Here is a 115,343-nt window from a genome sequence, read left to right as displayed (position 1 = left end):
TGACCATTCCACGTTGCATCGCTGGGTCATCCGCCTGGTGCCGTTACCGGATAAGGTCTTTCGCCGACATAAGCGCACAGTCGGTCGGCGATGGCGTATGGATGAAACCTACAGTGTGCCCGGAGTTCAGGGGTAGAGTCTTAGGGAGTGGTGTAAATTCAGCAGGATGGTGAGAGCCATCGGCTTATCCGGTAAGGTAATGGTTACTAAGACATTATCTGAAAAGGAGTCAACCGATGGCTGACAACAGCATGACATTCAGCAATACCCTGATGCAACTCGGCGGTGAGGACTTTCTGCGTGAACTCACTGAATTTATGCTCAACCGCATCATGGAAGCCGATGTCACACAGCGTATTAACGCAAAGCCCCATGAACGCAGTGATGAGCGGGAGACTTACCGCAATGGCTACCGTGACCGTCAGTACAACACCCGGCTCGGTACGCTGGACCTGCGTATCCCGAAGCTGCGTGAAGGCACCTACTTCCCGTCCTTCCTCGAAGCCCGCAGGCTGTCTGAGAAAGCGCTCAATGCGGTTATCCAGGAAGCGTGGATAAACGGCGTCTCCACCCGCAAGGTTGACGCGCTGGTCCAGTCGATGGGAATGACGGCATCTCCCGCAGCCAGGTGTCGTCCATCTGTCGTGGCATAGATGAGCGCGTACAGGCGTTCCTGCACCGACCACTGGAGGGGGAATGGCCTTACCTGTGGCTGGATGCGACTTACGTGAAAGTGCGCAAGAACAGCCGGGTGGTCAGCGTGGCCGTTATAATCGCCTGCGCGGTTAACCTGGACGGACGCCGGGAAATTATCGGAATGGGCATCGGCGAGTCAGAAGCCAAAGCGTTCTGGCTGGCCTTCCTGCTGAGCCTGAAGGAGCGCGGTCTGGAGGGCGTGAAGCTGGTCATCTCCGACTCGCACAGCGGTCTGAAGGCGGCGATACAGCAGGTGTTCTCCGCCAGCTGGCAGCGCTGCCGGGTTCACTTCATGCGCAACGTGCTGAGCCGCGTCAGCAGGGCGAACCAGTCGGTGGTACGTGCGGCACTGCAACAGGTGTTCGTGCAGACCGACGAGAAAAGCGCCCATGCCACCTGGCGTGAGGTTGCCGGTCAACTGGAGAAGAGCAATCCGGCAGTCACGGAGATGATGGACGAGGCCGAAGCAGATGTGCTGGCATACTTCAGCTTCCCTAAAGCGCATCGGGTGAAGATCCACTCCACCAACACACTGGAACGCCTGAACAAAGAGGTGAAGCGGCGTGCTGACGTAGTGGGCATCTTCCCCAATGAAGAGAGCATAACCCGACTTCTGGGGGCCGTGCTGACGGAACAGAACGAGGAATGGCTGCTGCAGAACCGTTATCTGCCACAACATACTATGACGGAGATAGACCAGGCCGCTGAAACTGAAGTAATCGAGGCGCTGCCACTCAGCGCTTAACAGACATATTACCGGACCGGAAGGCCGGATCTGAATTTACACCACCTTGACAGACTCGACCAGTTCAAGGGCGAGCATGGACGCTCAAATGAACCACGAGCCTGTCTGGAATATTGAACCGGTAGCTCATGACGAGTAACCCTACAATCCCGCCTGGTGTGACGGCGGAGAACCTGAGCGGCAGTGACCTGCGGCATGCCCGCAGGGTGATGTAACCCGCTGACAACGGGGATTGAGGCGAGATCACTAAGCCGAGATGATCCTCAAGGTTGAGTACTGAAAGGCTGAAGAACATGAACCCGTTAATCCGCCTCTGTGGGTTGAAAATGTCACCACGGCCTATGTGATCTGACAGGCCGTGCAGAAGGAACTGACACTGATAGATATGCCGTGTCGGTCAAAAGTGTTTTGACATGTAAGCAGAACACCGGGACAGCAGCGCCTAACACGCTCGCGTTGCTGACTTCTGCCAACTTGCGGCAAGCAAGGACAAAGAGTGCGACGGGCAGCCTCCTCAGTATGTTTGAGTCCAGACAGGTGAACCGGGGAAGGTCAGTGTCGGATGTTAAGGGGGCATGGCTCCGATGACGCGCTGGCTGGCGGAGCTTCCGTAGTAGTCCGCGATGGGGAAAGCCTATTACATGGCGAAGGGGAGCAGTTTAAATGTGTTTGCGAAGTGGATTAACTGACCCAGTGAGGTGAAGACCTTTGATAATCAGCGAAATGCAACGCAAGCTTGCCACATGGGCAGCAACTGATCCGTCCCGACGGATTGAACGGCCGATGCGTCTGATAACACAACAAGAATGGCTGGCTGAAGCGGCGCGGATCACACTTTCATCAAAGGGGGCTCATACCCCCGGCGTTGACGGTGTGAACAAAACAAAGCTACAGGCCGGACTGACTGCTGAGCTGCAAAGGCTCAGCCAAGAACTTCTCTCGGGTCACTACCAACCTATGCCAGCCAGACGGGTTTATATCCCTAAAAGCAACAGCAAACTGCGGCCTCTGGGCATCCCCACGTTGCGGGATCGTATTGTTCAGCGGGCCATGCTGATGGCAATTGTAGTGGCACTCTGAATTTGGCCACCTGAGTAGAGGTGATATGCTCACCTCAACATCTTACAGGTGAACCAATGAGCAAAATATTTACTGCTGAATTTAAAGCCGAAGCGGCAAAACTGGTCCTTGATCAGAACTACACTCACGGTGAAGCGGCTAAAGCGATGAACCTCAGCCTCTCGCTGGGTTAAATCGTTACGTATGGAGCGCCAGGGGAAAACGCCCCCGGGGCTGCCTCTGACGCCTGAGCAGACGGAACTCAGGAAAATGAGAAAACAAATACAACGCCTTGAAATGGAAAATGAAATCCTAAAAAAGGCTACCGCGCTCTTGATGTCGGACTCCCTGAAAAGTTCACGATAATCGACAGTCTGAGGGCGCACTACCCGGTAGCGCCATTGTGCCGGCTGTTCGGTGTTCACCGAAGCAGTTATCGTTACATTCGTAAAAATGGCAGGGATTCTGACGCTGAGCGGGCCGTCAAACGGAGTCTCGTCAGTGAAGTCTGGAATGCCAGTGGTGGCTCTGCTGGCGCGAGAAGTATCGCCACGATGGTCAGCGGCCGGGGCGTCAGACTCGGGCGATGGCTTGCAGGTAAGCTAATGAAAGAGCTGGATATCGCCAGTTGTCAGGCCCCGGCGCATAAATACAAATGCGGCGGGAACGAACACGTTGAAATACCTAACCATCTCGACCGGCAGTTCGCGGTAACAGCGCCGGATCAGATCTGGTGCGGCGATGTGACCTATATCTGGACGGGAAAATGCTGGGCTTATCTGGCCGCCGTGCTGGATCTGTTCGCCCGTAAACCTGTGGGCTGGGCGATGTCGACGTCGCCGGACTCGGCCCTCACGGTCAAAGCGTTGCAGATGGCCTGGGAGCATCGGGGGAAGCCAACAGGAGTGATGTTCCACAGTGACCAGGGCAGTCACTATACCAGCCGCCAGTACCGGCAGGCTCTGTGGCGCTGTCGAATAAAGCAGAGCATGAGTCGACGCGGTAACTGCTGGGATAATGCCCCTATGGAACGGTTCTTCCGGAGCCTGAAGACCGAATGGGTGCCGACGAAGGGCTATAACAGCTTCAAAGAAGCTCAGAGCGCGATAATCCGCTACATCACGGGCTATTACAGTGCCATCCGGCCCCACTGGTATAACGGTGGGTTAACGCCAAATGAATCAGAGCGGCTGTTCCACGAACAGTCAGGTCGTGTGGCCAAAATTAGTTGACCACTACAATATGTAGTGGCACACTGAATTTGGCCACCTGAGTAGAGGTGATATGCTCACCTCAACATCTTACAGGTGAACCAATGAGCAAAATATTTACTGCTGAATTTAAAGCCGAAGCGGCAAAACTGGTCCTTGATCAGAACTACACTCACGGTGAAGCGGCTAAAGCGATGAACGTCAGCCTCTCCGCCATCAACCGCTGGGTTAAATCGTTACGTATGGAGCGCCAGGGGAAAACGCCCCCGGGGCTGCCTCTGACGCCTGAGCAGACGGAACTCAGGGAAATGAGAAAACAAATACAACGCCTTGAAATGGAAAATGAAATCCTAAAAAAGGCTACCGCGCTCTTGATGTCGGACTCCCTGAAAAGTTCACGATAATCGACAGTCTGAGGGCGCACTACCCGGTAGCGCCATTGTGCCGGCTGTTCGGTGTTCACCGAAGCAGTTATCGTTACATTCGTAAAAATGGCAGGGATTCTGACGCTGAGCGGGCCGTCAAACGGAGTCTCGTCAGTGAAGTCTGGAATGCCAGTGGTGGCTCTGCTGGCGCGAGAAGTATCGCCACGATGGTCAGCGGCCGGGGCGTCAGACTCGGGCGATGGCTTGCAGGTAAGCTGATGAAAGAGCTGGATATCGCCAGTTGTCAGGCCCCGGCGCATAAATACAAACGCGGCGGGAACGAACACGTTGAAATACCTAACCATCTCGACCGGCAGTTCGCGGTAACAGCGCCGGATCAGATCTGGTGCGGCGATGTGACCTATAGTGTGCCCGGAGTTCAGGGCGGGCATGGATGCTTAAATGAACCGCGAGTCTGTCTGGAATATTGAACCGGTAACTCACGATGAGAAACCCAACAATCCCACCGGGTGTGACGGTGGAGAACCTGAGCGGCAGTGACCTGCGGCATGCCCGCAGGGTGATGTAACCCGCTGACAACGGGGATTGAGGCGAGATCACTAAGCCGAGATGATCCTCAAGGTTAAGTACTGAAAGGCTGAAGAACATGAACCCGTTAATCCGCCTCTGTGGGTTGAAAACGTCACCACGGCCTACGTGATCTGACAGGCCGTGCAGGAGGAACTGGCAGTGATACGTAAGCACTGCCGGTCGAAGGTGTTTTGACATGTATGCGAAACACCGGGGCAGCAGCGTCTATCACGCTTGCGTTGCTGACTTCTGCCAACTTGCGGCAAGCAAGGATAAAGAGTGCGACGGGCAGCCTCCTCAGTATGCCTGAGTCCAGGCAGGTAAACCGGGGAAGGTCAGCGACGGATGTTAAGGGGGCATGGCTCCGATGACGCGCTGGCTGGCGGAGCTTCCGTAGTAGTCCGCGATGGGGAAAGCCCATTACATGGCGAAGGGAAGCAGTTTGAATGTGTTTGCGACGTGAATTAACTGACCTAACGAGGTGAAGACCTTTGATAATCAGCGAAATGCAACGCAAGCTTGCCACATGGGCAGTCACCGATCCGTCCCTACGGATTCAACGGCTGCTGCGTCTGATAACACAACCAGAATGGCTGGCTGAAGCGGCGCGGATCACGCTTTCATCAAAGGGGGCCCATACCCCCGGCGTTGATGGCGTGAACAAAACAATGCTACAGGCCAGACTGGCTGTTGAGCTGCAAATCCTCAGGGATGAATTACTCTCAGGCCACTACCAGCCCTTGCCCGCCAGACGGGTTTACATCCCTAAAAGCAACGGCAAACTGCGACCACTGGGTATCCCCGCGTTGCGGGATCGTATTGTTCAGCGGGCCATGCTGATGGCGATGGAGCCGATATGGGAGAGTGATTTTCATACGCTCTCATATGGCTTCCGGCCTGAGCGCAGTGTCCACCACGCGATCCGCACGGTGAAATTACAGCTCACAGACTGTGGTGAAACCCGGGGACGCTGGGTGATTGAAGGCGACCTGTCCAGTTACTTCGACACCGTACATCATCGACTGCTGATGAAGGCTGTACGCCGCAGGATCAGTGACGCACGTTTCATGACTCTGCTGTGGAAAACCATCAAGGCGGGACATATCGATGTCGGTCTCTTTCGGGCGGCCAGTGAAGGTGTGCCACAGGGCGGTGTTATATCGCCGCTATTATCGAACATCATGCTGAATGAGTTCGATCAATACCTGCATGAGCGCTACCTGAGCGGGAAAGCCAGAAAAGATCGGTGGTACTGGAATAACAGTATCCAACGGGGCCGAAGTACGGCGGTCAGAGAAAACTGGCAGTGGAAACCCGCGGTGGCGTACTGCCGCTATGCCGATGATTTTGTCCTCATCGTCAAAGGCACCAAAGCACAGGCGGAAGCCATCAGGGAGGAGTGTCGGGGTGTGCACGAAGGCAGTCTGAAACTCAGGCTGAACATGGATAAGACTAAAATCACCCATGTTAATGACGGCTTTATCTTTCTGGGGCACAGGATCATTCGCAAACGCAGTCGTTATGGCGAGATGCGAGTGGTCTCAACGATCCCGCAGGAGAAAGCCAGAAACTTCGCCGCATCGCTGACAGCACTGTTATCAGGCAACTACAGTGAAAGCAAAGTCGATATGGCTGAACAACTCAACCGAAAACTGAAAGGCTGGGCCATGTTCTATCAGTTCGTTGATTTTAAGGCCAAAGTCTTCAGTTATATCGACCGTGTCGTGTTCTGGAAGCTGGCTCACTGGCTGGCCCGCAAATACCGTACAGGTATCGCTTCCCTGATGAGGTGGTGGTGTAAATCACCGAAACCGGGTCAGAGCAAAACGTGGGTTTTATTTGGTAAAACCAATCACGGCAAGCTCAGCGGCGAAATACTGTACCGGTTGGTGGGGCAAGGCAAGAAGCTGTTCCGCTGGCGGCTACCCGAAGGTAATCCCTATCTGAGGACGGAGACCAGAAACACGTATACATCGCGCTTTACAGAAGTGGCAATGGCGTTCGCCAGCATTTAAATGGAGAGCCGGATGCGCTGAAAGGTGCACGTCCGGTTCGGGGAGGAGAGGCAGGGAAATAGTCCGACTACGCCCTGCCTCTTACTCTACTCTGGACGGGAAAATGCTGGGCTTATCTGGCCGCCGTGCTGGATCTGTTCGCCCGTAAACCTGTGGGCTGGGCGATGTCGACGTCGCCGGACTCGGCCCTCACGGTCAAAGCGTTGCAGATGGCCTGGGAGCATCGGGGGAAGCCAACAGGAGTGATGTTCCACAGTGACCAGGGCAGTCACTATACCAGCCGCCAGTACCGGCAGGCTCTGTGGCGCTGTCGAATAAAGCAGAGCATGAGTCGACGCGGTAACTGCTGGGATAATGCCCCTATGGAACGGTTCTTCCGGAGCCTGAAGACCGAATGGGTGCCGACGAAGGGCTATAACAGCTTCAAAGAAGCTCAGAGCGCGATAATCCGCTACATCACGGGCTATTACAGTGCCATCCGGCCCCACTGGTATAACGGTGGGTTAACGCCAAATGAATCAGAGCGGCTGTTCCACGAACAGTCAGGTCGTGTGGCCAAAATTAGTTGACCACTACACCCCGCCACTAAAACACACACCAGCAACCGTATCCCGCCTCCCCTTTGTTATGATTATTGATAAATACAAATGTTATCGTTAACCTTTTGAATCGATTCAGCTATTCTCACCCTGTGGTCAGGCTCACTGACTGCCTTGAAAGATATTCGTTTATGGCTACTTAGCTTTCACCCCCGCTTCTGCGGGGGCTTTTTTTTTGCTGACATTTCATTTCGTTTCTTTACGTAGCATCGACGCTATTCATCTGTCTTTCTGTTATTTTATGCACGTTATCTCCTGCACCACCCCAACTGTTCAAACGAAAATAAAAATCGCCCCATACAGTCCTTGCTGCCCTCTGTTCGCGCAGAGGTTTTTTTTTGCGCAAACGACACCGGAACACGCCCACACTGATGAATCCCTGCGTTTTTGTGGTATAAAGAAGACGGCTTACCATCCCAGGAAAGCCACGTATCTCCTTTTTCATATCTGATACACTCGATTTTGAAGTGAGGCCCCCGCGGATTGCTGAGGCCTTTTTTTTGTCTGGCACCCTGACTATGTTTTACCCGGTATGCCGTAAAGCCTGTGCGCCCTTTTGTTGATAAATTTGCAGGCCCATCTCTGCCGTCGTCAGTGATGCCCCCCGGTGTTCACCAAATATCGGCCTCTCTTTAAATACAAACCAGGTTTGCGGGGGGGGGGGCCTATTAAGTTGTCAAGCATGTTTATGATGCCGCAGGGGAATAAAAAGTACCGTCACGCATCATGGCGAACAGAACGTCACAGCGCCGTCTTGCCGGGGCGATAAGTGCCTGATTGTGTCGCTTTCCCTGGCTCATTTTGCGTGTGTAGTAAGCCCTAGACACCGGGTCCCTGAGCGCGGCGAAGGCCGACAGGAACAGCGCCCGCTTGAGGGTTTTATTGCCTCGTCTTGACGGGTGTTCGCCACGTATCGACGAGCCGGAGCGCCGGGTTACCGGTGCAATGCCAGCATAAGCAGCGAGATGTGCGGCGGAGGCGAAGGCGCGACAGGCGACCTCTGTGAGGAGTCTGGCTGCGGTCCTGACACCGACTCCGGGCATGCTGGTCAGGACCGAGTAAAGAGGGTGAGCAAAGACCCGCTGTTCTACCTCAAGGGCCACTGTCTGGCTCGCCACAGACCAAGTAGGCAGCCTGACGGCTGCGACTTGTCATGGCCTTCGGCGACTGTTATAACCCTGGCTCACACTTTTTCTGTGAAATGATTATGCTTCCCCGCTTCGCCGATATCTTTCAGCAGGGCAACCGCTGGCTTAGCTGGTATCACAAACAGCCTGAAGGTTCTGTTCGTCCCGCCGTCATTGAGGCTGTCACTAAAATCATGGCCTGCGGCACACGCTCATGGGATACACCTGCTGGCAGAGCCCTGACCCCGGATGTGGTCACTCAAAAAAGTCTGTTTTCGCTGCAAAAGCCGCTCCTGCCCACACTGCGGCGTAAAAGCCGGTGAAATCTGGATACAGTATCTTCTGGGCCTGGTCCCTGACGCAGAATGGCAGCACATCACCTTCACCCTACCCTGTGAGTTCTGGCCCCTGATTTACCACAACCGCTGGCTGCTCGCCGAAATGAGCCGCCTCGCGGCAGACGTTATCCTGGAAACCGGCCGACGCGGCGACTTTCTTCCGGGCTGCTTCAGCGTCATCCATACCTGGGGGCGCGACCAGCAGTAGCATCCGCATATTCACCTTTCCACAACGGCCGGCGGGATTACTGACGCCAGCACCTGGAAGAAAGTGCAGTTTTACGCCCGCAACGTGATGCCGATGTGGCGCTGGCGTATCACTGACCTGCTGCGCCGGGAATTCTGGCGGCTGGAGATACCGGCAACCCTGGCCGCAGAAAGCCGCAGCCGGCAGGACTGGAATCGCTTTCTGGACCGGCACTACAGGAGAAAATGGAATGTGCGGGTGTCGAAGGTGATGGACAACGCCACGCACGTGGCGATGTACTTCGGGGCTTACCTTAAGAAGCCCCCGGTGTCGATGAGCCGGCTGGAGCACTACGCCGGGCGGGATGAAATTATCATGCGCTACCGCAGTCACCGGACAAAGCAGGAGGAGACGCTGACGCTGAGCGGGGATGAGTTTATGGAACGCTTCTCCTGGCATGTGCCGGAGAAGCGGTTCCGGATGGTGCGGTATTACGGCTTTCTGAGCCCGTCGAAGCGAGCCGTGCTGGAAGTCGTGTATCTGTTAAAAGAGACGCAGCGAAAAACGGCGCGGAAGGTGACATGGCGGGGGCTGTACCAGCGGCTGCTGAAAGTGGACCCACTGGCGTGCATTTTGTGCGGGAAGATAATGTGTTTCGGCGGGCTGAAACGGGGGCAGCGGCTTGCGGAACTGATGGCCCGGCATGAGCAGCTGGCGCAGATGAAAATGTGCGGTTAGGCGCGGATGCAGGGAAGATCCGTCCGCAGCGCAGGGAAAGTTTAAAAGACGGTCAGTTAATCGATATCACCGATAAATCAGTGATTACCGATTGAAGCAAACAATCACAGACCTCCGCCAGCGCTGGTCAGGAGTCAAAAGTGGTGGTTATTTGTTGTTCAGTTTCAGGTTTTAATTCCTATCAATGAACTTGTTTTGATGAATGACGGGAAAAATGCGACGAAAAAGATAATCGCTTTCGGATTGGCAATGGCCAGTAAAAACCCCTGGTTAAATGCCGTTAGCATTTGTGTCTTGATTCCACCATTATCATCGGCATCGATACGTGGCGCTATAAACAAGCGAACTCCGATATAAATGATGTACCCAGCACCAGCAGTCCTGACAACAGCCATTAGCCCGTCACTGACCCCGCCAATAGTATAGATAACCAGCAAAGAAATCAGCGCCTGTAGAAGAGACGCAACCACATTCCCCAGTGCCGCCATATTCCCCAGCATTAATCCGTGTTTCTGTTGACAGGTATTCATAGCGAGCATCATTGAAGGCCCCGGAATTATATACTCGATTAACCTGAAGTTGCATTTTTCAGCGTCTGGAATTTGTCATTAATACGGCAACTCAGCACTCCTGCGATTTCAGGTAATCGATAGGTAAAAAATCTGCTTATCGCCACTCTGAACGCCTTTGTTGTTGCGAAGTACCGGTTGTTTCTGGCCTCTTCGTTCATCACCTTCCACAGCCGTTCTATCGGATTCAGATTCGGACTGTAGGAAGGCAGGTAATGCAGTTCAATATTCATCACTACCGCCCACCTAAAAACGAAAGAGTGCTCCCACCGTGGAAGGTGGGAGGGGAATTTCGATGACGCGCCAGCGTCAAAGATTCGTCAGCCGCGCTGGTGCTGAATGTACCTCTTCACGACTTCCAGCGGCGCTCCACCGCATGAGCCGACGAAATAGCTGCGTGACCATAGCACGGGCTTACTGTACGCCGCACGCAAGTCCAGAAACTCATTCCGTAGCCGCCGACTGGTGACGGATTTCAGGCTGTTAACCAGTTTAGATAACTGCACCGTCGGTGGGTACTCGATCAACATGTGAACGTGATCCGCCTCGCCGTCACACTCTTTCAGTTCCGCCCCAAAATCACCGCACACCTCTGATGCATACTGACTTGCTTTCTCGAGGTGAAATTCCCCGAAAACCTTTCTGCGATATTTCGTCACAAAAACGACATGAACATGCAGCAAATACGCGCTATGCCTACTTCTTTTGATTTCCTGCACCGCTTGACCCCAGACAAATATTGTGGTTAATATACACACATTAGCCCAATACACACTGAATGAAAATGCTTATCTTAAAGGCGTATAAATACAGACTGGAACCGACGGACGTACAGGCGCAACGACTGCGCCAGATGTGCGGCTGCGCTCGTTTCGTCTGGAATTATGGCCTGACAGAAACGCAACGCATTCTTGATGCTGGTCAGAAACTGCCGTCATACGCTGAATTATGCAAAATGCTTACAGTGGTGAAGGGGATGCCGGAAACCGCCTTTCTGTCAGAAGGCTACACCGACAACCTACAGCAGAAACTGAAAGACCTGCACGGGGCATGGAACCGTTGTTTTGATAAGCGCCTGTCGGCTGAAAAGCCGGTATTCAAGCGTAAGAGCAAAGGCAACGATTCGATCAGATTCGTCAATTTCGACAAATACTGCCACCTTGACCGCAAGCGCGTTAAATTGCCGTCTGGACTGGGCTGGGTCAAGTTCCGCCAGTCTCGCGCCGTGGAAGGGAAGATCAAAAATGCAACCGTCAGCCAGCACGCTGGCGGCTGGTATATCTCGTTTCAGGTAGAAATTGAGGTGGAGCAGCCAGCGCACCCGTCAACGTCAGCTATCGGTCTGGATGCGGGTATCAGCAAGCTGGCAACGCTGTCAGACGGCACCATCTTTGAGCCGGTAAACAGCTTTAAAAAGAATCAGGCGAAGCTGGCGCGGCTACAGCGCCAACTGGCCAGAATGGTGAAATTCAGCGCGAACTGGAAAAAACAGAAGGCGAAAATTTCCCGCTTACATTCGCATATCGCCAACATCCGCCGCGAGTACCTTCACAAAGTCACAACAACAATCAGCAAAAATCACGCGATGGTCGTTATAGAGGATCTGAAGGTTTCCAACATGTCAAAATCGGCAGCGGGTACGGTAGACGAGCCGGGGCGCAATGTCGCGGCAAAATCTGGACTTAACCGGGCGATACTGGATCAGGGCTGGAACGAAATGAGTCGTCAGCTTGAGTACAAGCAGCTCTGGCGCGGTGGTCAGGTGCTGGCAGTCCCTCCGGCATATACCAGTCAGCGGTGTTCGTGCTGTGGTCATACAGCGAAGGAAAACCGTCAATCGCAGGCAGTATTTGTCTGCGTAGCGTGTGGTTACGAAGCGAACGCCGACATAAACGGCGCTCGTAATATTCTCGCGGCAGGGCATGCCGTATTCGGCAGGGCATGCCGTATTGTCCGGGATTAACCCCGGACGCGCCCGTATGGCGGCGTAAGCCGTTAAGCGTGGAACCGGGCAATGCGGTAACGTGTTGCTACCTGAAAAGGAATCCCCCTCCTGATTCACGAAGTGAGAAGGTGGGGGAGGATGTCAACTCGTCTCTTTGCTTACGCAGTGTGATGAGCTGGAATGCCAGGCGCGGGAGGACGATGACAGCAGCATTCGTGCCGGGAACGACGAAGGTTTGCTCGCTCAGTGCCTGGGTGATGTCAGCAGCAAGGCGCTTTCCCAGACAGGGTGCGAGTTTGCTGAGTTGGGTTGCCAGCTTCTTCTCACCCAGCGAAGCGAGTTTTTCGGGCGAGGGATATCGCTGGAGCAGATCGAGCACGGCCGGGTGATCCAGTCTCGGGCCGAGAACGCGCTCCAGAGCCGGATGTATCTGGGTCAACAGACCACAGACCGGCAGGCCGGGGCGCAGGCTGCATCTTTGCCTGGACAAAGGCTATGAAGCCTAATGGCTGGAAATCTGTTTGAAAGCTCGTCGCTATGAACCTCATATCCAGTCGAAGAAAGAGGCGTCTGAGGCGGTTAAAAACACCGACTTCAAGGCACATCGTTGGGTTGTGGAAAGAACGCATAGCTGGATGAATCGTTTCCGACGCGTACTGACGCGTTGGGAGAAGAAAGTCGAGAACTACGAAGCGATGCTGCATTTTGCATGCAGCATTATTGTCTGGAATAAGATCCTATTGGGATAGACTCTAAGGGACGCAGCCTAGATAGTAGTACAGCTGTTTTTTTATTTATATAAATGAGGTTTAGTTTTGATTGAATCGTATACAAATAATATCTATTTTGAAGTAGGTTGCGAATTACTCGATAAATGGGCAATAAAAACGTATCACTCTAGTAAAGTTTATTGTATCGACTTTAATCTATATAATATACAAAAATCAATAACCTTCATTTTTGAGAAAAACTGTCCGATACAAACACAAAATACACACTATCTGATTTTCTGTGATGGTGGCTATTTACTGCCAATAGCGAAATATATTAAATCAAACAGCTTGCAATCCATCGAGATAATTGTTAAAGAGAAGAAAAACAGAAGTGGAGTGCTTCTAATAAATGAGAATGTAGGGATCTTGGGGGGGGGGAGGGCGAGAAATGCTCTAACAAAATCCGAGTTCGAACTTTTTTATTCTGTCATAATTCAAGAGTCAATGAATAAGTATTGCTCTCGAAAAAAAATAAAGCATAAAACATATTATAGCATCAGGGGTAGGATTTTAAAAAAAATGGGAGTAAACAAAAATATGTTATTCCTGATGAAATGAGGGTCGTGACGCGGATTTAGTGGTAGTGTGTAGTGGCACACTGAATTTGGCCACCTGAGTAGAGGTGATATGCTCACCTCAACATCTTACAGGTGAACCAATGAGCAAAATATTTACTGCTGAATTTAAAGCCGAAGCGGCAAAACTGGTCCTTGATCAGAACTACACTCACGGTGAAGCGGCTAAAGCGATGAACCTCAGCCTCTCGCTGGGTTAAATCGTTACGTATGGAGCGCCAGGGGAAAACGCCCCCGGGGCTGCCTCTGACGCCTGAGCAGACGGAACTCAGGAAAATGAGAAAACAAATACAACGCCTTGAAATGGAAAATGAAATCCTAAAAAAGGCTACCGCGCTCTTGATGTCGGACTCCCTGAAAAGTTCACGATAATCGACAGTCTGAGGGCGCACTACCCGGTAGCGCCATTGTGCCGGCTGTTCGGTGTTCACCGAAGCAGTTATCGTTACATTCGTAAAAATGGCAGGGATTCTGACGCTGAGCGGGCCGTCAAACGGAGTCTCGTCAGTGAAGTCTGGAATGCCAGTGGTGGCTCTGCTGGCGCGAGAAGTATCGCCACGATGGTCAGCGGCCGGGGCGTCAGACTCGGGCGATGGCTTGCAGGTAAGCTAATGAAAGAGCTGGATATCGCCAGTTGTCAGGCCCCGGCGCATAAATACAAATGCGGCGGGAACGAACACGTTGAAATACCTAACCATCTCGACCGGCAGTTCGCGGTAACAGCGCCGGATCAGATCTGGTGCGGCGATGTGACCTATATCTGGACGGGAAAATGCTGGGCTTATCTGGCCGCCGTGCTGGATCTGTTCGCCCGTAAACCTGTGGGCTGGGCGATGTCGACGTCGCCGGACTCGGCCCTCACGGTCAAAGCGTTGCAGATGGCCTGGGAGCATCGGGGGAAGCCAACAGGAGTGATGTTCCACAGTGACCAGGGCAGTCACTATACCAGCCGCCAGTACCGGCAGGCTCTGTGGCGCTGTCGAATAAAGCAGAGCATGAGTCGACGCGGTAACTGCTGGGATAATGCCCCTATGGAACGGTTCTTCCGGAGCCTGAAGACCGAATGGGTGCCGACGAAGGGCTATAACAGCTTCAAAGAAGCTCAGAGCGCGATAATCCGCTACATCACGGGCTATTACAGTGCCATCCGGCCCCACTGGTATAACGGTGGGTTAACGCCAAATGAATCAGAGCGGCTGTTCCACGAACAGTCAGGTCGTGTGGCCAAAATTAGTTGACCACTACAACGTTCACCGAAACCTTCGGGGATATCTTTGCCGCCGACGCGGGCGATATCGACCTGCGGGACAGCATTCACAGTGACCGCATTCTGCTGGTCATGATACCGGCGATGGATACGTCCTCTCACACCACGTCCGCGCTGGGGCGCATGTTCGTCACCCAGCAGAGCATGATACTGGCCCGCGACCTCGGCTACCGACTTGAAGGGACCGACAGCGAAACGCTGGAAGTCAGGAAGTACAAGGGCCGCTTCCCGTACCTCTGCTTTCTGGATGAAGTCGGTGCCTACTACACCGACCGTATCGCGGTGGAAGCCACGCAGGTTCGCTCGCTGGAGTTTGCCCTCATCATGATGGCGCAGGACCAGGAGCGTATCGAGGAGCAGACGACCGCCAACAACACGGCAACACTGATGCAGAACGCCGGCACCAAAATCGCCGGGCGCGTGGTCAGCGATGAGAAGACGGCAAAAACGCTGAAAAGTGCGGCTGGCGAGGTGGCCCGTGCACAGATGGACAACCTTCAGCGTCAGGACGGGCTGCTCGGTGAAACCTGGACGGACGGTCGCCAGGTGAGCATCCGGATGGAGAGCAAAATCCGTATTGAAGAGCTGATACGGCTTCAGCAGGGCGAGCACTTCACGCTGTTCCAGGGCGATGCCGTCCCGTCAGCCTCGTTCTACATCCCCGACGAAGAGAAAAGCACCCCGCTACAGCCGCTGGTCATCAACCGCTACATCACGGTTGATGCGCCGCCCCTGATGCATCTTGCCCGTCTGGTCGACCGCACCGCCCGTCGCCGCCTCCCGGTACCGGAGAATGTCAGCGCGGTCACCGGCGTCCTGACGGAGAAACCGTCGCGCAGACGCAGGAAAGCACAGGATATCAGGGCCGTTATCGACACCTTCCAGAGCGCACTGGCGAACCGTCAGGCCGCGTGGACGCTGCTGGCGCGATTCGATACCAGCCCGGAGGCCAGAGAAGAAGACATCTGGAAAACGGCAAGGCAAATACTGCAGCACACGTCACGGGAAGACCGTCGGATACGCTACATCACGCTAAACGCTGCAGCAACAAACCCGGAACTGGAGGTAGCCGGGGTGAAGCAGGTCACGCTCCCGGAACCAAAATCGCCCGAAGAAACAAAAGAAAAAGCGAGTAGCCCGGACCCAGACCAGCATAAGCGAGGAATACCCGGAGCCAGTTTTCGTCCATAACCCTTGTTGCGGGATGCAGGCCATCCTGCGGCATTTCACATGCAGAAATCAGACAAGAGGATTGCCATCATGAATCGTTTACAGACACAACTCAAAAAGCGCCGTGCATTAACATCGCATCAGTAAAGTGTATTAGTTCAGACTCTAACTGACAGTTTGCGTAGACAAAATGCAACCACATCTGACGCTCTACCTTTGATCGATCAGCGGACGTTAGCGCTGCCCGCACATTAATCATAGCTAAGGTGTAATGACTACCAAAATGTTTAGGCCGACGTTATGACGCGAATTTTGCAGCTATCATTTCTGATGTAAGCTGTTTACCACCAACCACCCACTGCTCCGGTTCATGCTCGTCAATCCGAATCCATACCGAACTTCTAAATTCAGGAGCGCCTTTCCCCTCAATTTCGACAATGAGGTCAGTCATACGACGTAGAAGTTCATTTTTTTGGTCCGTGTTCATAATTCCTTTGATGGTTTGCACATTTACAAAGGGCATTGTATTCTCCTTAAATAGCTGAGTATTAAAATCACACTCAGATTAAGAGGCAAACGCATACATGTCAAAAAATTATTCATTGCCGTATTTATTACCTGAGCTTTGTGGGCTTGCTGCGACAGCAGAATTGCTTGGTGATCAGTGGGTCTTGTTGATTCTAAGAGAAGCGTTTTATGGGGTTACTCGTTTTGAAATTATACGTTCCCATACAAAGATCGCGAAACAAACATTGGCAAACCGATTAAAAAAAATGATTGAACTTGGCCTACTATGCAAAATTCCGTATCAGGACGATGGGGTTCGTGAGCGGTATGAATACGTTCTGACAGCTAAAAGTCGTAGCCTTGCTCCGATTCTTTTCTCCATGATGGAATGGGGGAATAAAAATATACTGCACGACAGCCCGCATATTGCTCTAACTGACAAAGAAAGTGGAGAAGTGCTGCATGGTGTTTTTGTCACAACTGGAGGTAGAATCGTTGAACCTGGAAACATTCAGATAATAGTGTATGAAAACCAACTCAGAAAAGGATTTTGACTGATCGTTAGCACTTTCTCTGAACCCAACCTTGGAACAAAACGGACTGTCTGCTTAGGTTATATGATGTACAGTAAAACGGCGGGGACAAATGGCGGATCTGGATTTTGTTATGCCTGTTGTCCTGAACGGTGAAATTATCGTGCTATGCCAGGGGGCCTCACCTTACTACTGAGCCAAAATCATCATGGAGACGGTGGCGTCCATCCCGGTCGTTCATCTTCAACCGGCCCGGCATGATACGTGCGCGGGTTGAGCATATCCTGGTATCTTTCTTCCTGCTCAATACGTAGTCTGTCCAGTGTCGGGCGGGCAACGCGATACTCAAGTCCATCACCGGCCGTCACGTTCCGCCAGGCCACCATTTTGGCGAACGCTGTGTTGAACGGCTCATCCTCCCCCTCGGGGCTCATCTCGACGCTATCGTTTCGACTGAATAAGACCGGGCTGGTTTTGACCAGCACATTTTTGAGCGTTTCATAGTCTTCATGATTACGGAACACCACGCGGTCCCCGTAATCACTGCAGATAAACTCCCCCGCCTGTTCATTCGTGAACTGTACACACCCGTTATGTTTCAGCGTTGCATGAAGCCCGGAATCAGGGAAATTATTGTAGGCCGGTTCACCGCCTGGCTCACAGATAACCACACACTGCGAATCTGTCGTCCGGCTGGCGGCAGGGTTTCTCCGCGAACGGTAATCCCATCCTCTCAGCTGCGATATCGCGGCTTTGTCCCCTTTCAGGGCCTCCCCCGCCACCCACTGCCGGAATGTCGGCGGATACCATTTCCCCGCGTCCACCAGAGTTAACCTTTCCTCCCTCACCGACTGTTTCAGTGCGATCAGCGCCTGCATTCGCTGCACTTCCGCAATATGATAATGCAGCTTTCTGACCAGCGGATCGCGGAACTGAACCCGTGCATGGGCTTTCTTCATCCGGCAGGCCTGATGAATTTCACCGCTGCGTTCACCATAGCGCAAATCAGGCTTACGCCAGCCTTCACGCCACAGTTCATAACGCGCCCGCAGGTCCTGACGGGCGGCAGCCCGCGCTTCGCGCCGCTGACGACGCAGTTCTGGATCGCGCTTCATGCTCGGAATATCCCGGTCACTGACGGCCCGCTCCGGATCGTATCGATGGGTGATCTGGACGCGTTCAAAAATATCTGCCGCCACCTCTTCAAAGGGTCCCGCATACGGTTCTGCCCGCGCCAGGGTTAAGTCAGGATGAACATGACTGGCCTTAACCCCCGTTAAACGGGGGTGATACGCATCCACGACCGCCAGCCCCTGATGCTGACGGCGAAGCAATAACCCCTGACGGGCCAGTAGCTCATGACATCCCTGCCAGGTAAATTGTCCATCGATGATGAGGTTATCCAGATCCAGACGGCAGTGAGAAGCCGCGTATCCCCACAGGCTTTCTTTGTCGGAGAAAATTTCCCGCTTGAGCGCACCGGCTGGGCCGGTGCCTGTACGCATTTTCAGCCAGCGCTCGTCCGTAGCAGGTGCTGGAACCAGCTCCCCGCCGGTATACTGTCGCGCTGGTTTAATCTGCTGAAAAATATCAGAAGGAACAGGTCGCCATCCTCCCTCGTAAGTGCTGAGGAGGGGCTTCGTCAACACAGGCCAGACATATTCAGCCCGCACTGGCGTGCGCCCCGGGGAGAACCCATCGCAGATAACCAGTCCGTCATTCTGCTCCTTCAGGAAAAGCCCTGACTGCGCAAGAAGTCCATGGATCATGCCGATACGTCTGCGTGACGGCTCCGCATCAATCCAGGCAAGCGACGACCGGAGATGTTCGGTGGCATACTCTGCCAGCGTCTGGTTGACCTGCATCACTTCCGGTCGTGTGATCGGCGGCACCCGGGTCAGGTCATAACGCCCGACGTCCGGGGTCTTCTGGAAGATATCCTGCGCAGGTGGCGTCCAGGCGCCCAGCCGCTGCGTGAGTCTGTCCAGTGACCAGGAAGGGCCGAATCCACTGAGGTCAACACCGGCACGGGTCTGCACCCAGCCGTCCTTCACTTCCAGCCGCCCTTCGGTCATCGCCAGATACAGCCCTTCACGCGCGAACCGTTGATGCAGGGATGTCCAGTCCGTCACAGGCGCTTCACGTAATCCCATTATCGCCGTGTCCGCAATATACGCCTGGAACGTCTGTGGCTTGCCCCGCGTCCAGCCGCTCTGACGGTTACGTTCTGCACCGGTGCGCCGCACGATGCGTTTGTCCGGGGCTATCACATAGCAGCCATTGTCCGGTGCAAAACCATGCTTCAGCTCAAGCTCCCGGCAGGCGCGGTTCAGCTTCTCCTTGCTCCAGGAAAGGCAATTGTAGTAGCCGGTTTCCGGATGCACACGATTGACCGCGACGTGGACGTGCAGGTTATCCGTGTCGGTATGCACGGCGGACATGTACTGGTGAGAAGACAATCCCAGCGCTTTCAGCGTATGGCGGACACTGTCGTAAATCTGCTCCGAGTGGGGGCTTTCATGTGACTGCCAGGAGAGGATGTAATGAAACACCGGGTCTGAATCATCGCCGCCGAAATGGGCTTTATCTGCCGTATACGCCATATCCTGCGCCGCTGTCTCAAGCGACGAGCAGTTATGGAAGCACGTGACGCCATAGAAATTTATCCATTCGCAGCCATCCTTCATCGTGTCGACCAGTTCGACAAAGGCCCCTTCCCGCAGGCGGGTGGCGTAATCAACCAGACGGCTAAAACGGTTCCGGTGCGGAGCATTGCGGCCCTTTTCCACCACCGCTTTCAGGTCATCATCGACCACATCATCCCTGACGGCGACGTAGGACACCAGGTCTTCAAAAGAAGACTTTCCGTCCTGACGCTTTGGTGGGATGACAGGTATCATTGCCGTGTGTTTACTTTTCCATAAGCTGATTTCTCAGCGTGGTTGTCAGTTCAGTGATGGCGACAAGTACGCTGGCATACTCTTTGTCCCCGGTACGTTTCCCTTCCACAAACAGGTGCTTCTGCATCCTTCCCAGCCGCATTAACTCCATTAAAAACGTGTCATCGATTCGGGCATTGACCTGTTTTTCCAGCGCAGCCTTTCTGAGATATGTGGAGACGGGCATGCCTGATTTTTCGGCCTTTTGTCGGATGTCATTATCTTCTGACGACGAGAGCCTGAGTGTTCTCACAACGGTCTTTTGCCGGGTCTCACTTTTCTTTTTTTTTGACACATCACTCATACTGAACTCCACGCTGGGGTGTCGGGGCAAAGCCCTGACCAGAGGGTAATTTAATGCTGTTGCGTGCGACGGTATTACAATTACACATCCTGTCCTCTTCTAAACAGCATTATACGCGTTGGATTTGTCGCAGCACAACGTTAAGTTGACGGATCGGCACTGCCTCGAATGTGGGATTTATGCTATGTTTTGTCTGCTGAGTTAAATTTACACCCGGAGGAAGCATGGTTCGTAAACGCTGGTATTCAGATGACGACATTGAACTGGCAAAAACAGCACTGTCAGAATTGCCCGATTTGTCCACACAGCGAAAATCATTACCGGATTTTCTGGCGGCAATTTCTGATGACATTCAGGCACTGGTGAAAACGAAGGGATACAGTGTGGCGGACATTAAAAGTACACTGGCAACGGCAGGATATGACATCGGAGAAAAGGCTATCAGGGAAATGCTTCAGAAGAATTCACGCGGTACTGGCGCAAAAAACAAGACATCACCAAAAAAAACCGGGGCGGCATAAGCGCGGAAAGCAGGCTGTAGTGGTCAACTAATTTTGGCCACACGACCTGACTGTTCGTGGAACAGCCGCTCTGATTCATTTGGCGTTAACCCACCGTTATACCAGTGGGGCCGGATGGCACTGTAATAGCCCGTGATGTAGCGGATTATCGCGCTCTGAGCTTCTTTGAAGCTGTTATAGCCCTTCGTCGGCACCCATTCGGTCTTCAGGCTCCGGAAGAACCGTTCCATAGGGGCATTATCCCAGCAGTTACCGCGTCGACTCATGCTCTGCTTTATTCGACAGCGCCACAGAGCCTGCCGGTACTGGCGGCTGGTATAGTGACTGCCCTGGTCACTGTGGAACATCACTCCTGTTGGCTTCCCCCGATGCTCCCAGGCCATCTGCAACGCTTTGACCGTGAGGGCCGAGTCCGGCGACGTCGACATCGCCCAGCCCACAGATTTACGGGCGAACAGATCCAGCACGACGGCCAGATAAGCCCAGCATTTTCCCGTCCAGATATAGGTCACATCGCCGCACCAGCTCTGATCCGGCGCTGTTACCGCGAACTGCCGGTCGAGATGGTTAGGTATTTCAACGTGTTCGTTCCCGCCGCATTTGTATTTATGCGCCGGGGCCTGACAACTGGCGATATCCAGCTCTTTCATTAGCTTACCTGCAAGCCATCGCCCGAGTCTGACGCCCCGGCCGCTGACCATCGTGGCGATACTTCTCGCGCCAGCAGAGCCACCACTGGCATTCCAGACTTCACTGACGAGACTCCGTTTGACGGCCCGCTCAGCGTCAGAATCCCTGCCATTTTTACGAATGTAACGATAACTGCTTCGGTGAACACCGAACAGCCGGCACAATGGCGCTACCGGGTAGTGCGCCCTCAGACTGTCGATTATCGTGAACTTTTCAGGGAGTCCGACATCAAGAGCGCGGTAGCCTTTTTTAGGATTTCATTTTCCATTTCAAGGCGTTGTATTTGTTTTCTCATTTTCCTGAGTTCCGTCTGCTCAGGCGTCAGAGGCAGCCCCGGGGGCGTTTTCCCCTGGCGCTCCATACGTAACGATTTAACCCAGCGAGAGGCTGAGGTTCATCGCTTTAGCCGCTTCACCGTGAGTGTAGTTCTGATCAAGGACCAGTTTTGCCGCTTCGGCTTTAAATTCAGCAGTAAATATTTTGCTCATTGGTTCACCTGTAAGATGTTGAGGTGAGCATATCACCTCTACTCAGGTGGCCAAATTCAGTGTGCCACTACACTTTGCCTGAGATAAGCAGCATGACAGAGTTAAAGGTGGCAGTGGCGGCGCGTCAGCGCAGCAACGCCACCGGGCCGCAGGCGGTTTTGGGGCAGAATTATCGGAAGGTCAGAACCACGCCAGGGTGGCATAGTCCTGGGGATAATCGAAAACCGCACCATTGCTGGCGCGGTCTGTGGGGTTAGTGCTTCAGAGATTCGATTTTTTCAATCGGCAATCCGGTAATGCGCGAGACTGCATCAGGCGAGAAATTCTCTTGGAGCATAGTCCGCGCGATATTCTCGGCGGCTTCCTGGCTGCCCTTCTGGATGCCCTTCTGCTCGCCCTGCTCAATCAGTTGTTCGGCCCACGTCATCAGTTCCCCCTCGCGCTGTGGCGCTTTGTGTCTGAGTTCTTCAATAAACAGGCGAACATCTGTTTTATCCTGCCCGTTCCAGAAAATATAGTGCATTATTGCGTTGAATTGCTCCCCTGTCAGCAGGGGTTTCAGTATCAGTCGCGCGATTTCGTCAATAAACTCCATCATGTCACGGGTGCGGATATGCTTCATCACCAGTGACAGCAGCGCCACGCTCCTGTGCTGCATCAGTTCTTCATCCGGTATCACCGTCACATCGGCCAGCGGAAAATCGCGGCTGTAGACTTCCCGCGCCAGTTCCGGCTGGTCAAAACAGTCCAGCCAGTTCATCGGGTACGGATGCGGCGACGGTTGCCCCGCGTAGAATAACAGCGGTATCACTACCGGCACCGTTTTACTCTTGTGCTGCTTGATATGCTGCTGCATCGCGGCGATGGCGTAACGCATCAGCCGGAAGGCAATGAGTTCATCGGCGCTGCTCTGGTGCTCCACGGTCACGTATATGTAGCCGCTTTCGCCGCCGTCGATGTTCACCCGGTACAGAATATCGCTGTAGTACGCTTTCAGGTCTGGCTCGATGAACGAACCCGGCTGTAGTTGCAGCGTGTTCAGGTCGCAGCGCTCGCGCCACTGTGCCGGAAGATGCACGTCCAGCAGGTCGCGCATCGCGGCAGGGTCGCTCATCACGGCCTTGAATACCCGGTCATGATGGCTGATTTTGTGTTGCTTCTTCTCTGGCATGGTTCGCCTCTCTCTGCGTTCTGCCGTCAGGGTAACAGAAAGCGGGGTTTCCCGCTTTCTGCCCGTACTGTCAGACAACCGGCGGCAGCGCCCCCGGATAGTGCCGCGCGATGATGTCGTTCACCTTTTCCACCAGGTCAGGGCGGGTAAACGTGATATGCGCGGAGCCTTTTTTGTAGGCGCAGATCGTGAAATACTCGCACGTAAACACCTCGCCAACGCTCGCCGCGCCGCCACGACTGATAAATTCATCCAGCCGCGCTCCCTCTGACACACGAAAATCAGGCACGTTCTTACCGTCCAGAACCCAGAACGCGCGCGCCAGATCGTTGATCCGGTTTTGTGCATACGTGCGCACGGAAAAGTACAGCCCGCGATGATTATCAAGTACGCTGTCAATGATGATGCGCTTACCGAGTAAACACGGGTTATGCGTTTTGTAGTCCCATGACAGGTTACGGAAGACGTCGATCACACCCTTCTCAAACGTCTCTCCCTTGCTGGCGTTAAGCTGGCGGAAGGTGGCGATCACGTTATCAAGCGTAATTTCAGGACAGTCATCACTGTATAACTGCGTGTCCCACTCCTTGCGCTGTGCCTCGCTCATGAGCGTAAACATGCCCGTGTCATTCATCAGGCGTTGCCAGACGTCACGATCGGCATGGCGGCACAAGCTGCGGCGGATCGCGGCGTTGCGTGTTTCGCTGCGGTCGCTGCACAAACTGTTTTCGACAATCTGCGCCAGTCCGGCAAACCAGCTACGCCCCGACGCGTCCGCCAGTGCGGCTTGTCCCTGACGTATCAACTCGATGCCCTCCAGAATCGCCGTCACGCCGCTGTTACGCTGCGCGACAATGCGATCTACCGGAACCGAGGGAATTACCTCCCCTGCGCCCTCATGGGGGTTAAGGTCAACGGTCATCGCCTGTGCTGTGGCCTGTGTCATATTCTTTCCCTTCCTGCTGTTGCCGCTCCTTTCGGAGCGGCGCACCTTGTTAGTTAAATGCGCGTTTCAGTTCCAGCGTGCGGAGCACCTGACCAAAATCAGCGTTTTTCATAGCGGGAATACGCACCCCGCGCCCCTTGCGGATACTCTTAGCGATTTGCCGCCCGAACGCTTTTAGCGAGGGGTCAATCAGCGGTGCGGGGATATCATCGCGATGGATGCGGGTATGACGGCAGGGCTTTACAGCCTCATCGGAAGGTGTGACAATAATCGGCGTCATTTGATGACTCCTTTTCTGAGTTCTAAACAGCCGCAAAAACCGTTACCGCGATTTTTACGGCGTGATTTAAGCAGGGTTTACCCTGCTTTTTTCATCTCTGCGCGTTGTGCTCTGCTTCTTCTGCCTCCTTTTGCACTTTGTCGGTAATGTCTTCGGGGTCGCCTAAAAACCAGCCGCGAACGGGTTTGTAACGTTCAGTGAACGCCTTTATCGCCCCCTTTCCGGTCATGGCCTTTACGCGGGTAAACATCGGAATGACGCCCTTTGCATCGCATCCGGTAAACGTAATCTGATAAACACGCATCGCCTGTGTCTGCATTTCGCTTTCTCCTGTTTGCATCGGGAGCCGTGTGTTGACCTTTTGGGTCTGTCTGCCGTGCTTTTCTGGGTTTTGAACCTCACCCGTTTGAGAACCTTCGCCGCAAAGGGAAAGAACGGACACGGCCCGGTGCAGGTGTCCGGTACGGCGACGACATTATTTGCCGGGTTTTCGGCAAAAATGTGGGCGGCGAGTGTCAGCGGTACTGGACAGCCAGGCGGGTTGTGGCGGGATATTCCCGGGCGAAGGGGCTTAAACGGTGAAAGGGCGCACGGAACAGCAGGGCAGGCACCCCGGCAACGACGGAGCGCGGCGAGCGAAACGGCGTTGCGCCTTACGTCCCGGCGCTTTTTGCCGGGATGCGACAAGCGCAGGTCACGGCGCGGAAAGGGGCGGCGACGCCGCTGGCGGCGTCTGCAAGCCTGCCCTTGCGTCAGGATGGAAACCCGCTGCCCGGCGGTTTACCGCAGGGCCGGGCGGAGACAGCGAAGCTGGCTCAGTGCGAAGCATGACAGCCGACAGGACGCCCGGCTGTGGTTTTTTACGGGGGAGTGGAAACAAAAAATCCACATCCACCGCCAGAACAGTATTAATACCGACAGCAGCACTATCAGCACTATCAGCACTATCAGCACTATCAGCACTATCAGCAGCAAAATTACCCACACCAGGAACAAAATCCCCCACACGCACTGAACAATGCCCCTTTCAACTCACACACCACCGTGTCGCGTAAGCGGTGCGACAGCACCGCCTTCGCGGTGCCGCAGGCATCCCGGGGTTTTCGGCGGGCTGACAGGCGGCCTCCACCGCCGTGTCGTTACCGGCTCCGCTTCAGCACTGCCGGATATACTGGCCCCCGATATACAGCGCGGGCTGATGTTTCAGGTACTCGCAAATCTCATCCAGCACCTGCGCGGTCGTGAGGGGAGAGAGTCCGGCCTCTTTACGCCCCGCATTAATCATCTGCCGGTAGTGGCGCAAAACGTCGCGGCTGTAGGGTGTGAGTGTCATATGTCCTCCGGTATCTGGCGGGGCTGCGCCCCGCCCTGTGGGTTAAGCACCAAACACGTAGCCATCAACCAGTGTCAGGTCACCCAGGAACAGGTCACGCCCGTAGGCGGAATAATCAAAATAGTCGCGCATGTCTTCCGGCATCCCGTCCAGCAGACCGTGCTCCTCGACGTAGTTCATCGCGTACGCTTCCTCGCAGGTGGTTTCCCCGCGGTACGCATTATCGAAATCATCAAAGTCAGTGTTGCCCGTCAGTTCAGTCCAGACCACATAGGCCCCCGCCTTTCCGGCCTCGCTGGCCTCCCTGAAGCCCTCAACAAAAGACCAGTCAACAGAACATTCCGACGCGAACGCATCAGGGATACCCTCGATATCCTGGAACATCAGTTCGGGGTCGGGTTCGTTTGCATGAAGGGCGCGACAGGCGGCGTAAAAACTGGCCTCGTCGTCGTAATCGGTGAGCGTAAGCCATGCACCGGCAATGCTCCCGCAGTTGTATTTGTGGTACGTGCCGACATACACGGCAGGCTGTGTCACGGTGGTGGTGGTGTTCATCGCGGTATCCTCGCAGTCAGAGTGAACGGAACCGGCTTTCGCCGTGCCGACACAACAACCCGACGAACAGCGAAAAATACCAGGGCGCACCCGCAGGCCGTCAGCCGGAAAACGCGGAGGCTGGCCGCACGGTTATCCTGCGAAAACTGAGCGGGATAACGACGGCAGGACAGGCGAGGAGCATCAGACCATCACGGCGGACGGGCGAGGACGGCGGCGACAGCGCACCCTTGTATTTTTTGCGGTCGGGTTAGCGTGAAGGCACGGCGAATGCCGCAGGCGCACGGAGCGGGCAGGCTGAAGAGGGTAAAGGGGCGCGAGCGCCCCGGGAGAAAGCGGAGCCGCTGCGGGACGCAGGCGACATCCGTATTGTGCGGATTTACTGCCCGGTGTCGGGCTTTTCGTCCGGCTTCAGGTACACCGGGTCACTGCCCCGTGGCAGCGTGGTGCTGATGTTGCGGTAGTGTGCGAGCCGCTCCTGAAACAAAGGCCACTGACTCGGCGGGAACTGGCGCATCTCCATTTCCAGCACCACGGGCTTGCCCATACGCTCCAGATACGCCACGGCGGCTACCGCTTTGTCCATATCCACCTGCTTTCGTTCCTCGTCCGGCAGCTGCGCCAGATTCCATTTCGACATTCAGTCTTCCGCCTTCCGCTGCCTTGCCGGGACGGTGAACAACACCGAACCCTCAAGGTAATGCACCACCCTGACAACCCTGCGCAGACCTTCTCCCGCACGGCGGGGTTTTATCTCGTCGCCCACGGACACCGGGTTATGAAAACGTGCGGTGTGTTCTTCATCCCACACCGGAGCCAGCCCGTCCTCTGCAACCACATAGCGATACCGCTTACAAAAGATACCCACTGCTTTTTCCTCTCCCTGTTTTTATGCTGCACTCACCGCAACACACTGAATACTATGCCACATTCTGCCACCGTGCAGACGGAGTATGATGATATCCTCCCGCCCATCGCGCTGCCTGTATTACCGCCAGACCCGGCTGGCACTCCTGCCACTGCGCGAGCATCTCCGCAAGGTCGTCCGGGCTGACCCGGTGCAGCCAGTGCTTCACCTCCCCCCGCAGGGTGTGCGGTGACGCAGAACAGATGGCGACAGCCGCGCGGGCGGCTTCCTCCTGACGGTACTGTCGCGCCACCACACTGCGTTTTTCCGGTCGGTGTGCGCAGGTGTGGTACGGCAGCCGGTTATGCGTGACCGGTCTCTCCGGCAGCAGCACTCCGGGAAACAGCATCAGGCGCTCCGCATCCGTCAGCGGGCTGAGACAGAGTTTCCCCTGGCTGGCGAAGGCCACGGAGAGGGCGTATTTCCACGCCACAACGGGGTTTTCGCTACGCACCAGGCGAACAGGCGGCACGGGTTTACCGCCTGACCGCCCCGCAAGGCGGCGGACGCAGGCCGCGAGCCATATCACCATGTCACCGCCTCCCCGAGTTCATCAGCTATCGCGTGCGCACTGCGCCCGTCACGCAGCATCGCGTCCACCTGCTCCAGCAGGTCAGACAGGCTATCGGGATAAAATTCGGCGGCGGCATGCAGCACCCGTACCCGCTGCGCCGGATGCGCCTGTATCACGAGTACCCATAGCGGGCTGACGTCACCCGGACTGCATAAACTGAGCGTCAGCGGTTTATTGAGGTCAGGCGTCAGGCGGCAGTGAACCGGAAAAATTCCGCCAAACTCGCTTTGCCATTCTCCGGCAATATGCCAGTTAAAGGGGATGTTCAGGTCAGCTATCACGCAGTCGGTCATGCGCTGGCGCTCCGGCAGACCACGGTCGCGCAGGGCTTCCAGTTCATCGGGAGTCATCTGGTTGAGGGCTTCGGTAGAAAACAGAATATTCATGGCAGATTCCTTACAGCCAGCCCCGCAGGGCTGGCGCTGGTTTATTATTATTCGCCGTCAGGCGGCCTGTTCCGCGTTCGGGGCGGCATCATTTGCTGCATCATTTGCGGCTTCGTCTGTCGCTGAGGTGTTTTCCGCAGCCGCCGTAACAACTTCGCGGCGCACCATCCAGTCAGGCAGCCAGTTCAGGGCGGCAGCTTCCCGTTCGACTCGGGCGGCGGCAGTGTCTTTCTTCATATCCAGCACCTCCCGCGCCGCTGTTTCATTCCCCATCTCTGCCAGTGTCGCAGAAAGCTGTTTTTTGTTCAGCTTGCGGAAATAACTGTCGGCGGTCGGTGTCCACCATTCGCGCAGGTCAAAGTCCATCGCCGCTTCCACGCGGTGTAGTGGCACACTGAATTTGGCCACCTGAGTAGAGGTGATATGCTCACCTCAACATCTTACAGGTGAACCAATGAGCAAAATATTTACTGCTGAATTTAAAGCCGAAGCGGCAAAACTGGTTCTTGATCAGAACTACACTCACGGTGAAGCGGCTAAAGCGATGAACGTCAGCCTCTCCGCCATCAACCGCTGGGTTAAATCGTTACGTATGGAGCGCCAGGGGAAAACGCCCCCGGGGCTGCCTCTGACGCCTGAGCAGACGGAACTCAGGGAAATGAGAAAACAAATACAACGCCTTGAAATGGAAAATGAAATCCTAAAAAAGGCTACCGCGCTCTTGATGTCGGACTCCCTGAAAAGTTCACGATAATCGACAGTCTGAGGGCGCACTACCCGGTAGCGCCATTGTGCCGGCTGTTCGGTGTTCACCGAAGCAGTTATCGTTACATTCGTAAAAATGGCAGGGATTCTGACGCTGAGCGGGCCATCAAACGGAGTCTCGTCAGTGAAGTCTGGAATGCCAGTGGTGGCTCTGCTGGCGCGAGAAGTATCGCCACGATGGTCAGCGGCCGGGGCGTCAGACTCGGGCGATGGCTTGCAGGTAAGCTGATGAAAGAGCTGGATATCGCCAGTTGTCAGGCCCCGGCGCATAAATACAAACGCGGCGGGAACGAACACGTTGAAATACCTAACCATCTCGACCGGCAGTTCGCGGTAACAGCGCCGGATCAGAGCTGGTGCGGCGATGTGACCTATATCTGGACGGGAAAATGCTGGGCTTATCTGGCCGTCGTGCTGGAGCTGTTCGCCCGTAAACCTGTGGGCTGGGCGATGTCGACGTCGCCGGACTCGGCCCTCACGGTCAAAGCGTTGCAGATGGCCTGGGAGCATCGGGGGAAGCCAACAGGAGTGATGTTCCACAGTGACCAGGGCAGTCACTATACCAGCCGCCAGTACCGGCAGGCTCTGTGGCGCTGTCGAATAAAGCAGAGCATGAGTCGACGCGGTAACTGCTGGGATAATGCCCCTATGGAACGGTTCTTCCGGAGCCTGAAGACCGAATGGGTGCCGACGAAGGGCTATAACAGCTTCAAAGAAGCTCAGAGCGCGATAATCCGCTACATCACGGGCTATTACAGTGCCATCCGGCCCCACTGGTATAACGGTGGGTTAACGCCAAATGAATCAGAGCGACTGTTCCACGAACAGTCAGGTCGTGTGGCCAAAATTAGTTGACCACTACAGGTCAGCGGCCGGGGCGTCAGACTCGGGCGATGGCTTGCAGGTAAGCTGATGAAAGAGCTGGATATCGCCAGTTGTCAGGCCCCGGCGCATAAATACAAACGCGGCGGGAACGAACACGTTGAAATACCTAACCATCTCGACCGGCAGTTCGCGGTAACAGCGCCGGATCAGATCTGGTGCGGCGATGTGACCTATATCTGGACGGGAAAATGCTGGGCTTATCTGGCCGCCGTGCTGGATCTGTTCGCCCGTAAACCTGTGGGCTGGGCGATGTCGACGTCGCCGGACTCGGCCCTCACGGTCAAAGCGTTGCAGATGGCCTGGGAGCATCGGGGGAAGCCAACAGGAGTGATGTTCCACAGTGACCAGGGCAGTCACTATACCAGCCGCCAGTACCGGCAGGCTCTGTGGCGCTGTCGAATAAAGCAGAGCATGAGTCGACGCGGTAACTGCTGGGATAATGCCCCTATGGAACGGTTCTTCCGGAGCCTGAAGACCGAATGGGTGCCGACGAAGGGCTATAACAGCTTCAAAGAAGCTCAGAGCGCGATAATCCGCTACATCACGGGCTATTACAGTGCCATCCGGCCCCACTGGTATAACGGTGGGTTAACGCCAAATGAATCAGAGCGGCTGTTCCACGAACAGTCAGGTCGTGTGGCCAAAATTAGTTGACCACTACAAACATCGTGCTGAGCCCCGGACAAGCCCATGAAAGCCAGTTCGTGTGGCCAAAATTAGTTGACCACTACACTCCCCAAGGGAATACCGGCGGCAGCGGGCATCGTTAACTTAAGATACAAAAGCTGTCCGGAGATGGCGGGTCAAGATCACATATACACGAAATGACACATGTCCTGGTCCGTTTCTAGGGGTTATATGCCATGTAGGTGATGACAAAAGCCATCCAGCCAGCAAGCGGCACAACCAGCAAAAATATCCAGGATGCGCGCGCATAGTTGCGCTTATTCTGGTTCACTGATGAAGAAAAAGCCCAGTACGCCAGAAAGATTAAATTAACGCCCGGAATGAGGGTCAACAGCATAGTCCAGCACCATTCCCGCACACCTATAACGGTCGTCGTTTTTTCCATTATCCATATCCTCATAAACTGACAGGGTATCATGGTATAAAAATTGATGAGCAATGTCTGGTGCTGTTGAGTCAGGTACGCCGGGTGCGTCCAGTAGCCCTGCCCGTCGCGGTATTCCTTCACCGGCACTATCATTCGTCGGCCTCCTGGCGGGATACGCTGCTGGCGTGTACAGCCACACCCGCTTTCTGCTGTGCACGGGCAAACTCGCGCACCTGCGCCTGATATTCTGGCGCGAAACAAAATACATCACCATCCTGTCTCCGGAGCATCTCGCATATTCCGAACACACCGCCTGTAACAATGTAAACGATGAAGAGAATATTGCCGGCAGCGTACACCAGGCACATCGCCGCACCAGTCTGAATATCAGCGGCCAGCGCAACCACTTTGCCTGGTAAGAACCAGAGCACCAGACAGACTGCAGGCAGCAACACCGCAGGTGCCCGAAGGAAGGCTTTTCTGAGCATGAACCCCACAGCCCGCCACCACATCCGCGTCTGTTTTTTGAACAACACATCGCTCTGCAATATCTGCCAGATGATGTCGGCTTTCTCGTTTACCTTCATACTGACACTGGTATTGCCGCAGCTCACATAGGCATGGCCCTGATACCAGAGTTCAAACACGGGCGGGCTGCGCATGATTTGGGTAAAGGAGACCAGCGACCGCGCCCACCAGTATTGCACCCCGTTATGAAATATTTCGGTATTCATGCGGAAATAGATCACGGCCACGCTGACCACCAACCAGAGAATAACCAGGTAATAGAACATGGCGTTATTCACCTGCATGAACATGCGAAAGCGGAGCAGCGCTAATTGTCCGCCACGGGTAATGTCATCAGTTTTTAACGTCACAACTGCGCTCCTAATTCTCTTATCCGTTTTTTAATTTCCCCGGCATACCATAATCGGCGGGCGCGGGAACCTGGTTTAAATCCGGCGTTATAGCTGCCAATGCACTCCCATGTATAACCACAGGTGGCGAGATGCTTCGATAATATCCAGGCACCAATTTGCACGTTCAGGCAGGGTTTGAATAAATCTTCCTGACCACTAATAATGCCGCGTTTAATTAAATCCGGGGTATGGCGACTATTAATCTGCATGAGACCATAGTCCGTACCGAGATCTCCTTTATTGACGTTTGTGGCTTTGGGATTAAAGCCGGATTCGTGTTTAGAAATAGCCATAACCAGTACGACCGGAAGATGGTACTTACTGGCGGCCTCCCGATAGCAGAAGGCATGTGCAGAGCTGCAAACGCCTGCCGCCATCAGCAAAAGCAGGGCGTTGAGCAGGGTTTTCATGGGTTACTCGCAGAAGAAAACCGCCCAAATGGGCGGTCATGGAGACAGAACAGTAGCGCCCTTACAGGGCGAGCGTCACCGCTTCGCGATTCCGATGGTTTGCAGGTACAGAGTCCCGTTTTATACTCTGCGGCATGTACATTCCGCGCCCCGCAAAGTTGCTCTTCACCGTCGATGACGCCTGGAACAGGTTCCTCGCCAGGTTCGGGGGCCGCGTCACGCCCTGGACACGACTTTGCGTTGAGCGCATGCTCGCCTGCGGCACCACAGCGATGGGCGTGAAGCGCTACTGCTGCTCATCTCCTGACTGCACACACTCCCGCTTCTTCTGCCAGACCTGCAAGTCAAAGGCATGCAGCGCCTGCGGGCATAAAGCCACGGAGCAGTGGATTACAGAGCAACAGCATATTCTGCCCGACTGTGACTGGCAGCACATCACCTTCACCATGCCCCACCTTCTGTGGCCCTTCTTCAATAACAACTGGCCTCTGCTCAATGCCCTGTTCCGTGCTGCCACCCGGGCCATGCTACGCTGGGCCCGCAAACAGGGCGTGGAGATCGGTATCTTCTGCGCCCTGCATACGTACGGCCGCCAGCTCAACCAGCATCCACACATACACCTCTCCGTCACCCGCGGTGGCCCCGACGTTAAACACGGTGTCTGGCGCGATATCTTCTTTAAGAAGCACGCCGTGGAGGTCATCTGGCGCGGGGCGGTCACCCGCCTGCTGCGCCACAGTTATGACCTGATTAACCCCGGCAGCCTGCCGGGGCTGGATCATATTCGGAACAAAAAACAGTGGGGCCGTTATCTGGAAGCGCAGTACGGGCGCTGCTGGAAGGTCCACTTCGCAAAGAAGACCCGGGGTGCATGGCGTAGCGTCAAATATCTGGGCCGGTATCTGAAGCGACCGCCGGTGTCGGCGGCAAAGCTCAGGCACTACAGCGGCGGGGCCGTGGCACATCATTACCTCGACCACCGTACGCAGCAGTACCGGCAGCAGACGCTGACGCAGGAAGAGATGATTGACCGTTATATCAGTCATATCCCGGCGAAGCACTTTAAGATGGTGCGCTACTACGGCTTTTTGTCCAGCAGGAAACGGGGCGAGCTGCTGCCAAAGGTGTATGAAGCCCTGGAGATGGAGGCACGGAAAAAACCGGAGAAACCGGGATTCGCCGCGCTGATGAAGGAATTTCTGCGCACAGACCCGTACAAATGCATTCTGTGCGGTAACCGGCTGCGCTTTGTCAGCGCAGAAGCGGGCAGGCACGCTTCGGTGTTAGTGGCCGAAAGGCTGCATAATATCGACCGTAAACGATGGCTTCAGGGACAGGCAGCAGGATAAGTGCGCCTGAAAAATGGCTTTCAGGTCAAAAAAGAATCGAAAGCGGTATTCTGTTAACATAAGAGTCACAACCACGCGCCGTCAGTGCGCTGCCGGTGACGACATTCATGGCCAGGAATTTTTTGAAACGATGATTCAATCTCCTAACCATCAAGAATAGCTTCCATCTTTTTATACGTTTTGGCGGGAACATAACTCTGTATCTTTGGCATTTTAATTATCCTTAAGGGAATCCGTACGGAGTCTGATAATAAAAAAAACTCTGAAAATCAACGCTGTGCAAAATTTACGCAGCAGATTACGCAAGATAATACGAATCCGTAGAGAATATGACAGGATTAAATCCTGCAATCAAGGAATCCATACGGATTCGTTATGATTAAAATGAGCCATAACCTACTGTTTAACATGAAGGAGTCTAAGCTGAATCCAGGGTGAATCCTTATGGATTCCCTCTTTTGATCACATATCATACTGATTTCACAAAAGGCAATCGTATCTCCATGATTTAAAACACATCTTGCAGGATTTTCAATCCTGCGTAGGGTGTCTTGAAATAGCAACCAGAAGACGGCAAAGAACACGAACCACTTTGCAGCCCGTTTTTATATATGCACAGCATGCGTTGTACCGCGATTAAATATCCAGCCATCGGCGTCTGAGTGTGTTTTTAGGGTAAATGGATGCCAGGCATCAATAATGAATCAGAACTCTGTGACGTGGCTCGTGCACCGCCTGTAACGATATGGCAGCAAATTACGCAAACAGCCCTTGATACTTTGTTACCGACAGATTTTCGGCCAAAAAAAAACCGCCCCGTAGGGCGGCTCATTGCTGGCATTCAATTTTAAGCCAGTATCGGTACATTTCCAGACGATGGCGTTCTGCCTGACTCATCCTGCATCGTCTGGTGATCAGTAATACTGAGTTGCAAAGAAAACCCTGGGAGTTAGTCCAGCTCAGGGATATTTCTTTATCGCAATAGACAATCTTAAATCTTACGCCGCCGTTCGCCAGCTCCTGAGCAACAAGCCGTTTAAAATCGTTACGCTTCATCTATGCCTCCCGAAAGGCAAAACATTTGTGTCTTTTTTCCCGACTCCGAACCGAGGGACATAAACGATGCCAGGGCAACGTTATTTACAGCAGTGTCGTTAAAACATAGAATCGTGATGGCTGGCATATGAATTTCCTGAATTAAAGTGTGTCAGCGGGGCGGGACTGTTGGCGCAGTCCCGTCCGTTTATTAAATATCGCGCGGCGTTTAATTACCGTGCGCATTGAGAAAAGCGTCAGCGGGGAAAATAACTAAGCGGGATAAGTGGCAACATAAAACCGTGCCACTCATGTCAGATTGATTAAATTCATGCGCACAACAATCTGCACGCATGAGGTAACAGTGACGAAACTATTTTTTACCAAACATTCCGTATTTACTGATTAGCAGGAAACCAACGGTTATCATTCCACCGGAGTAAACAATAAATTTCCCTGACAGTGGCAACGGGAAAATCCGGGCAAACGGGATAATATAAGATGCAATATCCAGCACCGCCCCTGCAAACAGAAGACCCATTACCCACGCCAGAGATAAAAGCATCATCTTTTGTGCCGTCCTCACTATTTTTCTTTTCACTCGCCCCCTCGTTTGATTCATTATCGGGCGGCATCCTATTTTATTAACATGCCGCCCGGTAATCTTACATCATAGTTCAGTATCTGCCTGGCAATACCTCGAAGGATAATGCCCGTTCTCCCATAAATATTGCGCCGTCCTTTTTAACCACATCAGCATATCGTCACCATAAAAAGCGCGACGATTCTCCTGATAATAAAAAGGTTGCCAGCTTGCCAGTCGCTGAAATTCTGTCATGTCGTCATATTCGCAGCGACTGATATGCTCGCGCTCTGCAATCAGGCTGTCTATTTCCGCATTCAGGATATTTGCATAAGTGTGCGGGTCATTTTCCAGTGCGGTATCAATTGTCAGACCGGAAAACATTTCTGCCGCAGAAAGTAACTGATACACATCATTGATGGTTTTACTTAGCAGGCAGGTTATTGCGCCGGGATAATCCGGGCTGTCAAAGACCAGGCTTACCGCTGCAATCATTTGTTTCGTTTCGCTGACCAGTATTTCTTTATTCGCCCCCGTCTGGTAGCGAAAAATAACCTGGCTGATTTTCATTTTCAGAGCATCAGCTTTTCCCTGCGCCGCCTGCTCCGACATTTTATTATGAACCATATATTCTGCCTCGCTGTTATTGCCGCCCCTGTACGGAGCGGCTCACCTTGTTAGTTAAATGCGCGTTTCAGTTCCAGCGTGCGGAGTACCTGACCAAAATCGGCGTTTTTCATGGCGGGAATACGCACCCCGCGCCCCTTGCGGATGCTCTTAGCGATGTGCCGCCCGAATGCCTTTAATGACGGGTCAATGAGCGGCGCGGGAATATCATCACGAGGGATGCGTGAATGACGGCGGGGCTTTACAGCCTCATCGGAAGGTGTGACAATAATCGGCGTCATTGGATGACTCCTTATTGGGTTAAAGTGATAGCCGCAAAAACCGTGACAGCGATTTTTACGGCGTGGATTAAGCAGGGTTTACCCTGCTTTTTTCATCTCTGCGTTTTACGTTCTGTGTCGTTTTCCTCCTGTTTTGCCGGAATCCCTTTCTGCTCCAGATAGCGGTTAATTTTTTCACCGCCACCCGCTTCAAAGTTCCATGCTCTGTCCATCAGCATTCCATCGGGATAGCGAACTGCCACCCTGAAATGCGTTGTCTGGTCGTCCTCGATAAAGGCGTTTTCCCACGCAGCAGCGACAGCCTCCGCCTCGCGGCGACTGAAATTGCTGTCTGACAAAAAGGGCATGGGCCTGACTGGGTCACGCATCGTTTTCTCCTGGTTTTTAAAGAACATCACCCGTTGAGTTTTCTTCGCTGCGGTGTTGACGTTTTGGGGGTGACTGGCGGTCTGTTTCGGGTTGTGAACCTCACCTGTTTGAGAACCTTCGCCGCAAAGGGAAAGAACGGACACGGCCCGGTGCAGGTGTCCGGTACGGCGACGACATTATTTGCCGGGTTTTCGGCAAAAAATGTTGACGGCGAGCTTTAGCGGTACTGGACAGCCAGGCGGGTTGTGGCGGGATATTCCCGGGCGAAGGGGCTTAAACGGTGAAAGGGCGCACGGAACAGCAGGGCAGGCACCCCGGCAACGACGTGGCGCGACGAGCGAAACGGCGTTGCGCCTTACGTCCCGGCGCTTTTGCCGGGATGCGACAAGCGCAGGTTACGGCGCGTAAAGGGGCGGCGACTCCGCTGGCGGAGTCTGCAAGCCTGCCGTTGACGTCAGACATCAGACACTAGCCGACAGGCCCGAAACCGCGAGCGGGTTCGGCGGAGCTTACCGCGTCATTTCGCGGTTAGCGGAGTGTGGCTTGACGACCGGACGCTTCGCGGTCGGGAGCCGAAGGTGTCGCCAGGTTGGTGTTGTTTGTCAGTACAGGTAACAGAAGAACGACAGCAGGAAGAAGGACAGCAAGCACAACAGCAGGAATAAGCATCAACACATTAGTACAGGGTAACGCTTTGCCTGAGATAAGCAGCATGGCAGAGGTAGGGGTGGCCGTGACGGCGCGTCAGCGCAGCAACGTCACCGCACCGCAGGCGGTTTTGGGGCAGAGTTATCGGAACGCGAGGGCAATGCCAGGGCGGCATAGTCCGGGGGATAAAAGAAAACCGCACCATTGCTGGCGCGGTCTGTGGGATTAGTGTTTCAGAGCTTCGATTTTTTCAGTCGGCAATTGTGTCATTTGATGGACAAACTCTACTGACATCCCATTTTTCAGCAGGTTACGCGCGATATTCTCGGCGGCTTCCTGGCTGCCCTTCTGGATGCCCTTCTGGATGCCCTTCTGCTCGCCCTGCTCAATCAGTTGTTCGGCCCACGTCATCAGTTCCCCCTCGCGCTGTGGCGCTTTGTGTCTGAGTTCTTCAATAAACAGGCGAACATCTGTTTTATCCTGCCCGTTCCAGAAAATATAGTGCATTATTGCGTTGAATTGCTCCCCTGTCAGCAGGGGTTTCAGTATCAGCCGCGCGATTTCGTCGATAAACTCCATCATGTCACGGGTGCGGATATGCTTCATCACCAGAGACAGCAGCGCCACGCTCCTGTGCTGCATCAGCTCTTCATCCGGTATCACCGTCACATCGGCCAGCGGAAAATCGCGGCTGTAGACTTCCCGCGCCAGTTCCGGCTGGTCAAAACAGGCCAGCCAGTTCATCGGGTACGGATGCGGCGACGGTTGCCCCGCGTAGAATAACAGCGGTATCACTACCGGCACCGTTTTGCTCTTGTGCTGCGTGATATGCTGCTGCATCGCGGCGATGGCGTAACGCATCAGCCGGAAGGCAATGAGTTCATCTGCGCTGCTCTGGTGCTCCACGGTCACGTATATGTAGCCGCTTTCGCCGCCGTCGATGTTCACCCGGTACAGAATATCGCTGTAGTACGCTTTCAGGTCTGGCTCGATGAACGAACCGGGCTGAAGTTGCAGCGTGTTCAGGTCGCAGCGCTCGCGCCACTGCGCCGGAAGATGGGCTTCCAGCAGGTCGCGCATCGCGGCAGGGTCGCTCATCACGGCCTTGAATACCCGGTCATGATGGCTGATTTTGTGTTGCTTCTTCTCTGGCATGATTCGCCTCTCTCTGCGTTCTGCCGTCAGGGTAACAGAAAGCGGGGCTTCCCGCTTTCTGTCCACACCTTCAGTAATCCGCTGCCAGTTCACTCATCAGGGCATCACAGGCATCATGCGCCCGTTCAGCCTCTGCCAGCGTCAGCCGGATACCCCGTTTTGCTGCCGCGCCCATAAACGTTGGGCGGTCTTTCAGGGGCAGCGCATTCAGACAGCCCATTGCCATTGCAAGAAGTCGTGACTCATAGATTTCACAGTGCAGGCCGCAGCCGCTGTGCGCCTGTTTTTCCATTCGGGCCAGCACCACATCGGCGCGGATCACATCAAACGGATTGCCGGACTTCAGGTTGGTGATAAATCCGTCAGTGCGGATTGCCGTTCCGGGCCGATATGTAGCGATAACATCATGATGTTGCTGAATCGTGCTGTTTTGTGCGTTCATCGTGTTCTCCTGTTAATTGTTGTGGATCGTATGCGTCCGAAAATGCCTTTTTTCCTGGTTTTTAAAGAACATCACCCGTTGAGTTTCTTTCGCTGCGGTGTTGACGTTTTGGGGGTGACTGGCGGTCTGTTCCGGGTTGTGAACCTCACCCGTTTGAGAACCTTCGCCGCAAAGGGAAAGAACGGACACGGCCCGGTGCAGGTGTCCGGTACGGCGGCGACATTATTTGCCGGGTTTTCGGCAAAAAATGTTGACGGCGAGCTTTAGCGGTACTGGACAGCCAGGCGGGTTGTGGCGGGATATTCCCGGGCGAAGGGGCTTAAACGGTGAAAGGGCGCACGGAACAGCAGGGCAGGCACCCCGGCAACGACGAGACGCGGCGAGCGAAACGGCGTTGCACCTTACATCCCGGCGTTTTTTGCCGGGATGCGACAAGCGCAGGCCACGGCGCGTAAAGGGGCGGCGACGCCGTGTACGGCGTCTGCAAGCCTGCCGTTGACGTCAGACATCAGACACTAGCCGGGAGGCCCGAAACCGCGAGCGGGTTCGGCGGAGCTTACCGCGTCATTTCGCGGTTAGCGGAGTGTGGCTTGACGACCGGACGCTTCGCGGTCGGGAGCCGAAGGTGTCGCCGGGTTGGTGTTGTTTGTTAGTACAGGAAAAAGAGAAACGACAGCAGGAAGAAGAACCTCAACAGCAAGCACAACAGCAGGAATAAGCATCAACACATCAGTACAGGGTGACTCTTTGCCTGAGATAAGCAGCATGACAGAGGTAAGGGTGACAGTGGCGGCGCGTCAGCGCAGCAACGTCACCGCGCCGCAGGCGGTTTTGGGGCAGAGTTATCGGAACGCGAGGGCAATGCCAGGGCGGCATAGTCCGGGGGATAAACGAAAACCGCACCATTGCTGGCGCGGTCTGTGGGATTAATGCTTCAGGGCTTCGATTTTTTCAATCGGCAAACGGGTAATTTCATTAACCAGCTCGACGGACATCCCTTTGTTAAGCATAGTCCGCGCGATATTCTCGGCGGCTTCCTGGCTGCCCTTCTGGATGCCCTTCTGGATGCCCTTCTGGATGCCCTTCTGCTCGCCCTGCTCAATCAGTTGTTCGGCCCACGTCATCAGTTCCCCCTCGCGCTCTGGCGCTTTCTGTCTGAGTTCTTCAATAAACAGGCGAACATCTGTTTTATCCTGCCCGTTCCAGAAAATATAGTGCATTATTGCGTTGAATTGCTCCCCTGTCAGCAGGGGTTTCAGTATCAGCCGCGCGATTTCGTCGATAAACTCCATCATGTCACGGGTGCGGATATGCTTCATCACCAGAGACAGCAGCGCCACGCTCCTGTGCTGCATCAGTTCTTCATCCGGTATCACCGTCACATCGGCCAGCGGAAAATCGCGGCTGTAGACTTCCCGCGCCAGTTCCGGCTGGTCAAAACAGGCCAGCCAGTTCATCGGGTACGGATGCGGCGACGGTTGCCCCGCGTAGAATAACAGCGGTATCACTACCGGCACCGTTTTACTCTTGTGCTGCGTGATATGCTGCTGCATCGCGGCGATGGCGTAACGCATCAGCCGGAAGGCAATGAGTTCATCTGCGCGGCTCTGGTGCTCCACGGTCACGTATATGTAGCCGCTTTCGCCGCCGTCGATGTTCACCCGGTACAGAATATCGCTGTAGTACGCTTTCAGGTCTGGCTCGATGAACGAACCCGGCTGTAGTTGCAGCGTGTTCAGGTCGCAGCGCTCGCGCCACTGTGCCGGAAGATGCACGTTCAGCAGGTCGCGCATCGCGGCAGGGTCGCTCATCACGGCCTTGAATACCCGGTCATGATGGCTGATTTTGTGTTGCTTCTTCTCTGGCATGATTCGCCTCTCTCTGCGTTCTGCCGTCAGGGTAACAGAAAGCGGGGTTTCCCGCTTTCTGCCCGTACTGTCAGACAACCGGCGGCAGCGCCCCCGGATAATGCCGCGCGATGATGTCGTTCACCTTTTCCACCAGGTCAGGGCGGGTAAACGTGATATGCGCGGAGCCTTTTTTGTAGGCGCGGATAGTGAAATACTCGCACGTAAACACCGCGCCCACGCTCGCCGCGCCCCCCTGACTGATAAACGCGCTTAAATTCGCCCCCTCGGAGATCCGGTTATCCGGCACGTTTTTTCCGTCCAGAATCCAGAACGGACGCGCCAGATCGTCGATCCGGTTCTGTGCATACGTGCGCACGGAAAAATACAGACCTTGATGATTGTCGAGAACACCATCAATGATAATGCGCTTACCGAGCAGACAGGGATTATGGGTTTTGTAATCCCATGACAGATTGCGGAAGACGTCGATCACGCCCTGCTCAAACGTGGCGCCCTTGCTGGCGTTAAGCAGGCGGAACGTGGCAATCACGTTATCAAGCGTAATTTCGGGACAGTCATCACTGTATAACTGCGCATCCCACTCCTTGCGCTGTGCCTCGCTCATGAGCGTGAACATGCCCGTATCGTTCATCAGTCGCGTCCAGATATCACGGTCGGCATAGCGATGTACGCTCCGCGTTAAAGCCGCCTCCCGCGTGGCGCTGCGGTCGGCTGACAGGCTGCGCTCGATGATTTCTGTCATGCCGGAGATCCACCCTCGCCCCGATGCTTCAAAGAACATTTTCTGCGCCTCGCGTAGCCGTTCGATAGCCTCCAGAAACATCGTCACGCCGATGTTACGCTGCGCGACAATGCGCTCTACCGGAAGGGAAGAAATAACCTCCCCTGCACTCTCATGGGGATTGAGGTCAACGGTAATCGCCTGTGCTGTGGCCTGTGTCATGTGCTTTTCCCTCCTGTTGTTGCCGCCCCTTTCGGAGCGGCTCACCCTGTTAGTTAAATGCGCGTTTCAGTTCCAGCGTGCGGAGCACCTGACCAAAATCGGCGTTTTTCATGGCGGGAATACGCACCCCGCGCCCCTTGCGGATGCTCTTAGCGATGTGCCGCCCGAATGCTTTTAATGACGGGTCAATCTGCGGTGCGGGAATATCATCACGAGGGATGCGGGAATGACGGCGGGGCTTTACAGCCTCAACGGAAGGTGTGACAATGGTCGAAATCATTAAAGATTCCTCATAGATAATTAATGAAAGCCGCAAAAACCGTTCCAGCGATTTTTGCGGCGTGATTTAAGCAGGGCTTTCCCTGCTTTTTTCATTTCTGCACGTTACGTTCTGCTTCTTCTGCCTCCTTTTGCACTTTGTCGGTAATGTCTTCGGGGTCGCCCAAAAACCAGCCCTGAACAGGCTTATGGCGCTCTATGAACGCCTTTATCGCCCCCTTTCCGGTCATGGCTTTTACGCGGGTAAACATCGGTAAAACGCCCTTTTCATCGCATCCGGTAAACGCAATCTGATAAACACGCATCGCCTGTGTCTGCATTTCGCTTTCTCCTGTTTTTTAAAGAACATCACCCGTTGAGTTTCTTTCGCTGCGGTGTTGACGTTTTGGGGGTGACTGGCGGTCTGTTTCGGGTTGTGAACCTCACCCGTTTGAGAACCTTCGCCGCAAAGGGAAAGAACAGACACGGCCCGGTGCAGGTGTCCGGTACGGCGGCGACATTATTTGCCGGGTTTTCGGCAAAAAATGTGGGCGGCGAGTGTCAGCGGTACTGGACAGCCAGGCGGGTTGTGGCGGGATATTCCCGGGCGAAGGGGCTTAAACCGGTGAAAGGGCGCACGGAACAGCAGGGCAGGCACCCCGGCAACGACGAGACGCGGCGAGCGAAACGGCGTTGCGCCTTACGTCCCGGCGATTTTTGCCGGGATGCGACAAGCGCAGGCCACGGCGCGTAAAGGGGCGGCGACGCCGCTGGCGGCGTCTGCAAGCCTGCCGTTGCGTCAGGATGGAAACCCGCGGCCCGGCGGTTTACCGCAGGGCCGGGCGGAGACAGCGAAGCTGGCTCAGTGCGAAGCATGACAGCCGACAGGACGCCCGGCTGTGGTTTTTTACGGGGGAGTGGAAACAAAAAATCCACATCCACCGCCAGAACAGTATTAATACCGACAGCAGCACTATCAGCACTATCAGCACTATCAGCAGCAAAATTACCCACACCAGGAACAAAATCCCCCACACGCACTGAACAATGCCCCTTTCAACTCACACACCACCGTGTCGCGTAAGCGGTGCGACAGCACCGCCCTCGCGGTGCCGCAGGCACCCCGGGGTTTTCGGCGGGCTGACAGGCGGCCTCCACCGCCCGTGTCGTTACCGGCTCCGCTTCAGCACTGCCGGATATACTGGCCCCCGATACACAGCGCGGGCTGATGTTTCAGGTACTCGCAAATCTCATCCAGCACCTGCGCGGTCGTCAGCGGTGAAAGGCCCGCCGCTTTGCGTTGCGCGTTAATCAGCGTCCGGTAGTGACGCAAAACTTCGCGAGTGTAAGGTGTGAGTGTCATATGTCCTCCGGTATCTGGCGGGGCTGCGCCCCGCCCTGTGGGTTATGCGCCAAACACGTAGCCGTCTGCCAGCGTCAGGCCATTCAGAAACAGGTCGCGGCCGTAAGCGGAATAATCAAAGTAATTGCGCAAATTCTCCGGCATCCCGTCCAGCAGACCGTGCTCCTCGACGTAGTGCATCGCGTACGCTTCCTCGCAAGTGGTTTCCCCGCGGTATGCGTCGTCAAATTCATCAAAGTCAGTGCTGCCCGTCAGTTTCGTCCAGACCACATAGGCCCCCGCCTTTCCGGCCTCGCTGGCCTCCCTGAAGCCCTCAACAAAAGACCAGTCAACAGAACATTCCGACGCGAACGCATCAGGGATACCCTCGATATCCTGGAACATCAGCTCGGGGTCGGGTTCGTTTGCATGAAGGGCGCGGCAGGCGGCGTAAAAACTGGCCTCGTCGTCGTAATCGGTGAGCGTAAGCCATGCACCGGCAATGCTTCCGCAGTTGTATTTGTGGTACGTGCCGACATACACGGCAGGCTGTGTCACGGTGGTGGTGGTGTTCATCGCGGTATCCTCGCTGTCAGAGTGAACGGAACCGGCTTTCGCCGTGCCGACACAACAACCCGACGAACAGCGAAAAATACCAGGGCGCACCCGCAGGCCGTCAGCCGGAAAACGCGGAGGCTGGCCGCACGGTTATCCTGCGAAAACTGAGCGGGATAACGACGGCAGGACAGGCGAGGAGCATCAGACCATCACGGCGGACGGGCGAGGACGGCGGCGACAGCGCACCCTTGTATTTTTTGCGGTCGGGTTAGCGTGAAGGCACGGCGAATGCCGCAGGCGCACGGAGCGGGCAGGCTGAAGAGGGTAAAGGGGCGAAACGCCCCGGGAGAAAGCGGAGCCGCTGCGGGACGCAGGCGACATCCGAATGGTGCGGATTTATTGCCCGGTGTCGGGCTTTTCGTCCGGCTTCAGGTACACCGGGTCACTGCCCCGTGGCAGCGTGGTACTGATGTTGCGGTAGTGTTCGAGCCGCTCCTGAAATAAAGGCCACTGACTCGGCGGGAACTGGCGCATCTCCATTTCCACCGCCACGGGCTTGCCCATACGCTCCAGATACGCCACGGCGGCTACCGCTTTGTCCATATCCACCTGCTTTCTTTCCTCGTCCGGCAGTTGCGCCAGATTCCATTTCGACATTCAGTCTTCCCCCTTCCGCTGCCTTGCCGGGACGGTGAACAACACCGAACCCTCAAGATAATGCACCACCCTGACAACCCTGCGCAGCCCTTCACCCGCCCGGCGGGGCTTTATCTCGTCGCCCACGGACACCGGGTTATGAAAACGTGCGGTGTGTTCTTCATCCCACACCGGAGCCAGCCCTTCCTCTGCCACCACGTAGCGATACCGCCTGCAAAAAATCCCCATCGCCACCTCCCCTGAAATCTATCTGAATCCTGTCATTATCATGCCACATAACGCAGCCGCAACGGCGGCGCGGGCGGGGTATATTTCCCCCAGCGCATCGCGGCAACGCCAGCCGCGCCGGGCTGGCACTCCTGCCACTGCGCGAGCATCTCCGCAAGGTCGTCCGGGCTGACCCGGTGCAGCCAGTGCTTCACCTCCCCCCGCAGGGTGTGCGGTGACGCAGAACAGATGCCGACAGCCGCGCGGGCGGCTTCCTCCTGACGGTACAGTCGCGCCACCACGCTGCGTTTTTCCGGTCGGTGTGCGCAGGTGTGGTACGGCAGACGGTTATGCGTGACCGGCTTTTCCGGCAGCAGCACCCCGGGAAACAGCATCAGGCGCTCCGCATCCGTCAGCGGACTGAGACAGAGTTTCCCCTGGCTGGCGAAGGCCACGGAGAGGGCGTATTTCCACGCCACCACGGGGTTCTCTTTACGCACCAGGCGAACAGGCGGCGCGGGTTTACCGCCTGACCGCCCCGCAGGGCGGCGGACGCAGGCCGCGAGCCACATCACCATGTCACGGCCTCCCCGAGTTCATCAGCTATCGCGTGCGCACTGCGCCCGTCACGCAGCATCGCGTCCACCTGCTCCAGCAGGTCAGACAGGCTATCGGGATAAAATTCGGCGGCGGCATGCAGCACCCGCACCCGCTGTGCCGGATGCGCCTGTATCACGAGTACCCATAGCGGGCTGACGTCCCCAGGACTGCATAAACTGAGCGTCAGCGGTTTCTCAGGGTCGGGGGTCAGGCGGCAGTGAACCGGAAACAGGCCGCCGAATTCATTCTGCCATTCTCCGATAATATGCCAGCCATCAGGAATGCTCAGCGCTGCGATGACGCTGTCAGTGAGTACCTGACGGCCCTGCAACCCCGTATCGCGGATAAATTCCAGTTCATCGGGTGTCATACAGTTCAGAAACTCAGGGGTATAGGTTATGCTCATCGGTTTATCCTTACTGCCAGCCCCGCAGGGCTGGCGTGTGGGTTCATTATTATTCGCCGTCAGGCGGCCTGTTCAGCATTCGGGGCGGCATCATTTGCTGCGTCATTTGCGGCTTCGGCTGCATTTGCGGTGTTTTCCGCAGTCGCCGTGACCACTTCGCGGCGCACCATCCAGTCCGGCAGCCAGTTCAGGGCGGCGGCTTCCCGTTCGGTACGGGCGGCGGCGGTGTCTTTCTTCATATCCGGCACCTCCCGCGCCGCTGCGTCATTCCCCATCTCTGCCAGTGTCGCAGAAAGCTGTTTTTTATTCAGCTTGCGGAAATAGCTGTCGGCGTCCACCATTCGCGCAGGTCAAAGTCCATCGCGGCTTCCACGCGGTCGAGGATATGCCCTCTGGCATCAATCTTATCGCGCAGCCCGTCAAGGGCATGTGCGGAGCAGTACGCCAGCAGGGCGTGGATATCGGCATCGCTTCGCGCCAGCAGCCAGATGAAGTCCGTTTTCCAGTCCCGGGGTAACGTTGCCGCCAGTACATCCCGTTGCGCCATCAGTGCCTGATACGCTTTCCCGTCCTGACCACTGAGTGCGTGGTCGGTCAGCAGATAATGTCGGGCATCGGTGTGCACCCGAACCGGACTGTTGCTGCCATAGCAGGAGAACACCCCGAGGCAGAGCGTCCATGTCATCAGCGCCAGCGCCACCCGTGGCTGCTGTGCCAGTGCCGCCTGTGTGGCAAAGGTACGTTCGCTGGTCATGCTGCGAATGAGCGAGGCCGGAAGGGTGTCGTTCAGGCTGACGCTTTCCGCGCTGCCAGTGTTTTCTCCGCCCGTTTCCGGCGCATCGTCGCTGTCTTCTGCATCCGCCACGCTCTCCGGCAGATCGCTTTTGCGTACCACGCCGCGCCGGATATTCACGCTGCCGCGCCCGAAAGACACCACCACGCCAGCCAGTTCCCGCGATTCTGCTGACCAGCCCCGCGCGGTGGCAATGGCCTGAATCTGCGCGATTTCGTCACTGATTGTCGCCGCTTCCCCGCCATCATCAACGGAGAGCGCATCCAGTGCGTCAACCAGTACGTCCAGTCGGGCGCTTTCCTCGTCGGTGTAGTCTTCTTCCGGCACATCCAGCAGGGCATATTCATCGGCATCGTCATAGCGGCTGACGGCGGTCAGTCGCCCTGCACTCCAGCGCCAGCCCTCGTCCTGCGCCACCTGCGTGGCGAGAGCGTCCAGCTTCTGCACCAGCACCTGTTCCAGCAGGCGTTTATCGACAAAGCCGCCCTCGTCCAGGCTGAACAAGTCACGGCGCACTTCCCCTCCGGCAGCAACATAATCCGCTTCCCCGACAACATCCCACATACGGTTGTCGGACGTGGACACTTCGCTTTCGGTGATCAGGCGGCGCAGCTTCTCCGCACTCACGCCGGAGCCGAAATTTTCAAGGAGATGATGGACGAGGCCGAAGCAGATGTGCTGGCATACTTCAGCTTCCCTAAAGCGCATCGGGTGAAGATCCACTCCACCAACACACTGGAACGCCTGAACAAAGAGGTGAAGCGGCGTGCTGACGTAGTGGGCATCTTCCCCAATGAGGAGAGCATAACTCGACTTCTGGGGGCCGTGCTGACGGAACAGAACGAGGAATGGCTGCTGCAGAACCGTTATCTGCCACAACATACTATGACGGAGATAGACCAGGCCGCTGAAACTGAAGTAATCGAGGCGCTGCCACTCAGCGCTTAACAGACATATTACCGGACCGGAAGGCCGGCTCTGAATTTACACCACCTTGACGGACTCGACCCGGTTTTTCATGATCTCCTAACACCGCAGCGCTGGTCACGCTCAACGCCGACAAACCGGATGAGGAAACGATTAGCATCAGGCAAAGCAAGTATCTGAACAACCTGGTCGAGCAGGATCACCGAAATATCAAACGTCCAATACGTCTGATGCTGGGATTCAAATCGTTTCGGCGGGCACAGACGATTCTGGCCGGCATTGAGTTAATTCATATGATACGAAAGGGCGATATCAACATCCGGCAGGTGACGTGATCTCACCTGCCGAACAGTTCTATTTGCTGGCAGCCTAAACAACCGACAGCGCAACTTTTGCTGGCTCCACATCACTAATGCGACAGAGCCTTCCATAGCGCCCTCAAACCCCGCACATATTATACATGTCCGAGGTCAATCATAGTAAAAATAATATATCCTATTTCACCCAATTAATACCTTCATTTAACAAAAATATATCTTGCAATAGATTATCGTTACGACTGTAACAGAAGTTAGCAATGATAGAATTAGTATTAGTTAGAAGATATTGTCGAAGAGTATCGTCATCGATTCGTGATATATCAATGACTTCAACATCACCTTTTCTAATAAGGTTAATAAATCTGGAAACATCTTCTTTATAAAATGAGACATCTTTATATCTTGCAGAGCGATGTCCACTTCTAGAACCATGTGTCCCTGATAAAATGGTTACGCCATTACCAGCCTCAATTTCACTTTTGACAATACCATCAATATAGCTCCCCCTTGTTGTATGATTCGTTGTCCAAACATTTTTATTGCTAGCAGGATGTACAATTTTTCGAAAGCCAGAGTTTTTAGCATGAAATCTGTAATCATCGATGCTTCTTCCCATGGAAGAATAGCTAACGATTTTTTTAGGCCCTCTAAGTTTATTCACTGTAAAACCAAATTTTAATCCATATCCACTTAGCACCCCAAAAGCTGCATCCGTTATAGCACCTATGCCTGCTTCATTTAATGTAGCACCCTCTGCAAGGTTCCAACTGAAATCGACAATCCCACTAATAATTTTATCAGCAGCAACAAGGCCCATTTGAACTTTAGAAGTAGCACCTGAATATATCCCTCCAATTCCCCCTGAGATACCTCCTAAAATAGTTCCTATAGCCACATGCTTCAAATCGAAGTCATCTCCAGTGATTGAGATTCGGACACTTTCTGAAGCTACTGAAACTGAGAATCCTATAATAGCACCTACTATTATGCCAGCTAAAAAAGGTAAAACTGCGAAATGGCCGCTTGGATCTCGCAAGTTAATAGGATCGCCTAAGTTATAAGCATACGGGTTTATACCGCCCAATGAAAATGGGCTCATATCATCTGGAGAGTTGTAGCGCATTAATGAAGGATTATAAGTACGATAACCATGTGATAGATGATATAAATCAAAAAATTCATCTTTTCTCTCACCATTAAAACCAAGAGGGATTTCTAAAAAATCATTATTTTTATTTCTACTTTCATCTTGACCATATGGAAGATATTTGTGACTAGATTGAGACCATTTATTGTCAGATTTATCTATCGAGTATACAATGCTTCCTTGTTGATTCGACAATAGTTGTTGGTTTATTGTATTTTTTCCATCTGTTCTAACAATGCGATTTGAGATTATATCAGACACGCCTTGATAACTACTATCCATATCTTTGCTATTTGTTTTCTGGAATAGTTCATTAGTTAATTGTCCATTTTGATAAAAAAAATAAATTTTTTTATCTTGTGCTTTTTGTAAAACCAAATCACCCAAAGCATTATAAATATACGATATTTTTCCTTGATTTTCATTTATTATATCTGTCATCTGGCCAAAGACGTTATATGAATATTTTCGCTTTAAGCCCTCTTCCAATAGTCGTCCAGCATCATCATAATATAACTTTATCTCAGCTTCATATTGAGGATGAGTGTTAGTTATCCGTTCGAGTTGCATTGGGTTAGCTTTGGAATAATAAAATAAAGAAAGATTAAAACCCCCACCAGAAAAAAACGTTTTTACCTGTGTAATATTACTATAAATATCATAGTTGAATGATTGGCCTAAAATAATATTACCATACTCGTCTCTTATACCTTCACCTTGAATTTGATAATCAATCAAACGATTCAAGTCGTCGTAAGCCATGAGTTCAACCATATGTTTAGTTGTAAGATATAGAATATTAGTTTTCCTATAAACTAATAAAGATGATGAGTCATATGACTGTTCTATAATTAACTGAGCGTCATTATTTTTAATACTGCGTGTTTTTTCAAGTCCTGATGAATAGTATGATATTAAAATTTTTGTGTTATTATCATTTTCAGCAGAAGTAATAACATTTATGCGACTAGAAGAATCATAGGATAATTCAATTATAGCATTGGGAGATTGAAGCTTATTAATACGTCCATGAGAATCGTATGTGAAGGTGGTTTCGTTGTTAAAATAATCTCTTTTTTTGAGTAGTCTTCCTAAAAACGAATGATTATAAGTTGATGTAAAATTCATCTCATCGCCATATTTTTCTGTCTCACTTGTTAATTGGCCTAGCATATTAAAATCACGATTCTGTCGAATTGATACATCATTAGACATTTGAATTTCATCTCCTATAAGGAGTCCATTTGAGTAGTCATAATCAAATGTCTTCAATATATTATGTTTAGTATTCTCAATACTCAAAGGTACATTTAAATAAATATCATTCTCAAATCTAATAATCTCTCCTGCAGGAGTTACTTGAGCCTCAGGATAAACGTAGCTATTTTTGTAAAAATAATTAAATTCACCAGATGAAGACTTTTCACCAATTAAGCGAAAAAGACCATCATAACGTCGACTGCCTAAAGAAATATCATTAACTGTAATTTCAGTAATTAATCCAGCATCAGTGAAATCTGCATACTTAATGTTTTGTTGCAATAAACCTTGTTTAGTGGTTTTTTTTAAGCTTATAAGACGATCGTAAATATCATAAAACAAACTAGTATGTATATTTTTATTATCAATATGCTCCGATAAATTTCCATATCCATCGTAGCGATATTTGGTTTCTAAAGAAATATTTTCTGGTATATACGTTATTACCTTCTGTGTGACCTGGCTTGCCAGGTTATATTCAGTTGTCACTTTTACATCGTCACCTACAAGGCAAGTGGCTTGTAATGTTACAGGATCATAATCATATTTTTCTATTTTGCCATCTGGATGTTTTATTTTGCTTAGTGTACCTAAGTGATTGTATTCATATTCATTATTAACTTCTAATAATTTTTCATTTGATAAATTGTAGTCAATTTCTGTTTCTTTTATTTTTAAACCAAATTTGTTGTAATGAAACTTATTTATTTCTAACTCTTTACCAGTAAGTGATTTCTTAAAAATAGAAATTAGATTTCCAGCATTATTGAACTCTAATCTGACTTCATTGCCACCATTATTGATGATTTTTATATTGTTGTGGTTGTTGTATACTTCATATGTATATTCTCTAATATTTTCATATTTAGTATTGGGAGCAAATTTTTCGGAAATTATACGTCCGAATGTATCATACTCAAAAATTTTTAATATACCTTCAGATGTTTTTTCCTCAATGACCTTTCCATCAAAGTATCTCACGCTTTCAGATGATTCTGTTTTAAGGTTATCATGTGTTGTAATTCTTTTTGTTATGTTATAGTGTTCAGCGCTAAAGTTATATTCAAATTGCGTACTTTTTTTAAAATCATCAAATACAACTACTTCCTCTTTTAAGCGTCCATAAAGTAGTGGTTTGTTTTTTTCTTCGTAATACGAAAATGATGATTTTTTATCATTATAAATTCGTTGACTTAGAACAATGCAATATGATTTATTATCATTGATCTCGCTAATTTCCTTATAATACATATAAATATGTCGATCTGGAGAATTATCACCTGGGGAGTACTCTTCAGACTTTAAAAATGCAACAAATCCATTGGGGTCAGCAGGGCAATTATTTTTTTCTCCTTGAGAAGGATAAAACTCACGCTTTATTATTGAGTTATTAGGAAATCTAACATAGGTTTGATTCCCGAATTCATCATACTCAAATTTGCTTACAAATAATCTCGCTTTATGGTTATGCAACACAGTAACGTTTTGTTGCTTAACAAGTGAGTATTGCGGAGGCTGTTCTGTAATATCAGATGTGTTATTCATATTAGCATAATAAATATAATTAACCACCTTGAATACATCATCATTATTTAAATATTCAGCAACAGATAATAAATGAAATCTGTTGTATGTTCTTTTAATTGTTATAGTATCGTTTACTTTTTCAGAGCTAAAATATTGATAGTTATCTTTAAGGTTAAGTAGTATATCCTCTCCTTCTTTCCATTCCAAACCACTATCATAGCCAAGATAATTGTGTGACGTATATTCAAAACTATACTCTTTTATTGTTTCAGGTTGATTTTTACAAGGTTGTAATCTGTGTTTTGAAGCATAAGGCACAAATTTCATTGGCGATTTAGTTGGTGTTAGATGACCATCTTTATTATATTCTATAACTTCAACTAAACCAGTTGCATGCCTGACTGTTGTAATAAGGTAAAACTCATACCCAGATCTTATTTCTTTATGTTTTTGATATTGAATATTGATTGAATATCTATCGTTCCGAACATAATCATGATAATATATAGAAAATAATGTTCTATCAACAGCGGAGAGTTTTAATTCTGTTAAAAATAAAACCTCATCGTTTAATTTGTGTGTTGTCGTTACACTTAGTAAACTTTCTGTAAAGTATATTACCTGACCTTCATCATCATAGATTTTTGTTGGAAAGCAGTTTTTATCAAATTTAGTGTAAACAAAATAAGTAGTAAGTCCTGTATTTGTAACCATTTTATTAATGTGACCATATTGATAATCAATGTATTCCTTAAGACCTGTTTTGTGAGTCACAATCAATTGATTAGTGTCCAAATCTAAAACCACTTTGAAATCCTTGAGTTTTCGATAAGGCATTTCATATTCATAACTATTTTCATCTGGAACAATTTTGAAATTTTGCCCTGTTGATAGGGAAAGTGTTTTAGTTTGATGATCATAAGATGATAAATTCAATCTCCATCCACAACCTAATCCATAATTAGTATTATCGAACATATTATAATTCAGTGTGATTGGAATGCAGGCACCGGTCGTTTTATGAGATAATAGCCTAGCTACATGAAATGAAAGGTTGTATCCTCCTGTGCGAGGATCGACTCCTGAAGATATATATTCTGGAAAATTATAAGCATTACTTGTTATGTCTGACATATTACTTCCTTATATGGACTTTTCGGGAGGGGATAGCTGTAGAAATACTAGCACATTGTGAGGCTCTATCGCATTAGTGATGTGAAGCCAGCAAAAGTTGCGCTGTCGGTTGTTTAGGCTGCCAGCAAATAGAACTGTTCCGCAGGTGAGATCACGTCACCTGCCGGATGTTGATATTGCCCTTTTCGTATCATATGAATTAACTCAATGCCGGCCAGAATCGTCTGTGCCCGCCGAAACGATTTGAATCCCAGCATCAGACGTATTGGACGTTTGATATTTCGGTGATCCTGCTCGACCAGGTTGTTCAGATACTTGCTTTGCCTGATGCTAATCGTTTCCTCATCCGGTTTGTCGGCGTTGAGCGTGATCAGCGCTGCGGTGTTAGCGCCACTTTTATCGACAGTGACGACTTCCGGTTCGCCGTGATGGCGAATTGCCTTGCGAAAGAAGCGTAAGGCGGCAGCGGCGTCCCGTTTCGCTGTCAGCAGGAAGTCGATAGTCTGGCCTGCCGTATCGACTGCCCGGTACAGATATTTCCACTGGCCTTTGATTTTGATGTAGGTTTCGTCCATTCGCCAGCGCCGTCCTACGGTACGTTTATGCCGACGAAAGGCCTTATCCAGAAGCGGTACCAGGCGAATGACCCAACGGTGAAGTGTGGAATGATCAACGATAATCCCACGCTCTGCCATTATCTCCTCCAGATTTCGCAGGCTGAGTAAGTATGCCAGATACCAGCGAACACACTGAGCAAAAATATCAACAGGATAGTGCAGGCGTTTGAAGGCTTGTCGGATCAGCGGCATAGTCAGGTAACATCTCAAAAAAACAATATGTTATCTGACAACTTCTTAATGCGACAGAGCCATAAAAAAGAAGCAAAACGAATGAAAGCAGCCCAACCGGTCAGAGCGGATGGCATAATGGTGCTCACCCGGGCGCTATGGTCATGGTCAGGAAGCTATCAACAGGCGATTGAAATTCCTAACCATGAACCGTTTTTATGACTTTGTTGAATAAATCGAACTTTTGCTGAGTTGAAGGATCAGATCACGCATCCCCCATGCAACGCTGGCAGTCCCGTGGCAAAGCAGAAGTTCCGGATCACTAACTGGCACGCTTACAACAAAGCCCTTATCAACCGTGGCTCAATGACTTTCTGGCTGGATTATGAGGCCATTCAGTCCTGGTATGAGTCAGCAACACCTTCTTCACGAGGCAGACCTCAGCGCTATTCTGACCTTGCCATCACGACTGTACTGGTCATTAAACGCGTATTCAGGCTGACCCTGCGCGCTGCGCAGGGCTTTATTGATTCCATTTTTTCTCTGATGAACGTTCCGCTACGCTGCCCGGATTACAGCTGTGTCAGCAGGCGGGCAAAGTCCGTTAATGTCAGTTTCAAAACGCCCACCCGGGGTGAAATCGCACACCTGGTGATTGATTCCACCGGGCTGAAGGTCTTCGGTGAAGGCGAGTGGAAAGTCAAAAAACATGGCCAGGAACGCCGCCGTATCTGGCGGAAGCTGCATCTCGCCGTTGACAGCAAAACACATGAAATCATCTGCGCTGACCTGTCGCTGAACAACGTTACGGACTCAGCGGCTTTCCCTGGGTTAATCCGGCAAACCCACCGGAAAATCAGGTCAGCCGCCGCCGATGGCGCTTACGATACCCGACTGTGTCACGATGAACTGCGGCGTAAAAAAATCAGCGCCCTCATTCCTCCGCGAAAGGAAGCGGGCTACTGGCCGGGTGAGTATGCGGACCGCAACCGTGCGGTGGCTAATCAGCGGTTGAGCGGGAGTAATGCACGGTGGAAATGGACAACGGAATATAACCGCCGGTCGATAGCGGAAACGGCGATGTACAGGGTAAAACAGTTGTTGGGAGGTTCACTGACGCTGCGTGACTACGATGGTCAGGTTGCAGAGGCTTTTGCCATGGTACGTGCGCTGAACAAAATGACGAAGGCCGGTATGCCTGAGAGCGTGCGTATTGCCTGAAAATCCGACCCTCTACAGGGACGCTCGCCCGGAGTCTGATTTATTCAACAAAGCCCGTTTTTATATGAAATCACTTGCATTTTTAATGCGGGGAATTCAATATCGGTTATTGTAGCACTAATGAAATTAAAATGGTTACTTCTAGGTATCAACATCTTAATTTAAGATAATCAAATATAGATATATAAAATAACAGAAGGAATAGTGTATGACGATAATAAAAACCCCATTAACAACCGTATATATTGAAGTGAATAGTGAGTTACTATCAAATGCAGCTTGCTACTACCTCGAGGAAGATTGTATTAATACTCTATTTGATATTGCAATAATATTTGCAGCAAATATTAACGGTTCTCCTGAAAAGCCAGAGCTATATCTTAACGAAAATGTTATGAAAATACTTAATGACGCGGAGAATCAAATTCGGCCCCTGCAAGGAAGAGGTATCAAAGTACTATTATCTATAGTTGGAAACCATCAGACGGCTGGGATTTCAAATTTTCAATCGGAAGAGAAAGCTATGAACTTTGCCAACCAGGTTAAAAATATCGTTGAAAAATATGGGCTTAATGGAGTGGATCTTGACGATGAATATACCGATTACAGGGGGGCACCAGCTCGGGATGATTCAGTTCGCTGGCTGATATCTTGTTTACGAAACATAATGCCGAATAAGATTATTTCGCTTTATGACATAGGGCCCGCGGGATACTCAATGCGCACAGCCCCTCCAGATATTGCCGCTAAATTAAACTATGCATGGAACCATGATTACGGTTCTTTTAATCCCCCCGAAATACAGGTAAATGGCGGCAAAACACATTTAGCAGCCGCTGCAATCGAACTGGGAAAAACACCAAGTTATAAGGTTGAAGAATTAGCAGAAAAAACCAAAGATGAAGGCTATGGCATTTTCTTAACCTATAATCTGAAAGGAGGAGATCGAAGTAAAGAACTTTCCTTATTCGCAAATATACTTTACGAACGGGAAATATATTATAAAGCATTATAAAAATGAAAAGTATATGGGTGACTGGACAGCTCTACTCACCCACAACTCCGCAGGTCATGTATTCAATCCGGTGATTAACCTGTAATAGGGGTCTGACGCTCAGTGGAACGAAAACTCACGTTAAGCAACGTTTTCTTCCTCTGACGCCTCTTTTAATGGTCGCCGATGCCCTTTGGTCACCAGTATTGCCAGTGTGAAGGAATAATGGCCGAGCATATTGATATGCCCGTGCGCCAGTCGGAAATATACCGTCGCCAGGGAGTTGAGCTGAGTCGTGCCACGCTGGGGCGCTGGTCCGGTGCGGTCAGTGAGCTGCTGGAGCCGCTGTACGACCTGCTGCGCCAGTACGTGCTGATGCCAGGCAAGGTGCATACTGATGATATCCCGGTACCGGTGCAGGAGCCGGGCAGCGGCAAAACCCGCACGGCCCGGCTGTGGGTCTACGTCCGGGATGACCGTAATGCGGGGTCGCAACTTCCCCCGGCGGTGTGGTTCGCGTACTCGCCGGACCGGAAAGGTGTACACCCACAGCAACACCTTGCGGGGTGCGGACGCGTACGGAGGCTACAACGCGCTGTACGAAGACGGGCGCATCACGGAAGCGGCCTGCATGGCCCATGCGCGGAGAAAAATCCACGACGTGCACGCCCGCACACCGACCGACATCACAACCGAAGCGCTGAAGCGCATCGGGAAACTGTATGCCATAGAGGCGGAGATACGCGGCAGTCCGGCAGACGAGCGGCTGGCGGTCCGAAAAGAGCAGACCGTTCCGCTGATGCAGTCGCTGTATGACTGGATACAGGGGCAGATGAAGGTACTGTCGCGCCACTCGGATACGGCGAAGGCGCTCGCCTACCTGCTGAAGCAGTGGGATGCGCTGAACCTGTACTGCAGCAACGGGTGGGCAGAGATAGACAATAACATCGCGGAGAACGCGCTGCGTGGCATTGCTCTTGGCCGTAAGAACTGGCTGTTCGCTGGTTCGGATGCGGGGGGAGAGCGTGCAGCAGTACTGTACTCACTGCTCGGCACCTGCCGACTGAACTGTGTGGAGCCGGAGACGTGGCTGCGATATGTCCTGGGACATATCCAGGACTGGCCGGTAAACCGGCTGCGTGATTTGCTGCCGTGGAAAGTTGATCTCGCATCTGCTGTATTAGCTCAGAGTTGACCTTAAAACTCTATAGCATGCTTCGAGTAGAGTTCATCAATGGTCCCAGGCCACCCGGGCTGGATGGTCATCAACATGACAGAAAGTGGTGTGTGCATTAACATCACCGGGGCGGCTCAAACACCTGCGGTTGCCTTATCTGTCGATATCCAAACTGATCTTATCGTACCGGAGCTTTGCCGCTGATACGATTGGTGGTTTAAGACAATGGTCCGGAGAGACAATGCCGTGCCACACGCAATTTTTTTGCAAAGAATTCCCGGTAGCAACCTTCCGGAAACTCAGCTATTAACGTCCTCGATCGCGTTTCAGGACGCATTAAACGGGCGTTCGTGACCACAATGCGTCTCTGTTTACTTACCGGAGATCGTTATGTTACGGCCCCTTTTTTGCTTTCTATTTTCTCTTATCTTTAGCATCACATCGTATGCCAACACGGCTTTTCGGCAGCTAAATATCCACGAGGATAATTCCCGTCCTCTCGATATCGCTATCTGGTACCCCACAGTGGCAACCGGCTCGCCGGAAAAAATAGGTGACAATATAGCCTTTTACGGCACGTCTGTGTTGCGCGACGCGGCACCGGAAGCTGGCGAGCATCCGTTGCTTCTGCTTTCTCACGGCTATGGTGGCAACTGGCGGAATCTGAACTGGCTGGCAACGGAAATGGCGGCTCAGGGGTATATTGTGGCGGCGGTCGACCATCCCGGCACGACAACACTTAACAAACGGCCGCAGGATGCGAAGGAACTCTGGCTCCGGCCGCAGGATCTCCGACGGACGATGGTGAAAATTATGGCTACCCCCTCTCTTGCCGGAAAAGTTAATACGCAGAGAATCGCTGCAGCCGGACACTCTCTCGGCGGCTGGACGGTGCTTGAACTGGCAGGTGGACGCTTTGACGCCGCACGCTTTCAGAATGATTGCCGGGCACATGCCAGGCTGAATGCCTGCAAGTTAATACAGACTCTGGGTATCGATGAAGCTGACGGGCGGTTGGACGCAGACGAAAGTGAGCCGGCAATCAAAGCCGTTGTCTCACTCGATCTGGGACTGGCCCGAGGGTTCACGCCAGAATCACTTTCTCAGATTGCAGTACCGGTGTTGATTATGGCTGCTCAGGCGGACAGTGATGAGATACCCGCCAGGCTGGAGTCGGGCTACCTGGCGGAATATCTCCCTGCCGCAGTAAGGCGGATAGTAAATGTCGAAGGGGCCACGCACTTTAGTTTTATGCAGCAGTGTAAACCGGGTGCGATGGCATTAATCGCAGAAAAAGAACCGGGCGATGAGATTGTCTGCCAGGATGGCGGCCCCCGGAGTCGCGCTGCGATTCACCGTCAGCTCGCCCTGGATATCAGCGCCTTCCTCAATCAGGCTCTCGACTTTCAGCCGCTGCCCGGCGGTAATCCGTCGGAGTCACACCGCTGATACGAAGAAACTCGCGATGAAAGTTTGATTTGGTTGCAAAACCTGCCTCCAGCATCACTTCCGTTACCGGCAGGTCTGTATTCTGTAGAAGCTGCTGTGCATAGTCGATGCGTAAGCTGTTGATCCACTGTGAGACATTACAGCCGCGCGTCAGGTTCACCGCTTTTGAAATCTGGCGTGCGGGGACCCCGGTTTTTCTTGCCAGCGTATTCAGTGTCAGGTCGGGATTCAGATACAGATTCTGCTCACTTATCAGCGTGTTGACCCGCTGATAAGTCGGGAGAAATGCTTCACTATTGTTCTCTTTACACTCTTCGGGTGGGAATGCCGTTTCCTCAGCCGGAAGTGACGAACGGCCACTACCGACAATAGCAAAACAGACAAATGGCAGCAGAACAGCCTGCGAGATTACGACCAACTGCGGTGCCTGCTGGCCCTGAAAAAATTGGAAGTTGATTGCGATAGTCAAATCGGTCAGTCCGGAAAAACAAAGAAAGCACCCTGCGATAAAAGCAAGTGATGAGGTTGAAGCGCTGTCGCTAAGTCGTCTAAAAATGAACGTATCGCTCCCCAGTTGGGCCGTTCGAATCAGGGCACAACCGTAGCCGATATAGAGCAGCATCAGTACTGCATCCGTGGTTGCCGGAGCAGTAAGGTTCAGCACCAGAGCGAGTGTCGGCGGTCCCACAAAAGTGGCGACTTTTTGCTGTAAGCGCTGTCCTGTAAAGCAGGCAAAACAGTGCCAGGCCAGTGGGGGTAGAGTGATCGCGATGACAGACTGCAACTGGCGCAGCAGAATAAGATCGAACTGCCAGCGCAGGGCTGACATCAGAACCAGCAGCGAACAGCCCGCAATAAAGGTAGCGCTGTTGCGATAGCCTGTGGGGCGTTGCCGGCAAACCTTCAACAGTAAAATAAGCAAAATAGACAGGGTGAACCAGGGAAAGGGAATGGCCAGCATGTGATACCTGTACGCAAAGCATTTATATCAATGGATATGTTGTGCCATAAACAGGCACAAAAAACACTACCAGGCACATAAATCGTCAACAATTCAAGATGCCCCCCTCGCTCTAAGCCTTCCTGGCTTATGAATTCGTCATTTTGAATCACGCTTAACGCTTTTGTCAGTAAAGCATTAGAAAAAGAAATTAATAATCATCACTCCGGGGCTTAATCGCTCCGGTTTTTCTTTTCGGGCGTCGAATCCGCAAAGAAAAAACACATTCCGCTATCCCCTGTGGTACGGGGGACGGCTATTCCGGCTGCCCCCCCCCCGGAATAGCTTTAACAGTCAGAAATTTACTGAGGATGACTACCGCAGTCCTGGCCAACCATCATAAATGGTATTATCAATTTTAATTTTTTCGTAATCAGTTGAATATCGGATATAGCGATCGCCTTTGAACATCCAGTATTCACCCTTCGTTCCAGTTGGCGAAATTTCGTCGATTCCATCTGCATATGGAGTTCCTCTCAGCCCTGGCCAGCCATCAGAAATTGTATTATCGATTTTAATTTTTTCGTAATCAGTTGAATATCGGATATAGCGTTCGCCTTTGAACATCCAGTATTCACCCTTCGTTCCAGTTGGCGAAATTGCGTCGATTCCATCTGCATATGGAGTTCCTCTCAGACCTGGCCAGCCATCAGAAATTGCATTGTAGAATTGAATTTTTTCGTATTTAGTTGAATATCGGATATAGAAATCGCCTTTGAATATCCAGTATTCATTCTTCGTTCCAGTTGGTGTAATTGCATCGATTCCATATGCATATGGAGTTCCTTTCAGTCCTGGCCAGCCATCAGAAATTGTATTATCGATTTTAATTTTTTCGTAATCAGTTGAATATCGGATATAGCGATCGCCTTTGAACATCCAGTATTCACGCTTCGTTCCAGTTGGCGAAATTGCATCTATCCCCGAAGTATACTTTTCATCTATATAATGTATGTTCTGTTGGTAAAGTATGTTTGCGAATAAGGAAATGTCTTTACTTTGATCTCCTCCTTTCAGATTATAGGTTAAGAAAACGCCATAGCCTTCATCTTTGGTTTTTTCTGCTAATTCTTCAACCTTATAACTTGGTGTTTTTCCCAGTTCGATTGCAGCGGCTGCTAAATGTGTTTTGCCGCCATTTACCTGTATTTCGGGGGGATTAAAAGAACCGTAATCATGGTTCCATGCATAGTTTAATTTAGCGGCAATATCTGGAGGAGCTGTGCGCATTGAGTATCCCGCGGGCCCTATATCATAAAGCGAAATAATCTTATTCGGCATTATGTTTCGTAAACAAGATATCAGCCAGCGAACTGAATCATCCCGAGCTGGTGCCCCCCTGTAATCGGTATATTCATCGTCAAGATCCACTCCATCAAGCCCATATTTTTCAACGATATTTTTAACCTGGTTGGCAAAGTTCATAGCTTTCTCTTTCGATTGAAAGTTTGAAATACCAGCCGTCTGATGGTTTCCAACTATAGATAATAGTACTTTGATACCTTTTTCTTGTAGAGGACGAATTTGATTCTCCGCGTTATTAAGTGTTTCCATGACATTTTCGTTAAGATATAGCTCTGGCTTTTCAGCAGAGCCGTTGATATTTGCGGCAAATACTATTACTATATCAAATAGATTGTTACCATCATCGAGGTAGTAGCAACCTGCATTTGATAGCAATGCACTATTCACTTCAATATATACAGTTGTTAATGGGGTTTTTATTATCGTCATACACTATTCCTTCTGTTATTTTATATATCTATATTTGATTATCTTAAATTAAGATGTTGATACCTAGAAGTAACCATTTTAATTTCATTAGTGCTACAATAACCGATATTGAATTCCCCCGCATTAAAAATGCAAGTGATTTCATATAAAAACGGGCTTTGTTGAATAAATCAGACTCCGGGCGAGCGTCCCTGTAGAGGGTCGGATTTTCAGGCAATACGCACGCTCTCAGGCATACCGGCCTTCGTCATTTTGTTCAGCGCACGTACCATGGCAAAAGCCTCTGCAACCTGACCATCGTAGTCACGCAGCGTCAGTGAACCTCCCAACAACTGTTTTACCCTGTACATCGCCGTTTCCGCTATCGACCGGCGGTTATATTCCGTTGTCCATTTCCACCGTGCATTACTCCCGCTCAACCGCTGATTAGCCACCGCACGGTTGCGGTCCGCATACTCACCCGGCCAGTAGCCCGCTTCCTTTCGCGGAGGAATGAGGGCGCTGATTTTTTTACGCCGCAGTTCATCGTGACACAGTCGGGTATCGTAAGCGCCATCGGCGGCGGCTGACCTGATTTTCCGGTGGGTTTGCCGGATTAACCCAGGGAAAGCCGCTGAGTCCGTAACGTTGTTCAGCGACAGGTCAGCGCAGATGATTTCATGTGTTTTGCTGTCAACGGCGAGATGCAGCTTCCGCCAGATACGGCGGCGTTCCTGGCCATGTTTTTTGACTTTCCACTCGCCTTCACCGAAGACCTTCAGCCCGGTGGAATCAATCACCAGGTGTGCGATTTCACCCCGGGTGGGCGTTTTGAAACTGACATTAACGGACTTTGCCCGCCTGCTGACACAGCTGTAATCCGGGCAGCGTAGCGGAACGTTCATCAGAGAAAAAATGGAATCAATAAAGCCCTGCGCAGCGCGCAGGGTCAGCCTGAATACGCGTTTAATGACCAGTACAGTCGTGATGGCAAGGTCAGAATAGCGCTGAGGTCTGCCTCGTGAAGAAGGTGTTGCTGACTCATACCAGGACTGAATGGCCTCATAATCCAGCCAGAAAGTCATTGAGCCACGGTTGATAAGGGCTTTGTTGTAAGCGTGCCAGTTAGTGATCCGGAACTTCTGCTTTGCCACGGGACTGCCAGCGTTGCATGGGGGATGCGTGATCTGATCCTTCAACTCAGCAAAAGTTCGATTTATTCAACAAAGCCCGCGGGAATATGAACACCGCGCCCCTTACGAATGCTTCTGGCGATATGCCGCCCGAAAGCCTTTAACGTGGGGTCAATCTCCTGCGCGGGAATATCAGCGCGATTGATGCGGGTATGACTGCGGGGCTTTACAGCCTCTGCGGATGTTTTGACATCCTCCCCGCCCTAAAGGGCGGGGAGGATGTCAAAACGCTCAGATGCATCGGGTTCATTCTCTGTCAGATGACTAAGAAATGGTTCTTCTCGTAAACACGCAATACATACTCTTTTAGGCTCAGCCATGTATTAAATCCTTTTAAGAAGATTTCGCATGCGAAATATTTTAGTTTAATCACGTCGATGAAGTTGTATAAGTGTCTCAGAAGGACGATAGTACTGCTTTGCCCACCGCCCGTAATTATTAACGGACTCATACTGACGTTCTGCAGCACCATCACGGTAATACAGTATATGGATAATTCCATGTAGCTGCAGATAACTGGCTACCGTAGTTACATTATTACGAACGAAGCGCGTATGGCTCTGGAAGGTATCAAGATCAACTCCATCCTGTCCGTCATCAAGCGCATCATGAATAAAAGCGATTAATGCTGACGCGATAGAACGTCTGCCAGAGACTGCGATACAAGCATCGAGCTCTTGAAAGGTCATCTGGATTTCCTGTTGTAACGGTAGCTGGAATCCTCTTCAATCGCAGCCACGAACCATCCGGTAGCAGTTTGCCTGTCTATGCTATCAGGTAAGGAAGCGACTAACTGCTCAAGCGGAAGTGTACGATTGGATCTGAATATCAGCGCCGACATACCACACCAGTCCTGGTTACTTTCTGGCTTCCAGCCGATGCTGAGCATCAATGTTAACGCCGTCTGAGCTGCCCACAACGGAGTTTCAGCCGGGTTGGAGGCCCATGAAAGTAGCGCCGCGCCGGGTACGGGTCTGCTTCTTGTAACGTATCCTAGATTGATAGCCGCTTCTGTTAATGCGGCTGCAGCTTCGGACTGGGTTCCGTGATATCGAAGCGCCCAGAGGCGGACAATTTGGCCACGGAATGCCGTGGCCATTTCGGTGAACGGGGTTGTTTTCATCACAGAGAGCGCATCCCTTTGACGCGTAGTTCAGTAGCCTCAACTGAAATCTCACCAATTTCCAGTTTCACCCACACATACCCCACTTGGTCTGGCGCGCGGTCAGTCATTATTATCCCTTGCTGACCGTCTATCTCGACAACAACCTGCCAGGTTTTCACATCTGAATTGCTGTCCAAAGACTTGGTAGGCTTTTTGTTTTGAGCCTTAGATTTCGCATGCGAAATCTCACCTTTGTTTTTGTTCTTCACTTCATCAAGAACCGCTTTAGCCTGAGCGCGTGAAATACCAGATACCCGCGCAGCTGCGACAAGCTTCTCGGCCTCTTCGGGAGACTTTTCATATATCTGTATCAGTGTATATGCCAGATCGACATCGGATGTAACTTTATCCCGGAGAAGTGCGGTAACATTTTCCGGTGCATCAATGAGACGAAGGTGTTTACTGACAAATGAGGTAGGCTTACCCATTGTTTTTGCGATCTGCTCACCCGTCATATTGAACTGATGCTTGAGCTCATAGAACGATTTTGCGGTCGCTAATGGTTTCAAACCAGACTGCTGCAGGTTTTCAATAAGCTGACCGATGATGCGTTCTTTTCTCTCCCGTGGTGGTTTACCAACATAAATATCAATATGGGTATCACCCCGTTTGCGGGCAGTGCGAACACGCGTTTCGCCTAACCATATCTGGTAGCCACGTCTGTCGCGAGGATAACAACGAGGCGGGGTAAGCATCCCTATAGTTTCGAAGGTATCAGACATACCATCGATGATATCTTCCTCGAAGTCTTCTTCAGGTCGCACTTGTTCTTCAGCATAAACCAGATTTATATCTACGCGAATTATCTGTCCATCAGGTTCCATATCCGGGCGGGCAATATCTGCCATAATCTGGTGCGCAGCTATATCATGGCTCTGCTCATCTGGCTGTTTATTTGCAATGACCTGTTCAATATTAGAAACAACAGCAGCATTTTTTTTCATTTCCTGCTGTGCCTGGAGTCGCTTCATAAAAGGTTTCCTGGCCATTACTTACCTCCTGCGATCATAATAATTTTCTGGGTAAGTTCTTTATACTGAATTGCAGGAAGACACTTAGGGTCATATTCATCAAAGGAGAGCCCAAGTTCGATCGCCTCTTTTGCAGCCGCAGGTACAAATGATATATAGGCGAGAATGTATTCTTCGGAATAGCCTTTTCCTTGAAGAATCTCGATGAGGAGATTTAGATTCAGTGTATCTATAGGCCCCAGATATCCTTCTTTAAGCGGTTTTTTATAATTCTTTACCTGGGTCTGAGTCACATAAGCCCCCATGAATTGCAGCGAAGGATTATAGTTCCGCTTAATTTTCTGCATATAAGTGAGCTGTTTACCAACTGCATTACGGGCCTGCTTCTCCAGCAAGGTAGGGATAAGAAGGTAATCAGCTGACATATGCGCTGCGATCATAACATTTGAATATGATGGCGCTGAATCAGCAATAATAAAATCAAACTGTTTCTTCAGTTCTTCAATACGGTCCCTGAAGTCGAACATGCAGTCGCTATTGCGGTAGTTAATTTCATTAAGTTCACTGGTTGCACCGATAAAGAAACGCCCGCCAGGAAGTTCAATCGGTCGAACCTCTGTTTCCGGAAAGAAAAGCTGATATGTATTCGCCTCGCCGGGTGTAAAACTGTTACTTAAAGGTTCGCGTTCTATCTCATAAGGTAAGTCATCGGGGAAAGCTCTTTCCGTCAGACCAGTAGTCCAGTCCATATCAATTTCAAGCACGCGGAAACCAGCTTTACGGAGATCATGTGCTATTTCACTGGATGACTGCGATTTAACGATTCCGCCCTTCTGACTACATACAACGATCAGGTTTCCGATAGTTCCAATTTTCAGTGTCATGTATCAGTCCTTAAGATTTCGCATGCGAAATGTTTGAGAAGGGGCAGCACGGCTTGAAAGAGTATTTCAATAATGAAATGAATTCATTGCGGGATTTCATACACACTCCTGTGAGTCAGGCGTTTCGCCAAGTGCAGAAGCAGCTATCTGCCACTGCGTTTATTGTCGTACTTTCATGACGACATAAACAGTATACAGAGAAACATTAGGGTATCAATAATGATATGCAATGTGATTATTTCTAATGATCGTATTTAATTTTGTTGACCCAAAGATCAAACCGTGAGTCTGCCCGGAAGTGGATTCCGGGCAGGTGAAGGGTTGGACAGGCCCGGCGGGCGCGTCAACCAGTCACATTGGGGTATCCCCAAAATATACTAGCGACTTAGAATCTAAAACCCTGCTAAGATACTATTCAAAAGTTACTTAAAATTCTAATACCACTTAAAAGTTACCGAAGGCGATAAAATGTACATTTATGCGTATCTTCGCGCGTCGACAATTGAACAGGATGCGCTTCGCGCAAAAAACAGGCTGAAGGAATTTGCGGCGCATCATGGCCAACGTATTGCCGGCTGGTATGTTGAAAACGCATCGGGAGCATCGCTCGACCGTCCGGAACTAAATCGGATGCTGTCTGATATGGAATCAGGTGATGTGATTCTGATTGAGCAGGTAGATCGCCTTTCTCGCCTCAGTGATAGTGACTGGGACACACTTAAACGACGTATGTTTGAAAAGGAGCTATCGGTCATTAGTCTTGACCTTCCTACCAGTCATATTGCTCTTACTCATGCTGCTTCGGATGACTTCACGAGAAGTATGCTGCGGGCTGTTAATGGCATGATGCTGGACATGTTGGCCGCTATCGCTCGAAAAGACTATGAGGATCGTCGCCGACGACAGAAAGAGGGTGTTGAAAAAGCCAGATTAGAAGGTAAGTATGCTGGTCGGCAGGCAGATAAGGCTAAACATGAACTAATACGAACGTTACGCCTGCAAAACGGAAAATCGATAAATGAGACAGCTCGATTGGCTGGAGTTTCCAGAATGACTGTTATTCGCGTCTGTAAAAACAGTCAGATTGGACAGACTACAATCTACGGTAATAAATAATGAAATTTACAGAAAGTGATATCAAAAATATAAATCAGCTTTTTGAAGACCCAAATAATGCAGGCTATGTACTGAATTTCACAAATAAATCGATGCGCGAGTTTTTCGAATCTGAGCTGTCAATTGATATAGACAACGACATCTATCGGAAAGATGGCGACTCAAAAATGAAGCGATTGCGTTGCCTTTTGAAGCAAGATGACAGGGAAACAGTTCTTAGAGTCGTCACTCGACTCTGGGAATACAGGAAAACAATACCTGATAACGTGATCACTGTTCAGGATGATGCTGTCTACGGTAGATTGATATCCAAAATTCAGGGGGCAGACAGTCTTGCTGCAGCCGGCAAAACGCCTGCATTGATCGTCCCCACCGGCATCGATAATAATTATTTTCTTAAAGGTCTGGAAACCCTCCATAACCAACCGCCTCACCAACGGGGACATAGCTTTGAATTATGGCTTAACGAACTATTTACCGCCTTCTATCTATCCCCTAAAGGCGCATTCAGGTTGAAGGGCGAACAGATTGACGGCAGTTTTCTGTTAAATAAGGGGTTTGAGGTCCAACGGAACGGAAACGTACGATAATGGTATTAACATGTTGTATTTAAAATGTTTTTTACTTGGGGCTGACGCTCAGTGGAACGAAAACTTACGTTAAGGTTTAATTGTTAAAAAGGATCTCTTATGGATCCTTTTTAGGGGCTACTAAGTGGGTTGAGGGTCAATGGAAGCAAAACGTACGTTAAAAAACCTAACTATATGATTTTAAATACATAAGATTTCCCCAATCTCACATGGAAATAATTTTATAATTTACCTAGGTTTGTTAATTACTATTCTTAATATCGCTAATTATGACGATAGTTGAAATATGAAATAACTTTAATAAATATCGCACTGAGTAAATTATTAATACTCAACCGGAATCATGAAATAATAACCCCCATCCTTTTAAGGATTTTAAAACCGGCATCCTGAGGGATTTTCATAGAAGAAACCTTATTTATTTCATGATTTATATCAAGGCCATCAGTCAATGAAAAGTCACAGCAAGATAAATCACAATGCCTGAATTCGGTATTATAAAATTCCGACCCGGTGAAATCAGATTTACGGAGATCAGTTTCTTCAAATAAACAATCTCTGAACTTTGTAAATAAAAAACTTGATTTCTGCAATCGCAAACCGACTAAGTCAATAAATCTCATTTCGCAATTATCAAGAGAAAACGTACAGGGGAACATAATATCAGAGACGTTCACACCCTGCAGTAAACAATTTTTAAACTCACAATCAATAAGTTTAAAAAAATCGAGACTCAAGGTTTTTAATGAGCAGTTTATAAACAGGCAATTTTCAAACTCACAATCGCGAAGATTTATATTGTCTAGTTGAATACGTTCAAAAATACAATTATAGTAGCTAGCATTCGATATTTTCGCTTCATTCAGTTGTCTTTTTGTTATTTTTTTACCATTAATCTCCATCAATCAACCCTCTGCTCCCATAATTTCTTTGATAAAAGCCTTTTCTGGCGTATTTTCGTTGTTTACATGCATGAAATTATCCATATCAGTATAGTGCTTAATACCATTCCTAGACAACATATAGAATGGAATACATCCTCTGGTAAGTTCATCAAATATATGTGTTGAGAAAAAAATAGTTTTCCCGTTAGCGGCAATTTCGTTAATAAGATCCCACAACATCATTCTGTATTGAATGTCAATACCAACCGTTGGTTCATCCAGCAAAAAGAAACGGGCATCCTTACAGAGAGTTAACATCAGGGATATTATAAGCCATCGTTTTTCACCATAACTTACCGTATAGGTTCTTTTATGTCTTATTTTTTCATACCGGATAAAAAAATCATCATTCCACTTACTGTTAAGTTCTGCCCACGCCTGCTTTTTGGTCAATTTATTAAAACAGCAAATTAGATCAAAAACCTCCTCATTTCTAAGCGCCCCGGAAAGATTTATCACTTGAGGCAGACTTACCATTTCACCACCAGTGAAGTAACGTTTGACAGAACCTTCATAATTGTCGCTTCCCCCTTTTATTATGTTAAAGAGGGTAGTTTTCCCGGCCCCATTTTCACCAAGCAGACCTATCAGTCCTCCCTGCTCTATTTCAAGCGACAGATTATTGAATACAGGAGGATGGCCTTTGTATGAAAAGCTAAGTGAGTTTATTTCTAAAAGTGGTATGGTCATTGAGAACTCCACACTGGTTCTGTTTTGAAGGTCAGCGCTGAAATCAGACTTATGATAAACATGAGGCCATAGACTAAAATAGTGATGTACGATAACTCAATGCCTGGCTGGAGAAGTGTGGAGTATATGGCAATCGGATTTATGATATTAATCCAGTAAACTAGTCCATCGTTATATTTTAATGATACGATCCCTAAAACCATACACACCGTTATCAACACGGAATAGATAGTGCTGGCTGTCTGGAAAGTCACACGGAATGATGCCATAAACGTCAGTGAAATCATCATCATCACATTTATGCATATAGTTTTTAAAATTAATATAACCGTCTGATAGTCTGGCCGTGCCTGGAATCCAATGAATACGACTGTAATAAAAAATAACACATACGTAACTGACATGATAAGAGAAGCCATCAATTGAGAACGAATAAACAACAAACGGCCCTCTATACTGTGGACGAAGGTAGCAATAAAACCACTTTCTCTTCTGCCTGTCAGATACAGACAGTAATTAAAAAGAACAACAGAAAATGAAATATATCCTACGAACCACGATATCTGATGCCTCAGCCATAATGTATCACCGAAATGCTGTTCAATTTCATTGAAATGCAGAAAAAAGAACAACACGGTTGGAGACATAATAGTCCATATTATGCTAAAAGGAGTTCTGATTTGTTCCATTAAAAAAATAATCGTCATTCTTAATGTTGCCACAATATATCCTTACGGAGATGGAACCATTTTAGATTCTCTTTGTTGGTAATGGTGCCAACTTACTGATTTAGTGTATGATGGTGTTTTTGAGGTGCTCCAGTGGCTTCTGTTTCTATCAGCTGTCCCTCCTGTTCAGCTACTGAAGGCGTGGTGCGTAACGGTAAAAGCACTGCCGGACATCAGCGCTATCTCTGCTCTCACTGCCGTAAAACATGGCAGCTACAGTTCACTTACACCGCCTCTCAGCCCGGTACACACCAGAAAATTATTGATATGGCCATGAATGGCGTCGGATGTCGCGCCAGTGCACGCATTATGGGCGTTGGCCTCAACACGATTTTACGACACTTAAAAAACTCAGGCCGCAGTCGGTAAACTCACGCATACAACCGGGCAGTGACGTCATTGTTTGCGCGGAAATGGACGAACAGTGGGGTTACGTCGGCGCTAAATCACGCCAGCGCTGGTTGTTTTACGCGTATGACAGGATACGGAGGACGGTTGTGGCGCACGTATTCGGTGAACGCACGTTGGCCACGCTGGAGCGTCTTCTTGGCCTGCTGTCGGCCTTTGAGGTCGTGGTATGGATGACGGATGGCTGGCCGCTTTATGAATCACGCCTGAAGGGAGAACTGCACGTTATCAGCAAGCGATATACGCAGCGCATTGAGCGGCATAACCTGAATCTGAGGCAGCATCTGGCAAGGCTGGGCAGGAAGTCACTGTCGTTCTCAAAATCGGTGGAGCTGCATGACAAAGTCATCGGGCATTATCTGAACATAAAACACTATCAGTAAGTTGGAGTCATTACCGGGGCGGGCATATCACTTCTTTTTATTTTATTTTTCTTTAGAGTATATGATTATTTCCTTCCGGGGCAAAACTCATTTCCGAGAGATATAACAAGAACAGTAGTTGTTGTATATCCAGCCATGCTCATCTGGTTTCAGTTTTCTGTTTATGGGATGAGAAAACATTATCGCCATATACTGGAAAGAGAAAACCCCGAAAAAAATGAAACAGACGTCGAAAAACTGATTCGTGAAGCCGATGCCAGAGAGTATAAGCAATGGATGCCCTTTCTTCGCTTTGCCCTTATCATGATAATTATTGCTGGACTTCTACTTTTCATCGGGTTAGCCAGAACGACATATTGAAAATAAGGCACTGTTGCAAAGATCTGGCGATGGTAGACTGATGCCACTGTTTAGTTGACGGAGCAGTACATCAAGTAGGCAGCCTGACGGCTGCGACTTGTTATGGCCTGCGGCGACTGTTATAACCTCAGCTCCCACTTCTTCTGTGAAATGATTATGCTTCCCCGCTTCGCCGATATCTTTCAGCAAGGCAACCGCTGGCTTAGCTGGTTTCACAAACAGCCTGAAGGTTCTGTTCGTCCCGCTGTCATTGAGGCCGTCACTAAAATCATGGCCTGCAGCACCACGCTCATGGGATACACATGCTGGCAATGCCCTGACCCCGGATGTGGTCACTCAAAAACGTCTGTTTTCGCTGTAAAAGCCGCTCCTGCCCACACTGCGGCGTAAAAGCCGGCGAAGTCTGGATACAGTATCTTCTCGCCCTGGTGCCCGACGGTGAATGGCAGCACATCACCTTCACCCTCCCCTGTGAGTTCTGGCCCCTGATAGACCATAACCGCTGGCTGCTCGCCGAAATGAGCCGCCTCGCGGCAGACGTTATCCTGGAAACCGGCCGACGCGGCGACTTTCTGTCGGGCTGCTTCAGCGTCATCCATACCTGGGGGCGCGACCAGCAGTGGCATCCGCATATTCACCTTTCCACAACGGCCGGCGGGATTACTGACACCAGTACCTGGAAGAAAGTGCAGTTTTACGCCCGCAACGTGATGCCGATGTGGCGCTGGCGTATCACTGACCTGCTGCGCCGGGAATTCTGGCGGCTGGAGATACCGGCAACCCTGGCTGCAGAAAGTCGCAGCAGGCAGGACTGGAATCGCTTTCTGGACCGGCACTACAGGAGAAAATGGAATGTGCGGGTGTCGAAGGTGATGGACAACGCCACGCACGTGGCGATGTACTTCGGGGCTTACCTTAAGAAGCCCCCGGTGTCGATGAGCCGGCTGGAGCACTACGCCGGGCGGGATGAAATTATCATGCGCTACCGCAGTCACCGGACAAAGCAGGAGGAGACGCTGACGCTGAGCGGGGATGAGTTTATGGAGCGCTTCTCCTGGCATGTGCCGGAGAAGCGGTTCCGGATGGTGCGGTATTACGGTTTTCTGAGCCCGTCAAAGCGGGCCGTGCTGGAAGTCGTGTATCTGTTAACAGAGACGCAGCGTAAAACGGCGCGGAAGGTGACATGGCGGGGGCTGTACCAGCGGCTGCTGAAAGTGGACCCACTGGCGTGCATTTTGTGCGGGAAGATAATGTGTTTCGGCGGGCTGAAACGGGGGCTGCGGCTTGCGGAACTGATGGCCCGGCATGAGCAGCTGGCGCAGATGAAAATGTGCGGTTAGGCGCGGATGCAGGGAAGATCCGTCCGCAGCGCAGGGAAAGTTTAAAAAACGCTCAGCTAATCGACGTTATCGATAAATCAGAGATTATCGATTGAAGTAAACAATCACCTAGCCTCCGTCAGCGCTGGCCGGGAGTCAAAAATGGTGGTTATTTGTTGTTCAGTCTCGGGTTTTAATTCCTATCAATGGACTCGGCCCTCACGGTCAAAGCGTTGCAGATGGCCTGGGAGCATCGGGGGAAGCCAACAGGAGTGATGTTCCACAGTGACCAGGGCAGTCACTACACCAGCCGCCAGTACCGGCAGGCTCTGTGGCGCTGTCGAATAAAGCAGAGCATGAGTCGACGCGGTAACTGCTGGGATAATGCCCCTATGGAACGGTTCTTCCGGAGCCTGAAGACCGAATGGGTGCCGACGAAGGGCTATAACAGCTTCAAAGAAGCTCAGAGCGCGATAATCCGCTACATCACGGGCTATTACAGTGCCATCCGGCCCCACTGGTATAACGGTGGGTTAACGCCAAATGAATCAGAGCGGCTGTTCCACGAACAGTCAGGTCGTGTGGCCAAAATTAGTTGACCACTACACTGCTCGTTATCATGAGCGGGTACTTCCTTCGCAGAAACGCTGGGTGAAAGTGTCGCCAGTGTGCGGTGTCGGCTGCTGACAACAGAGCGTAATCACCACGGGAGTCACCCCACGCACGTAAATGGTAGTGAGTGAGGGGGCCGTACTCTTGTTCCAGATGGATTATTTTCTGAATGCATCGACAATTAGCCCCGATGATACGTCCGGTAAGCTGACCGTTGACAACCTCCAGTTCAGTGCCGGTCAGCTTCACTCCCAGCCTTTGTGCAAATGGCCGAAGAATTATCACGGGTGAAGCGGAACACAGTGTGACAATAGCGCCTGAACTTATCTCGGCGTCAACGGCCAGGAGCCCAGCCGGGCGCATCAGTCGGTTCCAGTAACGTTTGCAAAAACGTTCAGCCTGTTCAGCTACCCAGGCAGCTTCGACGCCAGTCAGAAATGTTTCCACCAGAATACCTTTCAGTTCGTCACGAGTTAATCTGCCGGTCAGACAAGAAAGCGCAGGAAGCACCATCCTGATAATGCGGCGGGTAAATACTCTGTAGCCGAAGGCAAAACGAAGAAAGGGTATAAAGCTGTCATGCCGGGTGAGCGTGCCGTCAAAATCGAATACAGAGAGCGTGTTGTCGGGCGTGATATTCATACAGGTGTATCCTTTTCAAAGCTAACGAACAGCGGTAAACATTGGCTACAACGTTGCTTTCGGGATAACCAGTTTGTAAGCGTGCTGAACATTACCTTCATCATCCGGGGTCACCGCCCAGCCACATGTGGCAAACAGCTCCGTCACGGCCTCAACATTTCCGGTAATGCGAACTGCCAGGGGATAGCGTACCCTGCCGTTTGCATCAAAGCCATTATCAATGCCGCTGCGCAGGGCGTAAATGCCGTTAATGCCAGCGTTCAGCTTCACCGCGTAGCGGCCGGTCCACTCACGGTCGGTCAGCAGGTTATAAACCCAGCCAGCATCTTTGGCGAGTTCGAAAGCGTAGGTCAGGCGGAACAGGTCATTCTGGTCGCAAAGTTTTCCGTTACAGGAACGCCAGAGGTAATCGAGTTTTTCAGGCAGCCGGGCCTTCATGCCGAGAGTTCGCCCCTGGTCGAGCAGCCATTCGATATCCGGGTTGACGCTGCGGGGAAAGCGGCGCTGTTTCAGTGCCGTGGCCAGCCAGCGGGTCAGGAAGAGATTTTCCTGAGAGGCGGACTGTACGATGCCGTCCCGCTTAGCCAGCGCCAGGGCGACGAGCCCACACCAGGCCAGGTCCCCGGCTTTATTCAGCTGTGACATGATTCTGCTTCTCCCTTGCATCCAGTCTGGCTTTGATGCGCTTCACCTGAAGGCGGGCATATGCCGCTTCCTTTGCCGTGACGATACCTGCAGGTTCACCGTAGATATCGTAGCGGGTTTCTCCTTCTCTCACGCATCGATGATACTGAATCCTGCTGACGACCACCATGACGGCCTGTATCCACTGTCCGAACGTCATTCCGCAGTCCGGGTTGGCTTCGATGTACGCCTTCACCTGCTCTTTGATACCCACCTTCATGGGACGGAGAATCCCTTTATCAAACTCAGGCCACAGGGCGGGGAATGTCCTGACAAAAAGAGCTATTTTGTCCCGGCTTTTCCGGGCCTCTTTGTTGAGCGGCTTCGCCTCACGTGGAGCAGTCTCTGCCGTCACGGCTTCCGTGCTGATTTTCGCAGGCACGGCATCAGGCTCAGTCACTTTCAGTCGTGATTTTTTAACCACAATCACAGGGGCTTTTTTCTCAGGCATCAGCGGCTCCGGGTGCAGGGGAATAACGCTTATATTTTACCATAACACAATGATTTACATAATAAATATAAGTGAGAATTGAGCACGGAAACCGTTTTAAGATGCGCGTCAGCGCATGGGAGGCGCAGAGCGCCGGAGACCCCCGCAGCGAAGCGAGGACGAAAAAAGCATTACGGCTTCAGCCGTAATAATTCCCCTCACTGCAAAGCCCAGTCAACCCATCTTATAATCTCACCAGAGCTTCTGTGCGCTGTCGGAGTGGTCACGGCAAGGCGTAGCCGCAGTCGGGGCGTATCTCCGCGTTAGCGGGCCGTCAGGGCCGCTTACGGGCGTGTACACCAAACCCCACAGCAACACCTCCTACAGCCACACAAATCTATAGTTACAACATCCATCATTAAAAGCGACGTCATTCCCGGCCCTGCGGGCCGGGGGCGGCGGGGCTTTTCAGTGGTGGGTTCCGGCGCTGTTGCTGCCGCTGTGCACGGTTTGGGTTTGCTCCGGGTGGTGATGAAAGGTGTTTTGCGACGGTCTGCGCGAACGGGGCCCGCCGCTTGCGGTGGGAGGCACTTAATGGGCTTGTTCCCTGTCCACAGGGCCGGGAACGGACAGGTTTTCCCCTTAGACGAAGGTATTTAAGTTCTTTATATGAACTATAGAGCAGGGGTTTAAAGGGAATCACGCACCTTGTAAGCCTCTCGTCTGGCAGTTACTGCGGCTCTCGTTTTGTGGTTAGTGAGAAATTCCCTTGCAGTTATGAGTGGATAACGGAAATTGACGGTGATGCTGTGTGAAATCTGCGGGTTTTGGTGGGGGGTGAGGCCGGGATTTTGACGTCATGGCGTGTGGATGCGCGTTTGAGTGGCTGATTTTTGTGCGGCGGCGAGGTTCAGGCGTGGGGTGGCCTCCGGCGTCAGCCGGATAATTCGGGGGGATGGGGTTATGTTGTGGCCAGTCGGGTGTAGTGGCCGTTCCGGGACATCAGCATGCGCTCTTTGACGCGTCGCGCCACTTCACGCTTCAGGGAGTCCAGATTCCACTCCAGCTTCCCTGCAGCCATCTCACGCGTCACCTGCTGCCGGACCAGTGCCTCAATATCTTTCCGGCTGCGGTCCTGGTCACGGCGTGCCTGACGGCGTTTCAGGCCGTGCTCGCGGCGCTCCCCGCACCAGGTGCGGAAGCGCTCCCTGACGTAGCGCCAGGCTTTTGCTATCAGCTGGTCGGTTTCCAGTGCCTCAAGGCCCTGCTGTTTACGCTGTTTGTTCTCCCACTCCACACGGCTGCGTCGCGCAGCCAGTACAGCGCTCTCGGAAATATCCAGCGCGTCAAACAGCGCCCGGGTGAAGGTGATATCGGTCGGCAGGTTGCAGCCTGTCTGGGCGTCATACTCGGTCTGGTATGTGATAAGGCCCAGCTCTGCCATAAAATGCAGCGCCCGGGTCGCCCGGGTGATGGACAGGTTGCCGGAGTCCGACTCTGTCGCCAGGCCACACTCGATGGCCAGCGTGGTAATGGAGCACTGGACGCGGTTGGCCAGCGGGTCGTAGTGGAAGCACAGCCCCTGCAGCAGCGCATCGATGGCACGACGACGCAGCACCGGCGGCTTACGCTTACGCTCGCCCAGCGAACGCGCGAACGCCACATGCATCGAAAAATCAAAACGGGAGGTGAAGCCTTCGGCCTTCGTCATCAGCTTCTGACAGAACGGCAGCGTCTTCCGGTTTTCACGCGAGGTGAACGCCGGATGCGGATTTTTTACCTGGCTGTAATGTGGGCTAAATACCTGATTATGTGGCACGCCTTTCTGCGCTTATGTTGCACAGAAGGAGTAAATCGGTAGACAGTATTTGATTTCTGTTTTCCATATTCATATACTCCCCGCATAGAGCAACAGCTTCTATGCAGTTTATGAGAGACCCCCGTTAATCTTCCAGTCGCCAAACTCAAAAGATTATCGGGGTTTCGTTTTTTATGGGCCGGTAAAACTTCCCGTTCCCACTTCCTGCCACCTTATGGCGTGGCCCGCCAGTTAATTCATTTCACGAACAGCAATCTATCACTCGAAGCTGTCTTTAGCAAGATTGTGATAAGGTCACAGCGATTCTTTGCGCCTAAGACTTTCCTGCTCTAGCAGTTGTTCAATAAACTCAGCTTGAGTCAGACCATCCTCCTCACAAAAACTCACGAGAGAATCTTTTAAAGAATTCTGGATATAAATATTCAGATTCTTGTGGGTTTCGCTCTTTCGGATAAGTGAGGCCCGTTTCCTCTCATAATCAGTCATCGGCCTGCCTTTCTGGTAAGACCGCTTCGGTTTTGATGAGGTTGCGGCTGCATTTTCTGCCTGCGACATCTCAGCTTCCCCATGTAATTAATAGACATAATGTCCAGAGGGTACACCAGATTTCAGCCACGGGCTATCGCGTGAAATGTGTTGGCGCACACTTCACCAATTTTTTTGGTCGTGAAAATGAAGGTTTTGCGTTTCAGGTCACTGGCGAAATGACCTTTACTGCTAACGCAGGTGACGTGCAGAACTTGCTTCTGCGCGACTCTGGGGTTGGACAACACCGCTCTGGGGTGGCGTCAGTTATTGGAGTGGTTATGTTATTTTGCCGCAGGTTATGACACCATTTTTTCGTAAACGGATATCACTCTCTTGGAATGATGCTACCGCGACGTTGCTCCTGCTGCGCCGGTTCCAGGCACAGGGGACTTGAGTGTGGTAAAATGTTCCCTCACGACATGCGTTAATCCGAAAATACAGTCAAGGTGCGAACACCCCTCAATAATTCGGCTGCTCACTTCGGGATTTCCACAGCTTCTGAAAAATTCATCCATTCGGTTCGCATCAAACAATTCATCATGCTCCGCAAGCATAATCGCTACCGGAACAGAAATTCTTTTTAGCTGCTTTAACGGATTTCGTGGGGTAAGGGCGTTTGCCATATTTACGCTATAGCACTGAACAAAATCTGGTCTCGATTTGATAAGTTCCTGAGGAAAATGAAGTCTTACACCAGTGCTGTGCCCACAGAAGAGACCTGCGCTCAGTGCGTTGATGATGAAAGGCCAGCGGTTTACCGATGCGAAAGGAACAGAAAAATTCCGGTTCAGGTTTGGTGGTGAGAAGGGGCCTGGTGCAGGGGAAAGCAGTATCAGGCTTTCAATACCCCTCGGTGAAGAGTGTTGAGTAAAGTAATTTATCAGCATACCACCACCGCTTGAATGACCAAGCAAATGAATTCTGGCATTGGCGAAGGAAGCCCGGGCATAGTCAATGACTATATCAACATCCTGCCAGATTTGTTCCGGGCTGGAAACATCCCCTCTGTGACCCGTTGAGCGGCCGTGACCACGGATATCTACAAGATAAACGCAGGCGGGTAGAGCCTGGCTCAACTGTCGCGCCAGAATATCGTAGCCTGCATCAGAGTTTACTCCACCTCCGTGGTAAACGATAAGAATCTCATCCGCAGATGTTTTTGAGTCAAATAGTCTGATATTCAACTCATTGGACAGGCTTTCAGAGGTGTAATCAGAGGACGGTAACGAGGCGTTAAGCTGCTCATAACGTTCGACAAAACGGGTGAAGTCAATCACGTCATAGATACCTGTTAATAAAACTGGGCCCAATGTATAGCATTCTGCAAAATCCCGGAAACAAACAAACTACCGGTTCTGCCTGTACCGGGTAAGCCTGCGACCGGATGAGCTATCTTTACACCACCGGAAACAACAAGATAGCCTTCTACATGAAAAACATACTTACGCCAGTAGCCATAATCCCCACAGCAAAAGCTCGCGTCAGCCAGATACTGTTAGTAAACAGATTTTTTAATACGCGCCCCGCGATGGCATACGCCAGGAAGCACACATAGGCAATCAGAGCTATAGGTAGAAGGATTATCACTGTCTGGCTCGCCACAGACGAACTTGTTTTGATGAATGACGGGAAAAATGCGACGAAAAAGATAATCGCTTTCGGATTGGCAATGGCCAGTAAAAACCCCTGGTTAAATGCCGTTAGCATTTGTGTCTTGATTCCACCATTATCATCGGCATCGATACGTGGCGCTATAAACAAGCGAACTCCGATATAAATGATGTACCCAGCACCAGCAGTCCTGACAACAGCCATTAGCCCGTCACTGACCCCGCCAATAGTATAGATAACCAGCAAAGAAATCAGCGCCTGTAGAAGAGACGCAACCACATTCCCCAGTGCCGCCATATTCCCCAGCATTAATCCGTGTTTCTGTTGACAGGTATTCATAGCGAGCATCATTGAAGGCCCCGGAATTATAGACGCAATAAAAATGGTGGCACAATATGTGATAAAAACAGGCTCAATCACATTTACCCTCCTGTGGTGAATATCTACTCATTATACCGTAATTATTCTTGTTTAGATGGTTTCTTCTCCTGCGCCAGAAATACCATGGTGGCGCTGTCGGCCGTGGCATCGACTGAGAGCGGAAGCTAGGCTGTGTCCCTTAATTGCATAACCTTTTGTAAAACAGTCTGATACAACCCAGTTTAACCATCGCCAGATAATTCCTCGCCGTTTTTTTCGTAACGTGTGGCTATGCGTTCAGGCGACCAAAGTGATCTTGACCCGCCATCTCCGGACAGCTTTTGTATCTTAAGTTAACGATGCCCGCTGCCGCCGGTATTCCCTTGGGGAGTGATATCCCAGCGCGCTGTGCGGGTGGTTTTCATTGTAATGCGTGAACGCTGCTGCAAGGTTTCGCAGTGCTGTTCTTACATCCGGTTTTGGCATGAACGCGATATAGTCTTCTTTCATCGTTTTCACGAACCGTTCGGCCATGCCAGGTAGCGTCTTAGGGCGTGGTGTAAATTCAGCAGGATGGTGAGAGCCATCGGCTTATCCGGTAAGGTAATGGTTACTAAGACATTATCTGAAAAGGAGTCAACCGATGGCTGACAACAGCATGACATTCAGCAATACCCTGATGCAACTCGGCGGTGAGGACTTTCTGCGTGAACTCACTGAATTTATGCTCAACCGCATCATGGAAGCCGATGTCACACAGCGTATTAACGCAAAGCCCCATGAACGCAGTGATGAGCGGGAGACTTACCGCAATGGCTACCGTGACCGTCAGTACAACACCCGGCTCGGTACGCTGGACCTGCGTATCCCGAAGCTGCGTGAAGGCACCTACTTCCCGTCCTTCCTCGAAGCCCGCAGGCTGTCTGAGAAAGCGCTCAATGCGGTTATCCAGGAAGCGTGGATAAACGGCGTCTCCACCCGCAAGGTTGACGCGCTGGTCCAGTCGATGGGAATGACCGGCATCTCCCGCAGCCAGGTGTCGTCCATCTGTCGTGGCATAGATGAGCGCGTACAGGCGTTCCTGCACCGACCACTGGAGGGGGAATGGCCTTACCTGTGGCTGGATGCGACTTACGTGAAAGTGCGCAAGAACAGCCGGGTGGTCAGCGTGGCCGTTATAATCGCCAGCGCGGTTAACCTGGATGGACGCCGGGAAATTATCGGAATGGGCATCGGCGAGTCAGAAGCCAAAGCGTTCTGGCTGGCCTTCCTGCTGAGCCTGAAGGAGCGCGGTCTGGAGGGCGTGAAGCTGGTCATCTCCGACTCGCACAGCGGTCTGAAGGCGGCGATACAGCAGGTGTTCTCCGCCAGCTGGCAGCGCTGCCGGGTTCACTTCATGCGCAACGTGCTGAGCCGCGTCAGCAGGGCGAACCAGTCGGTGGTACGTGCGGCACTGCAACAGGTGTTCGTGCAGACCGACGAGAAAAGCGCCCATGCCACCTGGCGTGAGGTTGCCGGTCAACTGGAGAAGAGCAATCCGGCAGTCACGGAGATGATGGACGAGGCCGAAGCAGATGTGCTGGCATACTTCAGCTTCCCTAAAGCGCATCGGGTGAAGATCCACTCCACCAACACACTGGAACGCCTGAACAAAGAGGTGAAGCGGCGTGCTGACGTAGTGGGCATCTTCCCCAATGAAGAGAGCATAACCCGACTTCTGGGGGCCGTGCTGACGGAACAGAACGAGGAATGGCTGCTGCAGAACCGTTATCTGCCACAACATACTATGACGGAGATAGACCAGGCCGCTGAAACTGAAGTAATCGAGGCGCTGCCACTCAGCGCTTAACAGACATATTACCGGACCGGAAGGCCGGATCTGAATTTACACCACCTTGACAGACTCGCCCCCTGTCCAGCTACTTCGACACCGTACATCACCGACTGCTGATGAAAGCCGTCCGCCGCAGGGTCAGTGATGCCCGCTTTATGAGCCTGTTGAGGAAAACCATCAAGGCCGGGCATGTTGATGCCGGTCTCTTTCGGGCGGCCAGCGAAGGCGTGCCACAGGGCGGTGTGATCTCGCCATTGCTGTCGAACATCATGCGCAATGAGTTCGATCAGTATCTGCATGCATGCTACCTGAGCGGAAAAGCCCGAAAGGATCGCTGGTACTGGAATCACAGCATCCAGCAGGGCCGAAGTACTGCGGAGAGGAGAGGCAGGGAAATAGTCCGACTACGCCCAGCCTCTTACTCTACTCTGGACGGGTAAATGCTGGGCTTACCTGGCGGTGGTGCTGGACTTATTCGCCCGTAAACCGGTGGGCTGGGCCATGTCGACGTCGCCGGACGCGGCACTCACGGTCAAAGCGTTGCAGATGGCCCGGGAGCTGCGAGGTCGTCCAACCGGCGTGATGTTCCACAGCGACCAGGGGAGTCACTATACCAGTCGTAAATATCGGCAGGCACTGTGGCGCTGTCGGATAAAGCAGAGTATGAGTCGGCGGGGTAACTGCTGGGATAACGCCCCTATGGAACGGTTCTTCCGAAGCCTGAAGACCGAATGGGGGCCAACGAAGGGGTACAACAGCTTCAACGAGGCCCAAAGTGCGATAGTCCGCTACATCACAGGCTATTACAGTGCCATCCGGCCTCACTGGTATAACGGCGGTCTGACGCCAAACGAATCTGAACGACTGTACTACTTACAGTCTAATGTGGTGGCCAGTATTAGTTGACCACTACACCCTTTCACGCGCTCAGCCACCTGTTCGCGGTTTTCTGCAGAGTCTGTGTTGGTCAGCAACTGACGGGCTTCTGCCGGGTTTCTCTCCTGCATCCACGCCACCGGCGTCCCACGGCACGTTTATGCCGGGCGAAATGCTTTATCCAGACGCGGAGCCAGATAAATGACTCAACGGTGAAGCGTGGAATGAACGACTATAATCCCACGCTCAACCATTATCTCATCCAGATTTCCAAGCTGAGTGAGTAAGCCAGAAACCAGCGAACACACTGAGCAATAATATCGACAGGATAGTGCAGCGTTTGAAGGCTTTTCGGATCAGCGGCATAGTCAGGTAACATCGAAAAAAAGTATGTTATCTGACCACTTCTTAATGCGACAGAGCCTTTTACCTGACAAATGCTTAATGCAACAGAGCTACTAAATCTGCGTCATTATGCGTTTTCGGATTATAAACTTAACGGCAGTTCAATGCCGATGCTAGCCCCAACATCGTCGCTGGCGCTGTGGTTTGCATCGGTATACCACACGGAGGTATTCAGGCGTACCGTCGGCATGACATCACCGCTCCAGCCCAACTGTACGCCCTTGAGCGTATCGGCGTGCGGGAAGGCTTTATTGATTCGCTGATTCTTCGGATTGACTTCAGCGTAGACCAGCCGCGCGCTCCAGCGCTGATTGTCTTCGGTCACCAGTTCTACCTTGCCGGCATACAGGCGCCCATCGCCACCCATGGCATCACCCAGCGGATAGCCCTGCTGGTAGTACCCATCTTTGTAAATAAAGTGAGTATAGATGTAGTTGGTGCGTCCCATATTCGAGCGGGTATCATGGGCCTCCAGATACCAGTTAACCGCGTTGTTATTCCACTGATGGTGACCTTCCACGCCGCCAAGATACAGATGAGCTGAGGGTAAATATCCGGCTTCATCCTCGCCGATCATCTGACCATACACGCTCACCGGCCAGCCCAGAGTTGGCGCCAGCTTGAGTTTGAAATCAAAACCGGCCAGCTGATTACCGGGATCGTCGGCCGATTCGCCGGTGTTATCATTGCCGGTCAGGCCATCCCAGAAGCTACTGAATGACGAAGGGCGTCCTTCACCGCCCCGCTGCATAATGCGCGAAGCTCCCAATTCCAAAAAGGTGAACGGTGAAAACATCAGACGACCGGCGAAGATTTGAGTATGCGGTACGGCGACGTACTGGTTCATCTGGCTGGCAGAAAGTTGATACTGCCACGGGCCAATCCAGCTTAGCCATGAGGTTTCTGGCGCACGCTGTTCTGCACGCTGTAGAAGAAAACCGGTCATGGGACGCGCGGCATCGGAGCGAATCAAACTCCCTTCATAACCCGGTCCCCACCACTGCGGGATTTGCCCGAACGCCAGCCACTGGTTCCACAGTTTTACCGCACCGTATGCGCCGTTGGCGTTAACCCTGGAACCGTTGTCGATGCGTTTGTCGCCTTCAACATTGCCCTGCAGATGCAGATCCCACCATTCACCGCTGTTGTTCAGAGCGAGAGAAAGCGACTGGTCAGCGGGGTAAGACTGGGCAAACCCTTGCGGGGTTCCCGGCTTATCAGTGGAACTATAACCGGTAACGCGCACCTCGGCTTTGAGCGCCCTTAAACGCTGATTTACCCGTCTCAGAACCACCCGCTCTGCGGATGTAGTCGGATGAGCATTGGCCAACACGCGGTTAATCTCTTCTTCGCTCAAAGGCCAGGTAGACAAACTTAAGGAAAGGATTCCGCGGTCGGATAACCAGGCTAAATCATTGCGGAATTCGTTATCGGCTAGGACAAGGCCAGAGGCGAAACTAGAGGAGCTAACAGCAACGGCAAACGCCATTGAGAGCACTTTATGTGCAAAGTATTTCATCGTTTCAATTCCATTATTTCTCGTCTGAGACTTACATTTTTTTACTTTAATCGGATATGGTAATGAAAATAACTAAGAGCCTATCCCAACAGGTTTTATTCCATACAAGGATACTGTACTGGGCAAGCTAAACAGGACACTTTTTCTCAGTCAGTCGCTCATAAAGAGCAGGAGGAGACTCTGACTCTGGCGCTGAGAGGGGATGAGTGTATATTGCTCTAACTGACAAAGAAAGTGGATATGTGCTGCATGGTGTTTATGTCACAACTGGCGGTGGAATCTTTAAATCTGAAAAAATTCAGATAATAGTGTATGAAAGCCACTCAGAAGAGGATTCTGAACCGCACTGTAGTGGTCAACTAATTTTGGCCACACGACCTGACTGTTCGTGGAACAGCCGCTCTGATTCATTTGGCGTTAACCCACCGTTATACCAGTGGGGCCGGATGGCACTGTAATAGCCCGTGATGTAGCGGATTATCGCGCTCTGAGCTTCTTTGAAGCTGTTATAGCCCTTCGTCGGCACCCATTCGGTCTTCAGGCTTCGGAAGAACCGTTCCATAGGGGCATTATCCCAGCAGTTACCGCGTCGACTCATGCTCTGCTTTATTCGACAGCGCCACAGAGCCTGCCGGTACTGGCGGCTGGTATAGTGACTGCCCTGGTCACTGTGGAACATCACTCCTGTTGGCTTCCCCCGATGCTCCCAGGCCATCTGCAACGCTTTGACCGTGAGGGCCGAGTCCGGCGACGTCGACATCGCCCAGCCCACAGGTTTACGGGCGAACAGATCCAGCACGGCGGCCAGATAAGCCCAGCATTTTCCCGTCCAGATATAGGTCACATCGCCGCACCAGATCTGATCCGGCGCTGTTACCGCGAACTGCCGGTCGAGATGGTTAGGTATTTCAACGTGTTCGTTCCCGCCGCATTTGTATTTATGCGCCGGGGCCTGACAACTGGCGATATCCAGCTCTTTCATCAGCTTACCTGCAAGCCATCGCCCGAGTCTGACGCCCCGGCCGCTGACCATCGTGGCGATACTTCTCGCGCCAGCAGAGCCACCACTGGCATTCCAGACTTCACTGACGAGACTCCGTTTGACGGCCCGCTCAGCGTCAGAATCCCTGCCATTTTTACGAATGTAACGATAACTGCTTCGGTGAACACCGAACAGCCGGCACAATGGCGCTACCGGGTAGTGCGCCCTCAGACTGTCGATTATCGTGAACTTTTCAGGGAGTCCGACATCAAGAGCGCGGTAGCCTTTTTTAGGATTTCAGGTAGAGTCTTAGGGCGTGGTGTAAATTCAGCAGGATGGTGAGAGCCATCGGCTTATCCGGTAAGGTAATGGTTACTAAGACATTATCTGAAAAGGAGTCAACCGATGGCTGACAACAGCATGACATTCAGCAATATCCTGATGCAACTCGGCGGTGAGGACTTTCTGCGTGAACTCACTGAATTTATGCTCAACCGCATCATGGAAGCCGATGTCACACAGCGTATTAACGCAAAGCCCCATGAACGCAGTGATGAGCGGGAGACTTACCGCAATGGCTACTGTGACCGTCAGTACAACACCCGGCTCGGTACGCTGGACCTGCGTATCCCGAAGCTGCGTGAAGGCACCTACTTCCCGTCCTTCCTCGAAGCCCGCAGGCTGTCTGAGAAAGCGCTCAATGCGGTTATCCAGGAAGCGTGGATAAACGGCGTCTCCACCCGCAAGGTTGACGCGCTGGTCCAGTCGATGGGAATGACCGGCATCTCCCGCAGCCAGGTGTCGTCCATCTGTCGTGGCATAGATGAGCGCGTACAGGCGTTCCTGCACCGACCACTGGAGGGGGAATGGCCTTACCTGTGGCTGGATGCGACTTACGTGAAAGTGCGCAAGAACAGCCGGGTGGTCAGCGTGGCCGTTATAATCGCCTGCGCGGTTAACCTGGACGGACGCCGGGAAATTATCGGAATGGGCATCGGCGAGTCAGAAGTCAAAGCGTTCTGGCTGGCCTTCCTGCTGAGCCTGAAGGAGCGCGGTCTGGAGGGCGTGAAGATGGTCATCTCCGACTCGCACAGCGGTCTGAAGGCGGCGATACAGCAGGTGTTCTCCGCCAGCTGGCAGCGCTGCCGGGTTCACTTCATGCGCAACGTGCTGAGCCGCGTCAGCAGGGCGAACCAGTCGGTGGTACGTGCGGCACTGCAACAGGTGTTCGTGCAGACCGACGAGAAAAGCGCCCATGCCACCTGGCGTGAGGTTGCCGGTCAACTGGAGAAGAGCAATCCGGCAGTCACGGAGATGATGGACGAGGCCGAAGCAGATGTGCTGGCATACTTCAGCTTCCCTAAAGCGCATCGGGTGAAGATCCACTCCACCAACACACTGGAACGCCTGAACAAAGAGGTGAAGCGGCGTGCTGACGTAGTGGGCATCTTCCCCAATGAAGAGAGCATAACCCGACTTCTGGGGGCCGTGCTGACGGAACAGAACGAGGAATGGCTGCTGCAGAACCGTTATCTGCCACAACATACTATGACGGAGATAGACCAGGCCGCTGAAACTGAAGTAATCGAGGCGCTGCCACTCAGCGCTTAACAGACATATTACCGGACCGGAAGGCCGGATCTGAATTTACACCACCTTGACAGACTCGACCGGATTTCATTTTCCATTTCAAGGCGTTGTATTTGTTTTCTCATTTTCCTGAGTTCCGTCTGCTCAGGCATCAGAGGCAGCCCCGGGGGCGTTTTCCCCTGGCGCTCCATACGTAACGATTTAACCCAGCGAGAGGCTGAGGTTCATCGCTTTAGCCACTTCACCGTGAGTGTAGTTCTGATCAAGGACCAGTTTTGCCGCTTCGGCTTTAAATTCAGCAGTAAATATTTTGCTCATTGGTTCACCTGTAAGATGTTGAGGTGAGCATATCACCTCTACTCAGGTGGCCAAATTCAGTGTGCCACTACAGAATAATTAGGGCAGCCCTTACGCCTGCCGGGGATCACATTTTTCTGCATATCTGACACTTTGGTTCCCACTACTTATTTGGTGGACACCACTTTGTCGAATACATCAGATTATGACCAGACGGTTCGCGCTGTACGCTTACGCCACCACGGCGAGCCCGAAGTGGTGACCATCGATAAAAGTGGCGCCAATACCTTCGCCCTGGCCACGCTCAATGCCGGCAAACCCGCAGAGGAAATCATCACCATCAGGCAAAGCAAGTATCTGAACAATCTGATTGAGCAGGATCACCGGAATATCAAACGCAGAATTCGCCAGATGCTTGGATTTAAATCGTTTCGCCGTGCGCAGACCCTGCTGGCAGGCATTGAGCTGCTCCACATGATATGCGAAGGGCAGTATCAACATCCGGCAGGTGATGGAATGTCACCGGCAGAACAATTTTATCTGCTGGTTGCCTGAAAAACAGTCAGTGCAACTTCCTCCCCCTCTTTGACATTAATGCGACAGAACCCGACAGAGCATTATGGGGGGGGATAGGTATTGATATGGCCATAATCATCTATCCATGAGAGGGCCTTAACTGTGACCTTCTCTTTTGTTTTTATTGGTAAAAAAATCGTTTTTGCTGACAATGGAGCCCAAAGTCCATCATCAGGTATTTGCTTTAGTTCCGTACCATCACTCAGCGTAATATCCAATAATGTTACGTGCAAAGGCGAGTTATTCTGTACTAACAGGCAGCGCTTTCCGCCACAATCAGATAATGAGAAGCTTAATTCTTTTATACTTTCCTCAAGGGTGATTGCTGCCAGCGTAGTAGGCCGCCAGAATAACTTCAACCGAGTACGAAAAGCTATCTGTAGCGCGCCTTTATCCGATTTACCTCCAACCGATGGAGGGACTTCAAGCGAGTTTAGCCAGAATAAAGATTCTCTGTCATCAGGTAATGTATGTTGATCGCCAGTAAACTGTACCCGCACCGCGCGAGATGTTTTTCCTTCAAGCCGAAAAATCGGAGGTAAAATGATAAACGGTGTTATAAGCTCCTCTGGACGATCAAAAATATTGTCTTCTTCAGTCCACAACTGCAATAAAACGGGTTTCAGCCCTTCATTGTATATAGTAAATGATGTATCGCGCATTTTTTCATTAATTATCACTCGTGTGTGACTAATGTACGTTGCCGACATAGCCGATGACGGCAATAAAAGTAAAATCAGGAAGTAGTTCAGAATATATCTTAGGTGTTTCGCCATGCCCTCTCCTCTATTTATATACAAGGGTGAATGTCACTGCACCGCTGACATCGCCAGAAGAAACATTCTTCGCTGTCTGATATAAACCTGCACGCAGTGGCAGAGTATAAGTCGCATTGTCCTGACCCGGATCATAATCCGTCAGGAGATATGCCGTATTAAACGACAGAGGGATATTCTGATCGTTCAACAGTTGAATTCCTACGCCACTCGCCATTGAGGTGCTCGACAGCGCAAAAACACCGTTGGCGTTATCAATGATAGCTGTGGTCGGCGTAAACAAATAGCTGATGCTCGATAACCCTGCCGGACATTTTGAGAACAATAAATTAAAATCCGTTCTCGCAGTGGTGTAACCCACCCCTGTAAATTCAGATCGTGCTGCCGGAGGTAAGTTAACCTTCACGTCGGAAGTCGTACAAGTACCTCCAGTTACGATGTTCACACCACCAAGAGGGTTTTGAGCAATTATGTAAGACCCACCACCTGGAAAATAGGACAATCCATATTTCTGGTAATGGCGCACATAAATGGGGTCGATAGCCGACACCACCGGTCCAGCAGTTAAGGATTTTGTTGTTTTCACTAATCGAACCTGCACATCCAGTCCAATATTCCACGTTGGGTTACTGCTGTCATAGTTGACATTATAAAATGGGCCGGGTGTTTCATAGGTGCCAGGAATCTTTCCCCTTAGGGGGAACCAGTCACTGGTTTGACCTCGGATGGTATAACGCCAGCGGGCGATATACCCCAGGCCCGGTTTATGCGTTGTGTCATAAATTGTATACGTTTGACCATCGACCTGCGTGCTACCCACTGCAACATATGGCGGGTCGGCCTGAGCCGTCATCCCAACAGTGTAACTCTGATACCGCGAGACGTGATTACATGTCCAGGCGGTAGGATTGGATGATGTCATCCAACCGCCCAGTAGATCCCCGACAACCGCATCTTTACCAACAAGTATCGTTGTCGAAGAAAAGTATTGATAAACGCCATTGGTTCTGTTGCAATTTACCCATGTACCGTCCGCCCGCGCGTATCCACACACGCCTACAAATGCCAGAAAAGACCACGCTACGATACGTATAATTTTTTTCATCCTGTACTGCTCCCGTTACTGGCAAACCGCTCTCAGATGAGGCATCTCGTTAGCCGCAGTATTCTGTTTTGCCGGTAGGTGATAATTAAAGGCACACTGCTTATTGCCGTTATCGCTCCACTGCACATGCAGTCGTCCGGATTCATTTTTAACGCGAATGAATCCCTGACCACCCTGCGTGATATAGCCGACTGTATTATTGTTTTCATCCAATATGGCAGATCCAAATGGCAACGCTTCCTCGGCATGACTGATCGCCATAAGCGCAAAATTGCCCACATCTGTTTTATATTTCATTAGTACGATGGCTCCGGCTGTTGGCACACTATTCTGGCTGGTTACTTCCAGAGAAACATCATTCGATAATCCTTTCGGATCGAGCTCAATGGTATTTTGACGATACGGAGTCAGATAAGGCACGGCGGCTTTACCCGTACTGTCCAGTCTCAGGCTATTATTACTAGTGATCCTCGCCCCCTTGGCATCGTCAGCTTCAATAACCGCCATAGTATCGCCCATTATAGGCGTAAGAACGATGCCATTCTGCCAGGCTATCGCCCCACCCGATATATTCATACTGTATTGCTGATAACCGTTGCCAGCCGAGAAACTCCCCCCTATCGTGCTCCAGGGAGAAGTCCAACTCCCACTCACACCGCCGGTATTCAGATCGTTGGTGTCTTTGTAGTGATCGACACTACCAAACGCGTTATAGGTAAACTGTCTGTCTTCACCCAGCGTACCGACGACTGAGTTCTGTACTCCCTGGTGATTACGAACCTGAACATAGGTTGAATTGAGGTACCCTGAACGCGCGTTACCACCCAGAGGCAAGGAAATACCAATCGCAATTTTATTATCCCAGTGACCGGTCTCCAGATCTCGGGTACGGTTTGCATTAATATTCAGCGTGAACCGTTTAAAGGTGTTGCTGTAGCCAATCCGATATTCTGTATCCTGTCCACTTCTGTTCCAGTAATCCTGAGTGCTGCTGCTGAAATTAAAACTGCCCCAGGTATCGGAGATCGTTTGCGCCGCACTGATCTGAATGCGATTCTTACGGTTAATACTGCTACTGTAAAAGCCACTAGTGCTGCGCTGTTGTATATCACGTAACAGCATCGCATCGTTAATATCGTAATAGCCTGAGCTGGAATAGCGATAGCTGGCCAATGTGATGTTGGTATCAGTTACAGGCAAAATTTTTGCAAAAGAAAACCGAATACTCTGCCCTTCACTATCAATATCATCATGTAGTTTTGTACGTGCGTGCGTGATATCTGCTGATATCGCACCAACAGAAGAGTTCAGGGCAACACCGCCAGAAATCGATTGATAGCCCTCCCCTCCTAAAACGCCGGTGTAACCCGTAATCAGGTTGGTAAAACCGTGGCGCAATGTCCCCAGCAGAATTTCGGGTTCTTCGTTCACGCTGGTGTTACGATATCGCCCGGCCATCAGGGTATAGCGACTCGTACCAGGGCGAAGCAGTTCAGCAATCGATGCAAACGTCACGGTGAAGCTGTGTTCACTGCCGTCCGCCTCTTTTACCGTAACCAGTAGATCGCCCCCGGTACCCGTGGGGTAAAGGTCATCAATAACGAATGGGCCCGGTGGAACGGTTGATTCATAAATTAGCCCCCCATGCTGTGTTACCCGCACCAGAGCATTCGTATTCGCGATCCCGTTAATGATTGGCGCAAAACCGCGCTGTGAGTCCGTAAACATCCGTTCATCGGACATCAGCATTACACCATGGAAACCAACGCTATCGAATACCTGACCATCAGTAGAGGATTCCCCCATTATCAGCTTACCTCGCATGGGAACAATGGCTCGCTCAAGGAAGGTATTCGTATTGTCATAATTCCATCCGCGCCCTTCAGTCCAGTTAAAAGAACCGCGATAGCGCAACCGCCAGACATCCCAGTTAACCCCCCCCCGCAATCCTAAGTATTGCGTAGAGAGTGAATCTGAGCCTGACATCTCAGAATGGTAAGCATTGTAATCATATTGCAGCGTGGAGGCAGTAATACCGTCATCCCACAGTTCAGGGCTGACATAGCCCCTGTAATTACGGATTAAATAAGCCTGTGGGGCATGAATATTAAGACGTTGCGTAGAAACATCATAGTCAGCGGCCAGCGCAGTAGAGATATCAGCCATCTTCACACAGGCATCATCCGATTTTAATTCACGTACAATATCAGGTGTCAACCCATCAGGATTAATTCCGATACTAGAAACCAGTTTCGTGTTAAAGCAGGGTTTGGCTATCGCAGACTTCTTCTCATCTTTTTTGAAATAAACTTCCGTACGACCTTTCCATCTATCATTAACATAAAGATCGACCGTGTATTCTCCAGTAGGTACGGGGTTCCCGTGAGAATAGTTGCTAACATCAATCGCTGAGCGTAAAAATTCACTGTTAAAATGTACTTCTTCATTTTCAGCGACGGCTAGCCGAACAAACATGATAAGTAAAATAACGAATAGAATAGTTCGGGGTAATCTCAAAGGACAAGAAACAACGTTATGGGCTACTTTGTAATTTTTGCTCATTTGTTGTTTCTCCACCATAATCATTTATTACATTATAAAATACTGAAGCACCGAGCAGTTGTGTCGATGTTTTTTTTACTAGAGGAAATACCATTTCACTTTTTGGTTTCATCATACGCTGAGGGAAGTTTTCCACAGATGCTAATACAGTTGCCCCTGTTGTTCGACGAATGTCAATCTTACTAAAGGTGATGTGATAGGGTGAATCGTTCACTATTTTTATGCTGTTCGCTTGTTGAAAAATCTTTAATTCTTTATATGACTGCAATGGTGTTCGTTGCAGATTGCTAGGGCGGTAGAAAAGTTTTATTCGAGTACGAAATGCCAACTGCATATGCGTTTTGCCTGATATTGAATCCTGTGTTTTTGGGGGGATTTCCAGCATGTTGAACCAAAACAAGGACTCTCTGTCCTGCGGCAATGAAGGTTTCGTTGCCAATATTCGCACAGCTTGCCCTTTTCCCGGGTCAATACGAACAACGGGAGGAACAATAAGAAACGGAGTCGTGGCATCTCCTGGGTTTGCATTTGAGTTACCATCATCCATCCATATTTGTAAAAGGTAAGGATTATTCCCTAGGTTTCTTAACTGTACCGTTGATTCATTGTATTTTGCATAAAATACAATGCGTGTACCGTTAATAACAACATCAGCCATAGCATTCAGTGAGAACGCCAAAAATGACAGTGCCAACCCTGAAGATATAATATTTAACATCTCATCACCTTATAATCAAGAATAAATGACGGCGCCTTTAGACCCTATCCCAATAGGGTTTTATTCCAGACAATGACTCTGCATGCAAAATGTAGCATCGCCTCGTAATTCTCTGCCTTTTTCTCCTAACGAGTCAGTGCGCGCCGGAAGTGATTCTTCCACCTATGCGATCTTTCAACAACCCAGCGATGAGCCTTGAAATAACTGTTTTTGAGCGCCCCGATTTCCTTTCCTTGACTGGATGTGAGGTTCATACTGCCACGCTTTCAGGCAGTTTTCCAGCCATTCAGCTTAATAGCTTTTGAACATGCATAAATGGAGCCTGTCCCCCGGCCCGCCGGTCTGTAGCCCGTCGAGCATATCTTCAACAAGCTTTGTGTCGTGTGCATTCGGCCCTAACATAGCGAGCGCAAGCCGCAAGCCGCAAGCCGCAAACCGTTAGCATCGATCATCAAGTTGTGCTTTACGCCCTGTTTTCCCTTTTCGGTAGAATTTCGGCTTGTTTTTTTGAGCAAAGTAGCGGTGATTTTGTCATGCAACCATCTATCGATAACCATGACCAGTCAATGGCATCCAGTTTCTCGCAGGCAAGCAGTCCATTCTGCCAGAAGGGCTTGAAAGCGCTGGCGTCGCACAACTCCTTAAAACAACAAAGGGCTGAGCTTGATAAGCAAATACCTGTCGCATTCAGCGAATTCCACTGGCAACAATTTCTTAGTACGAAGAAAAGGCCGTTCATTGCGGCACGAGTATCAACGCGCTTGCGATGCGTACCCAGCAGATGATAGAATTTATGCTCCGGGAGCATATTGAGACAATATATCCCAAAGGTCATCACTACTCTGTCACTTGCTGCCAGCCATACTTCGCCATCGAAAATTAACGGTACCGAGTATACGATAAATCCTATTGGGATCGACTCTTACTCCCGTCTTTATTACTCGTAAACCATCGTAAAATCGACCTGAGTCGTTACTGAACCAGCAGTAGAGGCGCCAGTAGCATAATATTGCGCAAAGTAATTCAGGGTCCCTTTTTTAGAAGATATATCTACAGGAATATCATTCTGGCCATTCGTTATTGAAGTCCCAGCGACAATGGCTTTACGATTGGCATTTAATAATTGAATCTGCACTCCAGTCGCGGCATCTGCCGCTGTTGAATCAATGTTCAGACGACCGGTTGTGCTATCAACATAAGCGCCAGGTTCGAAGTAGGTGCTGGCGGTATTTAAAGATTCTCCTGAGCAGTTACTCAGCGAAATTGTAAACGGCGTAGCCCCTGCCGTTGCGCCTGGTGTGGCAAGCGTAGTAGACGAAACGGTTGGCAGCGTTACCGTTGCATTATTACTGCCATCATTGACAGAAATAGAACAAGTTGTATCAGTAATGTGCCCGTTAATTGTGATAGTTCCATCTACCGCAAATGCAGAAGTAGTAATCATTACTAATGCAAGTAATTTATAACTATGTTTAAACATATCAAAGTCCTTAATGTTATTATATATGTGAATATTAAGTCTAACTCTTTTTTAAAAAATTATGCATCATTGGCAAAATGTCACGCGAAATAACACATATCGCCCCACAAACACAATGAACACTCACACGCAATATTAAAATTCGCTATTTACATGATATTTTTTATTAAATGGCTGGGGATACCTAGTAACCATAACCTGATAACGAAGATTCTTTTGTATTGAGAGGCCATTGAAATAGGCTCTCACTCAATTCCGGCCAGTTTCGCATGTGCTAGGTGAAATAAATTTTAATCCTGACACCTCTAATTCGCGTTCTTGGATATTATTGTTGCTCTGGTCAATTAGGTTGTTTTAATATAAAATCTATCCGTATCGGTTATATTTTAGTTAGGCACATACAGATCCCATCTGCAACCCATTTACCGCTCAGCAGATAGATGATAGAGTACTTTTCGTATCGAAAGCACGATACAAGCATTTCTACCTTGCTTTAATTTTGATGACAGTTTTCTCCATTCGCCAAAACAACCCGTATGCCGATGATGCAGTCGCTACGCAGTATTCAAGCGTGGTATGGTCAAAGGCAATCCGAACCTCACTATTATCGCATGGCGATTGTTCAGGCTCAGGGCAATTTAAATCCCCCAAAACAAATGTTTCTGGCAACACCTTAATGCAGCAGATCCACTCCGCGAACAAAGTTATACGCATCGCTCGGCTGCGTATTCTGTCATGCAACTATATTTCGATCTATTGTTCTACGGAGGCGACGAATATTAGATAAGACAGAAAATTAAAGCAAATCAAAAAAAGCATAATACATCTTATTCATGATTTATCACTGTTGAACGGATCTATAATGGAGTGCGTGCGATGCTTTCACCTGCCCCACGCAGGAAAACAGAGTAATCATCTTTAACAATGAAAGCTGAAATCGCAAAACGAACAAGATCTCACCGCAATATCTACCAACGGACCCAAACTGGTGGGTGTAGTGGCACACTGAATTTGGCCACCTGAGTAGAGGTGATATGCTCACCTCAACATCTTACAGGTGAACCAATGAGCAAAATATTTACTGCTGAATTTAAAGCCGAAGCGGCAAAACTGGTCCTTGATCAGAACTACACTCACGGTGAAGCGGCTAAAGCGATGAACCTCAGCCTCTCGCTGGGTTAAATCGTTACGTATGGAGCGCCAGGGGAAAACGCCCCCGGGGCTGCCTCTGATGCCTGAGCAGACGGAACTCAGGAAAATGAGAAAACAAATACAACGCCTTGAAATGGAAAATGAAATCCTAAAAAAGGCTACCGCGCTCTTGATGTCGGACTCCCTGAAAAGTTCACGATAATCGACAGTCTGAGGGCGCACTACCCGGTAGCGCCATTGTGCCGGCTGTTCGGTGTTCACCGAAGCAGTTATCGTTACATTCGTAAAAATGGCAGGGATTCTGACGCTGAGCGGGCCGTCAAACGGAGTCTCGTCAGTGAAGTCTGGAATGCCAGTGGTGGCTCTGCTGGCGCGGGAAGTATCGCCACGATGGTCAGCGGCCGGGGCGTCAGACTCGGGCGATGGCTTGCAGGTAAGCTGATGAAAGAGCTGGATATCGCCAGTTGTCAGGCCCCGGCGCATAAATACAAACGCGGCGGGAACGAACACGTTGAAATACCTAACCATCTCGACCGGCAGTTCGCGGTAACAGCGCCGGATCAGATCTGGTGCGGCGATGTGACCTATATCTGGACGGGAAAATGCTGGGCTTATCTGGCCGTCGTGCTGGAGCTGTTCGCCCGTAAACCTGTGGGCTGGGCGATGTCGACGTCGCCGGACTCGGCCCTCACGGTCAAAGCGTTGCAGATGGCCTGGGAGCATCGGGGGAAGCCAACAGGAGTGATGTTCCACAGTGACCAGGGCAGTCACTATACCAGCCGCCAGTACCGGCAGGCTCTGTGGCGCTGTCGAATAAAGCAGAGCATGAGTCGACGCGGTAACTGCTGGGATAATGCCCCTATGGAACGGTTCTTCCGGAGCCTGAAGACCGAATGGGTGCCGACGAAGGGCTATAACAGCTTCAAAGAAGCTCAGAGCGCGATAATCCGCTACATCACGGGCTATTACAGTGCCATCCGGCCCCACTGGTATAACGGTGGGTTAACGCCAAATGAATCAGAGCGGCTGTTCCACGAACAGTCAGGTCGTGTGGCCAAAATTAGTTGACCACTACAAATGCGGTGGCCAGTATTAGTTGACCACTACACTGGGTCGCTCTCGCCGCGGTTTTGGCACCAAAATCCATCTGGCGACAGACGGAAGCGGTCTGCCGTTAAACATCGTGCTGAGCCCCGGACAAGCCCATGAAAGCCTGTTCGCACCACGTCTGCTGGACGGTATTGGTGTTCAGCGCCAGAATGGCAGCATGAAGCGACGTGGTCATGCCGTACTGGCCGATAAAGTCTACTCCGGACATGCTTTACGCAATGACTTGAAAAGAAAAGGTATAAAAACCGTCATCCCTCGCAAATCAAATGAGAAAATGGCGTCAGATGGTCGTTCACAGCTCGATCGTGATGCTTACCGTAATCGCAATGTTGTTGAGCGTTGCTTTGGTCGCCTGAAAGAATATCGTCGCATAGCCACACGTTACGAAAAAACGGCGAGGAATTATCTGGCGATGGTTAAACTGGGTTGTATCAGACTGTTTTACAAAAGGTTATGCAATTAAGGGACACAGCCTAGTGTCCGGTTTAGTAAACCACATCACCCGACACCGGGCAGTAACTCCGCACCATTCGGATGTCGCCTGCGTCCCACAGCGGCTCCGCTTTCTCCCGGGGCGTTTCGCCCCTTTACCCTCTTCAGCCTGCCCGCTCCGTGCGCCTGCGGCATTCGCCGTGCCTTCACGCTAACCCGACCGCAAAAAATACAAGGGTACGCTGTCGCCGCCGTCCTCGCCCATCCGCCGTGATTTTTTTTGATGTTCCTCGCCTGTCCTGCCGTCGTTATCCCGCTCAGTTTTCGCAGGATAACCGTGCGGCCAGCCTCCGCGTTTTCCGGCTGACGGCCTGCGGGGGCGCCCTGGTATTTTCCGCTGTTCGTCGAGTTGTTGTGTCGGCACGGCGAAAGCCGTTTCCGTTCACTCTGACAGCGAGGATACCGCGATGAACACTACCACCACCGTGACACAGCCCGCCGTGTGTCGGTACGTACCACAAATACAACTGCGGGAGCATTGCCGGCGCATGGCTTACGCTCACCGATTACGACGACGAGGCCAGTTTTTACGCCGCCTGTCGCGCCCTTCATGCAAACGAACCCGACCCCGAGCTGATGTTCCAGGATATCGAGGGCATCCCCGATGCGTTCGCGTCGGAATGCTCAATTGACTGGTCTTTTGTTGAGGGCTTCAGGGAAGCCAGCGAGGCCGGAAAGGCGGGGGCGTATGTGGTCTGGACAGAGCTGACGGGCCGCACAGACTTTGACGAATTTGACGACGTCTACCTCGGAGAAACCACCTGCGAGGAAGCGTATGCGATGAACTAGGTCGAGGAGCACGGCTTGCTGGACGGGATGCCGGAAGACATGCGCACTATTTTGATTATTCCGCCTACGGGCGCGACCTGTTTCTGAATGACCTGATGCTGGCTGACGGCTACGTGTTTGCCGATTAACCCATAGGGCGGGGCGCAACCCCGGGTTCTGTCGCATTAATGTCAAAGAGGGGGAGGAAGTTGCACTGACTGTTTTTCAGGCAACCAGCAGATAAAATTGTTCTGCCGGTGACATTCCATCACCTGCCGGATGTTGATACTGCCCTTCGCGTATCATGTGGAGCAGCTCAATGCCTGCCAGCAGGGTCTGTGCACGGCGAAACGATTTAAATCCAAGCATCTGGCGAATTCTGCGTTTGATATTCCGGTGATCCTGCTCAATCAGATTGTTCAGATACTTGCTTTGCCTGATGGTGATGATTTCCTCTGCGGGTTTGCCGGCATTGAGCGTGGCCAGGGCGAAGGTATTGGCGCCACTTTTATCGATGGTCACCACTTCGGGCTCGCCGTGGTGGCGGATGGCTTTGCGGAAGTAAGCGCTGCGCTGCTGCTGCATCCCTTCTGGCGGTAAGCAGGAAATCGATGGTCTGTCCCTCGCTGTCGACGGCGCGATACAAATATTTCCACTGGCCTTTGATTCTGATGTAGGTTTCGTCCATGCGCCAGCGGTGCCCCACGGAACGTTTATGCCGGCGAAACGCCTTATCCAGTAACGGCACCAGGCGGATGACCCAGCGATGCAACGTGGAATGGTCAACAACAATCCCGCGCTCATTCATCATCTCCTCCAGATTAAGCAGGCTCAGGGCATAGGCCAGATACCAGCGTACACACTGGGAGATGATATCGACAGGATAATGTAATCGCTGGAAGGCATTTCGGATCAAAGGCATGGTCAGGTAACATCGTAAAAAAATAGCATGTTACCCAACGATCCCTTAATGCGACAGAAGTATTATATCCCTGAGTTCCCCCTGAGTATACTACTATTCCGAATAGCTATTTAGGTTAGTCAGCGACATCATTGTCAGGAACAAACGAACCAATATTATAAGCCTCCAGCTTTACATTTTTCTTTGAGTTTTTATCAAAATTTAAAATAGTCATTGTTCCCGGACTAGCAGGTAATAAATGTTCTGGTGACAAATTTAAGAATACCTTGCATGCGGCACGAATGACACCGCTGTGAACAACAGCTAATATATCAGTGTCATTATCATAAACATGCCGAAGCAACCCAGCTTCAATTCTATCACAAAAGTCAAACCAGTTTTCCCCTCCCTTCGGAGTGTATGAACCTGTTCGCCATTCATTATACAGTTTAGCTTGAGTCCTCATTAATTCAGGTTTACGACATCCTGTCCATTCACCCATATTTAATTCTCTAATCTCAGCACATCTAATGGCATCTGGGAAACCGATGATTTCAGACGTTTGTACCGCCCGCCCCAAATCGGATGTAACAACGCGAGTAGGGGATAACTGTTGTATAAAGTGTTTTATTTTTTTAGCTTGGTGAATCCCTTTTGGTGATAGTTCTGAATTATCATGTCCTTGCAGACGTAACTCTTTATTCCATAAGGTTTCGCCATGCCTAAGTAATATAAGCCTCATAATACCCTCAATCCTAATTAATATATTCGACACATTTGCAACTTTTTCGCACTAATTAACCCGCCTTGCGTTGTTCCTCTTTCGTTTACGCACAACAACCGCCGAAAAATACTACTCATGGAGATTAAGACTATAATCCATACCCAAGAATTTGGAACCATGTAAATATGGCAAAGGAAATAACCGACGCACCAATAAAACATGTAACCAAACCGTATTTCAACTGGTCTAACACGCTGAAATAACCTGTTGAGAAATAAATCGAATTCACTTTCGAATGGGGAGGTAATGTTATAGTGTAAGTTAATGTAAAAGATGCCGCCAACGCCAAGGTCACAGGATCCATACCCAATGTTTTTGCCAGCGCGATAATGGATGGAATAAGAATAGTTGTTTTAACTGTTTTACTAGTAAATATTAGGTGGCTATACATACAGATAAATACTACAATAATATACACCGAAGTGTGACTCATGCTTTCCAGACCAAGCCCATAGACTAGCTTACTTATTAAAAATTCAGCTCCTTTACTGGATTCCAGAGCATTACCCACAGCATAAGCACCTGCTGCGAAAATCATCAAATCCCATTTAATATTGGATTCAGCCCAAGTTAAAAGACCTATTCGAGGCAATAAGCAAAGAATTGCAGAGATAACTGCGGTCATGTAAACACTAATGCTGAAGCCAAACATGGCCTGATGATAACTTTCTGTTGACCATAAAAAAACAGCGTTAAAAAATATAACCATCGCTTTTTTTTCATTCAAGGTCAGCTTACCTAATTGCTTACGTTCTTCTTTAAGTTTTTCCAGCGAACCTTCAAAATCTATTTCACCTTTAAATTTATAAAGTTTAAACCCAAGAAAAAATGTTATCACCATTCCCAGAATCGCAAGTGGGAAAGATGCAACAAGCCAGTCAATGTAACTAATCGAACCGCCAGCTTGTGAGTTAATGAAACCTACCGCGATAATATTAGCAGCAGTACCTGTCATCACACCCGATGTTGCAATAGCATCCGCTTGAACACCTTGCAACATCATCAGCTTACCGAAATTGCTATTCCCTGGGATAGCTTTGTATACGTTAAGCAAGATTAAACAAATTGGCACCATTAATGCTGCACGTGCTGTCGTCGATGGTACAAAAAATACTAAACTAAAATTAATCAGTATTAGAACAAACAATGCACGTTTTGGGGTTTGCCCAAACTCGGTAATCATCCACAAGGCAAACCGTCGTGCGAGGTTAGATTTGATCATCGCAGCGGTCAGCACAAAGGCCGACACCATTAACCAGATTACATCATAACCTAGTGTTGCAAATGCGATTTTTTCTTTGGAAACTGTACCTGTTAAAACTAACAGTACTATCGCTATCATGGACGTCAAGTAAATGGGTAGTGAACCGCACACCCACATGATCAGTGCAGCACAAAATATCGCAATCGATTGTTGCCCTTGAATCGTCAGCCCGCTTGGAGTTGGCATGAAGAATATGGCAATCATAATAACTAATGCCAGCGGCATTCCAATTTTTTTTAGCGTTATCACTCTCTTTAATGGTGGTTCTGTTTGTCCGGAGGACTGTTGTTTTAATTGTTCTTCCATAGCGAATGCCTTTGGATTGTGTGTAAGGTATTTTTAGTATAAAGAGATAGCACAATAAAAAAAATTGTATTATTTTATTGTCAGTATAAATTATTTTTATGGTGCTGTATGAATTTTAGTCAGTTGAAAACATTCTTACTGTTAGCTGAAGGGCTTAATGTGACAGAAACCGCTGAGCGCTTACACTGCACGCAACCCAGCGTAAGTATAAGACTTAAGAAGTTAGAAGATGAATTGCAAACAGTTTTGTTTGAAAGATTGAACAACCGGCTTTTTCTCACGCCACAAGGGAAACTGTACCAGCAGTACGCATCACAGATTATTAATATTATTGATTTATCTTTCAGACATATGAGACAATTTGATGATCCTTACATCGGAGAAATAAAATTAGGTGCGAGCCATTTTATAGGAGTATATTTCCTGCCCAAAATTATTGGGTTGTTTAAAAAAAAGTACCCATTAGTGAAAATTAGCATAGACATTGCTAAATCGCACCATCTTATCTCAAAATTAGATCACCAAGAATTAGATTTATTGGTGATCGCAGATAGCATACCTTTTGACCAGGATGAGTATATACTGAAGACTTTTTTAGTCGATCCTTTAGTGTTGATATGTTCGCCTAATCATCGGCTGGCGAAGAACAAAACCTGTAGTTTATCAGAAGTTACAAATGAATCTTTTCTAATTAAACCAGAACATTCGGCCACTCGCCGCTTTCTAATGGATAAAATCCGAAGTGGTTTAGATACACAGATTATCAACAACAGCATGGAAATTGATAGCATTGAAGGTATAAAGCAAAGTGTAATTCATGAACTAGGCATTTCAATAGTATCAAGCTTAGCAGTTGAGCAAGAGGTACGTGCTAATCTGCTTTGTGCGCTCACAATTGACGACATCAATCTTAATCGCGGCGTTCGTTATGTTCACCATAAAAATAAACATTTATCCCCCGCAACTTACAATCTATTGATGCTTTTAGAACAAGAAGGATTTGTTGAATAAAATATATATCCTCCGGCATGGCCGGTGGTTTTTCAGATGCGCTTATAGGGGTTCTGTCGCATTAAGGGATCGTGGGGTAACATGCTATTTTTTACGATGTTACCTGACCATGCCCTGATCCGAAATGCCTTCCAGCGATTACATTATCCTGTCGATATCATCGCCCAGTGTGTACGCTGGTATCTGGCCTATGCCCTGAGCCTGCGTAATCTGGAGGAGATGATGAGTGAGCGCGGGATTGTTGTTGACCATTCCACGTTGCATCGCTGGGTCATCCGCCTGGTGCCGTTACTGGATAAGGCGTTTCGCCGGCATAAACGTTCCGTGGGGCACCGCTGACGCATGGACGAAACCTACATCAAAATCAAAGGCCAGTGGAAATATTTGTATCGCGCCGTCGACAGCGAGGGACAGACCATCGATTTCCGGCTTACCGCCAACGGGATGCGGCAGCAGCGCTGCGCTTCTTCCGCAAAGCCATCCGCCACCACGGCGAGCCCGAAGTGGTGACCATCGATAAAAGTGGCGCCAATACCTTCGCCCTGGCCACGCTCAATGCCGGCAAGCCCGCAGAGGAAATCATCACCATCAGGCAAAGCAAGTATCTGAACAATCTGATTGAGCAGGATCACCGGAATATCAAACGCAGAATTCGCCAGATGCTTGGATTTAAATCGTTTCGCCGTGCACAGACCCCGCTGGCAGGCATTGAGCTGCTCCACATGATACGCGAAGGGGAGTATCAACATCCGGCAGGTGATGGAATGTCACCGGCAGAACAATTTTATCTGCTGGTTGCCTGAAAAACAGTCAGTGCACTTCCTCCGCCTCTTTGACATTAATGCGACAGAACCGAATATCGTCGCATCGCCACACGTTACGACAAAACAGCCAGGAAATATCTGGCTGGGTTGTATCCGACTGTTTTACAGAAGGTTATGCAATTAAGGGACACAGCCTAGTAGGCTGTACCACACGCATCTCCTACTGGGATATACTTTCGCAAGGCAACAATAAACTTTCGGTTTTTAGCTTTTAGCTCTCTACTATGCCAGGTTTCACCCGGCAAAACATAACGCATCGTGGCTTCATCATCGGTTGAGTTGCACCCCTGGTGTACGATGATTTTAAAAAAAGTATTCCCGGTGTTTTTCAGTGTTCCGTTAGCCTCATCAATGGTGTAAGCCAGATTTATGTTTCTCGGGCGAACAACCAATATGGTGTCCATAGCGATCATCGGGAGAGCCTGTCCGCCTTTCCCTTGATTACGTCCGGTATACAGCGTGATCGGAATTTCACGAAACAGAATTCGGTAATAGCGTTCTTTATCATCCTGCGGCCCACGGTAGAAAATCTTAAAAAACTCACTCGCCTGCGGAGCCAGTGAAAAATTCAGCGGAGTAAACAGAAGTTCGCCTTCAGAAATAGTACTTCTGTTTTCACCTCCCGGTCCCGGCTTATCAATTTTTACTGCGCCGATACTGTATATATTCTGTTTCTGGCTATCGTTATAGATTCGTTTACTGATAAATGATTTATCCGATGGCATCTCATAAATGGTCGACTCCAGGTAGACTGCCTGTGTAGAGAATGCTGTCAGACCGGAAAGTAGAATAAATACCCATCTAAGCGCCAGACGGCGGCGGTTCATGGCGTCACTCCCACCCAATTCGCCGTGACTTGTATCTCTCCACTGGCGCTGACGACACCTTCCCAGTCAGCGCCGGAAACGGTTAACATCGAACGCGAATCATTCATTGGGAAAAGCAACTTCAAATCAGTAGAATAATAGCTCCCATCGTCATTGTTATTTGCGTCCCAGGGCGTCTGTTGCCACTGCGCATCTCTCATACTGACTGCATCTTCATCGCAGCTATTTCGTTTTTGCACCACGCCCCCCGACTGACTGTTGTACTGCAGAAAAGCGGGAATTGGGACGGACAGCCCGCCTTGCGCAGACGTAAACAGACAGTAAGGGACATTGTTTATCGTCATACTTTCCCCAATAACTTGCGCGGTAATACTGTCGGCCTGACGGGGGCCTGAGACGGTTACGGTGTAATCCATTTCTATAGGATGGGCATCGCCAATCGTGCCACTACCACTCGAAGAAGAAGTGTAATTCGAGGAGACTATACTGATTCCATACTCCTTCGGCACAATATTGAGCTGTAGCGAAGGGGTAAACTGGTAAAATCCAGATTCTGGTGTCACTCCATTTTCAAAAGCAAACGTAAAAGGTTGGCTATTTGATATGCTGATCCCATTGTCCACCATATTTTTCAGGAATGTTTTCGATAAAAATACATAGACATATTTGTTTTCATTACCACTACTAAAAACATTACTATAAACCGATTTAGTGTTATAGTTAGTCCAGGTTTGGCCATCACCAGAATATTTTATTGTGGCAGGGGCAGGCGAAAAACGGAGTAAGCTGCTATCAGCCAACATGCTAATTGTTAGTCTGTTCGTTAATCTGCTTTCTTGCTCTAAAGTATAAGACACCATCTTGCAGATAACACCATCAGCACGGTCGACCACTCCTATCTCACAGTTACCACTGTCTTTATTGATGCTAGGGGTACCATCACTTGCAATAAATAATTCCTGAAATGCATTGGTGGAAAATAAAGAAAGATGAGCTAGTTTACGTACTGAGAATGGTCTGATATACCAATTACCTCTTTCTTGGTCTTTACAGCGCTTCCCATCCGCATAATCGTAATTAATATTGGTTCTACAAAAGTTAAGTTTAAATGTTTCATTGCCCCCAACCTCCATTTTGCGAAAATATTCAAACGCCGAATTTGAAAACGATGCAAAACCATAGATTCCACCGTCAGTTCCTGCTCCGGTTGTTTTGGCATGATAATAACCAAATTGATCGGTAACGTCGCCAGCTATGAAGCCAGATGAAGGGCAATTAGCACCACGAGTACATCGAAGACCACTGAATGGCTCACTTATCGGCGAGTTCTCAATCCACATATCCTTATAGTAAGCGGCAGAGCCGCTCCAACCAATAAAGCCCATATATCCGATGCTAACTTGGTTAGATCCGTCAAGCTTTACCCAAGTGTTCGCCCCACTAAAACGAGGGTTTTGTGCAGATGGTGTTATAAAATATTCGTTATCAATGTTATTTTCTATAAATAAGAAATTGTTACTCTCCAAGGGCTGAGTGGTCGCAGAAAGCGCCCTGGCGGACGGAGATAACCCGATAAGAACACAACCCATAATTAGAGAAATACATTGTTTCATTAAATATACCTTATCGCTGCGCAATTGTGGATTGCGGAGCACATTTCACATCCCCTACCCACGCTGCGCCGCGTGCATTTTCCAGATCTAGTTCAGTTTCGCATCTGATGCCAGTGGCTGAAATTAACGTTATGACCGGATACTTTTTATCGATATCGATAGCAAACTCACCCTTTTCATCTGTACGCGTTTTACCAATGTGATTATGGATATCGGTATTTGCAGCCAACTGTCCATTGGGATAACGAATGCGCCCGAATACGGTGACCATGCTTTTCACTTCAGGGTTGATAACACCCACGTTACCCGGATATAGCGTCAGCTCCTGTTTGCGTCCTGAAACAATATCGAAGCTGTCCTCAGAGTTTTTATCATTAAGGAGTTCCAGATTGTACTGAGCATAGGGCGGCAGTGCAATGAAATTTGATTTACCGCTGAGAAGATAATTGCGGTTATTAATCTTCGCAGCCAGTTTCCCTTCGCCGGTCAAATCTGTTTTCACAATGATGCCAGACCGCTGCCGCTCCTTGCTCAGGCCGAAATCTTTACCTGCCCACGCCAGAGCCCCCTGTGAAGAAAAGTTCATACTGGTGGATTTGTCCGCAGAACGCGTTACCGATACATTGCCGGCGTTATATTTCGTGTCATAACTCAAATTGCCGTTTACCGAATAATTATTGTCGTAATACTGTTCGCCACTCAGACGCGTTGATGCCGACAGTCCGACCGATTTAATCAGGCCCTCAGCATACTGCTTACGTGCGCTGAGATTACCCCGAGTACTGCCATAGCGATCCCGGGAGACGCCCATGTTCAACCAGGATGCCAACGGCAACGATAAATCCAGACTGACATAACGTTCCTGTCGTCCATCATCATTTCGGTTGTTGTAGTAATAACGCTGAATACCTGCACGCAACCCAACCGTGCCATACCTGCCTGAAAAAAGAGTCGTACTGTAGTCCAGATTACGATATATATTTCCCGAGTAGCGATTCTCCGTCTGACTCACGGTGAGCGAGCCGCCATGAGAAATAAACTTTCCGAGGTTAAGAGTCCCGCCAATGGAATAATTATCACGCTCCTGCATGGGCAGACGGTCGCCAATTTTACTGTCTTCACGAGATGCCCAAAGGGAACCATATCCCTCAGGTACATTAAGGTTGATGTTATTGATATTTCGCCATGACGAATCATTCGCCACCAGCGTCTGACTGCCAATGCTTACGTACTCATTCACATTGAGCGTGGCATCCGTTTCATTAACCGCATTATCACCAAAACCGTAGAGCGTGGACTTCAGGCCCAGCCCCGACAATATCGCCAGCGTCACCGATGCGCCCCCACCAGCAATCCAGGTCTGCTCGCTGCCCAAATCCTGATAATGATTACGCTTATAACTCACACGGTCATAATCCAGTGAGCCACCAAACAGTTGCCACGAGAGCTGCTCAATCCCGGCAGTTTGTTGGCGGGCAAAGATTTTATTAACCCTGCTGATACGACTATTAATTGTCCTGCCATTGACCACGATATCTACCGTGACGTCATAAACTCCATACGGAAAACGACTGGTATCAATTTCATAACTGCCCATATTAAAGTTCTGGACGCTGAGCAAACGCCCATCACGGAAGACATGAACCTCGCCAGCTGCTGGCAAAAATACGGTAATCGGCGTGAGTGAAAGCGCGGTATTCTCAACAACCGTACTTCCTTTGTTTCCGTAGCTCACACCGTAAATTTTCCCGCCATTCAGCGCATTCAGGCTGGCAATAGACTGGACATTCCAGGTGTCGAGCATCCCAAGCGCCAGTCGATACCCGTCATAATCACGCTCATACATCGCACGATAGAGTGTACTGGTGCCGTTGCTGTCGCCGATGCCGTAAAACGAACCGTTAATGTTGATATGGTGCTCGCGCAGCGATGTAGTATTGTCCACCGTCAGATAGCTGCGGGTACTGCTGCCATTATGATAATCGTTGTAGTAGGTACCAAAGCTATAATTCAGGACGTTAGAGAGAAACTCCACGCTGGAAGGTCCAAGCAAACTACTGCGTGGGACAATCGCCTCAGTTAACGCATCTTTACTGACAATCATCTCCAGATGAAATGAAGAAACGTTGAGCTGCAGGCGTGCATTGTCCGATAGCTCGATATTTGTGTTATCGTGAAATTTCACATCACGAATTTTTTCTACCACCGCACGAGTTTTTCCAGATAACACAGTATTATTAGGCAATTCAGCAAGAGCCAGTGATTTAACTGTAATATTACCATCAACAAGCGAAATTACCGCATCGGCAATTTTTTGTTGACTTTTCTCGTCAGTCTCGTTGTAACGAATATATACAGGCACCGTCATTCCCTGCTCCAGTGAACGGGCGAAAGCGCTTGGAATAATGTAATTAGCCACTTTTACTGGGGCTGCATGTAAAAATCCTAGTGTCGTCGTGAGAAAAATGCAAACGCTACCCTTTACAATATTTTTAGTTGCTATGCCCATGATAAAATTCCGGTAATCAATTTTTTCAGTACAGATGGTAGCTATCGACCATCACTTCACTGTAATAAACTGCTTACCGTGCCAGATACCGATGTGTGAACGGTTATTGCTAATGTCAGTAAACTGTAATTGTATTTTCGTACCCGGCATAATGTAATAACGTTCGCGACAACCTCGTCCCTGATCGTGAGCCTTATCCTTACATGCGCCATAGGCGATCACACGAAACGAAACATTGCCATTATTGGTAATAACATCGCCATTTCGGCTATATTCGAAACGCTCTTTTCGCGGCGCGACCACCAGAATAGTACCAATTTCAGCCGACGCTGTTGCAACCGCCATTTTATTCGCCCGGGTTTCCGCGCTCTCGGTGACCGGCTCATCTATCCATTGCAGACGATAATAACGCTCGATATCATCTACAGGTCCCTTATAAAAGAAGCGAAATACATCCTTTGCCTGACCGGGAAGAATAAGATTGGCAGGTGTAGAAAGTAACTCTCCAGAATTGACAGGATTTATTTCGACGCCTCCCGCCAAAGGTGATGACAATTGTTTTACCGAAACACTGATATAACGCGCCGCATCAGTTGTATTAGTGATCTCTTTCGATAATGAACTCTCAGCAGAAGTCATTATCGATGTGATTTCACCTACATTAATGGCCCATCCGGGAAAAGATGCTACTGCTCCAACGAACATCGCTGTCGGTAAATATTTTTTCATGACACTATTCCTGATAAATAAGGGAGAAACAATTCCCCCTTATTTTTTTATTACTTAGGCATCCGGAGACGGAGTATTCCAGGTTGCAGTAAACTGGACTTTAACATCACCAGACCAATAGCCGTCAGGCAGTGCAGCAAACTCATCTACCGGGTCCTTATCAGGACCAGTCGCTGATTCGATGGTGAATTTGAAGGTGGATTTATCGCTTACACGAGATGTACCATTATAAGCACCGTTAGCCACTAGGTTTTCAAGACCAGCTGTCTTAGCTGTGGAAACCAAAACGGTATCAGTTGTTTTATTGAGTGCCGTACCGTTCCATGCCACCCCTACGCCAAGTGTGGAGGCATCCTCACCACTGCCTTTGATTAAGGTGTTACTGATAATCTTAGCTGCCAGCGAAAAATCGGTTGCTGTATCTTGCCCGGTAATGGACACATCAAAACCACTGTCCTGAGCGTTAAAAGTATTCAGTGCTTCGGCATACTCGAAAGTCAAAGAGCTTAACGGAGTGACAGTCAACAGACTGGTGGTGTCTTTTGTAGCCGTAGCATCCCACGAAGCTGTTGCTGAAGCTGTAACATCTGCCATCGCGCTTGTTGCAATAATAGATGAGGAAACCAGAGATGCTACTAAAAACATTTTTTTCATTATTTTCATCCTAAACAATTGCCTTTGCTTGCCTTGCCTTTGCTTGCTTTGGCTTGCTTTGGCTTGGCTTGGAGCCTATCCCATTAGGGCTATTTACTTGCCATTTTGAACCTAGTCAGAGCTCAGAATCCTCACGTACGAAGTGTACGCCCCAGTTTTTGCGCGTTGGTCGTGTTCAAACTGTCGGAGCCAATTACGCCTGCAGGAATAGGCTCTTAATCGTTAATCAATTACTAAAACACAGTAACTACTGTATACCAATTTCCTAACCTTGATCCAGCATTACTGACCATGCCCCTGATCCGAAATGCCTTCCAGCGATTACATTATCCTGTCGATATCATCGCCCAGTGTGTACGCTGGTATCTGGCCTATGCCCTGAGCCTGCGTAATCTGGAGGAGATGATGAGTGAGCGCGGGATTGTGGTTGACCATTCCACGTTGCATCGCTGGGTCATCCGCCTGGTGCCGTTACCGGATAAGGTCTTTCGCCGACATAAGCGCACAGTCGGTCGGCGATGGCGTATGGATGAAACCTACAGTGTGCCCGGAGTTCAGGGGTAGAGTCTTAGGGAGTGGTGTAAATTCAGCAGGATGGTGAGAGCCATCGGCTTATCCGGTAAGGTAATGGTTACTAAGACATTATCTGAAAAGGAGTCAACCGATGGCTGACAACAGCATGACATTCAGCAATACCCTGATGCAACTCGGCGGTGAGGACTTTCTGCGTGAACTCACTGAATTTATGCTCAACCGCATCATGGAAGCCGATGTCACACAGCGTATTAACGCAAAGCCCCATGAACGCAGTGATGAGCGGGAGACTTACCGCAATGGCTACCGTGACCGTCAGTACAACACCCGGCTCGGTACGCTGGACCTGCGTATCCCGAAGCTGCGTGAAGGCACCTACTTCCCGTCCTTCCTCGAAGCCCGCAGGCTGTCTGAGAAAGCGCTCAATGCGGTTATCCAGGAAGCGTGGATAAACGGCGTCTCCACCCGCAAGGTTGACGCGCTGGTCCAGTCGATGGGAATGACGGCATCTCCCGCAGCCAGGTGTCGTCCATCTGTCGTGGCATAGATGAGCGCGTACAGGCGTTCCTGCACCGACCACTGGAGGGGGAATGGCCTTACCTGTGGCTGGATGCGACTTACGTGAAAGTGCGCAAGAACAGCCGGGTGGTCAGCGTGGCCGTTATAATCGCCTGCGCGGTTAACCTGGACGGACGCCGGGAAATTATCGGAATGGGCATCGGCGAGTCAGAAGCCAAAGCGTTCTGGCTGGCCTTCCTGCTGAGCCTGAAGGAGCGCGGTCTGGAGGGCGTGAAGCTGGTCATCTCCGACTCGCACAGCGGTCTGAAGGCGGCGATACAGCAGGTGTTCTCCGCCAGCTGGCAGCGCTGCCGGGTTCACTTCATGCGCAACGTGCTGAGCCGCGTCAGCAGGGCGAACCAGTCGGTGGTACGTGCGGCACTGCAACAGGTGTTCGTGCAGACCGACGAGAAAAGCGCCCATGCCACCTGGCGTGAGGTTGCCGGTCAACTGGAGAAGAGCAATCCGGCAGTCACGGAGATGATGGACGAGGCCGAAGCAGATGTGCTGGCATACTTCAGCTTCCCTAAAGCGCATCGGGTGAAGATCCACTCCACCAACACACTGGAACGCCTGAACAAAGAGGTGAAGCGGCGTGCTGACGTAGTGGGCATCTTCCCCAATGAAGAGAGCATAACCCGACTTCTGGGGGCCGTGCTGACGGAACAGAACGAGGAATGGCTGCTGCAGAACCGTTATCTGCCACAACATACTATGACGGAGATAGACCAGGCCGCTGAAACTGAAGTAATCGAGGCGCTGCCACTCAGCGCTTAACAGACATATTACCGGACCGGAAGGCCGGATCTGAATTTACACCACCTTGACAGACTCGACCAGTTCAAGGGCGAGCATGGACGCTCAAATGAACCACGAGCCTGTCTGGAATATTGAACCGGTAGCTCATGACGAGTAACCCTACAATCCCGCCTGGTGTGACGGCGGAGAACCTGAGCGGCAGTGACCTGCGGCATGCCCGCAGGGTGATGTAACCCGCTGACAACGGGGATTGAGGCGAGATCACTAAGCCGAGATGATCCTCAAGGTTGAGTACTGAAAGGCTGAAGAACATGAACCCGTTAATCCGCCTCTGTGGGTTGAAAATGTCACCACGGCCTATGTGATCTGACAGGCCGTGCAGAAGGAACTGACACTGATAGATATGCCGTGTCGGTCAAAAGTGTTTTGACATGTAAGCAGAACACCGGGACAGCAGCGCCTAACACGCTCGCGTTGCTGACTTCTGCCAACTTGCGGCAAGCAAGGACAAAGAGTGCGACGGGCAGCCTCCTCAGTATGTTTGAGTCCAGACAGGTGAACCGGGGAAGGTCAGTGTCGGATGTTAAGGGGGCATGGCTCCGATGACGCGCTGGCTGGCGGAGCTTCCGTAGTAGTCCGCGATGGGGAAAGCCTATTACATGGCGAAGGGGAGCAGTTTAAATGTGTTTGCGAAGTGGATTAACTGACCCAGTGAGGTGAAGACCTTTGATAATCAGCGAAATGCAACGCAAGCTTGCCACATGGGCAGCAACTGATCCGTCCCGACGGATTGAACGGCCGATGCGTCTGATAACACAACAAGAATGGCTGGCTGAAGCGGCGCGGATCACACTTTCATCAAAGGGGGCTCATACCCCCGGCGTTGACGGTGTGAACAAAACAAAGCTACAGGCCGGACTGACTGCTGAGCTGCAAAGGCTCAGCCAAGAACTTCTCTCGGGTCACTACCAACCTATGCCAGCCAGACGGGTTTATATCCCTAAAAGCAACAGCAAACTGCGGCCTCTGGGCATCCCCACGTTGCGGGATCGTATTGTTCAGCGGGCCATGCTGATGGCAATTGTAGTGGCACTCTGAATTTGGCCACCTGAGTAGAGGTGATATGCTCACCTCAACATCTTACAGGTGAACCAATGAGCAAAATATTTACTGCTGAATTTAAAGCCGAAGCGGCAAAACTGGTCCTTGATCAGAACTACACTCACGGTGAAGCGGCTAAAGCGATGAACCTCAGCCTCTCGCTGGGTTAAATCGTTACGTATGGAGCGCCAGGGGAAAACGCCCCCGGGGCTGCCTCTGACGCCTGAGCAGACGGAACTCAGGAAAATGAGAAAACAAATACAACGCCTTGAAATGGAAAATGAAATCCTAAAAAAGGCTACCGCGCTCTTGATGTCGGACTCCCTGAAAAGTTCACGATAATCGACAGTCTGAGGGCGCACTACCCGGTAGCGCCATTGTGCCGGCTGTTCGGTGTTCACCGAAGCAGTTATCGTTACATTCGTAAAAATGGCAGGGATTCTGACGCTGAGCGGGCCGTCAAACGGAGTCTCGTCAGTGAAGTCTGGAATGCCAGTGGTGGCTCTGCTGGCGCGAGAAGTATCGCCACGATGGTCAGCGGCCGGGGCGTCAGACTCGGGCGATGGCTTGCAGGTAAGCTAATGAAAGAGCTGGATATCGCCAGTTGTCAGGCCCCGGCGCATAAATACAAATGCGGCGGGAACGAACACGTTGAAATACCTAACCATCTCGACCGGCAGTTCGCGGTAACAGCGCCGGATCAGATCTGGTGCGGCGATGTGACCTATATCTGGACGGGAAAATGCTGGGCTTATCTGGCCGCCGTGCTGGATCTGTTCGCCCGTAAACCTGTGGGCTGGGCGATGTCGACGTCGCCGGACTCGGCCCTCACGGTCAAAGCGTTGCAGATGGCCTGGGAGCATCGGGGGAAGCCAACAGGAGTGATGTTCCACAGTGACCAGGGCAGTCACTATACCAGCCGCCAGTACCGGCAGGCTCTGTGGCGCTGTCGAATAAAGCAGAGCATGAGTCGACGCGGTAACTGCTGGGATAATGCCCCTATGGAACGGTTCTTCCGGAGCCTGAAGACCGAATGGGTGCCGACGAAGGGCTATAACAGCTTCAAAGAAGCTCAGAGCGCGATAATCCGCTACATCACGGGCTATTACAGTGCCATCCGGCCCCACTGGTATAACGGTGGGTTAACGCCAAATGAATCAGAGCGGCTGTTCCACGAACAGTCAGGTCGTGTGGCCAAAATTAGTTGACCACTACAATATGTAGTGGCACACTGAATTTGGCCACCTGAGTAGAGGTGATATGCTCACCTCAACATCTTACAGGTGAACCAATGAGCAAAATATTTACTGCTGAATTTAAAGCCGAAGCGGCAAAACTGGTCCTTGATCAGAACTACACTCACGGTGAAGCGGCTAAAGCGATGAACGTCAGCCTCTCCGCCATCAACCGCTGGGTTAAATCGTTACGTATGGAGCGCCAGGGGAAAACGCCCCCGGGGCTGCCTCTGACGCCTGAGCAGACGGAACTCAGGGAAATGAGAAAACAAATACAACGCCTTGAAATGGAAAATGAAATCCTAAAAAAGGCTACCGCGCTCTTGATGTCGGACTCCCTGAAAAGTTCACGATAATCGACAGTCTGAGGGCGCACTACCCGGTAGCGCCATTGTGCCGGCTGTTCGGTGTTCACCGAAGCAGTTATCGTTACATTCGTAAAAATGGCAGGGATTCTGACGCTGAGCGGGCCGTCAAACGGAGTCTCGTCAGTGAAGTCTGGAATGCCAGTGGTGGCTCTGCTGGCGCGAGAAGTATCGCCACGATGGTCAGCGGCCGGGGCGTCAGACTCGGGCGATGGCTTGCAGGTAAGCTGATGAAAGAGCTGGATATCGCCAGTTGTCAGGCCCCGGCGCATAAATACAAACGCGGCCGGGGAACGAAACACGTTGAAATACCTAACCATCTCGACCCGGCAGTTCGCGGTAACAGCGCCGGATCAGATCTGGTGCGGCGATGTGACCTATAGTGTGCCCGGAGTTCAGGGCGGGCATGGATGCTTAAATGAACCGCGAGTCTGTCTGGAATATTGAACCGGTAACTCACGATGAGAAACCCAACAATCCCACCGGGTGTGACGGTGGAGAACCTGAGCGGCAGTGACCTGCGGCATGCCCGCAGGGTGATGTAACCCGCTGACAACGGGGATTGAGGCGAGATCACTAAGCCGAGATGATCCTCAAGGTTAAGTACTGAAAGGCTGAAGAACATGAACCCGTTAATCCGCCTCTGTGGGTTGAAAACGTCACCACGGCCTACGTGATCTGACAGGCCGTGCAGGAGGAACTGGCAGTGATACGTAAGCACTGCCGGTCGAAGGTGTTTTGACATGTATGCGAAACACCGGGGCAGGCAGCGTCTATCACGCTTGCGTTGCTGACTTCTGCCAACTTGCGGCAAGCAAGGATAAAGAGTGCGACGGGGCAGCCTCCTCAGTATGCCTGAGTCCAGGCAGGTAAACCGGGGAAGGTCAGCGACGGATGTTAAGGGGGCATGGCTCCGATGACGCGCTGGCTGGCGGAGCTTCCGTAGTAGTCCGCGATGGGGAAAGCCCATTACATGGCGAAGGAAGCAGTTTGGAATGTGTTTGCGACGTGAATTAACTGACCTAACGAGGTGAAGACCTTTGATAATCAGCGAAATGCAACGCAAGCTTGCCACATGGGCAGTCACCGATCCGTCCCTACGGATTCAACGGCTGCTGCGTCTGATAACACAACCAGAATGGCTGGCTGAAGCGGCGCGGATCACGCTTCATCAAAGGGGCCCATACCCCCGGCGTTGATGGGCGTGAACAAAACAATGCTTACAGGCCAGACTGGCTGTTGAGCTGCAAATCCTCAGGGATGAATTACTCTCAGGCCACTACCAGCCCTTGCCCGCCAGACGGTTTACATCCCTAAAAGCAACGGCAAACTGCGACCACTGGGTATCCCCGCGTTGCGGGATCGTATTGTTCAGCGGGCCATGCTGATGGCGATGGAGCCGATATGGGGAGAGTGATTTTCATACGCTCTCATATGGCTTCCGGCCTGAGCGCAGTGTCCACCACGCGATCCGCACGGTGAAATTACAGCTCACAGACTGTGGTGAAACCCGGGGACGCTGGGTGATTGAAGGCGACCTGTCCAGTTACTTCGACACCGTACATCATCGACTGCTGATGAAGGCTGTACGCCGCAGGATCAGTGACGCACGTTTCATGACTCTGCTGTGGAAAACCATCAAGGCGGGACATATCGATGTCGGTCTCTTTCGGGCGGCCAGTGAAGGTGTGCCACAGGGCGGTGTTATATCGCCGCTATTATCGAACATCATGCTGAATGAGTTCGATCAATACCTGCATGAGCGCTACCTGAGCGGGAAAGCCAGAAAAGATCGGTGGTACTGGAATAACAGTATCCAACGGGGCCGAAGTACGGCGGTCAGAGAAAAACTGGCAGTGGAAACCCGCGGTGGCGTACTGCCGCTATGCCGATGATTTTGTCCTCATCGTCAAAGGCACCAAAGCACAGGCGGAAGCCATCAGGGAGGAGTGTCGGGGTGTGCACGAAGGCAGTCTGAAACTCAGGCTGAACATGGATAAGACTAAAATCACCCATGTTAATGACGGCTTTATCTTTCTGGGGCACAGGATCATTCGCAAACGCAGTCGTTATGGCGAGATGCGAGTGGTCTCAACGATCCCGCAGGAGAAAGCCAGAAACTTCGCCGCATCGCTGACAGCACTGTTATCAGGCAACTACAGTGAAAGCAAAGTTATGGCAACAAACTCAAAACTGGGGCCATGTTCTATCAGTTCGTTGATTTTAAGGCCAAAGTCTTCAGTTATATCGACCGTGTCGTGTTCTGGAAGCTGGCTCACTGGCTGGCCCGCAAATACCGTACAGGTATCGCTTCCCTGATGAGGTGGTGGTGTAAATCACCGAAACCGGGTCAGAGCAAAACGTGGGTTTTATTTGGTAAAACCAATCACGGCAAGCTCAGCGGCGAAATACTGTACCGGTTGGTGGGGCAAGGCAAGAAGCTGTTCCGCTGGCGGCTACCCGAAGGTAATCCCTATCTGAGGGACGGAGACCAGAAACACGGTATACATCGCGCTTTACAGAATGCCGGCAAGCCCGCAGAGGAAATCATCACCATCAGGCAAAGCAAGTATCTGAACAATCTGATTGAGCAGGATCACCGGAATATCAAACGCAGAATTCGCCAGATGCTTGGATTTAAATCGTTTCGCCGTGCACAGACCCCGCTGGCAGGCATTGAGCTGCTCCACATGATACGCGAAGGGGAGTATCAACATCCGGCAGGTGATGGAATGTCACCGGCAGAACAATTTTATCTGCTGGTTGCCTGA

At 50.7% G+C, this 115,343-nt stretch carries 91 protein-coding genes and 43 pseudogenes (1 of these 134 running past the window's edge); 51 read left to right on the top strand and 83 right to left on the bottom strand.

Features of this window, described 5'->3' with window-relative positions; all coding sequences use genetic code 11:
- From MKleb_RS28990 to MKleb_RS28955, 7 genes and pseudogenes are all read left to right on the top strand, one after another.
- Positions 1–112, top strand: a pseudogene (locus tag MKleb_RS28990) (IS6 family transposase); its annotated part reaches 137 nt to the left of the window's first position; the annotation flags it as partial.
- 124 nt (positions 113–236) lie between these two features.
- A pseudogene (locus MKleb_RS28985) lies at positions 237–1,441 on the top strand (IS256 family transposase).
- Positions 1,442–2,164: 723 nt separating this feature from the next.
- Positions 2,165–2,506 (top strand): annotated as a pseudogene (locus MKleb_RS28980) (group II intron reverse transcriptase/maturase); the annotation flags it as partial.
- A gap of 71 nt (positions 2,507–2,577) precedes the next feature.
- Positions 2,578–3,732: pseudogene (locus tag MKleb_RS28975) on the top strand (IS3 family transposase).
- Positions 3,733–3,815: 83 nt separating this feature from the next.
- Positions 3,816–4,501 (top strand): annotated as a pseudogene (locus MKleb_RS30070) (transposase); the annotation flags it as partial.
- A gap of 672 nt (positions 4,502–5,173) precedes the next feature.
- A complete protein-coding gene (gene ltrA, locus MKleb_RS28960; RefSeq protein WP_217076961.1) occupies positions 5,174–6,682 on the top strand; it encodes a group II intron reverse transcriptase/maturase in 1,509 nt (502 codons plus the stop codon).
- A gap of 80 nt (positions 6,683–6,762) precedes the next feature.
- A pseudogene (locus MKleb_RS28955) lies at positions 6,763–7,251 on the top strand (IS3 family transposase); the annotation flags it as partial.
- A gap of 571 nt (positions 7,252–7,822) precedes the next feature.
- Here the strand turns inward: MKleb_RS28955 and MKleb_RS30065 are convergent.
- Both MKleb_RS30065 and MKleb_RS28950 read right to left on the bottom strand, forming a co-directional pair.
- Positions 7,823–7,936 (bottom strand): annotated as a pseudogene (locus MKleb_RS30065) (DsbA family protein); the annotation flags it as partial.
- A 31-nt stretch (positions 7,937–7,967) separates the two neighbouring features.
- A pseudogene (locus MKleb_RS28950) lies at positions 7,968–8,387 on the bottom strand (transposase); the annotation flags it as partial.
- A gap of 101 nt (positions 8,388–8,488) precedes the next feature.
- Between MKleb_RS28950 and MKleb_RS28945 the strand changes: the two are divergent.
- Positions 8,489–9,671, top strand: a pseudogene (locus MKleb_RS28945) (IS91 family transposase).
- Between the two features lie 164 nt (positions 9,672–9,835).
- Here the strand turns inward: MKleb_RS28945 and MKleb_RS28940 are convergent.
- The 3 genes and pseudogenes from MKleb_RS28940 to tnpA all read right to left on the bottom strand — a co-directional run bounded on the left by MKleb_RS28940 (position 9,836) and on the right by tnpA (position 10,998).
- On the bottom strand, positions 9,836–10,228 hold the full coding sequence (locus tag MKleb_RS28940) for a LysE family translocator (RefSeq protein ID WP_228740828.1): 393 nt from the start codon (positions 10,226–10,228) through the stop codon (positions 9,836–9,838).
- 11 nt (positions 10,229–10,239) lie between these two features.
- Positions 10,240–10,494: pseudogene (locus MKleb_RS28935) on the bottom strand (transposase); the annotation flags it as partial.
- 66 nt (positions 10,495–10,560) lie between these two features.
- Positions 10,561–10,998, bottom strand: coding sequence for an IS200/IS605 family transposase (tnpA, locus tag MKleb_RS28930; protein WP_416381404.1), 438 nt, complete (start codon positions 10,996–10,998; stop codon positions 10,561–10,563).
- 26 nt (positions 10,999–11,024) lie between these two features.
- Here tnpA and MKleb_RS28925 point away from each other — a divergent pair, with 26 nt between their 5' ends.
- A complete protein-coding gene (locus MKleb_RS28925) occupies positions 11,025–12,203 on the top strand; it encodes an RNA-guided endonuclease InsQ/TnpB family protein (protein WP_217077021.1) in 1,179 nt (392 codons plus the stop codon).
- Positions 12,204–12,327: 124 nt separating this feature from the next.
- Here MKleb_RS28925 and MKleb_RS28920 read toward each other — a convergent pair.
- Positions 12,328–12,630: pseudogene (locus MKleb_RS28920) on the bottom strand (IS110 family transposase); the annotation flags it as partial.
- A 10-nt stretch (positions 12,631–12,640) separates the two neighbouring features.
- Here MKleb_RS28920 and MKleb_RS28915 point away from each other — a divergent pair.
- From MKleb_RS28915 to MKleb_RS28905, 3 pseudogenes are all read left to right on the top strand, one after another.
- A pseudogene (locus MKleb_RS28915) lies at positions 12,641–12,934 on the top strand (transposase); the annotation flags it as partial.
- 682 nt (positions 12,935–13,616) lie between these two features.
- Positions 13,617–14,771: pseudogene (locus MKleb_RS28910) on the top strand (IS3 family transposase).
- Positions 14,771–16,064 (top strand): annotated as a pseudogene (locus MKleb_RS28905) (TraM recognition domain-containing protein); the annotation flags it as partial. The pseudogenes MKleb_RS28910 and MKleb_RS28905, both read left to right, overlap by 1 nt.
- A gap of 204 nt (positions 16,065–16,268) precedes the next feature.
- On the opposite strand, the gene MKleb_RS28900 reads toward MKleb_RS28905, so the two are convergent.
- Entirely contained in the window at positions 16,269–16,493 is a 225-nt protein-coding gene (locus tag MKleb_RS28900) for a tautomerase family protein (RefSeq protein ID WP_217077019.1), read from the bottom strand.
- A gap of 61 nt (positions 16,494–16,554) precedes the next feature.
- On the opposite strand from MKleb_RS28900, the gene MKleb_RS28895 reads away from it, so the two are divergent.
- The gene (locus MKleb_RS28895) at positions 16,555–17,031 is read left to right on the top strand and encodes a winged helix-turn-helix transcriptional regulator (RefSeq protein WP_217077017.1); all 477 of its coding nucleotides are present in this window, start codon (positions 16,555–16,557) and stop codon (positions 17,029–17,031) included.
- A gap of 185 nt (positions 17,032–17,216) precedes the next feature.
- Here the strand turns inward: MKleb_RS28895 and MKleb_RS28890 are convergent, their stop codons facing one another.
- Both MKleb_RS28890 and mobA read right to left on the bottom strand, forming a co-directional pair.
- Positions 17,217–19,910 carry a relaxase/mobilization nuclease domain-containing protein gene (locus tag MKleb_RS28890; RefSeq protein ID WP_217077015.1) on the bottom strand — a complete coding sequence of 898 codons (2,694 nt, stop codon included), beginning with the start codon at positions 19,908–19,910 and terminating at the stop codon, positions 17,217–17,219.
- Positions 19,911–19,920: 10 nt separating this feature from the next.
- Entirely contained in the window at positions 19,921–20,253 is a 333-nt protein-coding gene (gene mobA / locus MKleb_RS28885; RefSeq protein WP_217077014.1) for a plasmid mobilization protein MobA, read from the bottom strand.
- A 224-nt stretch (positions 20,254–20,477) separates the two neighbouring features.
- Here mobA and MKleb_RS28880 point away from each other — a divergent pair, with 224 nt between their 5' ends.
- Positions 20,478–20,774 carry a molybdopterin-guanine dinucleotide biosynthesis protein MobC gene (locus MKleb_RS28880; RefSeq protein ID WP_217077013.1) on the top strand — a complete coding sequence of 99 codons (297 nt, stop codon included), beginning with the start codon at positions 20,478–20,480 and terminating at the stop codon, positions 20,772–20,774.
- A 23-nt stretch (positions 20,775–20,797) separates the two neighbouring features.
- On the opposite strand, the pseudogene MKleb_RS28875 reads toward MKleb_RS28880, so the two are convergent.
- From MKleb_RS28875 to MKleb_RS28855, 5 genes and pseudogenes are all read right to left on the bottom strand, one after another.
- Positions 20,798–21,952, bottom strand: a pseudogene (locus MKleb_RS28875) (IS3 family transposase).
- 253 nt (positions 21,953–22,205) lie between these two features.
- On the bottom strand, positions 22,206–23,123 hold the full coding sequence (locus tag MKleb_RS28870; protein WP_217077012.1) for an Rpn family recombination-promoting nuclease/putative transposase: 918 nt from the start codon (positions 23,121–23,123) through the stop codon (positions 22,206–22,208).
- Between the two features lie 70 nt (positions 23,124–23,193).
- Positions 23,194–24,069, bottom strand: a complete 876-nt coding sequence (locus tag MKleb_RS28865; RefSeq protein WP_228740823.1) for a DUF4942 domain-containing protein — start codon at positions 24,067–24,069, stop codon at positions 23,194–23,196.
- Between the two features lie 49 nt (positions 24,070–24,118).
- Positions 24,119–24,349, bottom strand: coding sequence for a hypothetical protein (locus MKleb_RS28860; protein WP_217077011.1), 231 nt, complete (start codon positions 24,347–24,349; stop codon positions 24,119–24,121).
- Between the two features lie 91 nt (positions 24,350–24,440).
- Positions 24,441–24,668, bottom strand: a complete 228-nt coding sequence (locus tag MKleb_RS28855) for a hypothetical protein (RefSeq protein ID WP_217077082.1) — start codon at positions 24,666–24,668, stop codon at positions 24,441–24,443.
- Positions 24,669–25,027: 359 nt separating this feature from the next.
- Between MKleb_RS28855 and MKleb_RS28850 the strand changes: the two genes are divergently transcribed.
- Complete coding sequence (locus MKleb_RS28850; RefSeq protein ID WP_217077010.1) at positions 25,028–25,180, top strand: hypothetical protein; 153 nt, start codon at positions 25,028–25,030, stop codon at positions 25,178–25,180.
- A gap of 322 nt (positions 25,181–25,502) precedes the next feature.
- On the opposite strand, the gene MKleb_RS28845 is transcribed toward MKleb_RS28850, so the two are convergent.
- The 7 genes from MKleb_RS28845 to MKleb_RS28815 all read right to left on the bottom strand — a co-directional run bounded on the left by MKleb_RS28845 (position 25,503) and on the right by MKleb_RS28815 (position 28,470).
- Positions 25,503–25,682 (bottom strand): ARMH3 family protein, encoded by a 180-nt coding sequence (locus MKleb_RS28845; protein ID WP_217077009.1) that lies wholly within the window; start codon positions 25,680–25,682, stop codon positions 25,503–25,505.
- Between the two features lie 42 nt (positions 25,683–25,724).
- Positions 25,725–26,237, bottom strand: coding sequence for an antirestriction protein ArdA (locus MKleb_RS28840; RefSeq protein ID WP_217077007.1), 513 nt, complete (start codon positions 26,235–26,237; stop codon positions 25,725–25,727).
- A 379-nt stretch (positions 26,238–26,616) separates the two neighbouring features.
- Positions 26,617–26,877 carry a DNA polymerase III subunit theta gene (locus tag MKleb_RS28835; RefSeq protein ID WP_217077005.1) on the bottom strand — a complete coding sequence of 87 codons (261 nt, stop codon included), beginning with the start codon at positions 26,875–26,877 and terminating at the stop codon, positions 26,617–26,619.
- Positions 26,878–27,105: a hypothetical protein gene (locus MKleb_RS28830; protein WP_217077004.1), complete on the bottom strand. Its 228-nt coding sequence runs from the start codon at positions 27,103–27,105 to the stop codon at positions 26,878–26,880.
- A 52-nt stretch (positions 27,106–27,157) separates the two neighbouring features.
- Positions 27,158–27,676 carry a plasmid SOS inhibition protein A gene (locus MKleb_RS28825; RefSeq protein ID WP_217077003.1) on the bottom strand — a complete coding sequence of 173 codons (519 nt, stop codon included), beginning with the start codon at positions 27,674–27,676 and terminating at the stop codon, positions 27,158–27,160.
- Positions 27,670–28,104, bottom strand: a complete 435-nt coding sequence (psiB, locus tag MKleb_RS28820; RefSeq protein ID WP_217077002.1) for a conjugation system SOS inhibitor PsiB — start codon at positions 28,102–28,104, stop codon at positions 27,670–27,672. Before psiB (MKleb_RS28820) ends, MKleb_RS28825 begins: the two co-directional genes overlap by 7 nt.
- A 57-nt stretch (positions 28,105–28,161) precedes the next feature.
- Complete coding sequence (locus tag MKleb_RS28815) at positions 28,162–28,470, bottom strand: hypothetical protein (protein ID WP_217077001.1); 309 nt, start codon at positions 28,468–28,470, stop codon at positions 28,162–28,164.
- Positions 28,471–28,558: 88 nt separating this feature from the next.
- Here MKleb_RS28815 and MKleb_RS28810 point away from each other — a divergent pair.
- Together MKleb_RS28810 and MKleb_RS28805 are read left to right on the top strand one after the other, a co-directional pair.
- Positions 28,559–29,724, top strand: a protein-coding gene (locus MKleb_RS28810; protein ID WP_217077000.1) for an IS3 family transposase whose coding sequence is annotated in 2 segments (ribosomal slippage) — positions 28,559–28,814 and positions 28,814–29,724 — 1,167 coding nt in all. Because the reading frame shifts where the segments join, the coding sequence is not laid out codon by codon here.
- A gap of 9 nt (positions 29,725–29,733) precedes the next feature.
- Positions 29,734–30,408, top strand: a pseudogene (locus MKleb_RS28805) (IS3 family transposase); the annotation flags it as partial.
- 193 nt (positions 30,409–30,601) lie between these two features.
- Here MKleb_RS28805 and MKleb_RS28800 read toward each other — a convergent pair.
- From MKleb_RS28800 to MKleb_RS28790, 3 genes are read right to left on the bottom strand one after another with little or no spacing between them, the layout of a single operon-like run.
- Positions 30,602–30,961 carry a hypothetical protein gene (locus MKleb_RS28800; protein ID WP_217076999.1) on the bottom strand — a complete coding sequence of 120 codons (360 nt, stop codon included), beginning with the start codon at positions 30,959–30,961 and terminating at the stop codon, positions 30,602–30,604.
- Entirely contained in the window at positions 30,958–31,686 is a 729-nt protein-coding gene (locus MKleb_RS28795; protein WP_217076998.1) for a TraD N-terminal domain-containing protein, read from the bottom strand. Before MKleb_RS28795 ends, MKleb_RS28800 begins: the two co-directional genes overlap by 4 nt.
- Complete coding sequence (locus MKleb_RS28790) at positions 31,683–32,138, bottom strand: lytic transglycosylase domain-containing protein (RefSeq protein ID WP_217076996.1); 456 nt, start codon at positions 32,136–32,138, stop codon at positions 31,683–31,685. Before MKleb_RS28790 ends, MKleb_RS28795 begins: the two co-directional genes overlap by 4 nt.
- Before the next feature lie 134 nt (positions 32,139–32,272).
- On the opposite strand from MKleb_RS28790, the gene MKleb_RS28785 reads away from it, so the two are divergent.
- Positions 32,273–33,487, top strand: a complete 1,215-nt coding sequence (locus MKleb_RS28785) for an IS91 family transposase (protein ID WP_217076995.1) — start codon at positions 32,273–32,275, stop codon at positions 33,485–33,487.
- An 828-nt stretch (positions 33,488–34,315) separates the two neighbouring features.
- Here the strand turns inward: MKleb_RS28785 and MKleb_RS28780 are convergent.
- From MKleb_RS28780 to MKleb_RS28760, 5 genes are all read right to left on the bottom strand, one after another.
- Positions 34,316–34,543: a hypothetical protein gene (locus MKleb_RS28780; RefSeq protein ID WP_217076994.1), complete on the bottom strand. Its 228-nt coding sequence runs from the start codon at positions 34,541–34,543 to the stop codon at positions 34,316–34,318.
- A 352-nt stretch (positions 34,544–34,895) separates the two neighbouring features.
- Positions 34,896–35,123 (bottom strand): hypothetical protein, encoded by a 228-nt coding sequence (locus MKleb_RS28775; protein ID WP_217076993.1) that lies wholly within the window; start codon positions 35,121–35,123, stop codon positions 34,896–34,898.
- A 69-nt stretch (positions 35,124–35,192) separates the two neighbouring features.
- Positions 35,193–35,732: a hypothetical protein gene (locus MKleb_RS28770; RefSeq protein WP_217076992.1), complete on the bottom strand. Its 540-nt coding sequence runs from the start codon at positions 35,730–35,732 to the stop codon at positions 35,193–35,195.
- Positions 35,733–35,782: 50 nt separating this feature from the next.
- Positions 35,783–36,013 carry a hypothetical protein gene (locus MKleb_RS28765; protein WP_217076991.1) on the bottom strand — a complete coding sequence of 77 codons (231 nt, stop codon included), beginning with the start codon at positions 36,011–36,013 and terminating at the stop codon, positions 35,783–35,785.
- 92 nt (positions 36,014–36,105) lie between these two features.
- Positions 36,106–36,525, bottom strand: coding sequence for a DUF905 family protein (locus MKleb_RS28760; protein WP_416381403.1), 420 nt, complete (start codon positions 36,523–36,525; stop codon positions 36,106–36,108).
- A gap of 137 nt (positions 36,526–36,662) precedes the next feature.
- On the opposite strand from MKleb_RS28760, the gene MKleb_RS28755 reads away from it, so the two are divergent.
- Positions 36,663–36,854, top strand: a complete 192-nt coding sequence (locus MKleb_RS28755) for a hypothetical protein (protein WP_217076989.1) — start codon at positions 36,663–36,665, stop codon at positions 36,852–36,854.
- A 401-nt stretch (positions 36,855–37,255) separates the two neighbouring features.
- On the opposite strand, the gene MKleb_RS28750 is transcribed toward MKleb_RS28755, so the two are convergent.
- Both MKleb_RS28750 and MKleb_RS28745 read right to left on the bottom strand, forming a co-directional pair.
- Positions 37,256–38,185: an Rpn family recombination-promoting nuclease/putative transposase gene (locus MKleb_RS28750; protein ID WP_217076988.1), complete on the bottom strand. Its 930-nt coding sequence runs from the start codon at positions 38,183–38,185 to the stop codon at positions 37,256–37,258.
- A 70-nt stretch (positions 38,186–38,255) separates the two neighbouring features.
- On the bottom strand, positions 38,256–38,627 hold the full coding sequence (locus MKleb_RS28745; RefSeq protein WP_228740822.1) for a hypothetical protein: 372 nt from the start codon (positions 38,625–38,627) through the stop codon (positions 38,256–38,258).
- A 30-nt stretch (positions 38,628–38,657) separates the two neighbouring features.
- On the opposite strand from MKleb_RS28745, the gene MKleb_RS28740 reads away from it, so the two are divergent.
- Complete coding sequence (locus MKleb_RS28740; protein WP_217076987.1) at positions 38,658–38,894, top strand: hypothetical protein; 237 nt, start codon at positions 38,658–38,660, stop codon at positions 38,892–38,894.
- Between the two features lie 659 nt (positions 38,895–39,553).
- On the opposite strand, the gene MKleb_RS28735 is transcribed toward MKleb_RS28740, so the two are convergent.
- The 4 genes from MKleb_RS28735 to MKleb_RS28720 all read right to left on the bottom strand — a co-directional run bounded on the left by MKleb_RS28735 (position 39,554) and on the right by MKleb_RS28720 (position 42,040).
- Positions 39,554–40,495 (bottom strand): Rpn family recombination-promoting nuclease/putative transposase, encoded by a 942-nt coding sequence (locus MKleb_RS28735; RefSeq protein ID WP_217076986.1) that lies wholly within the window; start codon positions 40,493–40,495, stop codon positions 39,554–39,556.
- A 70-nt stretch (positions 40,496–40,565) separates the two neighbouring features.
- Positions 40,566–41,441, bottom strand: a complete 876-nt coding sequence (locus MKleb_RS28730) for a DUF4942 domain-containing protein (protein ID WP_217076985.1) — start codon at positions 41,439–41,441, stop codon at positions 40,566–40,568.
- Positions 41,442–41,490: 49 nt separating this feature from the next.
- A complete protein-coding gene (locus MKleb_RS28725; RefSeq protein ID WP_217077079.1) occupies positions 41,491–41,721 on the bottom strand; it encodes a hypothetical protein in 231 nt (76 codons plus the stop codon).
- Positions 41,722–41,812: 91 nt separating this feature from the next.
- A complete protein-coding gene (locus MKleb_RS28720) occupies positions 41,813–42,040 on the bottom strand; it encodes a hypothetical protein (RefSeq protein ID WP_217076984.1) in 228 nt (75 codons plus the stop codon).
- Positions 42,041–42,424: 384 nt separating this feature from the next.
- Between MKleb_RS28720 and MKleb_RS28715 the strand changes: the two genes are divergently transcribed.
- Positions 42,425–42,577, top strand: coding sequence for a hypothetical protein (locus MKleb_RS28715; protein WP_217076982.1), 153 nt, complete (start codon positions 42,425–42,427; stop codon positions 42,575–42,577).
- Positions 42,578–42,882: 305 nt separating this feature from the next.
- Here the strand turns inward: MKleb_RS28715 and MKleb_RS28710 are convergent, their stop codons facing one another.
- The 8 genes from MKleb_RS28710 to MKleb_RS28675 all read right to left on the bottom strand — a co-directional run bounded on the left by MKleb_RS28710 (position 42,883) and on the right by MKleb_RS28675 (position 46,889).
- Positions 42,883–43,062 (bottom strand): spore germination YkwD domain-containing protein, encoded by a 180-nt coding sequence (locus MKleb_RS28710; protein ID WP_217076981.1) that lies wholly within the window; start codon positions 43,060–43,062, stop codon positions 42,883–42,885.
- 42 nt (positions 43,063–43,104) lie between these two features.
- Positions 43,105–43,617 (bottom strand): antirestriction protein ArdA, encoded by a 513-nt coding sequence (locus MKleb_RS28705; protein ID WP_217076979.1) that lies wholly within the window; start codon positions 43,615–43,617, stop codon positions 43,105–43,107.
- Positions 43,618–43,995: 378 nt separating this feature from the next.
- Positions 43,996–44,256, bottom strand: coding sequence for a DNA polymerase III subunit theta (locus tag MKleb_RS28700; RefSeq protein WP_217076977.1), 261 nt, complete (start codon positions 44,254–44,256; stop codon positions 43,996–43,998).
- Complete coding sequence (locus tag MKleb_RS28695; protein ID WP_217076976.1) at positions 44,257–44,484, bottom strand: hypothetical protein; 228 nt, start codon at positions 44,482–44,484, stop codon at positions 44,257–44,259. It abuts the gene before it with no gap.
- A 38-nt stretch (positions 44,485–44,522) separates the two neighbouring features.
- Positions 44,523–45,041 (bottom strand): plasmid SOS inhibition protein A, encoded by a 519-nt coding sequence (locus tag MKleb_RS28690; RefSeq protein ID WP_217076975.1) that lies wholly within the window; start codon positions 45,039–45,041, stop codon positions 44,523–44,525.
- The gene (gene psiB, locus MKleb_RS28685) at positions 45,035–45,469 is read right to left on the bottom strand and encodes a conjugation system SOS inhibitor PsiB (protein ID WP_217076974.1); all 435 of its coding nucleotides are present in this window, start codon (positions 45,467–45,469) and stop codon (positions 45,035–45,037) included. Before psiB (MKleb_RS28685) ends, MKleb_RS28690 begins: the two co-directional genes overlap by 7 nt.
- A gap of 59 nt (positions 45,470–45,528) precedes the next feature.
- Positions 45,529–45,810, bottom strand: coding sequence for a hypothetical protein (locus tag MKleb_RS28680; protein ID WP_217076973.1), 282 nt, complete (start codon positions 45,808–45,810; stop codon positions 45,529–45,531).
- Positions 45,777–46,889: a hypothetical protein gene (locus tag MKleb_RS28675; RefSeq protein WP_217076972.1), complete on the bottom strand. Its 1,113-nt coding sequence runs from the start codon at positions 46,887–46,889 to the stop codon at positions 45,777–45,779. Before MKleb_RS28675 ends, MKleb_RS28680 begins: the two co-directional genes overlap by 34 nt.
- 24 nt (positions 46,890–46,913) lie before the next feature.
- On the opposite strand from MKleb_RS28675, the pseudogene MKleb_RS28670 reads away from it, so the two are divergent.
- Positions 46,914–47,210: pseudogene (locus MKleb_RS28670) on the top strand (transposase); the annotation flags it as partial.
- Between the two features lie 80 nt (positions 47,211–47,290).
- Positions 47,291–47,562, top strand: a pseudogene (locus MKleb_RS28665) (DDE-type integrase/transposase/recombinase); the annotation flags it as partial.
- A 122-nt stretch (positions 47,563–47,684) separates the two neighbouring features.
- On the opposite strand, the gene MKleb_RS28660 reads toward MKleb_RS28665, so the two are convergent.
- Together MKleb_RS28660 and MKleb_RS28655 are read right to left on the bottom strand one after the other, a co-directional pair.
- Complete coding sequence (locus MKleb_RS28660; protein WP_217076971.1) at positions 47,685–52,577, bottom strand: RHS repeat-associated core domain-containing protein; 4,893 nt, start codon at positions 52,575–52,577, stop codon at positions 47,685–47,687.
- A gap of 113 nt (positions 52,578–52,690) precedes the next feature.
- On the bottom strand, positions 52,691–53,386 hold the full coding sequence (locus MKleb_RS28655; RefSeq protein ID WP_217076969.1) for an IS6 family transposase: 696 nt from the start codon (positions 53,384–53,386) through the stop codon (positions 52,691–52,693).
- A 231-nt stretch (positions 53,387–53,617) separates the two neighbouring features.
- Between MKleb_RS28655 and MKleb_RS28650 the strand changes: the two genes are divergently transcribed.
- The 4 genes and pseudogenes from MKleb_RS28650 to MKleb_RS28635 all read left to right on the top strand — a co-directional run bounded on the left by MKleb_RS28650 (position 53,618) and on the right by MKleb_RS28635 (position 58,206).
- Entirely contained in the window at positions 53,618–54,586 is a 969-nt protein-coding gene (locus tag MKleb_RS28650) for an IS5 family transposase (RefSeq protein WP_217077064.1), read from the top strand.
- 208 nt (positions 54,587–54,794) lie between these two features.
- Positions 54,795–55,601, top strand: a complete 807-nt coding sequence (locus MKleb_RS28645) for a glycosyl hydrolase family 18 protein (RefSeq protein ID WP_217077070.1) — start codon at positions 54,795–54,797, stop codon at positions 55,599–55,601.
- A 210-nt stretch (positions 55,602–55,811) separates the two neighbouring features.
- Positions 55,812–56,775, top strand: a pseudogene (gene tnpC / locus MKleb_RS28640) (IS66 family transposase); the annotation flags it as partial.
- 372 nt (positions 56,776–57,147) lie between these two features.
- Positions 57,148–58,206 carry an alpha/beta hydrolase family protein gene (locus tag MKleb_RS28635; RefSeq protein WP_217077067.1) on the top strand — a complete coding sequence of 353 codons (1,059 nt, stop codon included), beginning with the start codon at positions 57,148–57,150 and terminating at the stop codon, positions 58,204–58,206.
- Here MKleb_RS28635 and MKleb_RS28630 read toward each other — a convergent pair.
- The 3 genes from MKleb_RS28630 to MKleb_RS28620 form a co-directional block, all read right to left on the bottom strand.
- Positions 58,145–59,167 carry a helix-turn-helix domain-containing protein gene (locus tag MKleb_RS28630; RefSeq protein ID WP_217077066.1) on the bottom strand — a complete coding sequence of 341 codons (1,023 nt, stop codon included), beginning with the start codon at positions 59,165–59,167 and terminating at the stop codon, positions 58,145–58,147. The two genes, MKleb_RS28635 and MKleb_RS28630, sit on opposite strands and share 62 nt — an antisense overlap.
- Positions 59,168–59,521: 354 nt before the next feature.
- Positions 59,522–60,940, bottom strand: a complete 1,419-nt coding sequence (locus tag MKleb_RS28625; RefSeq protein ID WP_217077065.1) for a glycosyl hydrolase family 18 protein — start codon at positions 60,938–60,940, stop codon at positions 59,522–59,524.
- A 209-nt stretch (positions 60,941–61,149) separates the two neighbouring features.
- Positions 61,150–62,118 carry an IS5 family transposase gene (locus tag MKleb_RS28620; RefSeq protein WP_217077064.1) on the bottom strand — a complete coding sequence of 323 codons (969 nt, stop codon included), beginning with the start codon at positions 62,116–62,118 and terminating at the stop codon, positions 61,150–61,152.
- On the opposite strand from MKleb_RS28620, the pseudogene MKleb_RS30255 reads away from it, so the two are divergent.
- Positions 62,098–62,160, top strand: a pseudogene (locus tag MKleb_RS30255) (PTS fructose transporter subunit IIB); the annotation flags it as partial. The gene MKleb_RS28620 and the pseudogene MKleb_RS30255 sit on opposite strands and share 21 nt — an antisense overlap.
- Here MKleb_RS30255 and MKleb_RS28615 read toward each other — a convergent pair.
- From MKleb_RS28615 to MKleb_RS28595, 5 genes and pseudogenes are all read right to left on the bottom strand, one after another.
- A pseudogene (locus MKleb_RS28615) lies at positions 62,151–62,294 on the bottom strand (hypothetical protein); the annotation flags it as partial. The pseudogenes MKleb_RS30255 and MKleb_RS28615 sit on opposite strands and share 10 nt — an antisense overlap.
- Before the next feature lie 183 nt (positions 62,295–62,477).
- Positions 62,478–62,801 carry a hypothetical protein gene (locus MKleb_RS28610; RefSeq protein WP_217077063.1) on the bottom strand — a complete coding sequence of 108 codons (324 nt, stop codon included), beginning with the start codon at positions 62,799–62,801 and terminating at the stop codon, positions 62,478–62,480.
- The gene (locus MKleb_RS28605) at positions 62,798–63,235 is read right to left on the bottom strand and encodes a hypothetical protein (RefSeq protein ID WP_217077076.1); all 438 of its coding nucleotides are present in this window, start codon (positions 63,233–63,235) and stop codon (positions 62,798–62,800) included. The genes MKleb_RS28610 and MKleb_RS28605 overlap by 4 nt, the downstream gene beginning before the upstream one ends.
- Entirely contained in the window at positions 63,235–64,266 is a 1,032-nt protein-coding gene (locus MKleb_RS28600; protein ID WP_217077062.1) for a ParB/RepB/Spo0J family partition protein, read from the bottom strand. Before MKleb_RS28600 ends, MKleb_RS28605 begins: the two co-directional genes overlap by 1 nt.
- Positions 64,266–65,132: a ParA family protein gene (locus MKleb_RS28595; RefSeq protein ID WP_217077061.1), complete on the bottom strand. Its 867-nt coding sequence runs from the start codon at positions 65,130–65,132 to the stop codon at positions 64,266–64,268. Before MKleb_RS28595 ends, MKleb_RS28600 begins: the two co-directional genes overlap by 1 nt.
- A gap of 468 nt (positions 65,133–65,600) precedes the next feature.
- Between MKleb_RS28595 and MKleb_RS28590 the strand changes: the two genes are divergently transcribed.
- Both MKleb_RS28590 and MKleb_RS28585 read left to right on the top strand, forming a co-directional pair.
- A complete protein-coding gene (locus MKleb_RS28590) occupies positions 65,601–66,248 on the top strand; it encodes a recombinase family protein (protein WP_217077059.1) in 648 nt (215 codons plus the stop codon).
- Positions 66,248–66,838 (top strand): hypothetical protein, encoded by a 591-nt coding sequence (locus MKleb_RS28585; protein WP_228740825.1) that lies wholly within the window; start codon positions 66,248–66,250, stop codon positions 66,836–66,838. Before MKleb_RS28590 ends, MKleb_RS28585 begins: the two co-directional genes overlap by 1 nt.
- 341 nt (positions 66,839–67,179) lie before the next feature.
- Here the strand turns inward: MKleb_RS28585 and MKleb_RS28580 are convergent, their stop codons facing one another.
- From MKleb_RS28580 to MKleb_RS28570, 3 genes are read right to left on the bottom strand one after another with little or no spacing between them, the layout of a single operon-like run.
- Positions 67,180–67,740 (bottom strand): pentapeptide repeat-containing protein, encoded by a 561-nt coding sequence (locus MKleb_RS28580; RefSeq protein WP_217077057.1) that lies wholly within the window; start codon positions 67,738–67,740, stop codon positions 67,180–67,182.
- Between the two features lie 3 nt (positions 67,741–67,743).
- Positions 67,744–68,472 (bottom strand): ABC transporter ATP-binding protein, encoded by a 729-nt coding sequence (locus MKleb_RS28575; protein WP_217077056.1) that lies wholly within the window; start codon positions 68,470–68,472, stop codon positions 67,744–67,746.
- Positions 68,469–69,194 carry a protein mcbE gene (locus MKleb_RS28570; protein ID WP_217077055.1) on the bottom strand — a complete coding sequence of 242 codons (726 nt, stop codon included), beginning with the start codon at positions 69,192–69,194 and terminating at the stop codon, positions 68,469–68,471. Before MKleb_RS28570 ends, MKleb_RS28575 begins: the two co-directional genes overlap by 4 nt.
- A 99-nt stretch (positions 69,195–69,293) precedes the next feature.
- Between MKleb_RS28570 and MKleb_RS28565 the strand changes: the two genes are divergently transcribed.
- From MKleb_RS28565 to MKleb_RS28555, 3 genes and pseudogenes are all read left to right on the top strand, one after another.
- A protein-coding gene (locus MKleb_RS28565) for an IS1 family transposase (RefSeq protein ID WP_223274117.1) occupies positions 69,294–69,991 on the top strand; the annotation gives its coding sequence in 2 pieces (ribosomal slippage) (positions 69,294–69,543 and positions 69,543–69,991; 699 coding nt in all).
- Between the two features lie 516 nt (positions 69,992–70,507).
- Positions 70,508–71,691: pseudogene (locus MKleb_RS28560) on the top strand (IS91 family transposase).
- Between the two features lie 179 nt (positions 71,692–71,870).
- Positions 71,871–72,269, top strand: a pseudogene (locus MKleb_RS28555) (DDE-type integrase/transposase/recombinase); the annotation flags it as partial.
- On the opposite strand, the gene MKleb_RS28550 reads toward MKleb_RS28555, so the two are convergent.
- From MKleb_RS28550 to MKleb_RS28510, 9 genes and pseudogenes are all read right to left on the bottom strand, one after another.
- On the bottom strand, positions 72,262–72,924 hold the full coding sequence (locus MKleb_RS28550) for an HAD family hydrolase (RefSeq protein ID WP_217077054.1): 663 nt from the start codon (positions 72,922–72,924) through the stop codon (positions 72,262–72,264). The pseudogene MKleb_RS28555 and the gene MKleb_RS28550 overlap by 8 nt on opposite strands.
- Positions 72,925–72,969: 45 nt before the next feature.
- Positions 72,970–73,569, bottom strand: a complete 600-nt coding sequence (locus MKleb_RS28545) for a DUF2913 family protein (protein WP_217077053.1) — start codon at positions 73,567–73,569, stop codon at positions 72,970–72,972.
- A complete protein-coding gene (locus MKleb_RS28540; RefSeq protein WP_217077052.1) occupies positions 73,553–74,059 on the bottom strand; it encodes a ProQ/FINO family protein in 507 nt (168 codons plus the stop codon). The genes MKleb_RS28545 and MKleb_RS28540 overlap by 17 nt, the downstream gene beginning before the upstream one ends.
- A 940-nt stretch (positions 74,060–74,999) precedes the next feature.
- Entirely contained in the window at positions 75,000–75,857 is an 858-nt protein-coding gene (gene repA, locus MKleb_RS28535; RefSeq protein WP_217077051.1) for an incFII family plasmid replication initiator RepA, read from the bottom strand.
- Positions 75,858–76,151: 294 nt separating this feature from the next.
- Positions 76,152–76,412, bottom strand: a complete 261-nt coding sequence (gene repA / locus MKleb_RS28530; protein WP_217077050.1) for a replication regulatory protein RepA — start codon at positions 76,410–76,412, stop codon at positions 76,152–76,154.
- A 317-nt stretch (positions 76,413–76,729) separates the two neighbouring features.
- A complete protein-coding gene (locus tag MKleb_RS28525; protein WP_217077048.1) occupies positions 76,730–77,662 on the bottom strand; it encodes an alpha/beta fold hydrolase in 933 nt (310 codons plus the stop codon).
- A gap of 148 nt (positions 77,663–77,810) precedes the next feature.
- On the bottom strand, positions 77,811–78,416 hold the full coding sequence (locus MKleb_RS28520) for a LysE family translocator (RefSeq protein WP_217077047.1): 606 nt from the start codon (positions 78,414–78,416) through the stop codon (positions 77,811–77,813).
- A gap of 139 nt (positions 78,417–78,555) precedes the next feature.
- Positions 78,556–78,652: pseudogene (locus MKleb_RS28515) on the bottom strand (IS5/IS1182 family transposase); the annotation flags it as partial.
- Positions 78,653–78,704: 52 nt separating this feature from the next.
- A pseudogene (locus MKleb_RS28510) lies at positions 78,705–78,893 on the bottom strand (integrase core domain-containing protein); the annotation flags it as partial.
- 106 nt (positions 78,894–78,999) lie between these two features.
- Between MKleb_RS28510 and MKleb_RS28505 the strand changes: the two are divergent.
- The 3 genes and pseudogenes from MKleb_RS28505 to MKleb_RS28495 form a co-directional block, all read left to right on the top strand.
- Positions 79,000–80,205 carry an IS256 family transposase gene (locus tag MKleb_RS28505; RefSeq protein WP_217077045.1) on the top strand — a complete coding sequence of 402 codons (1,206 nt, stop codon included), beginning with the start codon at positions 79,000–79,002 and terminating at the stop codon, positions 80,203–80,205.
- A gap of 62 nt (positions 80,206–80,267) precedes the next feature.
- Positions 80,268–80,573, top strand: a pseudogene (locus MKleb_RS28500) (reverse transcriptase domain-containing protein); the annotation flags it as partial.
- A 34-nt stretch (positions 80,574–80,607) separates the two neighbouring features.
- A pseudogene (locus tag MKleb_RS28495) lies at positions 80,608–81,096 on the top strand (IS3 family transposase); the annotation flags it as partial.
- A gap of 103 nt (positions 81,097–81,199) precedes the next feature.
- On the opposite strand, the pseudogene MKleb_RS28490 reads toward MKleb_RS28495, so the two are convergent.
- The 3 genes and pseudogenes from MKleb_RS28490 to MKleb_RS28480 form a co-directional block, all read right to left on the bottom strand.
- Positions 81,200–81,432 (bottom strand): annotated as a pseudogene (locus MKleb_RS28490) (IS6 family transposase); the annotation flags it as partial.
- Positions 81,433–81,553: 121 nt separating this feature from the next.
- Complete coding sequence (locus MKleb_RS28485) at positions 81,554–82,960, bottom strand: capsule assembly Wzi family protein (RefSeq protein ID WP_416381405.1); 1,407 nt, start codon at positions 82,958–82,960, stop codon at positions 81,554–81,556.
- Between the two features lie 385 nt (positions 82,961–83,345).
- Positions 83,346–84,263: pseudogene (locus MKleb_RS28480) on the bottom strand (IS3 family transposase); the annotation flags it as partial.
- A gap of 114 nt (positions 84,264–84,377) precedes the next feature.
- On the opposite strand from MKleb_RS28480, the gene MKleb_RS28475 reads away from it, so the two are divergent.
- The gene (locus MKleb_RS28475) at positions 84,378–85,583 is read left to right on the top strand and encodes an IS256 family transposase (protein WP_217077043.1); all 1,206 of its coding nucleotides are present in this window, start codon (positions 84,378–84,380) and stop codon (positions 85,581–85,583) included.
- Between the two features lie 180 nt (positions 85,584–85,763).
- On the opposite strand, the gene MKleb_RS30335 is transcribed toward MKleb_RS28475, so the two are convergent.
- Complete coding sequence (locus MKleb_RS30335) at positions 85,764–85,880, bottom strand: transposase (RefSeq protein ID WP_217077042.1); 117 nt, start codon at positions 85,878–85,880, stop codon at positions 85,764–85,766.
- Between the two features lie 210 nt (positions 85,881–86,090).
- Between MKleb_RS30335 and MKleb_RS28465 the strand changes: the two are divergent.
- Positions 86,091–86,414, top strand: a pseudogene (locus MKleb_RS28465) (DDE-type integrase/transposase/recombinase); the annotation flags it as partial.
- A gap of 62 nt (positions 86,415–86,476) precedes the next feature.
- Here the strand turns inward: MKleb_RS28465 and MKleb_RS28460 are convergent.
- The 6 genes and pseudogenes from MKleb_RS28460 to MKleb_RS28435 form a co-directional block, all read right to left on the bottom strand.
- Positions 86,477–87,211 (bottom strand): fimbrial biogenesis chaperone, encoded by a 735-nt coding sequence (locus MKleb_RS28460; protein WP_217077041.1) that lies wholly within the window; start codon positions 87,209–87,211, stop codon positions 86,477–86,479.
- 10 nt (positions 87,212–87,221) lie between these two features.
- Positions 87,222–88,316 (bottom strand): fimbrial protein, encoded by a 1,095-nt coding sequence (locus tag MKleb_RS28455; RefSeq protein ID WP_217077040.1) that lies wholly within the window; start codon positions 88,314–88,316, stop codon positions 87,222–87,224.
- A gap of 15 nt (positions 88,317–88,331) precedes the next feature.
- A complete protein-coding gene (locus MKleb_RS28450) occupies positions 88,332–90,878 on the bottom strand; it encodes a fimbria/pilus outer membrane usher protein (RefSeq protein WP_217077039.1) in 2,547 nt (848 codons plus the stop codon).
- Positions 90,850–91,596: a fimbrial biogenesis chaperone gene (locus MKleb_RS28445; protein ID WP_217077038.1), complete on the bottom strand. Its 747-nt coding sequence runs from the start codon at positions 91,594–91,596 to the stop codon at positions 90,850–90,852. Before MKleb_RS28445 ends, MKleb_RS28450 begins: the two co-directional genes overlap by 29 nt.
- Positions 91,597–91,640: 44 nt before the next feature.
- Positions 91,641–92,417 (bottom strand): annotated as a pseudogene (locus MKleb_RS28440) (IS5 family transposase).
- 116 nt (positions 92,418–92,533) lie between these two features.
- Entirely contained in the window at positions 92,534–93,076 is a 543-nt protein-coding gene (locus MKleb_RS28435; RefSeq protein WP_217077037.1) for a fimbrial protein, read from the bottom strand.
- Between the two features lie 1,065 nt (positions 93,077–94,141).
- Here MKleb_RS28435 and MKleb_RS28430 point away from each other — a divergent pair.
- The 3 pseudogenes from MKleb_RS28430 (at position 94,142) to MKleb_RS28420 (ending at position 96,747) form a co-directional block, all read left to right on the top strand.
- Positions 94,142–95,296, top strand: a pseudogene (locus MKleb_RS28430) (IS3 family transposase).
- 40 nt (positions 95,297–95,336) lie between these two features.
- Positions 95,337–95,801 (top strand): annotated as a pseudogene (locus tag MKleb_RS28425) (IS5 family transposase); the annotation flags it as partial.
- 436 nt (positions 95,802–96,237) lie between these two features.
- Positions 96,238–96,747: pseudogene (locus MKleb_RS28420) on the top strand (antirestriction protein ArdA).
- Positions 96,748–96,823: 76 nt separating this feature from the next.
- Here MKleb_RS28420 and MKleb_RS28415 read toward each other — a convergent pair.
- From MKleb_RS28415 to MKleb_RS28405, 3 genes are all read right to left on the bottom strand, one after another.
- A protein-coding gene (locus tag MKleb_RS28415; RefSeq protein ID WP_217077036.1) for an IS6 family transposase occupies positions 96,824–97,520 on the bottom strand; the annotation gives its coding sequence in 2 pieces (ribosomal slippage) (positions 96,824–97,162 and positions 97,164–97,520; 696 coding nt in all).
- A gap of 115 nt (positions 97,521–97,635) precedes the next feature.
- Positions 97,636–98,241 carry a histidine phosphatase family protein gene (locus MKleb_RS28410; protein WP_217077035.1) on the bottom strand — a complete coding sequence of 202 codons (606 nt, stop codon included), beginning with the start codon at positions 98,239–98,241 and terminating at the stop codon, positions 97,636–97,638.
- Positions 98,242–98,371: 130 nt separating this feature from the next.
- Complete coding sequence (locus tag MKleb_RS28405; protein ID WP_228740827.1) at positions 98,372–99,772, bottom strand: SLC13 family permease; 1,401 nt, start codon at positions 99,770–99,772, stop codon at positions 98,372–98,374.
- 189 nt (positions 99,773–99,961) lie between these two features.
- On the opposite strand from MKleb_RS28405, the gene MKleb_RS28400 reads away from it, so the two are divergent.
- The 3 genes and pseudogenes from MKleb_RS28400 to MKleb_RS28390 form a co-directional block, all read left to right on the top strand.
- On the top strand, positions 99,962–100,864 hold the full coding sequence (locus MKleb_RS28400; RefSeq protein WP_217077033.1) for a LysR family transcriptional regulator: 903 nt from the start codon (positions 99,962–99,964) through the stop codon (positions 100,862–100,864).
- Positions 100,865–100,960: 96 nt separating this feature from the next.
- A pseudogene (locus MKleb_RS30250) lies at positions 100,961–101,667 on the top strand (IS6 family transposase).
- Positions 101,668–101,718: 51 nt separating this feature from the next.
- Positions 101,719–101,812, top strand: a pseudogene (locus MKleb_RS28390) (IS5/IS1182 family transposase); the annotation flags it as partial.
- A gap of 10 nt (positions 101,813–101,822) precedes the next feature.
- Here the strand turns inward: MKleb_RS28390 and MKleb_RS28385 are convergent.
- From MKleb_RS28385 to ecpA, 5 genes are read right to left on the bottom strand one after another with little or no spacing between them, the layout of a single operon-like run.
- The gene (locus tag MKleb_RS28385; protein WP_217077031.1) at positions 101,823–102,515 is read right to left on the bottom strand and encodes a fimbria/pilus periplasmic chaperone; all 693 of its coding nucleotides are present in this window, start codon (positions 102,513–102,515) and stop codon (positions 101,823–101,825) included.
- Positions 102,512–104,128: a fimbrial protein gene (locus MKleb_RS28380; protein ID WP_217077030.1), complete on the bottom strand. Its 1,617-nt coding sequence runs from the start codon at positions 104,126–104,128 to the stop codon at positions 102,512–102,514. Before MKleb_RS28380 ends, MKleb_RS28385 begins: the two co-directional genes overlap by 4 nt.
- Positions 104,129–104,138: 10 nt before the next feature.
- A complete protein-coding gene (locus tag MKleb_RS28375; protein WP_217077074.1) occupies positions 104,139–106,631 on the bottom strand; it encodes a TcfC E-set like domain-containing protein in 2,493 nt (830 codons plus the stop codon).
- Positions 106,632–106,688: 57 nt separating this feature from the next.
- On the bottom strand, positions 106,689–107,366 hold the full coding sequence (locus MKleb_RS28370) for an EcpB family pilus assembly chaperone (RefSeq protein WP_217077028.1): 678 nt from the start codon (positions 107,364–107,366) through the stop codon (positions 106,689–106,691).
- 54 nt (positions 107,367–107,420) lie between these two features.
- Positions 107,421–108,020, bottom strand: coding sequence for a common pilus major fimbrillin subunit EcpA (ecpA, locus tag MKleb_RS28365; RefSeq protein ID WP_217077027.1), 600 nt, complete (start codon positions 108,018–108,020; stop codon positions 107,421–107,423).
- 291 nt (positions 108,021–108,311) lie between these two features.
- Here ecpA and MKleb_RS28360 point away from each other — a divergent pair.
- The 7 pseudogenes from MKleb_RS28360 to MKleb_RS28325 all read left to right on the top strand — a co-directional run.
- Positions 108,312–108,560: pseudogene (locus MKleb_RS28360) on the top strand (IS6 family transposase); the annotation flags it as partial.
- 124 nt (positions 108,561–108,684) lie between these two features.
- Positions 108,685–109,889 (top strand): annotated as a pseudogene (locus MKleb_RS28355) (IS256 family transposase).
- A gap of 723 nt (positions 109,890–110,612) precedes the next feature.
- Positions 110,613–110,954, top strand: a pseudogene (locus MKleb_RS28350) (group II intron reverse transcriptase/maturase); the annotation flags it as partial.
- A 71-nt stretch (positions 110,955–111,025) separates the two neighbouring features.
- A pseudogene (locus MKleb_RS28345) lies at positions 111,026–112,180 on the top strand (IS3 family transposase).
- Positions 112,181–112,263: 83 nt separating this feature from the next.
- A pseudogene (locus MKleb_RS30055) lies at positions 112,264–112,953 on the top strand (transposase); the annotation flags it as partial.
- A gap of 674 nt (positions 112,954–113,627) precedes the next feature.
- Positions 113,628–115,162: pseudogene (ltrA, locus tag MKleb_RS28330) on the top strand (group II intron reverse transcriptase/maturase).
- Positions 115,086–115,343: pseudogene (locus MKleb_RS28325) on the top strand (DDE-type integrase/transposase/recombinase); the annotation flags it as partial. The pseudogenes ltrA (MKleb_RS28330) and MKleb_RS28325, both read left to right, overlap by 77 nt.

The organism is Klebsiella sp. PL-2018 (assembly GCF_019048985.1).
Classification (GTDB): Bacteria; Pseudomonadota; Gammaproteobacteria; order Enterobacterales; family Enterobacteriaceae; genus Klebsiella; species Klebsiella michiganensis.
The sequence above is the reverse complement of the archived record's forward strand: the minus strand, read 5'-3'. Positions and strand labels throughout refer to the sequence as shown.

Coding starts and splice junctions, on each gene's coding strand:
- MKleb_RS28450 (WP_217077039.1), bottom strand. CDS start 90,878: ATGAGCAAAAATTACAAAGTAGCCCATAACGTTGTTTCTTGTCCTTTG.
- MKleb_RS28770 (WP_217076992.1), bottom strand. CDS start 35,732: ATGGTTCATAATAAAATGTCGGAGCAGGCGGCGCAGGGAAAAGCTGAT.
- MKleb_RS28645 (WP_217077070.1), top strand. CDS start 54,795: ATGACGATAATAAAAACCCCATTAACAACCGTATATATTGAAGTGAAT.
- MKleb_RS28710 (WP_217076981.1), bottom strand. CDS start 43,062: ATGACACTCACACCTTACACTCGCGAAGTTTTGCGTCACTACCGGACG.
- MKleb_RS28655 (WP_217076969.1), bottom strand. CDS start 53,386: ATGCCGCTGATCCGACAAGCCTTCAAACGCCTGCACTATCCTGTTGAT.
- MKleb_RS28860 (WP_217077011.1), bottom strand. CDS start 24,349: ATGACGCCGATTATTGTCACACCTTCCGATGAGGCTGTAAAGCCCTGC.
- MKleb_RS28705 (WP_217076979.1), bottom strand. CDS start 43,617: ATGAACACCACCACCACCGTGACACAGCCTGCCGTGTATGTCGGCACG.
- MKleb_RS28600 (WP_217077062.1), bottom strand. CDS start 64,266: ATGGCCAGGAAACCTTTTATGAAGCGACTCCAGGCACAGCAGGAAATG.
- MKleb_RS28485 (WP_416381405.1), bottom strand. CDS start 82,960: ATGGCGTTTGCCGTTGCTGTTAGCTCCTCTAGTTTCGCCTCTGGCCTT.
- ecpA (WP_217077027.1), bottom strand. CDS start 108,020: ATGAAAAAAATGTTTTTAGTAGCATCTCTGGTTTCCTCATCTATTATT.
- MKleb_RS28745 (WP_228740822.1), bottom strand. CDS start 38,627: ATGAACGCACAAAACAGCACGATTCAGCAACATCATGATGTTATCGCT.
- MKleb_RS28635 (WP_217077067.1), top strand. CDS start 57,148: ATGTTACGGCCCCTTTTTTGCTTTCTATTTTCTCTTATCTTTAGCATC.
- MKleb_RS28630 (WP_217077066.1), bottom strand. CDS start 59,167: ATGCTGGCCATTCCCTTTCCCTGGTTCACCCTGTCTATTTTGCTTATT.
- MKleb_RS28850 (WP_217077010.1), top strand. CDS start 25,028: ATGCGACAAGCGCAGGTCACGGCGCGGAAAGGGGCGGCGACGCCGCTG.
- MKleb_RS28800 (WP_217076999.1), bottom strand. CDS start 30,961: ATGATAGTGCCGGTGAAGGAATACCGCGACGGGCAGGGCTACTGGACG.
- MKleb_RS28740 (WP_217076987.1), top strand. CDS start 38,658: ATGCGTCCGAAAATGCCTTTTTTCCTGGTTTTTAAAGAACATCACCCG.
- MKleb_RS28870 (WP_217077012.1), bottom strand. CDS start 23,123: ATGCCAGAGAAGAAGCAACACAAAATCAGCCATCATGACCGGGTATTC.
- MKleb_RS28835 (WP_217077005.1), bottom strand. CDS start 26,877: ATGTCGAAATGGAATCTGGCGCAGCTGCCGGACGAGGAACGAAAGCAG.
- MKleb_RS28435 (WP_217077037.1), bottom strand. CDS start 93,076: ATGTTTAAACATAGTTATAAATTACTTGCATTAGTAATGATTACTACT.
- MKleb_RS28895 (WP_217077017.1), top strand. CDS start 16,555: ATGTCAAAAAATTATTCATTGCCGTATTTATTACCTGAGCTTTGTGGG.
- MKleb_RS28410 (WP_217077035.1), bottom strand. CDS start 98,241: ATGAGGCTTATATTACTTAGGCATGGCGAAACCTTATGGAATAAAGAG.
- MKleb_RS28540 (WP_217077052.1), bottom strand. CDS start 74,059: ATGCCTGAGAAAAAAGCCCCTGTGATTGTGGTTAAAAAATCACGACTG.
- MKleb_RS28580 (WP_217077057.1), bottom strand. CDS start 67,740: ATGGAGATTAATGGTAAAAAAATAACAAAAAGACAACTGAATGAAGCG.
- MKleb_RS28460 (WP_217077041.1), bottom strand. CDS start 87,211: ATGGCGAAACACCTAAGATATATTCTGAACTACTTCCTGATTTTACTT.
- MKleb_RS28845 (WP_217077009.1), bottom strand. CDS start 25,682: ATGACACTCACACCCTACAGCCGCGACGTTTTGCGCCACTACCGGCAG.
- MKleb_RS28545 (WP_217077053.1), bottom strand. CDS start 73,569: ATGTCACAGCTGAATAAAGCCGGGGACCTGGCCTGGTGTGGGCTCGTC.
- MKleb_RS28680 (WP_217076973.1), bottom strand. CDS start 45,810: ATGGTGGACGCCGACAGCTATTTCCGCAAGCTGAATAAAAAACAGCTT.
- MKleb_RS28715 (WP_217076982.1), top strand. CDS start 42,425: ATGCGACAAGCGCAGGCCACGGCGCGTAAAGGGGCGGCGACGCCGCTG.
- MKleb_RS28855 (WP_217077082.1), bottom strand. CDS start 24,668: ATGCAGACACAGGCGATGCGTGTTTATCAGATTACGTTTACCGGATGC.
- mobA (WP_217077014.1), bottom strand. CDS start 20,253: ATGAGTGATGTGTCAAAAAAAAAGAAAAGTGAGACCCGGCAAAAGACC.
- MKleb_RS28455 (WP_217077040.1), bottom strand. CDS start 88,316: ATGAAAAAAATTATACGTATCGTAGCGTGGTCTTTTCTGGCATTTGTA.
- MKleb_RS28445 (WP_217077038.1), bottom strand. CDS start 91,596: ATGTTAAATATTATATCTTCAGGGTTGGCACTGTCATTTTTGGCGTTC.
- psiB (WP_217077002.1), bottom strand. CDS start 28,104: ATGAATATTCTGTTTTCTACCGAAGCCCTCAACCAGATGACTCCCGAT.
- MKleb_RS28735 (WP_217076986.1), bottom strand. CDS start 40,495: ATGCCAGAGAAGAAGCAACACAAAATCAGCCATCATGACCGGGTATTC.
- MKleb_RS28880 (WP_217077013.1), top strand. CDS start 20,478: ATGGTTCGTAAACGCTGGTATTCAGATGACGACATTGAACTGGCAAAA.
- MKleb_RS28385 (WP_217077031.1), bottom strand. CDS start 102,515: ATGAACCGCCGCCGTCTGGCGCTTAGATGGGTATTTATTCTACTTTCC.
- MKleb_RS28765 (WP_217076991.1), bottom strand. CDS start 36,013: ATGACGCCGATTATTGTCACACCTTCCGATGAGGCTGTAAAGCCCCGC.
- MKleb_RS28790 (WP_217076996.1), bottom strand. CDS start 32,138: ATGAAAACCCTGCTCAACGCCCTGCTTTTGCTGATGGCGGCAGGCGTT.
- MKleb_RS28505 (WP_217077045.1), top strand. CDS start 79,000: ATGGCTGACAACAGCATGACATTCAGCAATACCCTGATGCAACTCGGC.
- MKleb_RS28610 (WP_217077063.1), bottom strand. CDS start 62,801: ATGACCTTTCAAGAGCTCGATGCTTGTATCGCAGTCTCTGGCAGACGT.
- MKleb_RS28660 (WP_217076971.1), bottom strand. CDS start 52,577: ATGTCAGACATAACAAGTAATGCTTATAATTTTCCAGAATATATATCT.
- MKleb_RS28370 (WP_217077028.1), bottom strand. CDS start 107,366: ATGAAAAAATATTTACCGACAGCGATGTTCGTTGGAGCAGTAGCATCT.
- ltrA (WP_217076961.1), top strand. CDS start 5,174: ATGCAACGCAAGCTTGCCACATGGGCAGTCACCGATCCGTCCCTACGG.
- MKleb_RS28405 (WP_228740827.1), bottom strand. CDS start 99,772: ATGCCGCTGGCATTAGTTATTATGATTGCCATATTCTTCATGCCAACT.
- MKleb_RS28725 (WP_217077079.1), bottom strand. CDS start 41,721: ATGATTTCGACCATTGTCACACCTTCCGTTGAGGCTGTAAAGCCCCGC.
- MKleb_RS28400 (WP_217077033.1), top strand. CDS start 99,962: ATGAATTTTAGTCAGTTGAAAACATTCTTACTGTTAGCTGAAGGGCTT.
- repA (WP_217077050.1), bottom strand. CDS start 76,412: ATGTCGCAGGCAGAAAATGCAGCCGCAACCTCATCAAAACCGAAGCGG.
- MKleb_RS28825 (WP_217077003.1), bottom strand. CDS start 27,676: ATGGTGATATGGCTCGCGGCCTGCGTCCGCCGCCTTGCGGGGCGGTCA.
- MKleb_RS28815 (WP_217077001.1), bottom strand. CDS start 28,470: ATGGACTTTGACCTGCGCGAATGGTGGACACCGACCGCCGACAGTTAT.
- MKleb_RS30335 (WP_217077042.1), bottom strand. CDS start 85,880: ATGAGCAAAATATTTACTGCTGAATTTAAAGCCGAAGCGGCAAAACTG.
- MKleb_RS28605 (WP_217077076.1), bottom strand. CDS start 63,235: ATGAAAACAACCCCGTTCACCGAAATGGCCACGGCATTCCGTGGCCAA.
- MKleb_RS28690 (WP_217076975.1), bottom strand. CDS start 45,041: ATGGTGATGTGGCTCGCGGCCTGCGTCCGCCGCCCTGCGGGGCGGTCA.
- MKleb_RS28900 (WP_217077019.1), bottom strand. CDS start 16,493: ATGCCCTTTGTAAATGTGCAAACCATCAAAGGAATTATGAACACGGAC.
- MKleb_RS28750 (WP_217076988.1), bottom strand. CDS start 38,185: ATGCCAGAGAAGAAGCAACACAAAATCAGCCATCATGACCGGGTATTC.
- MKleb_RS28380 (WP_217077030.1), bottom strand. CDS start 104,128: ATGAAACAATGTATTTCTCTAATTATGGGTTGTGTTCTTATCGGGTTA.
- MKleb_RS28890 (WP_217077015.1), bottom strand. CDS start 19,910: ATGATACCTGTCATCCCACCAAAGCGTCAGGACGGAAAGTCTTCTTTT.
- MKleb_RS28780 (WP_217076994.1), bottom strand. CDS start 34,543: ATGAAGCGTAACGATTTTAAACGGCTTGTTGCTCAGGAGCTGGCGAAC.
- MKleb_RS28785 (WP_217076995.1), top strand. CDS start 32,273: ATGTACATTCCGCGCCCCGCAAAGTTGCTCTTCACCGTCGATGACGCC.
- MKleb_RS28720 (WP_217076984.1), bottom strand. CDS start 42,040: ATGCAGACACAGGCGATGCGTGTTTATCAGATTGCGTTTACCGGATGC.
- MKleb_RS28585 (WP_228740825.1), top strand. CDS start 66,248: ATGAAATTTACAGAAAGTGATATCAAAAATATAAATCAGCTTTTTGAA.
- MKleb_RS28595 (WP_217077061.1), bottom strand. CDS start 65,132: ATGACACTGAAAATTGGAACTATCGGAAACCTGATCGTTGTATGTAGT.
- MKleb_RS28840 (WP_217077007.1), bottom strand. CDS start 26,237: ATGAACACCACCACCACCGTGACACAGCCTGCCGTGTATGTCGGCACG.
- MKleb_RS28575 (WP_217077056.1), bottom strand. CDS start 68,472: ATGACCATACCACTTTTAGAAATAAACTCACTTAGCTTTTCATACAAA.
- MKleb_RS28590 (WP_217077059.1), top strand. CDS start 65,601: ATGTACATTTATGCGTATCTTCGCGCGTCGACAATTGAACAGGATGCG.
- MKleb_RS28475 (WP_217077043.1), top strand. CDS start 84,378: ATGGCTGACAACAGCATGACATTCAGCAATATCCTGATGCAACTCGGC.
- MKleb_RS28925 (WP_217077021.1), top strand. CDS start 11,025: ATGCTTATCTTAAAGGCGTATAAATACAGACTGGAACCGACGGACGTA.
- MKleb_RS28700 (WP_217076977.1), bottom strand. CDS start 44,256: ATGTCGAAATGGAATCTGGCGCAACTGCCGGACGAGGAAAGAAAGCAG.
- MKleb_RS28865 (WP_228740823.1), bottom strand. CDS start 24,069: ATGACACAGGCCACAGCACAGGCGATGACCGTTGACCTTAACCCCCAT.
- MKleb_RS28695 (WP_217076976.1), bottom strand. CDS start 44,484: ATGGGGATTTTTTGCAGGCGGTATCGCTACGTGGTGGCAGAGGAAGGG.
- psiB (WP_217076974.1), bottom strand. CDS start 45,469: ATGAGCATAACCTATACCCCTGAGTTTCTGAACTGTATGACACCCGAT.
- MKleb_RS28730 (WP_217076985.1), bottom strand. CDS start 41,441: ATGACACAGGCCACAGCACAGGCGATTACCGTTGACCTCAATCCCCAT.
- MKleb_RS28625 (WP_217077065.1), bottom strand. CDS start 60,940: ATGACGATAATAAAAACCCCATTAACAACTGTATATATTGAAGTGAAT.
- MKleb_RS28550 (WP_217077054.1), bottom strand. CDS start 72,924: ATGAATATCACGCCCGACAACACGCTCTCTGTATTCGATTTTGACGGC.